Source organism: Gordonia sp. DT30 (genome assembly GCF_049844915.1).
In the GTDB taxonomy this organism is placed as follows: Bacteria; Actinomycetota; Actinomycetes; order Mycobacteriales; family Mycobacteriaceae; genus Gordonia.
Map to the genome: position 1 here is coordinate 229,564 of NZ_JBNCLY010000002.1, position 115,343 is coordinate 344,906.

The 115,343-nt window shown below is 67.1% G+C and carries 107 protein-coding genes and 2 pseudogenes (2 of these 109 only partly in view); 68 read left to right on the plus strand and 41 right to left on the minus strand.

Going from position 1 to position 115,343, the window contains the following annotated elements:
• Together ACLQ3C_RS03025 and ACLQ3C_RS03030 are read left to right on the plus strand one after the other, a co-directional pair.
• Nucleotides 1-111 carry the end of a DHH family phosphoesterase gene (locus ACLQ3C_RS03025; RefSeq protein WP_425703304.1) on the plus strand. 858 nt of this gene lie to the left of the window's left edge, so 111 of the gene's 969 nt are visible here — the last part of the coding sequence; the start codon falls outside the window, past its left edge; the stop codon is at nt 109-111.
• Nucleotides 108-1,529: an MATE family efflux transporter gene (locus tag ACLQ3C_RS03030; RefSeq protein WP_425703307.1), complete on the plus strand. Its 1,422-nt coding sequence runs from the start codon at nt 108-110 to the stop codon at nt 1,527-1,529. The genes ACLQ3C_RS03025 and ACLQ3C_RS03030 overlap by 4 nt, the downstream gene beginning before the upstream one ends.
• On the opposite strand, the gene ACLQ3C_RS03035 is transcribed toward ACLQ3C_RS03030, so the two are convergent.
• On the minus strand, nt 1,508-2,344 hold the full coding sequence (locus ACLQ3C_RS03035; RefSeq protein WP_425703309.1) for a hypothetical protein: 837 nt from the start codon (nt 2,342-2,344) through the stop codon (nt 1,508-1,510). The two genes, ACLQ3C_RS03030 and ACLQ3C_RS03035, sit on opposite strands and share 22 nt — an antisense overlap.
• A gap of 94 nt (nt 2,345-2,438) precedes the next feature.
• On the opposite strand from ACLQ3C_RS03035, the gene ACLQ3C_RS03040 reads away from it, so the two are divergent.
• Genes ACLQ3C_RS03040 through truB form a run of 3 tightly spaced genes read left to right on the plus strand, consistent with a single transcriptional unit; the run spans nt 2,439 to nt 5,000 of the window.
• Nucleotides 2,439-3,419, plus strand: a complete 981-nt coding sequence (locus ACLQ3C_RS03040; protein WP_425703311.1) for a metallophosphoesterase family protein — start codon at nt 2,439-2,441, stop codon at nt 3,417-3,419.
• Nucleotides 3,416-4,081: a 4'-phosphopantetheinyl transferase family protein gene (locus ACLQ3C_RS03045; RefSeq protein ID WP_425703313.1), complete on the plus strand. Its 666-nt coding sequence runs from the start codon at nt 3,416-3,418 to the stop codon at nt 4,079-4,081. The genes ACLQ3C_RS03040 and ACLQ3C_RS03045 overlap by 4 nt, the downstream gene beginning before the upstream one ends.
• Nucleotide 4,082: 1 nt before the next feature.
• Nucleotides 4,083-5,000 (plus strand): tRNA pseudouridine(55) synthase TruB, encoded by a 918-nt coding sequence (gene truB, locus ACLQ3C_RS03050; protein WP_425703315.1) that lies wholly within the window; start codon nt 4,083-4,085, stop codon nt 4,998-5,000.
• 49 nt (nt 5,001-5,049) lie between these two features.
• Here the strand turns inward: truB and ACLQ3C_RS03055 are convergent, their stop codons facing one another.
• Nucleotides 5,050-5,775, minus strand: a complete 726-nt coding sequence (locus tag ACLQ3C_RS03055) for a metal-dependent transcriptional regulator (protein WP_425703317.1) — start codon at nt 5,773-5,775, stop codon at nt 5,050-5,052.
• Between the two features lie 173 nt (nt 5,776-5,948).
• Between ACLQ3C_RS03055 and ACLQ3C_RS03060 the strand changes: the two genes are divergently transcribed.
• The 13 genes and pseudogenes from ACLQ3C_RS03060 to ACLQ3C_RS03120 all read left to right on the plus strand — a co-directional run bounded on the left by ACLQ3C_RS03060 (nt 5,949) and on the right by ACLQ3C_RS03120 (nt 20,871).
• Entirely contained in the window at nt 5,949-6,917 is a 969-nt protein-coding gene (locus ACLQ3C_RS03060; protein ID WP_425703319.1) for a bifunctional riboflavin kinase/FAD synthetase, read from the plus strand.
• A gap of 155 nt (nt 6,918-7,072) precedes the next feature.
• Entirely contained in the window at nt 7,073-7,342 is a 270-nt protein-coding gene (gene rpsO / locus ACLQ3C_RS03065; protein ID WP_425703321.1) for a 30S ribosomal protein S15, read from the plus strand.
• A 440-nt stretch (nt 7,343-7,782) separates the two neighbouring features.
• Nucleotides 7,783-10,065 (plus strand): polyribonucleotide nucleotidyltransferase, encoded by a 2,283-nt coding sequence (locus ACLQ3C_RS03070; RefSeq protein WP_425703323.1) that lies wholly within the window; start codon nt 7,783-7,785, stop codon nt 10,063-10,065.
• Nucleotides 10,066-10,309: 244 nt separating this feature from the next.
• On the plus strand, nt 10,310-11,683 hold the full coding sequence (locus ACLQ3C_RS03075; RefSeq protein WP_425703325.1) for an NtaA/DmoA family FMN-dependent monooxygenase: 1,374 nt from the start codon (nt 10,310-10,312) through the stop codon (nt 11,681-11,683).
• A 54-nt stretch (nt 11,684-11,737) separates the two neighbouring features.
• A complete protein-coding gene (locus ACLQ3C_RS03080; protein ID WP_425703327.1) occupies nt 11,738-12,781 on the plus strand; it encodes an ABC transporter substrate-binding protein in 1,044 nt (347 codons plus the stop codon).
• Nucleotides 12,778-13,605, plus strand: a complete 828-nt coding sequence (locus ACLQ3C_RS03085) for an ABC transporter ATP-binding protein (RefSeq protein ID WP_425703329.1) — start codon at nt 12,778-12,780, stop codon at nt 13,603-13,605. Before ACLQ3C_RS03080 ends, ACLQ3C_RS03085 begins: the two co-directional genes overlap by 4 nt.
• 1 nt (nt 13,606) lies before the next feature.
• Nucleotides 13,607-15,250: an ABC transporter permease gene (locus ACLQ3C_RS03090; RefSeq protein ID WP_425703331.1), complete on the plus strand. Its 1,644-nt coding sequence runs from the start codon at nt 13,607-13,609 to the stop codon at nt 15,248-15,250.
• A gap of 28 nt (nt 15,251-15,278) precedes the next feature.
• A complete protein-coding gene (locus ACLQ3C_RS03095; RefSeq protein WP_425703333.1) occupies nt 15,279-16,652 on the plus strand; it encodes an NtaA/DmoA family FMN-dependent monooxygenase in 1,374 nt (457 codons plus the stop codon).
• A 104-nt stretch (nt 16,653-16,756) separates the two neighbouring features.
• Complete coding sequence (locus ACLQ3C_RS03100) at nt 16,757-18,160, plus strand: NtaA/DmoA family FMN-dependent monooxygenase (protein ID WP_425703335.1); 1,404 nt, start codon at nt 16,757-16,759, stop codon at nt 18,158-18,160.
• A gap of 267 nt (nt 18,161-18,427) precedes the next feature.
• Nucleotides 18,428-19,018 (plus strand): annotated as a pseudogene (locus ACLQ3C_RS03105) (amidohydrolase family protein); the annotation flags it as partial.
• Nucleotides 19,019-19,086: 68 nt separating this feature from the next.
• Nucleotides 19,087-19,566 (plus strand): amidohydrolase family protein, encoded by a 480-nt coding sequence (locus tag ACLQ3C_RS03110; RefSeq protein ID WP_425703534.1) that lies wholly within the window; start codon nt 19,087-19,089, stop codon nt 19,564-19,566.
• A gap of 41 nt (nt 19,567-19,607) precedes the next feature.
• Nucleotides 19,608-20,093, plus strand: coding sequence for a flavin reductase family protein (locus tag ACLQ3C_RS03115; protein WP_425703337.1), 486 nt, complete (start codon nt 19,608-19,610; stop codon nt 20,091-20,093).
• A 10-nt stretch (nt 20,094-20,103) separates the two neighbouring features.
• On the plus strand, nt 20,104-20,871 hold the full coding sequence (locus ACLQ3C_RS03120) for an NRDE family protein (RefSeq protein WP_425703339.1): 768 nt from the start codon (nt 20,104-20,106) through the stop codon (nt 20,869-20,871).
• A gap of 10 nt (nt 20,872-20,881) precedes the next feature.
• Here the strand turns inward: ACLQ3C_RS03120 and ACLQ3C_RS03125 are convergent, their stop codons facing one another.
• From ACLQ3C_RS03125 to ald, 8 genes are all read right to left on the minus strand, one after another.
• On the minus strand, nt 20,882-21,709 hold the full coding sequence (locus ACLQ3C_RS03125; protein ID WP_425703341.1) for a YcnI family protein: 828 nt from the start codon (nt 21,707-21,709) through the stop codon (nt 20,882-20,884).
• 17 nt (nt 21,710-21,726) lie between these two features.
• Nucleotides 21,727-23,415, minus strand: coding sequence for a copper resistance CopC/CopD family protein (locus ACLQ3C_RS03130; RefSeq protein WP_425703343.1), 1,689 nt, complete (start codon nt 23,413-23,415; stop codon nt 21,727-21,729).
• Between the two features lie 3 nt (nt 23,416-23,418).
• On the minus strand, nt 23,419-24,216 hold the full coding sequence (locus tag ACLQ3C_RS03135) for an ABC transporter ATP-binding protein (RefSeq protein WP_425703345.1): 798 nt from the start codon (nt 24,214-24,216) through the stop codon (nt 23,419-23,421).
• Complete coding sequence (locus ACLQ3C_RS03140; RefSeq protein ID WP_425703347.1) at nt 24,210-25,352, minus strand: ABC transporter permease; 1,143 nt, start codon at nt 25,350-25,352, stop codon at nt 24,210-24,212. Before ACLQ3C_RS03140 ends, ACLQ3C_RS03135 begins: the two co-directional genes overlap by 7 nt.
• A gap of 11 nt (nt 25,353-25,363) precedes the next feature.
• Nucleotides 25,364-26,584: an ABC transporter substrate-binding protein gene (locus ACLQ3C_RS03145; protein WP_425703348.1), complete on the minus strand. Its 1,221-nt coding sequence runs from the start codon at nt 26,582-26,584 to the stop codon at nt 25,364-25,366.
• A gap of 78 nt (nt 26,585-26,662) precedes the next feature.
• Nucleotides 26,663-28,087: a PLP-dependent cysteine synthase family protein gene (locus tag ACLQ3C_RS03150; protein ID WP_425703350.1), complete on the minus strand. Its 1,425-nt coding sequence runs from the start codon at nt 28,085-28,087 to the stop codon at nt 26,663-26,665.
• 138 nt (nt 28,088-28,225) lie between these two features.
• Nucleotides 28,226-28,987 carry a GNAT family N-acetyltransferase gene (locus ACLQ3C_RS03155; protein WP_425703352.1) on the minus strand — a complete coding sequence of 254 codons (762 nt, stop codon included), beginning with the start codon at nt 28,985-28,987 and terminating at the stop codon, nt 28,226-28,228.
• Between the two features lie 277 nt (nt 28,988-29,264).
• Complete coding sequence (ald, locus tag ACLQ3C_RS03160; protein WP_425703354.1) at nt 29,265-30,371, minus strand: alanine dehydrogenase; 1,107 nt, start codon at nt 30,369-30,371, stop codon at nt 29,265-29,267.
• 208 nt (nt 30,372-30,579) lie between these two features.
• Between ald and ACLQ3C_RS03165 the strand changes: the two genes are divergently transcribed.
• The 4 genes from ACLQ3C_RS03165 (at nt 30,580) to ACLQ3C_RS03180 (ending at nt 32,935) form a co-directional block, all read left to right on the plus strand.
• Nucleotides 30,580-31,059 (plus strand): Lrp/AsnC family transcriptional regulator, encoded by a 480-nt coding sequence (locus ACLQ3C_RS03165; RefSeq protein WP_425703356.1) that lies wholly within the window; start codon nt 30,580-30,582, stop codon nt 31,057-31,059.
• A gap of 149 nt (nt 31,060-31,208) precedes the next feature.
• Nucleotides 31,209-31,964: a 4-hydroxy-tetrahydrodipicolinate reductase gene (gene dapB, locus ACLQ3C_RS03170; RefSeq protein WP_425703357.1), complete on the plus strand. Its 756-nt coding sequence runs from the start codon at nt 31,209-31,211 to the stop codon at nt 31,962-31,964.
• 12 nt (nt 31,965-31,976) lie between these two features.
• Complete coding sequence (locus ACLQ3C_RS03175) at nt 31,977-32,480, plus strand: hypothetical protein (RefSeq protein ID WP_425703358.1); 504 nt, start codon at nt 31,977-31,979, stop codon at nt 32,478-32,480.
• The gene (locus tag ACLQ3C_RS03180) at nt 32,480-32,935 is read left to right on the plus strand and encodes a flavodoxin family protein (protein ID WP_425703359.1); all 456 of its coding nucleotides are present in this window, start codon (nt 32,480-32,482) and stop codon (nt 32,933-32,935) included. The genes ACLQ3C_RS03175 and ACLQ3C_RS03180 overlap by 1 nt, the downstream gene beginning before the upstream one ends.
• Before the next feature lie 168 nt (nt 32,936-33,103).
• On the opposite strand, the gene ACLQ3C_RS03185 is transcribed toward ACLQ3C_RS03180, so the two are convergent.
• Together ACLQ3C_RS03185 and ACLQ3C_RS03190 are read right to left on the minus strand one after the other, a co-directional pair.
• Nucleotides 33,104-33,634, minus strand: coding sequence for a helix-turn-helix domain-containing protein (locus ACLQ3C_RS03185; RefSeq protein WP_425703360.1), 531 nt, complete (start codon nt 33,632-33,634; stop codon nt 33,104-33,106).
• Between the two features lie 72 nt (nt 33,635-33,706).
• Nucleotides 33,707-33,901, minus strand: coding sequence for a hypothetical protein (locus ACLQ3C_RS03190; protein ID WP_425703555.1), 195 nt, complete (start codon nt 33,899-33,901; stop codon nt 33,707-33,709).
• Between ACLQ3C_RS03190 and ACLQ3C_RS03195 the strand changes: the two genes are divergently transcribed.
• The 11 genes from ACLQ3C_RS03195 to ACLQ3C_RS03245 all read left to right on the plus strand — a co-directional run bounded on the left by ACLQ3C_RS03195 (nt 33,887) and on the right by ACLQ3C_RS03245 (nt 47,478).
• Nucleotides 33,887-34,768, plus strand: coding sequence for a thymidylate synthase (locus tag ACLQ3C_RS03195; RefSeq protein ID WP_425703536.1), 882 nt, complete (start codon nt 33,887-33,889; stop codon nt 34,766-34,768). The genes ACLQ3C_RS03190 and ACLQ3C_RS03195 overlap by 15 nt on opposite strands.
• A gap of 30 nt (nt 34,769-34,798) precedes the next feature.
• Nucleotides 34,799-35,302: a dihydrofolate reductase gene (locus ACLQ3C_RS03200; protein ID WP_425703362.1), complete on the plus strand. Its 504-nt coding sequence runs from the start codon at nt 34,799-34,801 to the stop codon at nt 35,300-35,302.
• Complete coding sequence (locus ACLQ3C_RS03205; protein WP_425703364.1) at nt 35,299-36,534, plus strand: winged helix-turn-helix domain-containing protein; 1,236 nt, start codon at nt 35,299-35,301, stop codon at nt 36,532-36,534. The genes ACLQ3C_RS03200 and ACLQ3C_RS03205 overlap by 4 nt, the downstream gene beginning before the upstream one ends.
• 106 nt (nt 36,535-36,640) lie before the next feature.
• Nucleotides 36,641-37,405, plus strand: coding sequence for an HAD-IIB family hydrolase (locus ACLQ3C_RS03210; RefSeq protein ID WP_425703365.1), 765 nt, complete (start codon nt 36,641-36,643; stop codon nt 37,403-37,405).
• Between the two features lie 241 nt (nt 37,406-37,646).
• Nucleotides 37,647-38,399, plus strand: coding sequence for an FAD-dependent thymidylate synthase (thyX, locus tag ACLQ3C_RS03215; protein ID WP_425703366.1), 753 nt, complete (start codon nt 37,647-37,649; stop codon nt 38,397-38,399).
• Nucleotides 38,400-38,504: 105 nt separating this feature from the next.
• Entirely contained in the window at nt 38,505-39,410 is a 906-nt protein-coding gene (gene dapA / locus ACLQ3C_RS03220; protein ID WP_425703367.1) for a 4-hydroxy-tetrahydrodipicolinate synthase, read from the plus strand.
• Nucleotides 39,410-41,410, plus strand: coding sequence for a ribonuclease J (locus ACLQ3C_RS03225; protein ID WP_425703369.1), 2,001 nt, complete (start codon nt 39,410-39,412; stop codon nt 41,408-41,410). Before dapA ends, ACLQ3C_RS03225 begins: the two co-directional genes overlap by 1 nt.
• A 136-nt stretch (nt 41,411-41,546) precedes the next feature.
• Nucleotides 41,547-42,395 (plus strand): tyrosine-protein phosphatase, encoded by an 849-nt coding sequence (locus ACLQ3C_RS03230; RefSeq protein WP_425703370.1) that lies wholly within the window; start codon nt 41,547-41,549, stop codon nt 42,393-42,395.
• Between the two features lie 59 nt (nt 42,396-42,454).
• Complete coding sequence (locus ACLQ3C_RS03235; protein WP_425703371.1) at nt 42,455-43,087, plus strand: TIGR03085 family metal-binding protein; 633 nt, start codon at nt 42,455-42,457, stop codon at nt 43,085-43,087.
• A gap of 112 nt (nt 43,088-43,199) precedes the next feature.
• Nucleotides 43,200-46,250, plus strand: a complete 3,051-nt coding sequence (locus ACLQ3C_RS03240) for a DNA translocase FtsK 4TM domain-containing protein (RefSeq protein ID WP_425703372.1) — start codon at nt 43,200-43,202, stop codon at nt 46,248-46,250.
• A gap of 235 nt (nt 46,251-46,485) precedes the next feature.
• Nucleotides 46,486-47,478, plus strand: a complete 993-nt coding sequence (locus ACLQ3C_RS03245; protein ID WP_425703374.1) for a TerC family protein — start codon at nt 46,486-46,488, stop codon at nt 47,476-47,478.
• 22 nt (nt 47,479-47,500) lie between these two features.
• On the opposite strand, the gene ACLQ3C_RS03250 is transcribed toward ACLQ3C_RS03245, so the two are convergent.
• Together ACLQ3C_RS03250 and ACLQ3C_RS03255 are read right to left on the minus strand one after the other, a co-directional pair.
• Entirely contained in the window at nt 47,501-47,788 is a 288-nt protein-coding gene (locus ACLQ3C_RS03250) for a YciI family protein (RefSeq protein ID WP_425703376.1), read from the minus strand.
• Between the two features lie 26 nt (nt 47,789-47,814).
• Nucleotides 47,815-48,438 (minus strand): amino-acid N-acetyltransferase, encoded by a 624-nt coding sequence (locus ACLQ3C_RS03255; RefSeq protein WP_425703378.1) that lies wholly within the window; start codon nt 48,436-48,438, stop codon nt 47,815-47,817.
• 224 nt (nt 48,439-48,662) lie between these two features.
• Here ACLQ3C_RS03255 and pgsA point away from each other — a divergent pair, with 224 nt between their 5' ends.
• The 8 genes from pgsA (at nt 48,663) to ACLQ3C_RS03295 (ending at nt 54,364) form a co-directional block, all read left to right on the plus strand.
• Complete coding sequence (gene pgsA / locus ACLQ3C_RS03260) at nt 48,663-49,373, plus strand: CDP-diacylglycerol--glycerol-3-phosphate 3-phosphatidyltransferase (RefSeq protein ID WP_425703380.1); 711 nt, start codon at nt 48,663-48,665, stop codon at nt 49,371-49,373.
• Nucleotides 49,370-49,543: a hypothetical protein gene (locus ACLQ3C_RS03265; protein WP_425703382.1), complete on the plus strand. Its 174-nt coding sequence runs from the start codon at nt 49,370-49,372 to the stop codon at nt 49,541-49,543. The genes pgsA and ACLQ3C_RS03265 overlap by 4 nt, the downstream gene beginning before the upstream one ends.
• A 150-nt stretch (nt 49,544-49,693) precedes the next feature.
• Nucleotides 49,694-50,038 carry a helix-turn-helix domain-containing protein gene (locus ACLQ3C_RS03270; RefSeq protein WP_425703383.1) on the plus strand — a complete coding sequence of 115 codons (345 nt, stop codon included), beginning with the start codon at nt 49,694-49,696 and terminating at the stop codon, nt 50,036-50,038.
• 178 nt (nt 50,039-50,216) lie between these two features.
• Nucleotides 50,217-51,032 carry a PspA/IM30 family protein gene (locus ACLQ3C_RS03275; protein ID WP_425703385.1) on the plus strand — a complete coding sequence of 272 codons (816 nt, stop codon included), beginning with the start codon at nt 50,217-50,219 and terminating at the stop codon, nt 51,030-51,032.
• A gap of 35 nt (nt 51,033-51,067) precedes the next feature.
• A complete protein-coding gene (locus ACLQ3C_RS03280) occupies nt 51,068-52,312 on the plus strand; it encodes a glycosyltransferase (protein ID WP_425703387.1) in 1,245 nt (414 codons plus the stop codon).
• Entirely contained in the window at nt 52,303-52,497 is a 195-nt protein-coding gene (locus ACLQ3C_RS03285; RefSeq protein ID WP_425703389.1) for a DUF3046 domain-containing protein, read from the plus strand. Before ACLQ3C_RS03280 ends, ACLQ3C_RS03285 begins: the two co-directional genes overlap by 10 nt.
• Nucleotides 52,498-52,778: 281 nt before the next feature.
• Nucleotides 52,779-53,819 carry a recombinase RecA gene (recA, locus tag ACLQ3C_RS03290; protein ID WP_425703391.1) on the plus strand — a complete coding sequence of 347 codons (1,041 nt, stop codon included), beginning with the start codon at nt 52,779-52,781 and terminating at the stop codon, nt 53,817-53,819.
• Nucleotides 53,820-53,881: 62 nt separating this feature from the next.
• Nucleotides 53,882-54,364 (plus strand): regulatory protein RecX, encoded by a 483-nt coding sequence (locus ACLQ3C_RS03295; RefSeq protein WP_425703393.1) that lies wholly within the window; start codon nt 53,882-53,884, stop codon nt 54,362-54,364.
• Between the two features lie 111 nt (nt 54,365-54,475).
• Here ACLQ3C_RS03295 and ACLQ3C_RS03300 read toward each other — a convergent pair whose 3' ends face one another.
• The 4 genes and pseudogenes from ACLQ3C_RS03300 to ACLQ3C_RS03315 all read right to left on the minus strand — a co-directional run bounded on the left by ACLQ3C_RS03300 (nt 54,476) and on the right by ACLQ3C_RS03315 (nt 57,903).
• Nucleotides 54,476-55,372, minus strand: a complete 897-nt coding sequence (locus ACLQ3C_RS03300; RefSeq protein ID WP_425703394.1) for an amino acid ABC transporter permease — start codon at nt 55,370-55,372, stop codon at nt 54,476-54,478.
• Nucleotides 55,369-56,052, minus strand: a complete 684-nt coding sequence (locus ACLQ3C_RS03305; protein ID WP_425703396.1) for an amino acid ABC transporter permease — start codon at nt 56,050-56,052, stop codon at nt 55,369-55,371. The genes ACLQ3C_RS03300 and ACLQ3C_RS03305 overlap by 4 nt, the downstream gene beginning before the upstream one ends.
• Before the next feature lie 18 nt (nt 56,053-56,070).
• The gene (locus ACLQ3C_RS03310; protein ID WP_425703538.1) at nt 56,071-57,126 is read right to left on the minus strand and encodes a glutamate ABC transporter substrate-binding protein; all 1,056 of its coding nucleotides are present in this window, start codon (nt 57,124-57,126) and stop codon (nt 56,071-56,073) included.
• A gap of 43 nt (nt 57,127-57,169) precedes the next feature.
• Nucleotides 57,170-57,903, minus strand: a pseudogene (locus ACLQ3C_RS03315) (amino acid ABC transporter ATP-binding protein).
• A 216-nt stretch (nt 57,904-58,119) separates the two neighbouring features.
• Here ACLQ3C_RS03315 and miaB point away from each other — a divergent pair.
• Both miaB and ACLQ3C_RS03325 read left to right on the plus strand, forming a co-directional pair.
• A complete protein-coding gene (miaB, locus tag ACLQ3C_RS03320) occupies nt 58,120-59,730 on the plus strand; it encodes a tRNA (N6-isopentenyl adenosine(37)-C2)-methylthiotransferase MiaB (protein WP_425703397.1) in 1,611 nt (536 codons plus the stop codon).
• A gap of 178 nt (nt 59,731-59,908) precedes the next feature.
• A complete protein-coding gene (locus tag ACLQ3C_RS03325; RefSeq protein WP_425703540.1) occupies nt 59,909-60,550 on the plus strand; it encodes a hypothetical protein in 642 nt (213 codons plus the stop codon).
• A 54-nt stretch (nt 60,551-60,604) separates the two neighbouring features.
• Here ACLQ3C_RS03325 and ACLQ3C_RS03330 read toward each other — a convergent pair whose 3' ends face one another.
• The gene (locus ACLQ3C_RS03330) at nt 60,605-62,023 is read right to left on the minus strand and encodes a DUF349 domain-containing protein (RefSeq protein WP_425703399.1); all 1,419 of its coding nucleotides are present in this window, start codon (nt 62,021-62,023) and stop codon (nt 60,605-60,607) included.
• A gap of 263 nt (nt 62,024-62,286) precedes the next feature.
• Here ACLQ3C_RS03330 and ACLQ3C_RS03335 point away from each other — a divergent pair, with 263 nt between their 5' ends.
• The 4 genes from ACLQ3C_RS03335 (at nt 62,287) to hflX (ending at nt 66,593) form a co-directional block, all read left to right on the plus strand.
• Nucleotides 62,287-63,045, plus strand: coding sequence for a hypothetical protein (locus ACLQ3C_RS03335; RefSeq protein ID WP_425703401.1), 759 nt, complete (start codon nt 62,287-62,289; stop codon nt 63,043-63,045).
• Entirely contained in the window at nt 63,027-63,968 is a 942-nt protein-coding gene (gene miaA, locus ACLQ3C_RS03340) for a tRNA (adenosine(37)-N6)-dimethylallyltransferase MiaA (RefSeq protein ID WP_425703402.1), read from the plus strand. Before ACLQ3C_RS03335 ends, miaA begins: the two co-directional genes overlap by 19 nt.
• 86 nt (nt 63,969-64,054) lie before the next feature.
• Complete coding sequence (gene dapF, locus ACLQ3C_RS03345) at nt 64,055-64,942, plus strand: diaminopimelate epimerase (RefSeq protein WP_425703542.1); 888 nt, start codon at nt 64,055-64,057, stop codon at nt 64,940-64,942.
• A gap of 106 nt (nt 64,943-65,048) precedes the next feature.
• Entirely contained in the window at nt 65,049-66,593 is a 1,545-nt protein-coding gene (gene hflX / locus ACLQ3C_RS03350) for a GTPase HflX (RefSeq protein ID WP_425703404.1), read from the plus strand.
• A gap of 93 nt (nt 66,594-66,686) precedes the next feature.
• Here hflX and ACLQ3C_RS03355 read toward each other — a convergent pair whose 3' ends face one another.
• The 4 genes from ACLQ3C_RS03355 to ACLQ3C_RS03370 all read right to left on the minus strand — a co-directional run bounded on the left by ACLQ3C_RS03355 (nt 66,687) and on the right by ACLQ3C_RS03370 (nt 71,000).
• The gene (locus ACLQ3C_RS03355; protein ID WP_425703406.1) at nt 66,687-66,947 is read right to left on the minus strand and encodes an HPr family phosphocarrier protein; all 261 of its coding nucleotides are present in this window, start codon (nt 66,945-66,947) and stop codon (nt 66,687-66,689) included.
• A 115-nt stretch (nt 66,948-67,062) separates the two neighbouring features.
• Nucleotides 67,063-69,171: a PTS fructose transporter subunit IIABC gene (locus tag ACLQ3C_RS03360; protein WP_425703408.1), complete on the minus strand. Its 2,109-nt coding sequence runs from the start codon at nt 69,169-69,171 to the stop codon at nt 67,063-67,065.
• A 96-nt stretch (nt 69,172-69,267) separates the two neighbouring features.
• Nucleotides 69,268-70,233 (minus strand): 1-phosphofructokinase family hexose kinase, encoded by a 966-nt coding sequence (locus ACLQ3C_RS03365; protein ID WP_425703410.1) that lies wholly within the window; start codon nt 70,231-70,233, stop codon nt 69,268-69,270.
• The gene (locus ACLQ3C_RS03370) at nt 70,230-71,000 is read right to left on the minus strand and encodes a DeoR/GlpR family DNA-binding transcription regulator (protein WP_425703412.1); all 771 of its coding nucleotides are present in this window, start codon (nt 70,998-71,000) and stop codon (nt 70,230-70,232) included. The genes ACLQ3C_RS03365 and ACLQ3C_RS03370 overlap by 4 nt, the downstream gene beginning before the upstream one ends.
• Nucleotides 71,001-71,201: 201 nt before the next feature.
• Between ACLQ3C_RS03370 and ACLQ3C_RS03375 the strand changes: the two genes are divergently transcribed.
• Entirely contained in the window at nt 71,202-72,920 is a 1,719-nt protein-coding gene (locus ACLQ3C_RS03375; protein ID WP_425703414.1) for a phosphoenolpyruvate--protein phosphotransferase, read from the plus strand.
• Nucleotides 72,921-72,975: 55 nt separating this feature from the next.
• Here the strand turns inward: ACLQ3C_RS03375 and lexA are convergent, their stop codons facing one another.
• Nucleotides 72,976-73,626, minus strand: coding sequence for a transcriptional repressor LexA (gene lexA / locus ACLQ3C_RS03380; protein ID WP_425703544.1), 651 nt, complete (start codon nt 73,624-73,626; stop codon nt 72,976-72,978).
• Between the two features lie 367 nt (nt 73,627-73,993).
• Between lexA and ACLQ3C_RS03385 the strand changes: the two genes are divergently transcribed.
• Both ACLQ3C_RS03385 and nrdR read left to right on the plus strand, forming a co-directional pair.
• A complete protein-coding gene (locus ACLQ3C_RS03385; protein ID WP_425703415.1) occupies nt 73,994-74,596 on the plus strand; it encodes a LysM peptidoglycan-binding domain-containing protein in 603 nt (200 codons plus the stop codon).
• Between the two features lie 40 nt (nt 74,597-74,636).
• Complete coding sequence (nrdR, locus tag ACLQ3C_RS03390) at nt 74,637-75,143, plus strand: transcriptional regulator NrdR (protein WP_425703417.1); 507 nt, start codon at nt 74,637-74,639, stop codon at nt 75,141-75,143.
• Here nrdR and hrpA read toward each other — a convergent pair.
• Entirely contained in the window at nt 75,117-79,181 is a 4,065-nt protein-coding gene (gene hrpA, locus ACLQ3C_RS03395; protein WP_425703419.1) for an ATP-dependent RNA helicase HrpA, read from the minus strand. The genes nrdR and hrpA overlap by 27 nt on opposite strands.
• 123 nt (nt 79,182-79,304) lie before the next feature.
• Between hrpA and ACLQ3C_RS03400 the strand changes: the two genes are divergently transcribed.
• From ACLQ3C_RS03400 to ACLQ3C_RS03410, 3 genes are read left to right on the plus strand one after another with little or no spacing between them, the layout of a single operon-like run.
• On the plus strand, nt 79,305-80,534 hold the full coding sequence (locus tag ACLQ3C_RS03400; RefSeq protein ID WP_425703420.1) for an aspartate aminotransferase family protein: 1,230 nt from the start codon (nt 79,305-79,307) through the stop codon (nt 80,532-80,534).
• 27 nt (nt 80,535-80,561) lie between these two features.
• Nucleotides 80,562-80,777: a DUF2945 domain-containing protein gene (locus ACLQ3C_RS03405; protein ID WP_425703421.1), complete on the plus strand. Its 216-nt coding sequence runs from the start codon at nt 80,562-80,564 to the stop codon at nt 80,775-80,777.
• Nucleotides 80,770-81,306, plus strand: a complete 537-nt coding sequence (locus ACLQ3C_RS03410; protein WP_425703423.1) for a DUF488 family protein — start codon at nt 80,770-80,772, stop codon at nt 81,304-81,306. The genes ACLQ3C_RS03405 and ACLQ3C_RS03410 overlap by 8 nt, the downstream gene beginning before the upstream one ends.
• Before the next feature lie 109 nt (nt 81,307-81,415).
• Here the strand turns inward: ACLQ3C_RS03410 and ACLQ3C_RS03415 are convergent, their stop codons facing one another.
• Both ACLQ3C_RS03415 and ACLQ3C_RS03420 read right to left on the minus strand, forming a co-directional pair.
• Entirely contained in the window at nt 81,416-81,949 is a 534-nt protein-coding gene (locus ACLQ3C_RS03415; protein WP_425703424.1) for an alkyl hydroperoxide reductase, read from the minus strand.
• An 11-nt stretch (nt 81,950-81,960) separates the two neighbouring features.
• Nucleotides 81,961-82,548 (minus strand): peroxiredoxin, encoded by a 588-nt coding sequence (locus ACLQ3C_RS03420; RefSeq protein ID WP_425703426.1) that lies wholly within the window; start codon nt 82,546-82,548, stop codon nt 81,961-81,963.
• Between the two features lie 143 nt (nt 82,549-82,691).
• Between ACLQ3C_RS03420 and ACLQ3C_RS03425 the strand changes: the two genes are divergently transcribed.
• Complete coding sequence (locus tag ACLQ3C_RS03425; protein WP_425703428.1) at nt 82,692-83,648, plus strand: hydrogen peroxide-inducible genes activator; 957 nt, start codon at nt 82,692-82,694, stop codon at nt 83,646-83,648.
• Nucleotides 83,649-83,680: 32 nt separating this feature from the next.
• On the opposite strand, the gene ACLQ3C_RS03430 is transcribed toward ACLQ3C_RS03425, so the two are convergent.
• Nucleotides 83,681-85,795: a DEAD/DEAH box helicase gene (locus ACLQ3C_RS03430; protein ID WP_425703545.1), complete on the minus strand. Its 2,115-nt coding sequence runs from the start codon at nt 85,793-85,795 to the stop codon at nt 83,681-83,683.
• Between the two features lie 26 nt (nt 85,796-85,821).
• Nucleotides 85,822-86,871 (minus strand): PAC2 family protein, encoded by a 1,050-nt coding sequence (locus tag ACLQ3C_RS03435; protein ID WP_425703430.1) that lies wholly within the window; start codon nt 86,869-86,871, stop codon nt 85,822-85,824.
• A gap of 322 nt (nt 86,872-87,193) precedes the next feature.
• Here ACLQ3C_RS03435 and ACLQ3C_RS03440 point away from each other — a divergent pair, with 322 nt between their 5' ends.
• Together ACLQ3C_RS03440 and ACLQ3C_RS03445 are read left to right on the plus strand one after the other, a co-directional pair.
• Entirely contained in the window at nt 87,194-87,880 is a 687-nt protein-coding gene (locus ACLQ3C_RS03440; protein WP_425703432.1) for a hypothetical protein, read from the plus strand.
• A 145-nt stretch (nt 87,881-88,025) separates the two neighbouring features.
• Nucleotides 88,026-89,099 (plus strand): DUF4192 domain-containing protein, encoded by a 1,074-nt coding sequence (locus ACLQ3C_RS03445; RefSeq protein WP_425703434.1) that lies wholly within the window; start codon nt 88,026-88,028, stop codon nt 89,097-89,099.
• A 23-nt stretch (nt 89,100-89,122) separates the two neighbouring features.
• Here ACLQ3C_RS03445 and ACLQ3C_RS03450 read toward each other — a convergent pair whose 3' ends face one another.
• Nucleotides 89,123-89,806, minus strand: a complete 684-nt coding sequence (locus ACLQ3C_RS03450; protein ID WP_425703435.1) for a metal-dependent transcriptional regulator — start codon at nt 89,804-89,806, stop codon at nt 89,123-89,125.
• 161 nt (nt 89,807-89,967) lie between these two features.
• Between ACLQ3C_RS03450 and ACLQ3C_RS03455 the strand changes: the two genes are divergently transcribed.
• Both ACLQ3C_RS03455 and ACLQ3C_RS03460 read left to right on the plus strand, forming a co-directional pair.
• Nucleotides 89,968-91,212, plus strand: a complete 1,245-nt coding sequence (locus ACLQ3C_RS03455; RefSeq protein ID WP_425703436.1) for an acetoin utilization protein AcuC — start codon at nt 89,968-89,970, stop codon at nt 91,210-91,212.
• Nucleotides 91,213-91,291: 79 nt separating this feature from the next.
• Nucleotides 91,292-94,120: a GNAT family N-acetyltransferase gene (locus ACLQ3C_RS03460; RefSeq protein WP_425703547.1), complete on the plus strand. Its 2,829-nt coding sequence runs from the start codon at nt 91,292-91,294 to the stop codon at nt 94,118-94,120.
• Nucleotides 94,121-94,173: 53 nt separating this feature from the next.
• Here ACLQ3C_RS03460 and ACLQ3C_RS03465 read toward each other — a convergent pair whose 3' ends face one another.
• Both ACLQ3C_RS03465 and ACLQ3C_RS03470 read right to left on the minus strand, forming a co-directional pair.
• Nucleotides 94,174-95,193 carry a sigma-70 family RNA polymerase sigma factor gene (locus tag ACLQ3C_RS03465; protein ID WP_425703438.1) on the minus strand — a complete coding sequence of 340 codons (1,020 nt, stop codon included), beginning with the start codon at nt 95,191-95,193 and terminating at the stop codon, nt 94,174-94,176.
• Between the two features lie 174 nt (nt 95,194-95,367).
• A complete protein-coding gene (locus tag ACLQ3C_RS03470) occupies nt 95,368-95,772 on the minus strand; it encodes a DUF3099 domain-containing protein (RefSeq protein ID WP_425703440.1) in 405 nt (134 codons plus the stop codon).
• Nucleotides 95,773-95,876: 104 nt separating this feature from the next.
• Here ACLQ3C_RS03470 and ACLQ3C_RS03475 point away from each other — a divergent pair, with 104 nt between their 5' ends.
• A complete protein-coding gene (locus ACLQ3C_RS03475; protein WP_425703442.1) occupies nt 95,877-96,152 on the plus strand; it encodes a DUF3039 domain-containing protein in 276 nt (91 codons plus the stop codon).
• Nucleotides 96,153-96,192: 40 nt separating this feature from the next.
• Here ACLQ3C_RS03475 and ACLQ3C_RS03480 read toward each other — a convergent pair whose 3' ends face one another.
• Nucleotides 96,193-97,494, minus strand: coding sequence for a YhjD/YihY/BrkB family envelope integrity protein (locus ACLQ3C_RS03480; RefSeq protein WP_425703444.1), 1,302 nt, complete (start codon nt 97,492-97,494; stop codon nt 96,193-96,195).
• Between the two features lie 276 nt (nt 97,495-97,770).
• Here ACLQ3C_RS03480 and ACLQ3C_RS03485 point away from each other — a divergent pair, with 276 nt between their 5' ends.
• The gene (locus tag ACLQ3C_RS03485) at nt 97,771-99,504 is read left to right on the plus strand and encodes a DEAD/DEAH box helicase (protein WP_425703446.1); all 1,734 of its coding nucleotides are present in this window, start codon (nt 97,771-97,773) and stop codon (nt 99,502-99,504) included.
• Between the two features lie 129 nt (nt 99,505-99,633).
• Here ACLQ3C_RS03485 and ACLQ3C_RS03490 read toward each other — a convergent pair whose 3' ends face one another.
• From ACLQ3C_RS03490 to ppgK, 3 genes are all read right to left on the minus strand, one after another.
• Nucleotides 99,634-99,840, minus strand: a complete 207-nt coding sequence (locus ACLQ3C_RS03490; protein ID WP_425703447.1) for a DUF7455 domain-containing protein — start codon at nt 99,838-99,840, stop codon at nt 99,634-99,636.
• Between the two features lie 249 nt (nt 99,841-100,089).
• Entirely contained in the window at nt 100,090-101,460 is a 1,371-nt protein-coding gene (locus ACLQ3C_RS03495) for an RNA polymerase sigma factor (RefSeq protein WP_425703449.1), read from the minus strand.
• A 164-nt stretch (nt 101,461-101,624) separates the two neighbouring features.
• A complete protein-coding gene (gene ppgK / locus ACLQ3C_RS03500) occupies nt 101,625-102,413 on the minus strand; it encodes a polyphosphate--glucose phosphotransferase (RefSeq protein ID WP_425703450.1) in 789 nt (262 codons plus the stop codon).
• A 270-nt stretch (nt 102,414-102,683) separates the two neighbouring features.
• Here ppgK and ACLQ3C_RS03505 point away from each other — a divergent pair, with 270 nt between their 5' ends.
• Nucleotides 102,684-103,544, plus strand: a complete 861-nt coding sequence (locus ACLQ3C_RS03505; protein WP_425703549.1) for an inositol monophosphatase family protein — start codon at nt 102,684-102,686, stop codon at nt 103,542-103,544.
• Between the two features lie 47 nt (nt 103,545-103,591).
• On the opposite strand, the gene cei is transcribed toward ACLQ3C_RS03505, so the two are convergent.
• Nucleotides 103,592-104,308: an envelope integrity protein Cei gene (gene cei, locus ACLQ3C_RS03510; protein ID WP_425703452.1), complete on the minus strand. Its 717-nt coding sequence runs from the start codon at nt 104,306-104,308 to the stop codon at nt 103,592-103,594.
• Between the two features lie 387 nt (nt 104,309-104,695).
• Here cei and ACLQ3C_RS03515 point away from each other — a divergent pair, with 387 nt between their 5' ends.
• A complete protein-coding gene (locus ACLQ3C_RS03515) occupies nt 104,696-104,995 on the plus strand; it encodes a DUF4193 domain-containing protein (RefSeq protein ID WP_425703454.1) in 300 nt (99 codons plus the stop codon).
• A 71-nt stretch (nt 104,996-105,066) separates the two neighbouring features.
• Here ACLQ3C_RS03515 and ACLQ3C_RS03520 read toward each other — a convergent pair whose 3' ends face one another.
• Entirely contained in the window at nt 105,067-105,624 is a 558-nt protein-coding gene (locus ACLQ3C_RS03520; RefSeq protein WP_425703456.1) for a DUF3093 domain-containing protein, read from the minus strand.
• Between the two features lie 44 nt (nt 105,625-105,668).
• On the opposite strand from ACLQ3C_RS03520, the gene dut reads away from it, so the two are divergent.
• On the plus strand, nt 105,669-106,142 hold the full coding sequence (gene dut / locus ACLQ3C_RS03525; protein WP_425703458.1) for a dUTP diphosphatase: 474 nt from the start codon (nt 105,669-105,671) through the stop codon (nt 106,140-106,142).
• Nucleotides 106,143-106,224: 82 nt separating this feature from the next.
• Entirely contained in the window at nt 106,225-107,073 is an 849-nt protein-coding gene (locus ACLQ3C_RS03530) for a DUF3710 domain-containing protein (RefSeq protein WP_425703460.1), read from the plus strand.
• Between the two features lie 58 nt (nt 107,074-107,131).
• Here ACLQ3C_RS03530 and ACLQ3C_RS03535 read toward each other — a convergent pair whose 3' ends face one another.
• Nucleotides 107,132-107,860: an alpha/beta hydrolase gene (locus tag ACLQ3C_RS03535; RefSeq protein ID WP_425703462.1), complete on the minus strand. Its 729-nt coding sequence runs from the start codon at nt 107,858-107,860 to the stop codon at nt 107,132-107,134.
• Between the two features lie 161 nt (nt 107,861-108,021).
• Between ACLQ3C_RS03535 and ACLQ3C_RS03540 the strand changes: the two genes are divergently transcribed.
• Complete coding sequence (locus tag ACLQ3C_RS03540; protein WP_425703551.1) at nt 108,022-108,396, plus strand: OB-fold nucleic acid binding domain-containing protein; 375 nt, start codon at nt 108,022-108,024, stop codon at nt 108,394-108,396.
• Between the two features lie 70 nt (nt 108,397-108,466).
• Here the strand turns inward: ACLQ3C_RS03540 and ACLQ3C_RS03545 are convergent, their stop codons facing one another.
• The gene (locus tag ACLQ3C_RS03545; protein WP_425703464.1) at nt 108,467-109,129 is read right to left on the minus strand and encodes a potassium channel family protein; all 663 of its coding nucleotides are present in this window, start codon (nt 109,127-109,129) and stop codon (nt 108,467-108,469) included.
• A gap of 11 nt (nt 109,130-109,140) precedes the next feature.
• Nucleotides 109,141-109,800 (minus strand): potassium channel family protein, encoded by a 660-nt coding sequence (locus tag ACLQ3C_RS03550; protein WP_425703466.1) that lies wholly within the window; start codon nt 109,798-109,800, stop codon nt 109,141-109,143.
• 154 nt (nt 109,801-109,954) lie between these two features.
• Here ACLQ3C_RS03550 and ACLQ3C_RS03555 point away from each other — a divergent pair, with 154 nt between their 5' ends.
• The 3 genes from ACLQ3C_RS03555 to dxs form a co-directional block, all read left to right on the plus strand.
• Nucleotides 109,955-111,973, plus strand: coding sequence for an APC family permease (locus ACLQ3C_RS03555; RefSeq protein WP_425703468.1), 2,019 nt, complete (start codon nt 109,955-109,957; stop codon nt 111,971-111,973).
• Nucleotides 111,970-113,295: a class I SAM-dependent RNA methyltransferase gene (locus ACLQ3C_RS03560; protein ID WP_425703470.1), complete on the plus strand. Its 1,326-nt coding sequence runs from the start codon at nt 111,970-111,972 to the stop codon at nt 113,293-113,295. The genes ACLQ3C_RS03555 and ACLQ3C_RS03560 overlap by 4 nt, the downstream gene beginning before the upstream one ends.
• Before the next feature lie 128 nt (nt 113,296-113,423).
• Nucleotides 113,424-115,343 carry the 5' portion of a 1-deoxy-D-xylulose-5-phosphate synthase gene (gene dxs, locus ACLQ3C_RS03565; protein WP_425703472.1) on the plus strand. The gene runs 69 nt beyond the window's last position, so only the first 1,920 of its 1,989 coding nucleotides appear in the window; the start codon lies at nt 113,424-113,426; its stop codon lies off the right edge, out of view.

The following is a 115,343-nucleotide window of genomic DNA, read 5'->3' on the forward strand; positions in this document are numbered from 1 at the left end:
CTGGTGCCGATCGCGCAGGCACACGGCGGCGGCGGGCATCGTCAATCCTCCGGATACAGCGACACCGGCTCGGCGTCTGAGGTGATTGCGCGTCTCCGAAAGTCGTTGTGAGCGAACTCGACGCCGGCGTGCGCCGGGTCGGGGTTCTCACCATCTCGGCGCTGGCGGTCCTCATCGCGCCGCCCTTGTATCTGCTCCTCGACCTCGCGGTGGTCGGTCGCCTCGGCGGCGACGAGCTCGCCGCCCTGGCGGTGGCCACCCTGGTGCTGTCCATCATCAGCACCCAGTTGACCTTTCTGTCGTATGGGACGACGGCGCGCTCGGCACGCCGATTCGGTGCCGGCGACCGGCCGGGTGCGGTCGACGAGGGGGTGCAGGCCAGCTGGATTGCGCTGATTGCCGGGCTGGTACTCGTCGCCATCGCGTGGCCGATCGCCCCCTATGTGATGCGAGCGCTGGTCGGTGACGCGTCGGCGTCGTCGTCCATCGTGGCCGCCGACGCGACCCAATGGGTGCGAGTGGCGGTGTTCGGGGTACCGCTCATCCTTCTCTCGATGGCCGGCAACGGCTGGATGCGCGGAGTGCAAGAAACCCGCCTGCCCGTCATCTATGTGGTTGTCGGACTGGTCATTTCGGCTGTACTCGTCGTCGGCCTGGTGCACGGTCTGTGGATTCTGCCCAGGCTCGGGATCGTCGGAAGCGCCGTCGCCAACGTCATCGGGCAGGCCATCACCGGACTGTTGTTCGCGAGCCGTGTGGTGCGTGAACGTCTGACGTCGGTTCGGCAGCGCTCATCCGATGCCCCGCGCGTGCGTGGCTTCGCGGCGTTCGCGCCGCGGTGGTCGATGATCTCGGCGCAATTGGTGATGGCGCGTGACCTCATTGCGCGGAGCCTGTCGTTTCAGATCTGTTTCGTCTCTGCCGCCGCAGTGGCCGCACGGTTCGGCGTGGCCCAGGTCGCCGCTCACCAACTGGTACTCCAGCTCTGGGATTTCATGTCGCTGTTCCTCGACTCGGTCGCCATCGCCGCGCAGGCACTGGTCGGAGCCGCACTCGGTGCGGGATCGGTGACGATCGCGCAATCGGTGGCCCGGCGCGTGACGGTGATGTCGGTGGTGGCCGCGACCCTGATGGCGGCGGTCTTCGCCGCAGGTGCGAGTGTGCTGCCCCGGGTGTTCACCTCCGACGCGCACGTCCTCGACGCGATCGGGGTGCCGTGGTGGTTCTTCGTCGCGATGCTGCCCATCGCAGGCGTCGTGTTCGCCCTCGACGGGGTGTTGCTCGGCAGCGGTGACGCCGCGTTCCTGCGTACCGCCACGCTGCTCGGGGCGCTGTTCGGCTTCCTGCCGCTGATCTGGCTGTCACTGGTATTCGACTGGGGCCTGGCCGGGGTATGGAGCGGCCTCGTGGTGTTCATGATCCTGCGACTGATCGCGGTGTGCTGGCGCGTCGCGTCCGGCCGCTGGCATCGGGTGGGAGCGGCGCCACCGGCCGGTGTCCGGGCTGATCAGGTAGTGGGCGGCGGCTGATAGGGCGGCTGGCCCGGCCAGGGCTGTGGTGGCCCGCCCGGCCAGGGCGACGCCGCGGGGGCAACTGGTGATGGCGGCGGCCACGTCGTTTGCCCGGGCTGGGTGTTCCACGGGGCGGGCCCGGACGACGGCGGTGTGGGCCGACCGCGTCGGACGGCCAGGTCGATGGCGTCGCAACCCCAGACGACGAGGATTCCCAAGATGATGAAGGCTGTCTGTATCGATACGTAGGCGGATGACGGCCACGACCACGGCCACCACGACAGAGAGTCGCGGAGCTGCTCGTCCACCCATGTCGCGATGGCGACGACCCCGATCGCCGGGAGGGCGCCGATCCATGCGAACGGTGTCGTGCGTCGTGCGATACTCCAGCCTCCGATCGTTCCCGTAAGCAACAACACGGTGCTGGTGTTCTCCACGGCGTCGTACCAGTCGTGCGCCAGGAGGTAGAAGCTGCTCCCATCGACATCGAGCAGCACCTCGACACCCCGGCTGAGCGCCAGGACGACGAATGCGAACCCGGCACCGAGAAGGCCGCGCACGGGCGTCCGGCCCCATACCCCGACAGTGGCGACGACGATCAGGTAGATGATCGTCCACGCGACATACGTCGCCCACACGTTGGCGCCCATGTCGTCGGTGGGAAACGCGTGGTAGGTGATCATCAGGATCGCCAGCGCCAGCCACCACAGGACGATCGCGATCACCGCACTGACGACCACTTGTGCCCACCACGGCCCGCGTCCGCCGGGCATGCGTGAACCGCGGGCCGGTACCGCGGTGGCCGGCGGTACGGACGGGTATGGGTGCGTCATGGACAGCATCATGGCATGTCGCCGCGGCGTCGGCGCGGAACCCGGTCATGGCGGGCGCCCCCTGTGAACAGAGCGCATGGCACGATGGATACTCGTGGCAACTCTCTGGGCGATCAGCGATCTGCACGTTGCGCACCGCGGCAACGAGCACATCCTCGACGAGATCCGCCCGCAGTCGGGCGACGACTGGCTGATCGTCGCCGGTGACGTCTCCGAACGCACCGACGACATCATCGACACGCTGCGTCGGCTGCGAACCCGCTTCCACACCGTCATCTGGGTACCCGGCAACCATGAGCTCTACACGACGGCCCGGGATCCGCTGCAGATCTTCGGGGTGGCCCGCTACGACTACCTCGTACAAGCCTGCCGGGACATCGGGGTGGTGACGCCCGAGGACATCTATCCGCTGTTCGATCCGGGTGACGGTTCGGCACCGGTCCGGGTGGTGCCGATGTTCTTGCTCTACGACTACACCTTTCGGCCCGAGGGGACGACGACGGCGTTGTCGGCGCTGGCTCTGGCCCGTGAACGCAACGTGGTGGCCACCGACGAATTCCTGCTGTCGCCGGAGCCGTTTCCGACACGAGACGCGTGGGGGCGGGCCCGGGTGGCGGCCACCCGGGCGCGGTTGGAGGCTCTCGACCCCGATGAGCAGACCGTCCTGATCAATCACTGGCCACTGCGCCGCGAACCGACCGACGCACTCATGTATCCCGAATTCGCACTATGGTGCGGCACCACCGAGACCGCAGACTGGCATACCCGGTTCAACGCCGCCTGCTGTGTATACGGCCATCTCCATATCCCGCGGACGACGTGGTACGACGGTGTCCGCTTCGACGAGGTGTCGGTGGGCTATCCTCGCGAGTGGAAACGCCGTGGCCTCCCGGAACCTTTGCTGCGCAAGATCATCCCGAACGACGTGCAGCCGTCCGACCTGCCCGAGCACGGCGCACGTTTCGAGCTACCACCCGACTATGCCGAACGTGCCGCCGAGTTCCGGCGCCGCATCGAAGAACGCCGCACCGACAGAGAACGCGCCCGACGACAGACAAGCGAGGACGGCTCTTGATCGAGCAACTGTTGCCGGCCGGCGTGGCGTCGGCCGAATCCTTCGGCGATCCACCGGATCTGGTGCCGTTGCCAGGGGAGGAGTCACTGATCTCGCGGGCGGTGGAGAAGCGGCGTCGCGAGTTCACGACGGCGCGGCACTGCGCACGTCAGGCGCTCGGGCAGCTCGGTATCGAACCGGTCGCGATCATGCGTGGTGAACGGGGGATGCCGTTGTGGCCGCCGCAGGTCGTCGGCAGTCTGACCCATTGCGACGGATACCGTGCCGCGATCGTGGCCTACGCGATGGCCGTGCGGTCGCTCGGCATCGATGCAGAGCCGCACGACGCGTTGCCTGCCGGCGTCCTCGACCACACGAGCCTGCCGCAGGAGCGGGAGGTGCTCGCCGGGCGACCCGACACCCTGCACTGGGACCGATTGCTGTTCTGCGCCAAGGAGGCCACCTACAAGGCGTGGTTCCCGCTCACCGGCCGGTGGCTGGGATTCGAGGATGCCCACATCGGCTTCGACCAGGATCCGGCCGCCGACGTGCCCACCGGCACGTTCCGGTCGCAGATCCTGATCGACGGGCGCGCCACCGATGGGGGCACGCCGTTGACCGAGTTCAGGGGCCGCTGGAAGGTCGACCAGGGACTGATCACCACCGCGATCGTGGTCGTCTGAGATGGCCGACGCATCCATCGAGAACGCCGGTCTGGTCATCGTCGACAAGTCGGCGGGCATCACCAGCCACGATGTGGTGTCACAGTGCCGCAAGATCTTCGGCACCCGCCGGGTGGGGCACGCGGGCACACTGGATCCGATGGCGACGGGGGTGCTCGTGGTCGGCATCGAGCGCGCCACGAAGTTGCTCGGCCTGCTCTCGCTCAACACCAAGTCCTACACGGCGACAATCCGATTGGGCGCGGCCACCGACACCGACGACCGCGAGGGCCAGATCATCGGTCGAGGCGACGTCGCAACGGTGACCGACGAGACCATCGCGGCAGCGGTGGCCGATCTCACCGGTGACATCTCGCAGGTTCCGGCCCGGGTGAGTGCGATCAAGGTCGACGGCCGCCGGGCCCATGCGCTCGCGCGCACCGGCGCCGAGTTCGACCTTGCGGCTCGACCGGTCACGGTGTCGCGCTTCGAGATTCGCGCGACGCACCGTGCCGACGATGACAGTGGAGAGGCGCGCTTTCTCGACCTCGACGTGGAGGTCGACTGCTCGTCGGGAACCTACATCCGCTCGCTCGCACGCGATCTGGGCGATGCGTTGGGGACCGGAGGTCATCTGACCGCGCTTCGGCGCACCTCCGTCGGACCGTTCATCCTCACGCACGCGCGCACTCTCGAAGAACTCGCCGAGGCTCCGGAGCTGTCGCTGACGATCGACCAGGCGGCACTGCTGTCGTTTCCACGACGCGATATCGACGACGACGAGGCCGAGTCGATCAGCCAGGGGCGGTGGCTGGTGCCGCTGGGCAACAAGGGAATTCACGTAGCGGTGGACCCGCGTGGGCAGGCGATCGCCCTCATCGACGAGCGGGGACGCCGGGCCAGCTCGGTGATGGTCGTGCGGCCGGCGACATTGCGCTGAACGTCATCGGACCCGGCCGAGGCGGCCGGGGAGAGAAAATGCGAGGCGCTCAGCCGGCCGGTATCAGGAAGATCGCGCGCGCGGCGATGTCGCCGAGATCGATGGGTGCGCCGTCGTTCACGCTGATCGCGATGGTGCCGGCGAACGGTCGTTTCTCGACGACGGTGAGGGCGCAGTCGAGCGCGACACCCATCTGGTCGAAGTACCGCAGCATCGCCGGATCGGTATCGGAGATCCGGGCGATGGTCCCGGAGTCGCCGACGTCGAGATCAGCAAGTGAACTGGCGTCGGGCGTGGGCACCGATCCGTCGACGGCGGGGATCGGGTCGCCGTGCGGATCGCGGCTGGGGAAGCCGAGTTTCGCGTCGAGGCGGGCCACGAGCCGGTCGGAGACAGCATGTTCGAGCACCTCGGCCTCGTCGTGCACCTCGTCCCACCCGTAGCCGAGTTCACGGACCAGGTAGGTCTCCAGCAGACGGTGCCGGCGCACCATCAACACCGCGGCCGCCCGCCCGCGGTCGGTGAGTGTCACCGCGCCGTAGCGCTCGTGGGACGCGAGGCCCTGATCGGCGAGCTTCCGGATCGATTCCGATGCGGTCGATGCCGATACGCCCATCTTGTCGGCGAGCAGTTTGGTGGTGACCTTGACGTCGGCCCACTCCTGGGATGTCCAGATGACCTTCAGGTAATCCTGCGTCACGGTCGACAGCGTGGCCACCGCGCGCTCGGTGTCGTCATCCCCACCACTGGTCGACGGCAGTCCTCTGTTGGGCATGGCCGCAAGCTTATGTGGCGATCGGCTCCAGATGCGAAGCAGTGCATGGCCGGGGCCGAGTCATCGGCGCGCGGACACCTCCGCTCCATCCGAATCGTTGGTGGGTTCCACCTCGTGTTCACTCGGCCGGTCGGTGCTGGTCTGGCGGTGGCGGTGGCCGTAGTCTGGTCGGCGTGTTGCGTTGGCGAGGTCTGGAGGACGTCCCCGCGGATTGGGGTCGGTGTGTGGTCACGATCGGCGTCTTCGACGGTGTGCACCGCGGGCATGCGGAATTGATCAGCGCCGCGACGCGGGCGGCGCGCGAGCGCGGCGTCCCGGCGGTGCTGATGACGTTCGACCCACATCCCGCGGAAGTCGTGCGGGCAGGTAACCATCCGCCGCAGCTCACCACATTGACGCGTCGTGCCGAACTCGCCGAGCAGCTCGGTATCGACGTCTTCTGTGTGATGCCCTTCACGCCGGAGTTGGCCTCGCGCACGCCCAAGGACTTCGCGCACGATGTGCTCGTCGAACGGCTGCACGCCGCCGATGTCGTGGTGGGTGCCAATTTCACCTTCGGGAAGAAGGCGGCCGGGGACGTCGCGAAACTCACCGAGCTGGGTGCGAAGTTCGGGTTCGCGGTACAGGCGGTATCGCTGTTCGGTGAAGATGCGGTGACCTACTCGTCGACCTACATCCGGTCGTGCGTGGCTGCCGGTGACGTGGAACGTGCCGCCGAGGCGCTCGGCCGCCCCCATCGGGTGGAGGGGGTGGTCGTCCGCGGCGACGGCCGTGGCCGCGAATTGGGTTTTCCGACAGCCAATGTCGCGCCGCCCATGCATGCGGCGATCCCGGCGGACGGGGTGTATGCAGCATGGTTCACCGTCCTCGGGGCCGGACCGGTGGTCGGCCAGGTGGTGCCCGGTGAGCGGTACGAGGCCGCGGTGTCGGTGGGCACCAACCCGACGTTTTCGGGGCGTACGCGCACCGTGGAGGCGTTCGTGCTCGACACCAGCGCCGACCTCTATGGGCAGCACGTCGCGGTCGACTTCGTCAGTCACATCCGGCCGATGGAACCGTTCGACAGCATCGACGATTTGATCACCGCGATGGCAGGCGACGTCGACAAGACACGCGTGATCCTCGCCGAGGCCGCGAACTGATCGTGCCCGTCGATTTGGGTGCGGCCGATTGCCGCTGGTAGATTGGCTCGTCGGCGTTGCTGCAGTCCGCGGTGGCACGCCGCCCCGAACCCGCCCTGGTGGGCGCGAGACGGGGATCAGAATTGTCGCGGCACTGAGAAATTAGGAGTATCTCCATGGCACTGACAGCTGCCGAGAAGAAGGAAATCCTGGGCCAGTACGGCCTGCACGAGACCGACACCGGCTCACCAGAAGCTCAGGTCGCGCTGCTGACCAAGCGCATCAGCGACCTCACCGAGCACCTCAAGGAGCACAAGCACGATCACCACAGCCGCCGCGGGCTGCTGCTGCTGGTCGGCCGTCGCCGTCGCCTGCTCAAGTACGTCGCCAAGGTCGACATCGCGCGCTACCGTTCGCTCATCGAGCGGCTCGGCCTGCGTCGCTGAACGGTCCGTCAGCGACTGTCGCTGCGCGATTGCATCCAGACATCGGAGACCCGGCCACCTTCACTGGAGGTGACCGGGTCTTTGGCGTATCGATGATAAGCTGGCGACGGAACGTTGCCGTGACGTGTGAGTCCACGGAAGTGATGACGAGCCAGATCGGTCCTCGGTAGTGGCCGCCGGAACACGAAGTTTCCGGCCGCTTCGATCGAAGGCCGTCTGAGCAGACAAGCGGGGCGCACAAGCGCGCCGATCACCTCCCGTCGACGATCGCACTCATGCGTGTTCCGGGCTGACGCATACGCGGGCACCGAGACGAGTCGACGATTGAGTGCCGTCTTCGCCCCGTTCGCCGATCAGTCGATATCCGCATAACGAAGGCCGCACGATGCGGCCACCCACGGCCGCCGGATGCGGCCGCAACGAAGGGATCAACACCCCACATGACCGATGTGACCACCACCGAAGATTTCACCGACTTCGACGAAACCATCACCGAGGCCACCGCTGTCATCGACAATGGCAGCTTCGGCACCCGCACCATCCGCTTCGAGACCGGCCGACTGGCCCAGCAGGCGGCCGGTTCGGTGACCGCCTACCTCGACGACGAGACCATGCTGCTCTCGACGACGGCGGCGTCCAAGCACCCCAAAGAGCACTTCGACTTCTTCCCCCTCACCGTCGACGTCGAGGAGCGGATGTATGCCGCCGGGCGCATCCCGGGCTCGTTCTTCCGCCGCGAAGGCCGTCCCTCGACCGATGCGATCCTGACCTGCCGCCTGATCGACCGGCCGCTGCGGCCGACGTTCGTCGACGGCCTGCGCAACGAGATCCAGGTCGTCGTGACCGTGCTCAGCCTCGACCCCAAGGACCTCTACGACGTCGTCGCGATCAACGCGGCGTCGGCCTCCACCCAGCTCGGCGGTCTGCCGTTCTCCGGCCCGGTCGGTGGCGTGCGTGTCGCGCTCGTCCCCACCGAGGAGAACAAGGCCGGCCAGTGGGTGGCATTCCCGACCGTCGAGCAGCTCGCCGGCGCCGTGTTCAACATGGTCGTCGCCGGCCGCATCGTCTCCGGCAGCGGTGACGATGCCGACGTCGCGATCATGATGGTCGAGGCCGAGGCCACCGAGAACGTCATCGAGATCATCGCCGGCGGTGCGCAGGCGCCGACCGAGGCGATCGTCGCCGAGGGCCTCGAGGCCGCCAAGCCGTTCATCGCGCGTCTGTGCGAGGCACAGAAGTCGCTGGCAGCCGCCGCGGCCAAGGAGACCGCCGAGTTCCCGCTGTTCCCGCCGTATGAGTCCGACGTCTTCGACGCCGTGTCCGCCGCGGCCACCGAGAAGCTCTCGCAGGTTCTCACCATCGCGGGCAAGCAGGAGCGCGACGAGAAGACCGACGAACTCAAGGCGCAGATCCTCGATCAGCTCGCCGGGCAGTTCGAGGGACGCGAGAAGGAGATCGGTGCGGCCTTCCGCTCGGTCACCAAGAAGCTTGTGCGTCAGCGCATCCTGACCGATCACTTCCGCATCGACGGGCGCGGCATCACCGACATCCGGTCGTTGTCGGCCGAGGTCGCGGTCATCCCGCGTGCCCATGGCAGTGCACTGTTCGAGCGTGGCGAGACCCAGATCCTCGGTGTCACCACCCTGGACATGGTCAAGATGGCCCAGCAGATCGATTCGCTGACGCCGGAGACCTCCAAGCGCTACATGCATCACTACAACTTCCCGCCGTATTCGACCGGTGAGACCGGTCGCGTCGGGTCTCCGAAGCGCCGCGAGATCGGCCACGGTGCCCTCGCCGAGCGTGCCCTGGTGCCGGTCCTCCCGAGTGTCGCGGAGTTCCCGTACGCGATCCGTCAGGTCTCCGAGGCGCTGAGCTCCAACGGCTCGACCTCGATGGGTTCGGTCTGCGCCTCGACCATGTCGCTGCTGAATGCCGGTGTGCCACTGCGTGCTCCGGTGGCAGGTATCGCGATGGGTCTGGTCTCCGACACCGTCGACGGCGAAACCCGCTATGTTGCCCTGACCGATATTCTCGGCGCCGAAGATGCCTTCGGCGACATGGACTTCAAGGTCGCGGGCACCAAGGACTTCGTGACCGCGCTGCAGCTCGACACCAAGCTCGACGGCATCCCGAGCCACGTGCTCGCCGGTGCGTTGAACCAGGCCAAGGATGCCCGGTTGACGATCCTCGACGTGATGTCCGAGGCGATCGACGAGCCCGACGAGATGAGCCCGTACGCGCCGCGGATCACCTCCATCAAGATTCCGATGGACAAGATCGGTGAGCTGATCGGGCCCAAGGGCAAGACGATCAACACGATCACCGAGGAGACCGGCGCCAACATCTCCATCGAGGACGACGGGACCGTCTTCATCGGTGCGACCGACGGCGTTTCGGCGCAGGCGGCAATCGACCGCGTCAACGCGATCGCCAATCCGCAGCTGCCCAAGGTGGGCGAGCGCTTCCTCGGCACAGTGGTCAAGACCACCGCCTTCGGCGCGTTCGTCTCACTACTGCCGGGCCGCGATGGCCTGGTGCACATCTCCAAGCTCGGTAAGGGCAAGCGCGTCAACAAGGTCGAGGACGTCGTGAACGTCGGCTCGAAGTTGCGCGTGGAGATCGCCGACATCGACGAGCGCGGCAAGATCAGCCTCATCCCGGTCGACGACGACGCCAAGAACGACGCGCCGGCCGACGACAAGGCGACTGCCGACGCCTGATCGACAGGGGGCCTCCGCCCCTGAGCCACAGGTAAACGCCACAGGCCGCCGTCATCATGACGGCGGCCTGTGGCGTTTGTTGTGGAGCGGCCTGGGAGCCGGTGCCGCCAGCTGAGTTTCGTGTTCGTTACGTTCCTGAAAATCAAGCTCCTCTCTGTTGCGTGCGGGTCTGAGCACTTGCAAAATCGATTCGGCACAACGTCGTGCAATTCATTCACCATCTAGGTCATGAGGAGCACCCCAGGTGCCGCAGGCTGCAAAGACACTCTCTCTCGGCGCATTCGAGATCATGTGCCCCAACTTCTTGAGTAATGCGTGGTCGCATGCCCGCAGCGATACCCGGGACTTCGACACGCTCGGGTACTGGCAGGATCTGGCACGCCGTCTCGATGCCGGTGGTTTCGACTACCTGTTCTTCGCCGACGCGAGTGGCTATCCGATGGATGGCGACGACGTGCCCGAAGTGGTCATCCGTGAGGCCGTCCAGTTCCCGGTCCTCGACCAGATGTCGTTGATCTCCGGGCTTGCGGCGACGGTACCGCGGTTGGGTTTCGTGGTCACCGCGTCCACCACCATCGAGCGTCCCTACATCCACGCACGCCGCTTCTCGACCCTCGACCATCTGACCGCCGGACGCATCGGCTGGAACATTGTCACCTCCGACATGCAGGAGTCGCTGGTCAAGCTCCTCGGCGAGCCCTCGGTTGTCCGTCACGACGAACGATACGACCGCGCAACAGAATTCGTCGAACTATGCCTGCAGCTCTGGGAAACTGCCTGGGACGACGGCGCTTTCGTGTTCGACAAGCGAGCACGGACGGCCATCGACCCCTCACATGTTCATCGGCTCAAGTATCAGGGCAAGTTCCACGCCTTCGACGGGTACTACCCCGTCAACCCGTCGCGGCAGCGCACCCCTGCGCTGTTCCAGGCCGGAAGTTCACCACGTGGGCTGCGTTTTGGTGGCGACTTTGCCGAATGCGTCTTCATCCAGAAGCGGGATAGCGCCTCGACACGCGCCATGGTCGACGCCGTACGTTCGGCTGCGGCCGAGTCGGGCCGGGCCCGTGACTCGGTCAAGGTCATCAACAGTGTCTCGGTCGTCGTCGCCGACACCGAGGAACGCGCACACGAGATCCGCGCCGAACTCGAGGCGACCCCGTCGATCGAGGCATTGGCGGCCCATTACCTGGGGTACAGCAGCATCAACCTGATGAACCGGCCGCGCAACAGCACACTCGACGGCGCGCGTTCGGAGAACGGGCAGTCGTCGGCGGCCAAGTACCAGAACGGCGCTGCCAGTCCGACGGTGGGGGAGATCTTGGCGGGCCTGCCCAAGACCACCGGCGGCCTCAAGATCACCGGAACTCCCGAACATGCTGCCGAACAACTCATCACCGTTGGCGCACAAGCAGATCTGGACGGATTCCTGATAGAGCGGACGTTCGGCGGGGTCGACTGCTATGACGACTTCATCGAGCGTGTGATGCCGATCCTCCGTGACCGGGGTGCAATCCCCGAGGCGCCGGCGGATGGCACGCTGCGTGAACGACTGACGGGTTCTGCCGATCTCCGGCTTCCGGGCTCGGTCCGGGACGCGGGTCTACCGCCTGCCTGACCAGGGCGTCTTGCCCACACCGATCGTATCCCCCTGAATCTCCGAGGAGACCTTGTGTTCGAAACCACCAACAGTGCCCGTCGTCGGAAGCGACGCGTACTGACCACAGTCGTCGCCGTGTTGGCGGCGACGTTGACCGTGTTGCTCGCCGCGTGTTCGGGAGGAGGCTCGGGTGACGACGGAAACGGCTACCGCGCGAGTATCCAGCTGGGATGGCTGCCGAATATCGAGAACGGGTCATTCGTCTACGCCGACCAGAAAGGCTTCTATCACGATGAGGGTGTCGACGCGCGCATTCTCGCGGGCGGGCCTCAGGTGGCCATCGACGCCCAGGTGACGAGTGGGAAAGCACTCGTCGGCCTGTTCAGCAGTGAGTCGCTGGCCAATGCGGTTCTCAACGGTGCGCCGCTGGTCGCCGTGTCCGCGATCTATCAGTACTCGTCCTTTGGCTATGTCACGCTCAAGAATTCGGGCATCACCGATCCACATCAGTTCGAGGGCAAACGCCTGGGTGTGGCGGCCAACGACCGCACCACCGTGCCATTCCTCAAGTCCATCGGGGTGAACACCGATTCCATCACGTTGGTTCCGGTTGACGGTTCGCCCACCCCATTGGTGAACCACGACGTCGACATCAGCACTACGCCAAAGGGCAACATTCCGGTGGCGTTGGCAGACAAGGGCATCCAGACCAATTTCATTCCGGTGGCCGATTACGGCTACAACCGGTGGTCGAGTGTTCTTGTCGTTCGTAAGGATTCGTTGTCGGATCCGAAGAAGCTCAAGGCGATCAAGGGCATCATCGCCGCGACCCAACGCGGCTCTCAGGCATTCATCGACAATCCCGATGACGTCGGGAAGGTGGTGTATGACGCCTACGGTGCGAAGCAGGGACTGACCGAGCAGTCGCAGATCGACGGCGCCAAGGTGTGGGCAGGGTTGATCACGCAGGGCCAGCAGCTCTATCACGGCAAACTCACCGAGATCACCGATGGTGGTATCGCGACCAATCAGCAATTGATCGACCGGATTCTGAAGGTCAACCTCGACGCGCACAAGATGTTCGATCAGTCGGTGGCGCAAGGGGTGTTGAAGTGAGTGTCGAGGTGTCCGGCGGCCCGGGTCGGGCCGAGTCGCCGACGCCGCTGGGTACCGGGCTGGTGGCAGCCAAGGTGACCCGCGAGTTCCGGGGACGTCACGGTGTCGTCGCCGCGCTCGACGGGGTGTCGTTCCCGACGGCGGCGGGGTCGTTCACCACGTTGATCGGCCCGTCGGGGTGTGGCAAGTCCACATTGTTGCGGATGTTCGCGGGTCTGGATGATCCGACGACGGGATCGGTGGCGGTACTCGGTGATTCACCGCACAAGGCGCAACGCGATCATCGGATCGGTGTGGCTTTCCAGGACGCGGCGTTGTTGCCATGGCGCACCGTGGAAACCAATATCGCTCTCCCGCTGCAGGTCGCAGGGCGCAAGGTCGACCCGAAGCTCATCGCCGATCTGATCGCATTGACCCGGCTGACCGGATTCGAGAAGGCCCGGCCGGCGCAGTTGTCGGGCGGGATGCGCCAGCGTGTGGCGATCGCGCGGGCGCTGGTGCTCGAACCCGAGGTGTTGTTGCTCGACGAACCGTTCGGGGCGCTTGACGATATGACCCGGCACCAGATGAATATCGAATTGCAGCGGATCTGGACCGAACGGCCGTCGACCACGCTGCTGGTGACGCATTCGCTGACCGAAGCGGTGTTCCTCAGCGACGAGATCGTGGTGATGGCCGCGCGACCGGGCCGGGTGGTCGACCGTGTCGGTATCGAGCTGGATCGCCCGCGGACCGCCGAGGTGCGGCAGTCCCCGGAGTTCCACGCCTACGCCGACGACTTGTCGCAGAAGTTGCAGCGGGCGACCCACGCACAGGAGGCATGAGGTGGCGGTCCTCAACGCGTTGGCGACGCCACCCCGGCGCATCGCCGGTGTGAACTGGCGAAGCGTCGGGATCCCGATCGCCTTGATCGTCGGTGCGGTGGCGGTGTGGGCGGCGATCACCGCGGTGGTCGGGGCCACGACGATCCCGTACCCGTGGTCGATCATCGCGACCATGATCGACGACTGGCCGCTGCTGTGGGACAACACCACGAGCACCCTGTACACCGCGGTGTGCGGACTCCTCGCCGCGGTCGTGGTGACGACGGTCCTCGGGGCGGTGTCGTTCGCGTTGCCGTTCAGCCGGCCGGTGGTGGTCAGCCTTGCCACCGTCGTACACGTCATCCCGATCGCCGCGGTGGCCCCGATCGTGGTGGTCGCGGCCGAGCCCGAGATGGCGCGCATCATCGTCGCGGCGCTACTGGTGTACTTCCCACTGCTGATCGGTGTGCTGCTGGGCCTCAACTCGGTCGATACGCGCGCCATGGACGTCATCACCGCCAGCGGCGGAGGCTCGTGGGCGCAACTGCGCCGGGTGCGATTCGCCTCGGCCTTGCCGCACATCATCGCCGGACTCCAGATCGGTGTCCCCGCCGCGGTCGTGGGCGCGATGCTGGGTGAGTTCTTCGGTTCCGAAGAAGGGCTGGGCGCAATTCTGCTCGTCGCGCAGCAGCAGTTCTTCGTCAACCGCGTCTGGGCCATCGGACTGCTCGCCGGTCTCATCGCGACCGCGGGCTTCGGCCTGGTCACCCTTGTCGCCAGGATCGCTGTGCCGTGGGCGGGGGAGGACGTCACCGTCGGGACCTCGGTGGCCGGCGGCGCCGGGCACCGCCTGGGGCCCGCCAAAACGGTGCTCGCGGCAGTGGCGTCCTTCGTGTTGATCATCGGCTTCTGGTACAGCCTGCGCTACGTCTTCGGGTTCGACTCGTACTTCGTCCGGACCCCCGACGAAGTGATCCGCTTCATGATCAGCGGCGATCCGAACGGAGTCGCGGCCGCATCGTCGCTGACCGACCGGGGAGGCCCGACCGGATTCTGGGGCTCGTTCCGAACCGCGCTGGGACAGACAATAGTTCACGCCGCCGTCGGGTTCGTGTGCGGCATCGTCGTGGCCGTACTCGCCGCCATCATGGCCGTCGCCGCGCCGAGTGTGGGCAGACCATTCACCGCGGTGGCCACCGTCGTCCGGTCGATCCCGCTGCTCGCGATGACACCGGTGATCGTGCTGGTCTTCGGACGCGGTCTGATCGCGGTCACCGTGATCATCGTCCTCATCACGTTCTTCCCGACGATGGTCAACGTGATCGCCGGACTGCGTGGCGCACCCGCCACCACAGGCGACGTCATCCGCGCCAGCGGTGGCCGCAACGTCGACGTCGCCCGCTACACACAACTGCTGTACTCGGTCCCGTCGATCATCGCCTCGGTACGAATCGCCGTACCGGCCGCGATCAGCGGCGCGATGCTGGCCGAATGGCTCGCCACCGGCGACGGCGTGGGATACATGATCGCGCTCGCATCGGTACACGGCCAATACCTGCAACTGTGGACCGTCAGCGCACTGATGGTGGTCCTCGTCCTCATCCTGTACGGACTCCTCGGCGCCATCAGCGCAGTGATCAGCCGACGAATCGGCATCGCAGATTAGCATCGCGCGTTTCCTCGCTAGGAGAATTATGAAAAGAATTGGATTGGGCGCATTCGAGACGGTGCGGCCCATCAACGGGAACAAGATCGCATGGACGCATCCGCAGAGCCGGCATCTGGAATACGCCTCATTGGGATTCTGGATGGATATGGCACGTATGATGGATCGCGCGGGGTTCGACTTTCTCTTCTTCGCTGACACGTATAGCTATCCCACAAGTGGTGATCACGCGAATCCGGCGTCCATCAGGCAGGGTGGATTCCCCAATCTCGAGGCGCAGATGTTGATCCCGGCGCTGGCATCGGTGACGGAGAGCCTCGGGCTCGTCTACACCACGGCGACCGGACTCGACCATCCGATCCAGATGGCGCGTCGACTTGCCAGCCTTGACCATTTGTCCAACGGCCGGGTGGGTTTGAACATGGTGACCGGAAATGGGCCGGATGTCGTGAAGATGCTCTTCGGACATGAGTCGATGCGAGACCACGAGTTGCGATATGCGCGAACGAACGAATACATCGATCTCTGCCTGAGGTACTGGGAGGGCTGCTGGGAGGACGACGCGGTACGGGTCGATGTCGACCAGCTCGTGTACGCCGATCCCGCGAAAGTTCATCGGATCGACTTCGAAGGAAAGTACTACCGAACCAACGGGTACCTCACGGTCGAGCCGTCGCCTCAGCGCACTCCGACCCTCTTCCAGGCGGGGACCTCGGATACCGGAAAGGATTTCGCCGCTCGGTACGCGGAGTGCATCTTCGTCAAATCCGATGCGCTCGACCGTACCGCGGCGACGGTGTCCGATATCCGTCGGCGTGCTGAGGGCTTTGGGCGCGACAGCAACGACATCAAGATGTTCTGCAGCGTGAGTATCGTCTCGGGGCCGACAACCGAGGATGCGTGGGCGTTTCGCGACGAGGTGCAGTCGCTGCAGACCGATGAGACCGTCGCGGCACTGTATCGGAACCTCTCCGGGATCGACCTCCTCGAACTCGATGAGAACCTGCCACTCACCCAACGCGCGGACGGAATGGCGCTCGGCGAGCTGAACCAGAGCGATGTGGCGCGCTATCTGCCGCGAGATGGCGAGTCCGGTCCGACGGTTCGCGAGATTCTCGAGGATCTGAAAGGTGCAAACCCGAGCGATTGGGTGATCATCGGTGACGGCGCAGAAGTCGCCGACAAGATGGAGCACATCGTCGATACCACCGACATCGACGGGTTCATGCTCTCGCCGGCCGTCGACATCGCCGAATTGCAGCGATTTGCCGATCACGCCCTACCCGAACTCCGACGACGTGGGCGTCGCGAGGAGCCGGGTGGCCCGACGTTCCGGGAGCGGATGTTCGGGCATGCCCATCTCAAGGGGACTCATCCCGGTGCGGCACACCGGGTGTCGTGACACCCGAGTGCACACCGACGCACGACGATACGGCTCGTGCGACGAAGGACGCCCACGGATGATTCACCATCGACGAACAGAACTGATGCGAGAGAAGGAAGAACTTGACACAGAAACGGATCGGTCTCGGTGTCTTCGAGTCGCCGCGCCCACAGAACGGGAACAAGATCGGGTGGACGCATCCGATGAGCAGACATCAAGAATATGCCTCGCTCGGGTTCTGGTGCGATATGGGGCGGATGCTCGATGATGCCGGATTCGACTTCCTGTTCTTCGCGGACGGTTACGGCTATCCCATGACCGATGATGGATACGCGAACGAGATCTCGGTTCGCCAGGGTGGTTTTGCCGGTGTGGAGTCGCAGATGATCATTCCGGCGCTGGCGCAGGTGACGCGCAACCTGGGCCTGGTCTACACCACACCCACAGGACTCGACCATCCGATCCAGATGGCGAAACGCCTTGCCACACTGGATCATTTCACGAACGGCCGGGTCGGTCTGAACATGGTGACCGGTTCCGGACAGGACACGATCGCGCAGCTGTTCGGCCATGATGCCATGCGGGGACACGAGCTGCGGTATTCCCGCATGCGGGAATACATGGATTTGTGCCTCAACTACTGGGAGGGGTGCTGGGACGACGACGCGGTGATCAGGGATACCGGAGCGGTCACCTATGCCGACCCCGACAAATTGCGACGTATCGAGCACGACGGCGAGTACTACCGGACGAAGGGATATCTGGCTGTTGAGCCGTCGCCCCAACGGACACCCCTGCTGTTCCAGGCAGGCACGTCGCAGACCGGACGGGCCTTCGCCGCGAAGTATGCCGAATGCGTGTTCGTGAAATCGGACAGCCTGTCGGCGACCGCCGAGGCCGTGGCCGACATCCGGCATCGAGCAGAACTCGCCGGTCGCGCTCCCGATGATCTGAAGATGTTCTGCAGCATCTCCATCACCGCGGGCGCGACCACCGCCGACGCCCAGGAATTCCGGCGAAGTGTTCTGGCGCAGCAGACCGACGAGACCGTGGCGGCGGTATACCGCAACCTCGCCGGTATAGATCTTCTGGCGCTCGATCCCGATCGTCCGCTCACCCAGCGTGCCGACGGTGCCTCACTCGGAGAACTGAATCAGAGCGATGTCGCGCGGTATCTCCCGCAGAACGGAGAGCCCGGACCGACGGTGCGCGAGATCCTCGACGACCTCAAGGGCGCCACCCCCAGCGACTGGGTCATCGTCGGCGACGGCGCGGAGGTGGCCGACAAGATGGAACACATCGTCGACACGACCGACCTCGACGGCTTCATGCTCTCGCCTGCCATCGACATCGCCGAACTCGGCCGCTTCGTCGAGTACGCGTTGCCCGAACTCGAACGGCGGGGGCGCCGGGACCCGTTGCACGGGACCACACTGCGTGAACGACTGTTCGGTCACTCCCGGCTGAGCCCGACACACCCTGGCGGGGCGTATCGCTTCGTCCCCGGTCAGACGACCGTCTCGTAGTGCCGAGTCGTTCGGCTCACCGATCCCGAAAGGGGTGCCATGAACACCGCTGATCTGGTTATCCAGAATGCATTCGTCGTGACCTTCGACCAAGACCGAAGTGTCCATGACGACGGTGGCATCGCGATCAGGAACGGAACGATCGTCGATGTGGGTAGGACCGTCGACGTGTTGCAGCGGTGGACGCCGGCCGAGCGGATCTTTGCCGGCGGGAAGATCGCCATCCCGGGGCTCACGGATGCTCATGTGCACACCGCGCAGACGTTGATGCGCGGACTCTTGGCCACTCTCGGGCAGCAAAGATCGCTGCGTGTGCCGACGTGGCGTGAATACCTGGTGCCGTTCGAGGCCGCACTCTCGCCCGACGATGTGGAGTTATCGGGATTGCTTGCCTACACAACCATGCTGGCCACCGGGACCACGTCATTCTTCGAGGCCGGCGGACCGCATCCGGAAGCGATGGCGACCGCGGCGCTCGCCACCGGCATTCGCGGGTCGGTCTCGGTGTCCACGATGGACGGCGGCGCCCGACTGCCCGGCTCGATGGTGGTGTCGACCGAGCGCGCCCTGACCCAGAACGTCGAACTGGTGGAGAACGGGCCCGCGAAACCGGACGGCTCCACCAGGGTGAGCGCAGGAATGTCGCTGCGGCAGATCATCTCCGGCACGCCGGAGTTGATCGTCGATATCCATCGTGAGGCCGCCGTACGCGGTGTGAAGGTGCACACGCACCTCGTCGAGGGAACCTACGAGATCGACTTCGCGCTCGAACGTTATGGCAGGCGACCGATCGAGTTCTTGATCGGGCTGGGGGTGTTCACTCCGACATTGCACGGAGCGCATTCGGTGCTCGCCAATGGTCATGATGTGGAATTGTTTGCCCGACACGGTGTTTCCGCGGCTCACTGTGCAAAGGGAACTACGCGATCGGACGGCCGCCGGCCTTGGACATGTGGCGTCGCGGCGTGGCGATCGGGCTGGGCACCGATGGCGTCTCGACCCTCGGCACGCTCGACCTCTTCCGGGTCGCAATGTTGGTCCGAATCGGTCAGCAGCACATCTACGCGACTCCCGTACACAATCGGAACGGCGTGTCGGCCCGGGAACCGCTCGAGATGGCGATCGTGGGTGGTGCGCGCGCGATGGGGACCGGGGAGCACACCGGCGGTCTCGAGGTCGGCAAGCGTGCCGACGTGGTCTTGCTCGCCACCGACGGACCGGACGCTGCCGGCTATGCGTCGGAGACGGTGTTTCTCTACGAATGTGCAAGTGGCCGCGACGTTCACACCGTCCTCGTCGACGGGAGGGTAGTGGTCAAGGATCGTGAGGTGCTCACCGCCGACACCGCTGAGATCCGCATGCGGGCGCGGGCACGGCAGAACGAGCTGTCGAAGGTGCTGCAGTGAATCGGGAAGCGTCGAGCCCAATCGATGTGACGACTACGCCGATGCCGGCCGACTCGGCGGCGATCAGGTCGGCGTTCTCCCGATTCCCTTCGGGTATCGCCGCATTGTGCGCCGCCGTCGAGGGCGAGCCGGTCGCGTTGGTGGCATCGTCCTTTCAGGTGGGGATCTCCCTGGATCCACCCCTGGTCCTGTTCTCCGTCCAGCAGTCGTCGACGACCTGGCCTCGCCTTCGTCGAGCGACTCACCTGGGCGTGAGCATCCTCGGCGCCGATCACGGGGAGATCTGCGCTCAGCTCGCCGCGAAGGACAAGTCGGCGAGGTTCAAGGACATCGAGACGATCGTCGATGCAGACAGCGCGGTGTTCCTTCCGAATTCGGCGCTTCTTATGAAGTGCAGTATCAGGTCGGAGACGGCAGCCGGTGACCATCGACTCATACTGCTCGAGGTGCTTGGCGTACGGGCCGACACCCGTGTCGAGCCGTTGATCTTCCATGGGTCGGAGTTCCGGGGGCTCGATCGTCGGTAGCCTTGCCTGCGTGTGCCTGATCCTGTTCGCCCTCGATGCCCATCCGCGCTTTCGGCTGGTGCTGGCCGCCAATCGCGACGAGTTCTTCGCGCGCCGCACCGAGCCGGTACATCGGTGGCCGGATCTGCCGGTGATCGGTGGACGGGACCTTGCGGCCGGTGGAACATGGATGGGGATCTCGACCCTCGACTCGCATCGGTTGGCCGCGGTCACCAACGTGCGCGACGGTATTGCACAACCGTTGCCGGACAAGCGGTCCCGCGGCGCGCTGCCGGTCGACTTCCTGACGACGGACGCGCCGGCATCGGGGATGTGTGCGGCATTTGTCGCGCACGCCGGTGACTACGCACCGGTGAACCTGTTGCTCGATGATGGCGTCGAAATGCATTGGGCGACGAACCATCCTGGCGCAGCCCCGGCCGAAGCGACGACGAGCCGGGTCGCACCGGGACTGCACGGGGTGTCCAACGGGCTACTCGACGAACCGTGGCCCAAGATCACACGCGGCGTACAGGCGCTCCGGGAGAACCTCGAAGCCGAGCCGACGGTGCTGCTGAACATGCTGCACGACACCACAATCGCCGACGACACTCATCTTCCGCATACGGGTGTGCCGGTGGCGCAGGAACGCGCGTTGTCGGCGATGTTCGTCGAGATGGGCGACTATGGCACGCGGGCGAGCACAGTCGTGCGCATCGACCACGACGGTCACGGCGACATCACTGAACGGCGTTACCCGTACGGCGAGCCCCCGCGCACGGTGACCATCGATTTCTGAGACGCCGACGTCAGCTGGACGAGCCGATCCTCTCCTCGTCCGTATCGGGCAAATGCTCGGAGGCGGTGTCGGTTTCGGCTGACACCACCGCGGTGCGGCCGGCGGCCGCACCGCTACGGCGCCACAGCAGTGCGATGCCCACCAGGGCGGCGAGTGCGAGCGCCACACCGACCACCGACACCGCCTGCCACCACCCGGATGACGATGACGAGGACCCGTCACTCTGCGTGGCCGCCTCGTCGATGGATGCTTCCTCGGCTCCGTGGGCGTCGACGGCGCCGTGCTCGCCCGCGGCGGCCGGCGCGAGTGTGACCACCGGCGCCGGATGTTCCGGCTCCGGCTGGCCCGCTGCGGCGACCTCGTTCCACGAAACGATCGTGCCGTTGCCGTATCGCTGTTCGGTGGGGAGGCTGATCGACGTCGTGTTCTTCGGCCACGGCCCGCCGGAGAAGGTGAACTGCCCGAATTCGCTGGGCCGGAGTCCGTTCTCGGGAGTCGCCGCCTGCCAGGTGATACGGGAGATCCGTTGCGATCCGGTCGTTTCGGTGCGGTCGATGGTCGCGGTCCAGCCCGGGATCGGCAGGGTTCGCACCGATGTCAGATCGACGCCGTCGGGAATGGTGGCCGTGACGCCGACGGTGGGGGAGTTGTCGTCCTCGCTGGGCACGAGCAGCCGGACCTGACCGTAGCGGCCCTGGGTCGGCGACGTTCCCGGATCGACGGTGACGTGGGCGGAGGCCGCCGGCGCGGCGGTGAGCATCGCAAGGCCGCACAGTGTGGCGACCACCAGCATCACTCGACGCGGTGTGTGCCGCCACGTTCGTCGGGTCGTACTCATCGATCTTCTCCTTGCTCTCAGATGACGGGGTAGGTGAAGCCACCGACGTACACAAGCGAATCCTGGTAGCCGGGGACGACTTTGAGGGTTCCGGACCAATCTCCGGTGGTGGGGACGTTGACTGCGGGACTGACAAAGGTGACCGACGCGGCTCGGCCCTGCTCGATCGATCCCGGCAGTCGGTACACGAACTCGACAGGCAGTGATGCCACACCGGCATCCGCATTGCGCAACGAGAGTTCGATCCGTTGCGGCGGCGGGGTGCCCGGAGTGCGCGGAATGACGGTGACCCGGAAGGTCTGCGGACCGCGCCGAGCGGGTCCGACGTCGACGTCGACCCGGTATCCGCCCACCGCGAGTTCGGCGCTGCGGGTCGGCGCGTAGGTGGTCGCGGCCGGTGCGACCGAGGACAGGAGCCCGGCCACGATCACGATGACAGCGCCGAGGAGAGCTTCGACGGCGACGCGAGACCTGATGCGCGGTGACGGAGCCGGCGAGCTGTTCGCCGTCACGGTGGGGCGGGCGATCCGGCGGTGCGCGGTCCACCCGACGACCAGCGCCGCGGCGACCAGGACGACCTTGACGATCAGGATCTGTCCATAGGTGGTCTCGAACAGCGCCGCGGGATGGCGCACCTGGACCACGGACTGCACGATCCCGGTCGCGACGAGTGCCGCCACACTCACCGCGGCATAACGCGACCACGACGGCAGTCGACCCGCGAGGGCCGGCGTGAGTCGATCACGCCAGAGGAACCAGCCGAGAACGACGAGCCCGCCGATCCACGTGACCATTGCGAGCACGTGCACGAGGGTCGTGGCGAAGCGCCACCACTGAGCGTTGCCGCCGTGCCCGTTGCGGACCACCGTCGCGAGTACCAACAGTGCGAGTACGCCCTCGAACGCCCACCATGCGCGCGCCCACGCGGCCCCTCGGCGCACACCACGCGGCGGTGGGATCGTGAGGATCAACATCAGCAACGCGGCGATACGCACATACACCGCGACCGCATAGGACGACGACGCGAAATCTGTCAGGCCGGCCCACGTGGGTCCGCCGGGGATCGCCGAAGCATCCCAACGGTATTGCGTCAGGATCTGTGCGAGCGATATCCCGACAGCCAGACCACCGCAGATTCGCGCCAGCCGCCACACGGCCCGTCGCCGTCGGCGCGAGGCGCCGAGCAGCAGTGTCATCGGGATCGTGCCGAGTGCGCCGATCAAGGCGAGGTACAACGCTCCGGTGACGATTCCGGTGGTCGATCCCCACGCGGCGCTGGGCGATCGGCCGGGTGGTGGGGGCAGCGTGATCGCCGGGACGCCGTAACCGAATTGGATGGACCCACCCACGGGGTGGGTGTCGGCGGAGACCACCGACCAACTCGCAATATAGGTGTTCTCGGCGAGCGGAGATCGCAGACCGATCAGCAGTGTCCGGCCACCGTCGACGAGTCGGGCCGAGCCGTCGTCCACCGCGACCCCGGACGAATCGAGCACGCTGACACCACGATTGGCGGCCGGCAACGAGACCGGTTCGTCGAACTCGATTCGGACCTCATGCGGCGGTGAGGTGACTTCGGCACCGTTGGATGGCGTGGTGGCGACGGTGACCGCATGCGCCGACGCCACCGATGCCGTCGCCGTGAGCGCCGAGGCGACAGTCAGGACACCCGCTGCCGCCAGCAGGCACAGGAGAAGCCGACGCACCTCTCAGCCGGTAGCGGATCGGTCGTGCAGCGAATCCGGGGTGGTGACCGACTCTTCGTCGAGAAGCGCCAGAATCCCCGCCTGCAGCCCCACGAACTCCGGTGAGGCCGGATCCCGTGGCCGGGGCAGGTCGATCGTGAGGGTCTCGCGGATACGGGCAGGGCGTGGCGAGAGGATCACCACACGGTCGGCCAAGAGGAGTGCCTCGGGTACGTCGTGGGTGATCAGCACCGCGGTGAATCCCTTGTCCCGCCACAGCCGCAGCAACTCGCCCTGGAGTACGCGCCGGGTCAGCGCGTCGAGGCGTCCCAACGGCTCGTCGAGCAACAACACCGAGGGATCGTTGACCAACGCACGAGCCAGCGCCGCGCGTTGAGCCATACCACCGGAGAGTTGCGCAGGCCAGGCGTCGGCGAAGTCACTGAGTCCGACGAGCTCGAGGGCGTCGTCGATCCGCTTTCGGGACTCGCGTCCGGCGCCTCTGGCCTGCGGGCCCAGGGCGGCATTGCCGCGGACCGTTCGCCACGGCAGCAGCGTCGGATCCTGGAAGACCAACGCGCGACTGGGGTCTGGTCCGGTGACCGGTTGGCCGTCGACGCTCACGGTGCCGAACAATGGGCGGTCGAGTCCGGCGAGCAATCGGATGAGCGTCGACTTTCCCGAACCGCTCGGACCGACCAACACGACGAACTCGCCCGGCGACACCGACAACGACACATCGTCGAGGACGGGGAGGTCGGCTCCGGCGCTGCGGAACGCCTGGGTGACATTGCGGATCTCGATCGCGGCACCGCTCACCATCGGGTCAACTCCTTCTCCCAGCGCAGGGTTCGTTCGCGCAGCCGGAACAGCAGCACGAGCAGTAGTCCGCAGACGACGATCAGCACGACGAGTCCGGCATACACACCGGGAAAGTCGCCCCAACCCTTTTTCCAGTTCAGGTACCAGCCGAGGCCGGAATTGACTCCGAAGTTCTCGGCTACGGTGAGACTGACGAATGACGAACACAGGCCCATGAAGGCGCCGGTGAAGATACTCGGCAACGCGCCGGGCAGACTCACGCGCAGGACGAGGAAGCGGTTGTCGGCGCCCAACGTCTGTGCCACATCGAAATACGACTTGGGGACGCTGACGATGCCGGCCCGTGTCACCACCGTCAACGGGAACCACACCGACAGGGCGATCAAGAAGACCGCACCCGAATACGCGGTGGGGAACAGGACGAAGACGATGGGCACCCATGCGAGTGTCGGCACCGGGCCGAGGAAGATCAGCACCGGATGCACCCAGTAGTTCGCGCTCTGCCACCAGCCGATCACCACACCGGTGGCCACTCCCGCGATCAGGCCCGCCACGAATCCGACCACGAGCAACTGCAACGAGTTGCCGAGGCTCTCGCCGAGGATGACGCGGTCTTCCCACAGACGGGACAGGATTGCTTGCGGCGAAACAAAATACGGTGGCTCGAGCAGGGCGGTGGTGGCGGTGGAGACCTCCCAGAAGATCATCCACACCGCCGAACCGGCCAGCCAGGCCGCCGAGTGTGACAGGCGCCGAGATGCCCATTTGCCTGCCGGACGGTCCAGCGTGCTGAGCACCCACAGGGCGACGCCGATCCCGGCGACGACCACACCGGCGGTCGCGGTGAATGTCGACGACCGGCTGATGAGGGTGACGTCGCGCAAGGCCAGGGCATCGCTGTGCGGCGCGAACGCCACGATCGCGGCGAACGCACCCCACGCGAGGACCGCGAAACCCACCAGCAGCGGGTCGACCCGGATTGGGCGGGTGACCTTGTCGAGCGCTGCGTGAATGCGTTCGGTGCCCTGGACCGTCGAGACCGACGCGGGTGGTCGTCCCACCGGCTGGGGATCGGGTGAGTCGGCGGGTGCCGCTGCGCGCGTGCCGGTCTCGAGACCGGACGTGGTGATCGCCATGAGCGGTCCTCTCAGAAGTTCAGGCCGAGGTTGACGAACACCTGATCGGCCAGCGCGGACGGGTTGGTGTCGGCGGGAAGGAACCCGGTCTTGACGAACTTGGTGATTCCCGGCTGCAACTGCTGCTGCAGATTGCGTGGTGACGGGTCGAAGGTCATGGTCCGCAGCACCGGCAGGATGTTCTCCGGCTTGTCGGGCACATAGTTCTTGGTCGACTCGATGTGGGCGATCTCTTCGAGATTCGCACCGACCCAACGCGATCCCTGCGCCCAGGCGTTCACGAGCTTGGCGGCCGTGACCGGATCCTGTGAGACGAAGTCGCTGTTGAGGGCCACCGCGCAGCAGGGATAGGCCGAGTTGCGGCTGAGTGAGTCGTTGTTGGACAGTTCCTTGGCCCAACCGTCGTGGACCCCCTGGATGATCGGCAGGAATCCGCCGGCGGTGGCGATGGCGTCGACCTTGCCGTCCTGCAGCGCCTTGGGCAGCAGGTCTTGTTCGATGACAACCCATTCCACCTGCTTGGCGGCCGGACTCGAGTTGATACCGGCGTCGAGGAGATCGAGGGAGAAGAAGTTGGTCGCCGACCCCTGTAAGCTACTGACCCCGATCTTCTTGCCACGCAACGACTCAACGGTCGGTACCGAACCGTCGTTGCGCGCATAGAGATCCAGGCAGCCGTGATGCAGGCCGCCGGACAGCTTCACCGGGGTGCCGTTGTAGATCGGGCCGAGGAAGTTGAAGAAGATGCCGTTGGTGGCCACATATTTGCCGGAGCCGACCGCGGCGGGCAGGTCCTCGTCGGTGCCGGTCTTCTTCAACACCACGTTCAGGCCGGCATTCTTGAAGAATCCCTTCTCGTAGGCGGCGACCAGCGGGGCGTCACACACACCGCTGGGCAACGTGAGGGTGAGTTGGCGGCCGGCCCAGGACTTGGTGACGGTCAGACCGTCGGCGGCGGCCGTGCCCTGGTTCCGGTTGCGCAGAATCGCCCAGCCGCCGAGGCCGGCAGCGGCCACGACCGCAGCACCGGCCGCACCGGCGGTGAGGAGGCGTCGACGCGAAAGCCCCTTCGTCTCTTCGAGATCGACATTGGCCTCGACCGGTGTTTCCTGCGGGGAGTCATCGGATCGACCGGATGCGGAAGCGTCTGACGGTGGCGTGTCGGACGCAGGTGTCTCCGGGGACGTGGCGTCGCCCGGTGTGTCATCAGGGGTGTTCTCGTGCTCGGCCATGCCGGGTCTCCTTGAAGATGCTGTGTGGGTGCGGCTGGCTGATCGCAGCTGCGTGACGGTTGCGGTTGCGGTACGGACTCAGCGGTGGAGCAATGATCCCGTGGGCGCGGTGGCGACGGCATATCCGTCGGCGAGGACGACCACGATCGCGCTGTCGGCGGCCCGCTCGGCAACGGCGCGTGTCGATTCGTCGATTCCGGCAAGCGCTGGAACGGGTCCGAGGATCGTTGCCAGGGGCGTGCTGTCGGGCAGACCGTCGAGGGCGGTGACGGCCACCGAACCCACGATTTCGGCGCCCACGACGCGCTCCGATGAGCGCGGGAGGTGGATCGGGATCGTCGGGAGGTCTGCGGCCAGCGCGCGGGCCTGTGCCACGGTTGCGGTGGTCGGGAGCCCGCGATAGCCGCCGGTCGAACCGTTCGGTGCCGACCCGCCGAATACCGAGTCCCGCAACGTCGATTCCCCGGGTGTTCGGGATGCAGCGAAACCCCAACGAGCACACCAGTTGTCGTCAAAATACTTGGAGAGGTAGTTGCGTCCGGAATCCGGGATCACCACGACGACCACATCGTCGGGACCCAGGTGCTGTGCGGCCCGCAGCGCGCCGGCCACGGCCAGCGCGCCCGAGCCACCTACCAGCAGCCCTTCGAGGGCGAGCAATGATCGGGCGGTGTCGATGGCCTCGCGGTCGGAGACGCCGATGAACTCGTCGACCACCGTGGGTCGATACGATTGCGGCCACAGGTCTTCGACGGTGTCGGGATGAAGGTAGTGCCCGATCGACTCGATGTAGTAGGCGCTGCCGTCGCCACCCGAATAGACCGAGGTCTGCGGGTCCGGTGCGAGGACCCGGACCCGGCCATCGGAGACCTCCTTGAGGTATTCCCCGGTGCCGGTGATGGTTCCGCCGGTGCCGACCCCGGCGACGAAATGGGTGACGTTGCCGCCGGTCTGGTTCCAGATCTCCGGCCCGGTGGTCCGGTAGTGCGCCGCCGGATTGGCGGGATTGTCGTATTGGCCGGCAAGCCAGGCACCGGGCGTTTCGGCGGTGATGCGCTCGGCGACGCTGCGCACGTGTTCGGGGTGCCCGACCGGCCGGCCACCCGGGGTGACCACCACTTGTGCGCCCAGAGCACGCAGCAGTGCGGTCTTTTCGGCGCTGGTCTTGTCCGGGACGACGACGACCGATGAGTAGCCGCGTGCGGCTGCGATGATCGACAGGCCGATGCCGGTGTTGCCCGACGTGCCTTCGACGACGACGCCGCCGGGGCTCAGGTGGCCGTCGCGTTCGGCCGCCAGGATCATCTCGCGGGCAGCCCGATCCTTCACGCTGCCACCGGGATTGAGGAATTCGAGTTTGACGAGGATGGTCGGTGCGAGGCCGGCGCTCACGCGGTTCAGGCGAACCAGCGGAGTGTGTCCGATCGCGTCGATCACAGAATCGTGGACGAGCCCCGACGCCGCCTCATCGTGCGCAAGAACTGAATCCTTCGTGTGGCCCACAGGCTGCTCCCATCCGGTTCGGTCGAGGACTCCTCCGGCGCTCACATCTGTCGTGTGCCGCATCGAGGTCCCGGGAAAAGGCTGCCCTATTCGTCTGATCGCCAACATATTTGGAATCGCTGCGGTTCTTTGGTGCCGTCACGGCGTGCGCAAGCGGGTAAGAGAGACATTTCTGCGCAGGCGGAACCCGAGGTGGTCGTAAAGGCGGATGGCGTTCTCGTTGCCGGCGGCGGCATGCAGAAACGGGATCCGGCCCTGTGACCGGACGTGGGCGCCGACGGCGGTCACGAGAGTGGCGGCGAGTCCGCGCCGGCGATGCTCGGGATGCACACACACCGCACTGATCTCGGTCCAGCCCGGCGGGCGCAGACGTTCGCCGGCCATGGCGATCAGTCGGCCGTCGATCCGGATCCCGAGGTAGGTGCCCATCTCGATGGTCCGCTCGAAAAAGGGGCCGGGCCGGGTCAATCGGACCAGGTCGAGCATCTCCCCGACATCCGACGGCCCGAGAGTGCTGAGGGCCGGGTAGTCGTGGGTCGTCAGTTGTTCCCCGGTCATCTGCACTGCCAGATGTGTGGAGACCACGCGGATTCCGGCGCCCGGTGCGCCGGTCAGGGTCAGATTCCGCAGGGTGAACTCCGAGTCCGGCGGCACGAGCTCCCGGAGGTGGTGCCAGTCGTCGTCGGTCATGTCGGGCGGATGGCCGATGAATGCGGCGACCTGTGGGTCATACCGCACCACGCGGCCGCGGCGCCGCACGAATGCGCGGTGATCCCGAAGCAGGGACGCGGTGACCACATCGTCGAGCACGCCCTCGTCCGGAGTCACCGCCCGTTGGGCTCCGGAGGTCACCGCCCGCTGGGCTCCGGAGGTCACCGCCTGTTCGGCCCCGGTTGTCACCGCGTGGTTCCCGATGTCTCCGTTTGGTTTTCCGGTGTCCCTGTCTGGTTTTCCGGTGTCCCTGTCTGGTTCTCCGGTGTCCCTGTCTGGTTCTCCGATATCCCTGTCTGGTTCTCCGATATCACTGTGCAGTTGTTGGCCGATCCCATTGCGCTCCTTCGCCGACGTCAGACGCGTCGAGCACACCGCGATCGCGGCGTCGGCGACAGGTTTGGACTCAGTGAGATTCTTCGGTACGCAGGGCCGATCAGGCGCCCGGCATGCGGAACCCGATTGCTCAGAACGGCCGAGGCGATGCCGGGATATCCAGCGCTACAGCGGCTTCCGGGGCGTAGAGCCGGCCCCGGTGGGTGGCCAGGCCGGCGGCCAACGAGGCGTCGGCGCGGCAGGCCGCCTCCCACCCGGCATCGGCGAGCCGCAGCACGTAGGGGAGGGTGGCGCCGGTGAGTGCCTGGGTTGCCGTTCGGGCCACGGCGCCCGGCATGTTGGCGACGCAGTAGAAGACGCTGTCGTGCACAGCGAACGTCGGGTCGTCGTGCGTTGTCGGCCGTGAATCCTCGAAGCAGCCGCCCTGGTCGATCGCGATGTCGACCAGGACCGAACCCGGCTTCATTTGGGCGACAACACCGTTGGACACCAGAGTTGGTGCTTTGGCGCCGGGAATGAGGACGGCACCGATCACCAGATCGGCCTGCGCGACGGCTTCGGCGAGAGCAAGTGTGGTGGAGTACCGGGTGCGCACACGGCCACCGAAACGCGCGTCGATCGTCCGCAGCTTCGTGATGTCGATATCGAAGACCGTGACCTGCGCGCCCATTCCCATCGCGATCATCGCTGCGTTCTGGCCACTGACACCACCGCCGACGATGACCACCTCGGCCGGTTCGGTCCCGGGCACGCCACCCATCAGCACGCCGCGTCCGCCTGCCGAGCGCATGAGGTGGTAGGCGCCGACCTGCGGAGCCAGCCGCCCGGCCACTTCGCTCATCGGGGCGAGCAAGGGCAACGAACCATCGGACGCGCGCACGGTCTCATAGGCGATCGACGTGGTCCCGGATGTCAGCAGCGCCTCGGTGCAGGCGCGGCCGGCCGCGAGATGCAGATAGGTGAACAACACCTGCCCGGTCCGCATGCGCGAATACTCCGCCGCGACCGGTTCCTTGACCTTCAGTACGAGCTCTGCCTGCTCCCACACTGCGTCGGCAGAGGTGAGGATCTGGGCGCCGGCGGCCTTGAAGTCGTTGTCGGTGACGGCCGAGCCGAGACCGGCGCCGGATTCGACCACGATCTCGTGGCCGTATCGGGTCAGCTCGGCGACACCGGCCGGGGTGGCGGCGACGCGGTACTCGTTGTTCTTGATCTCGGTGGGGATGCCGATACGCATGTCCGGATGTCCTTCGCTGTGGTCGGGTTCCACGGCCGGCGCGGGGACCGTCCACGACGGTGCGACCTCGACGGCAATGCTCGTGGCTGAACGTTCCTCGATGAACTAGCCTCAAGCGTGAAGGAGCTTCGAGCAGTGCACAACACCGCTGACGATGATTCTCCGATCTCGAGGATTCTGCGATGTTCCGTCGACCAGGAGGTTGCTGATGCCCGGATCGCCGAAGGATGTTCGGCGTCAACTCGACGAGACCGACCGGCAACTGTTGCGGCACCTACAGATCGACGCGCGGGTCACCAACAGTGATCTCGCCGCGCGCGTGGGCATCGCCGCCTCCACCTGCCACGGCCGAGTGCGCCGGCTCCGGGAGCTCGGGGTGATCCGAGGCTTCTTCGCCGATGTGGATCCCGCCGCGGTGGGCCGGCCGCTGCGTGCCATGGTCGCGGTGAGTCTGCAGTCCGACGCCCGCGGGCAGATCCGGCGGTTCGTCGGTGAGATCGCCGGTCACGACGAGGTGATCGATGTCTTCTTCCTCGCGGGCTCCGAGGACTATCTGCTGCATGTGGCCACCGCCGACACCGAGGCGCTGCGACTGTTCGTCGAGATGCTCAATTCGCGCCGCGAGGTCGCCGGTACGACCACCTCGCTGGTCTTCGATCACCGTCGCGGCGATGCGCCGATCTACTGAGGCGCTGGTTCCCGAAGCCGCCCGTCCCGGCCGTCACACCCGGTGCCCTGATACCGGGCCACAACGGCTCCCCATAGACTCGGGGACGGGTTCGCATGGCATCGATGTGGCAATCACATGGTGGGGCGCACCGTCGACGAAAGGCTGGAATGACTCAGGGCATCAAGGTTGGGGTATTCGGTTCCAACGGCAAGGTCGGCAAGGCGATCGTGTCGGGGATCGAGCAGGCCCACGATCTCGTGTACACCGCCGGCGTCGACAAGGGTGACGCGCCCGAGTTCTTCACCGACACCGACACCGAGGTCGTCGTCGACTTCACCCATCCCGACGTGGTGATGGACAACCTGAAGTTCCTGATCGACAACGGTATTCATGCGGTCGTCGGCACCACCGGCTTCACCGACGAGCGGCTCGCACAGGTACGACAGTGGCTCGCCGACGCGGATCCGGGTGTCGGAGTGCTGATCGCCCCCAATTTCGCGATCGGCGCGGTGCTCTGTATGCGCTTCGCTCAGCAGGCCGCCCGCTTTTACGACTCCGTCGAGGTGATCGAACTGCACCACCCGGCCAAGGCCGATGCGCCGTCGGGAACCGCCTACCGCACCGCAGCGCTGCTCGCCGAGGCACGTGCGGCCGCCGGGGTCGGTGCGAGCCCCGACGCGACGAGTTCCGAGTTCGACGGTGCCCGCGGCGCGGAGGTCGACGGGGTACACGTGCACTCGATTCGCCTGGCCGGTCTCATCGCCCACCAGGAGGTGCTGCTCGGTACCGCGGGGGAGACGCTGACCATTCGGCACGACTCGATGGATCGCACGTCCTTCGTCCCGGGAGTGCTGCTCGGTGTCCGGAGCATCGCCGACCGCCCGGGACTGACCGTGGGTCTCGACGATCTGATGGATCTGTAGGAAGTGACGCACGTGGCCCCCGACTCCCGACCGGACGATCCGAAGCCGAAGAAGCGCGAGCGCGACGCCCGGCCCATCGTCTGGATGATCGGCTTCCTCGTGGTGGCGATGTGCGTGTATTTCGTGCTGCTCGGCCAACGCGGCGTCGACCTCATCAGCAGCGGCACCGCGGCCGGCATCGGGATCGGGGTCGGCGTGCTGATCCTGCCGTTCCTGGGGATCTGGATGATCGTGGCCACGCTGCGCGCGGGCATCGAACATCAGCGGCTGGCCCGCGCGATCGCCGAGGAGGGTCGCGAACTCGATGTCTCCGACCTCCCGCGCCGCCGGTCCGGACGGATCGAACCGGGTGCCGCGGACGAGCTGTTCGCCGAGGTGCGGCAGGAGTGGGAGGCCGATCCGGAGGACTGGCGCAACACCTATCGCATCGCCCGCGCCTACGACTACGCCGGCGACCGCAGCCGGGCGCGCGAGATGATGAAGCGCGCGGTGGCCCAATACCGCGGGCGGCAGTGATGGCAACCCTGCTGGTGGTGCATCACACGCCCTCGCCGCATTGCCAGGCGATGTTCGAGGCGGTCGTCGCGGGCGCCACCGACCCCGAGATCGAGGGGGTCGAGGTGGTGCGCAAGGCCGCACTGGAGGTGACGCCGACGGACATGCTCGGCGCGGACGGCTACCTGTTGGGTAGTCCGGCCAATCTGGGCTATATCTCCGGGGCGCTCAAACATGCGTTCGACGTCTGCTATTACCCGATTCTCGATTCGACGAAGGGCCGTCCGTTCGGGCTCTACGTGCACGGCAACGAGGGGACCGAGGGCGCCGAGAACGCCGTCGACCGGATCACGGCGGGGCTGGGCTGGGAGAAGGCCGCCGAGTACGTGGTGGTCTCCGGTGCACCTACCAAGGACGACCGCGAAGCGTGTTGGGAGTTGGGCGCAACGCTCGCCGCGCAGTTGATGGAGGAGTGAACCATGGAGCTGTGTTCAGCTTCCTGACTCGAAGTAGGGCGTGATCTCTCGGACGAAACCCTTTGAACCAGAGGAAGTACGCCCGTTGCTCGGCGAATGTGAGAAGCAGATCGACTTTGTGGATCGGCACCAGAACACATACGTCGAGGACCACGCGAAACCCGGCCACTACTCCGTGCGTTCCTCGGCGATCTCGCGGCGAGCGGTGCGTATGGCGTCGTGGTAGTACTCGGCGGGCACGTCGTACAGACCGCTCTCCTCGGCGTCGTCCACGAGAGCTTGCAGCGCTTTACGCCGCTCGGCGGTGCGCTGCGACCGGTAGTCGAGCAAGTCGCCCAGCTCCACGCGCCGGTGACGGCTGCCTTCGACGGTTTCGAAGGGGATTTTGCCGCTCTCCAGGAGTTTGATGAGCGTGGGGCGGCTGATGCCGAGGTAGTCAGCGGCTTCCTGCGTCGAGAGCTTCTGATCGACCGGAGCGACAACGACTGCGCGGTGAGCGCGCATTGCTTCCACGATCTGCGCCAGCGTGCTGTAGACCTCTGGCGGGAGGGGGATTTGCTCCCCGTCGGGACCGAGGAGCGCGGCGGGCTCATCGTGATGGTCGAGGAACTTCGACAGGTCCATGAGGGTGTCGAGGTCGGTGGCATCTGTCGGTGGGAAGAACGTTCCTTTTCTGCGGGGTGCGGTGGCTGCGCTCATGTAGCCAGTCTGCCGACTAATCGAAATAAACGCAATGCCATCGGTGGGCTGTGGATAGTCCACGGCTCTCCGTCACTTGTGCCGACCGGGCTCACCTCGGAAGTACCCCGGCGTGGTGCTGCTTCTGATCGGTGCGAGCGCGTGATTCTCGGTCGGCTCGTCGGCGTCGAGCGGGATGTGCAGGGCGGTGTCGATGTCGTCCCGGGTGGCAGTGAGGCTGACGTACAGCGTGTCCGCGAGGTGGCGTCCGGGATGCACGGCCGGCAACGCTCTACACTGGCTCGCGTGAGCACGGCCCCCGATCCCGCCTCCGCCACCGGTGCGACGAGTACGCAATCGGTCCCCACCCCGTACGAGGATCTACTCGAGTTGGTGCTGACGACGGGAGTGCCCAAGGCCGACCGTACCGGCACCGGGACCCGCAGCCTGTTCGGGCATCAACTCCGCTACGACCTCGCGCAGGGTTTCCCGCTCATCACCACCAAGAAGGTCCACCTGAAATCGATCATCTACGAATTGCTGTGGTTTCTGCGCGGCGACTCCAATGTGCGGTGGTTACAAGAGCGTGGTGTGAGCATCTGGGACGAGTGGGCAGACCAGAACGGTGACCTCGGGCCCGTCTACGGCGTGCAGTGGCGCAGCTGGCCGACGCCGTCCGGGGAGCACATCGACCAGATCTCGGCCGCGCTGGAATTGCTCAGGTCCGATCCCGACTCGCGCCGCAACATCGTCTCGGCGTGGAATGTCGGCGAGATACCGCAGATGGCGCTGCCGCCCTGCCACGCGTTCTTCCAGTTCTATGTCGCCGACGGCAAACTCTCCTGCCAGCTGTATCAGCGCAGTGCCGACCTCTTCCTCGGGGTGCCCTTCAACGTCGCCTCCTACGCGTTGTTGACCCACATGATGGCCCAGCAGGCCGGGGTCGAGGTCGGGGAGTTCGTCTGGACCGGTGGCGACTGCCACATCTACGACAACCACGTCGAACAGGTACGGCGCCAACTGTCTCGCGACGCCTACCCTTATCCGAAACTCGTACTGCGCAAGGCGAATTCGATCTTCGACTACGATTTCGACGACATCGCCGTGGTCGGCTACCAATCGCATCCGGGAATCAAGGCCCCGGTCGCGGTCTGAGTGTCGTTCCCGCCCGCTAACCTGGACTCCATGAGCGGCATCACACTCATCTGGGCGCAGGATCGGGTCGGGGCGATCGGCCGCGACAACACCATTCCTTGGCGGGTGCCCGAGGATATGGCGCACTTCCGTGAGGTCACCGGCGGCAACGTGGTCGTGATGGGCCGAAAGACGTGGGAGTCGCTGCCGCCGCGATTCCGGCCGCTGCCCGGCCGTCGCAACATCGTGGTGACCCGATCGGCCGCCTATCGGTCCGAGGGTGCAGAGATCGTACATACCGTGTCCGAGGCGCTCGCGCTCGCTGGTGCCGAGGCGGTGGTGATCGGTGGGAGCGAGATCTATTCGGCCGCGATCGATCAGGCCACGCATCTGCGCGTCACCGAGATCGACATACTCGTCACCGGAGCCGATGCATTCGCGCCGGCTGTCGACGAAACCGCCTGGGACAGCAGGTCCGAAACCGAGTGGCTGCGTTCGAGTACCGGGACCCTCTACCGCTTCGTCGACTACATCCGCCGCGTGTCGCACCGGTGACGGCCGATCTCGGGTCGACACAGGTCAGGCGGATCGCGCTGGCCGCGCAGGGTTTCGCCGACCGCCGGCCCACCGGAGCGGTCACGATGCGGTTGGTCGACCGAGTCATCGACCGCACCAAGCTCTTTCAGATGGACTCGGTCAACATCGCGGTTCGCGCGCACTACCTGCCGTTGTTCAGCCGACTCGGGCCCTACGACCGCAGTCTGCTCGACCGGGCCGCGTGGCGACCGGGACGCGGCGGGCGGACACTCACCGAATATTGGGCGCACGAGGCGGCACTCATTCCCGTGGCGGACTGGCCGCTCTTCGGATTCCGGATGGCGGAGTATCGCGACGGGCGCTACCGGCACACGCGAGACACGATGCGCCGCAACCGAGAACTCGCCGCAGACGTCCGGGCGGTGATCGCCGACACCGGCCCGGCCACGCCGCGCCGCATCGAGGAACGCCTCGGCATCGAGCGCTCGCCGCGGGCGTCGGGTGGCTGGTGGAACCGTGGCGAGGTCAAGCATCTCTGCGAGGCGATGTTCGCCTCCGGTGAGTTCGCCGCGACGCGCGACGACGCGTTCGGCCGCCACTACGACTTGGCCGAACGGGTGGTCGGAGCCGATCTGGCGGCGGTGCACATCGACCGGATCGAAGCGCATCGTGAACTGGTCGCACGGGCCGCGGCGGCGCTCGGCGTGGCCACCGTCGCCGATCTCGCCGACTACTACCGGCTCAAGGCGGCCGATGTTCGCCCGGCGGTGACCGAGCTCGTGGAAGCCGGTGTGCTCGAGCCGGTTTCGGTATCGGGATGGCGAGCCGGCGCATACCTGCATTCGGGTGCGACCGTACCGGTCCGGGCGTCGCGGGGCGGGTCGGACCGCGGTGCGATCCTCTCGCCGTTCGACCCGCTGGTGTTCTTCCGGCCCCGCGCCGAACGTGTCTTCGGGTTTCACTACCGCATCGAGATCTACGTGCCCGAACACAAACGGGTACACGGCTATTACGTACATCCGTATCTGCTCGGCGACGATATCGTCGCGCGGGTCGACCTCAAGGCCGACCGGCAGCGCGGGGTCTTGCGGGTGCCGGGTGCATTCGCCGAACCAGGGCAGGACGCGGCGGCGGTCGCAGCACCGCTCGCGCGGGACCTGGCGACGTTCGCGTCCTGGCTCGGCATGGGCGCGATCGAGGTCGACGGCCGCGGCGATCTGGCACCGATGCTGCGTCGTCTGATCGGCTGAGGGACACGTGCGACGCCGCGGAGTCGGTAACGCAGCGCCGCGATCGCAATGACATGCTTGTGCACCGACCACACGCATCCGTTCACGAGACAGGTGAGACACGACCATGACGGTGACCTTCGGCGATCGCGACTACTCGCTGGTGATGTTCGACCTCGATGACACGTTGGCACCGTCGAAGAGCCCGCTCGACGACGCGATGGTCGACGTGCTGCGCCGGCTGCTGCAACACTCGCTGGTCGCGATCATCTCGGGCGGGCGTTACGAGCAGTTCCGTACGCAGGTCCTCGACCGCATCGGGGGCATCGACGAGGTCGCGAACCTGCACCTGATGCCGACGTGCGGCACGCAGTACGTGCGGTACTCCGACGGCCGGTGGGAGACCGTGTACGCCGAGGACCTCACCGACGACGAGAAACATCGCACCCTCACCACGCTGGAGACCGGGGCCAGAGAGCTCGGACTCTGGGAGACGCAGACGTGGGGCCCGATCCTCGAGGACCGCGGCAGCCAGATCACCTATTCCGCTCTCGGCCAGTCCGCCCCCGTGGACGCCAAGAAGTCGTGGGACCCCGACGGCGCCAAAAAGGAGGCGCTGCGCGCATATGCGGCGCAGCGGCTGCCCGACCTCGAGGTGCGCAGCGGTGGGTCGACGTCGGTGGACGTGACCCGCAAGGGCATCGACAAGGCTTATGGCGCGGGCAAACTGATGGAGATCCTGGATCTGGGCATCGACGACATCCTGTTCTTCGGCGACCGGCTCGACGAGGGCGGCAACGATCGCCCCGTCCAGGATCTCGGGATCACCTCGGTGGCGGTCGGCGATTGGCGCGACACCCTCGGCCGGCTCTCGGTGATCCTCGGCGACTGAGCCATTGCCGGCGGGTACCGGGTGCCGGCACCCGGTCGTGTGCGCCGGACGGTGCCGGTGGGACAATCGGTGACTGCGCTCGGCGAATCCCTGGGCCGAGTGACCGACATGTCGATGTGCCGGTCATCGATGTACGCGGAGTCGATGTACGCGGAGTCGATGTACGCGGAGTCGATGTACGCGGAGTCGATGTACACGGAGTCGATGTACACGGAGTCGATGTACATGGAGAGGAGGCGGCGTGTCCGAGATGGTGCCGTTGCGGGTGCAGATGGTGGCCGCCACCGAATTCATCGCGCCGCCGGACGCGTCGTGGGCCACCGATGCCGACGGGGGAGAAGCTCTCGTCGAATTCGCCGGTCGCGCCTGCTATCAGAGCTGGGACAAGCCCAATCCGCGCACCGCCACCAATGCCGGATATCTACGACACATCCTCGAAGTGGGACATCTGTCGCTACTCGAGCATGCGACGGTGACGTTCTACATCACCGGCATCTCGCGCTCGTGCACCCACGAACTGATCCGGCACCGGCATTTCTCGTACTCCCAACTGTCGCAGCGCTTCGTCCCCGAACACGACTCGAATGTGGTGCCGCCACCGGCGATCCGCGGGGACACCGAACTCGAGCGGCTCTTCACCGAGGCGACCGACGCGAGCCGCGCCGCCTACTCCGAACTGCTGGCTGCCCTCGAGGCCAAATTCGCCGATGTCCCGAACGCGATCCTGCGACGCAAACAGGCGCGGCAGGCGGCGCGCTCGGTGTTGCCCAACGCCACCGAGACGAAGATCGTCGTCACCGGAAACTATCGGGCCTGGCGTCATTTCGTCGGCATGCGCGCGACCGAACACGCCGACGTCGAGATCCGTCAGCTCGCCGTCGAATGCCTGCGGCAGTTGATGAATGTGGCACCGACGGTGTTCGGGGACTTCGAGATCGGCACCCTGTCCGACGGCACCGAGGTGGCCACCTCTCCGTTCGTCCTCGAGGGCTGATCAGGCGAGTGGAAGCGGGTGGCACACGCCACCCGCGGCAATGCCGATCACGACACGCAGTGCCCGTTCGCCCCGGCGACGCGTGCAACGGTAATCTTGACCACCATGAGCGCAACCGATTCGCAGCCGCAGGCGCATCCTTTCGGGATCAACGCTGTGGCGATGGTGACACCTTTCCGCCCCGACGGTTCGCTCGATCTGGGCAAGGCTGCCGAACTGGCCGACCATCTGGTCGGTAAAGGCTGTGACGGTCTGGTGGTCAGCGGCACGACGGGTGAGTCGCCGACGACCACCGTCACCGAGAAACTCGACCTGCTCCGCGTAGTCCTCGACGCCGTCGGCGACCGCGCCCGTATCACCCAGGGTGCGGGCAGCTATGACACCGCCGAGAGCATCCGTTTCGCGCGGGCGGCACAGGAGACCGGCGCGCACGGGTTGCTCGTGGTGACGCCGTACTACTCGAAACCGCCGCAGGCGGGCCTGCTCGCGCATTTCCGCGCGGTCGCCGACGCCACCACGCTGCCGGTGCTGATCTACGATATTCCGCCACGATCAGTGGTTCCGGTGGCCAACGAGACGATGCTCGCCCTCGCCGAGCATCCCCGCATCAAAGGCGTCAAGGACGCCAAAGGAGATCTGCACTCGGCATCGGGGCTGATCGCCTCCACCGACCTCGAGTACCTCTCCGGGGAGGACGCGCTGAACCTGCCGTGGCTCTCGATCGGTGCCAGCGGTTTCGTCAGCGTGATCGGACATCTCGTCGCGGATCGGCTGCGGGAGATGCAGATCGCCGTCGAGAAGGGCGACATGCAGACCGCTCGCTCGATCAACACCACCATGCTCCCGTTGGTCAACGCCATGGGCCGCCTCGGTGGCGTCACCATGGTGAAGGCGTCGCTGCGTATCCTCGGATTCGACGTCGGTGATCCACGACTTCCACAAGTACCCGCCGACGGCCCCCAGATCGAAGCGCTCATCGCCGATCTGCACACGGCAGGAGTGTTGAGCTGATGACCCGCCCACCGCGTCGCCGTAGCGCCCGCCGTCAGTCCGGTCCGCCGGCACCCGCCCCGGAGCCGCAGGCATCGTCGACGTCACGTCCCGACACGCAGATCGAGCCGCCGAAAGCGGCCCAACCGCCTGCCGCAGCTCAACCGCCGGCGGCGGCGCGTGATTCGGCCACCGGGGGATCGCCATCCGGAGCGAATTCGGTACGCGCCGAACCGGCGCCCCCGCGCCGCGGCGGACGTCACGAACGCCGCGACAACAACCGGGGCGGGCGCGGCGGCGGTGGCCGGGAGCGTGGCGGTGCGCCGCAGGCGGCCCCGGTCGATCGGCTGGGTACGCCGCGGCGTCTGCGCAAGGGCACGTTGCGGGTGGTCGCGCTCGGTGGCATCGGCGAGATCGGCCGGAACATGACGGTGTTCGAATACGATGGCCGACTGCTGATCGTCGACTGCGGCGTGCTGTTCCCCGAGGATGCCCAGCCGGGTGTCGACCTCATCCTGCCGGACTTTCGCTACATCGAGGACCGGATGGACGACGTCGAGGCCGTCGTCCTCACGCACGGTCATGAGGATCACATCGGCGCGTTGCCGTTCCTGCTGCGGCTGCGCCCCGACATCCCCGTCGTCGGGTCCAAGTTCACTCTGGCGCTGGTGCAGGCGAAGTGCCGGGAACACCGACTGCGGCCCAAGCTGGTGGAGGTTCGGGAGGGCGAACGCACCCAGCATGGACCGTTCGACTGTGAATTCTTCGCGGTCAATCACTCCATCCCGGACGCGCTCGCCGTCGCCATCCGCACACCGGCAGGGGTGGTTCTGCACACCGGCGACATCAAACTCGACCAGCTTCCGCTCGACGGCCGCCTCACCGATCTCGCCGGTTTCAGCCGACTCGGCGACGAGGGCGTCGATCTGTTCCTCGTCGACTCCACGAACGCCGAGGTGCCGGGCTTCGTGACCCCGGAACGTCAGATCGGCGGCGTACTCGACCAGGTGATCGGCAAGGCCCGCGGCCGTGTCATCGTGGCGTCCTTCGCCAGCCATGTCCACCGCATCCAGCAGATCATCGACGTGGCGCATACGCACAACCGCCGGATCACGTTTGTCGGGCGGTCGATGGTCCGCAACATGCAGATCGCCCAGGAACTCGGCTACCTGCACGTGCCCGACGGTGTCGAGGTGGACATGGACACCGCCGCGACCCTGCCCGACCACCGGGTCGTACTCATCTCCACCGGTTCTCAGGGCGAGCCGCTCTCGGCGCTCTCGCGGATGGCGCGCGGCGAACACCGGCAGATCAACATCCGCGCAGCCGATCTCATCGTGCTCGCATCCTCACTCATCCCCGGCAACGAGAACTCGGTTTTCGCCGTCGTCAACGGACTGTCGAAACTGGGGGCGACCGTCATCACACAGCAGAGCGCGAAAGTACACGTGTCCGGGCACGCATCGGCCGGCGAACTGCTCTACCTGTACAACGCGGTCCGCCCGAGCAACGCGATGCCGGTACACGGGGAATGGCGGCACCTGCGCGCCAATGCGGCGTTGGCCGAGGCGACCGGGGTCAAGCCGGACCGGATCATGCTGGCCGAGGACGGGGTCGTCGTCGATCTGCTCGACGGGCAGGCGGAGATCGTCGGTCGGGTACCTGTCGGCCATGTGTATGTCGACGGGCTGTCGGTCGGCGATGTCGGCGAGTCGACCCTCTCGGAGCGCTTGGTGCTCGGAGAAGGTGGATTCATCGCGATCACCGTGGTGATCAACGCCACGACCGGTCGTGCGGTGAGTACGCCGGAGGTCTCCGGGCACGGCTTCTCCGACGATCCGGACGCACTCAAGGCCGCCGCCGACCTCGTCGATCAGGCACTCGACGCCCTCGCCGCCGAAGGCGTCACCGACACCCATCGGATCGCACAGGCCATCCGGCGGACCGTCGGGCGCTGGGTCGCCGACGCCTACCGACGGCGACCGATGATCGTGCCGACGGTGCTCGCGGTCGGTGATTGACGAACGTCGACACGACGGATGAATCGTTGATGAACACAACGGCCATCCGGGTCGGCGTGTGGGCCGACAGCGAAAGCGATTGTTAGAGTGCCGTAAGGCTTGCCAGCCCATGATCCCATCTCTCCAGGAGTCGTCGATGCGCTCACTCCGGTCCGCAGACCGCCGTTCTTTCCCCTTCCGGACCTCCGTCGCGGCGGTGCTCGCCTGTGCGACGATCGCGGTCCCGGTCACAGCGACGACGATGGGTGAGGGCCTGGCGCATGCAGCGCCGGCGAGTGTGACGGGTGGACAGGTCGTGGTCCCGGTCCCGGCGGCGATCAGCATCCCCGACGTCGAGAACGTGCGCACCTTCGCCAACTACCGGACCGTCGACGGCCACGCGATCACCGATCGGGTCATCCGCAGCGCGAATCTGTCGACGCTCACCCCGGTCGGCGTCGCCAATCTGCAGAAGCGTCACCTCGCCTCGATCATCGATCTGCGGACGACGATCGAGGATCAGTTGCAGGCAGACAAGCCCGTGCCGGGCGCCACCGTGCATCACTTCGACGTGTTCCGGGCGTCGCCGCCGGCCGATCTGATCAATCTGACCGAGGGGTACCGGCAGTTCGTGAGCAATCCCGTTGCCCGCCAGGCGTTCGGGGACTCGCTACGCAACATCTCCCAGACCGTTGCCGACGGCGGGGCCGTGTTGTTCCATTGCAGCGCAGGCAAGGACCGCACCGGCTGGCTCGCGGTCACGCTGCTGACGGTGCTCGGCGTCCGCCACGACGTGGTGGTCGATGACTACCTGGCCAGCAACACCTTCCGGCACGCCTCGCCGAACGATCCGATCGACGGCGTGAACATCGGTTACCTCAACAGTGCCTTCGACCAGGTGCACAAGGACTACGGCACCTTCGACAGCTATGTACACAAGGGCCTCGGACTCACCGACGCCGACGTCGCCGGTCTCAAGCACGCGTTGTTGCTCCCGGCGAACTGATCGCCGGAGATGTCGGCCGGGCACCACCGGTGTCCGGCGACTTCGCCTAGGCTGACACGGTGACTCTCGCGCAAGCAGAACGAGCGGCCCTGGTCGAGACTCTCCGGGGCACCGGTCCCGACGCCCCGACACTGTGTGATGGATGGACGACCCGCGACCTGCTCGCGCATCTGATCGTTCGGGAGCGACGCCTCGATGCAGCGCCGGGAATCATGGTCAAGCCGCTGTCCGGGTACACCGAGCGGGTCCGGGCCGGCGTGGCCGAACGCGACTTCGACGCGCTGTTGACGCAGCTGGCATCGGGTCCGCCCATCTATTCGCCGTTCTTCCTCATCGACCGCGTCGCCAACCTCGCCGAGATGTTCGTTCACCATGAGGACGTGTTGCGCGGGGCCGTGCAGGCCGACAGCGAGTGGACGCCACGGACCCTGTCGCCCGAACTCGAGAAGGGGCTCGTCACTCCGGTGAAGTCGGTGGGCAAGATGACGCTGCGTTCGTCACCGGCAACGGTCGTCCTGCGCACGCCCGACGGCACCGAGTTGACCAGTGGGGGACATGGGCCCCGGGTCACCGTCACCGGCCCGGTCGGTGAGTTGCTGCTCTTCGCGTTCGGGCGGGCGCCGGTCACCGTCGCATTCGACGGCGATGCCGAGGCGGTCGCATCGGTGCGATCGGCGCCGCGGGGATTCTGACGCACCACGAACGCCGCCGATGATGCAGGTGACGTCACAAGTTCGACACGCGCCCGCGTTGCCGGTGTTGTCCGTGTGACTGGAGTGGCCACGAAAGACTAGTCTGTTCGTCATGGCTTCGAGAGCGAGCACCGGTACGCGCACGTCCGCATCTCGTGCGTCCGGGGGTAGCAAGCGCGGTACCCGCGGCGGGTCGACGAATTCGGGTTCGGCAGCGAAATCGAGCGTCACGTCCGGACGCACGTCGACGCCACGGTCGGCTACGTCCCGCTCGGGTGCGCGCAGCGCATCGGCCGGCACCGTCCGCGCCTCACGCGGGTCGCGGACGGGCGGCGCGACGCGTTCGGGCGCGGCGGCCTCGGCCGACATCTCGCGGCGAACTCCGGGCGCGGGTGCGGTCGGGGCCGTCGGCAAAGGTGTGGGCAAAGGACTCGGTGCCGGCTGGGGATTGCTGGCCCGGGGCGTCGGCGGTGTGGCGCGTGCAGGGTCGGGAGGAGGCCGCGCCCGGTCCCGCGACCGGAGAGCACCCGGATACGACGAGGTGGCCGACGACGCCGCCGATTCCGGGGGTTTCGACCAAGACCAGTTCGACGGCGAGTACGACGGTCGCGGTCACGTCGACGAAGGTCGGGGTGGACGGACTGGTGACACGACCGGCCACACCCACCGCCGCGACGGGGTCGCCCTGCTGATCCTGGCCGTGGCCGTCCTGATCGCTGCCGGGGTGTGGTTCGGTGCTGCCGGCCCCGCCGGGGCGTTCATCAACGCGCTGGTGCGAGCGATTGTCGGCAGCTTGGCGATCGTGGTGCCGCCGGCGCTCGTCGCGGTCGCGATCATCTTGATGCGACGCCCGCCCAATGCCGACCGTCGGGGCCGCTACGTCGGTGCCGGTCTGCTGATCGTGGCGCCGCTTCTCGGTCTGATCCATCTGATGGCCGGATCGCCGCATGACCTTGATGGGCGTTCATCGGCTGGCGGATTCCTCGGATTCGCGGTGGGCGCTCCGTTGACGGCCGGCGCCACCGCATGGGTATCTGTCCCGATTCTGTTGCTGTGCATTGCGTTTGGTGTGCTGGTGCTCAGCGGGCGGACGGTGCGCGATGTTCTCGATGGCGTGCGCGCCTATCTTGGTCTCGCCGCCGGGACCGACGAGTGGGATGACGAAGTGCCCTGGGACGCCGACGATCTGGATGGCGAGTACCCGGGGGAGGATGACCGGGATGATGCGGACTTCGGGGTCGGCGATCTCGATGCAGACGATCCGTTCACCACGGGTGGATCGCGGCGCGGCGCGGCCTCGCGGAATCCTGCCTACTCGCCCGATCCGTACGACAATTACCCTCCCGATCCGGCCGACGAGGGCGCGCGGCATGCGCGACGCGCCCGACGTCCCGCGCCGGTCCGGGCCGGCGATGTGTTGGCGACGGCGACGACCGAGCCACTCGGCGGCGCAACGACCGATCGCCTGGACGAGGAGACCACCGCACCGCTCGAGGATCCGGCGGAGGCGTCCGGGCCGCGCCGCACGGGCGGCCGGGCGGCGACGCCGCGCGGCGATGCGGCGCCGGTGGCCAAGTCCGCTCGTCGCAGTGGTCCGGCGCCGAAGGTGGCAACTCCGCAGGCCCAGTCTGATGACGCCGACGAGCCGTTCACCGTCGAGGCCGCAGAAGGCGACTACCGCCTGCCGCCCACGACACTACTGCTCGATGGCGATCCGCCGAAGCACGGGAGTCGTGCCAATGAGGACATGATCGACCGGATCTCCGGTGTGCTCGAGCAGTTCAAGATCGACGCCGCGGTCACCGGTTACACCCGTGGACCGACCGTCACCCGGTACGAGGTCGAACTCGGGCCGGGGGTGAAGGTCGAGAAGATCACCGCCCTGCAGCGCAACATCGCCTACGCGGTGGCCACCGACAACGTGCGTCTGCTCGCGCCGATCCCGGGTAAGTCGGCGGTCGGCATCGAGGTGCCCAACTCCGATCGTGAGATGGTGCGCCTGGCCGACGTGCTCAAGGCGCCGTCGACGCGCAAGGACGTCCATCCGCTCGTCATCGGACTCGGCAAGGACATCGAAGGCGACTTCGTCTGCGCAAACCTGGCCAAGATGCCGCATCTGCTGGTCGCGGGCTCGACCGGGTCGGGAAAGTCGAGCTTCGTCAATTCGATGTTGGTCTCACTGCTGACCCGCGCCACGCCCGAGCAGGTCCGAATGATCCTGATCGACCCGAAGATGGTGGAACTGACTCCCTATGAGGGCATCCCGCACCTGATCACCCCCATCATCACGCAGCCGAAAAAGGCCGCTGCCGCACTCGCGTGGCTCGTCGAGGAGATGGAGCAGCGATACCAGGACATGAAGGCATCCCGGGTACGCCACATCGACGACTTCAACTCGAAGGTCCGCTCCGGCGACATCACCACGCCGCCGGGTTCCGAGCGGGTCTACAAGCCGTACCCGTACATCGTGGCGATCGTCGACGAGCTCGCCGACCTGATGATGACCGCGCCCCGCGACGTCGAGGACGCGATCGTGCGTATCACGCAGAAGGCGCGTGCCGCGGGCATTCATCTGGTGCTGGCGACCCAGCGTCCCTCGGTGGATGTGGTGACCGGACTGATCAAGACCAATGTGCCCTCGCGTCTGGCCTTTGCGACATCGTCGCTGACCGACTCCCGGGTCATCCTCGATCAGCCGGGGGCGGAGAAGCTGATCGGTATGGGTGACGGGTTGTTCCTGCCGATGGGTTCGAACAAGCCGATCCGCATGCAGGGTGCATTCATCACCGACGAGGAGATCGGCGGCGTCGTCGATTACGCCAAGGAACAAGCCGACCCGGAGTACACCGAGGGGGTCACCGCGGCCAAGGCCGGCGACAAGAAGGACATCGACTCCGACATCGGTAACGACCTCGACGATCTACTGCAGGCGATCGAGTTGGTGGTGAGCAGCCAGTTCGGCTCGACGTCGATGCTGCAGCGCAAACTGCGGGTCGGTTTCGCCAAGGCCGGTCGACTGATGGATCTGATGGAGACGCGGGGCGTCGTCGGGCCCACCGAGGGATCGAAGGCCCGGGAGGTACTGGTGAAGCCCGACGATCTCGCCGGCGTGATCGCCTCGATCACCGGCGGCGGTGCCGATCCAGAACCCGCCGACGCGTGACGGCAAGGACCGCGCATCACGCGAGGTGAACGGGACGAACCCGACATCGGGTAGGGTGGGCGGAGATCGAAGAGGGGAGTATCCCCATCTCGCGGTGTGTCCGTCAATACGGTCGCGGAACTGAGAAGGCGCCGATCGCCTTCGGTCCCGGCCCGGACACCGCGGTCGTTCACCGGCGGGAGAGACCTCTGGCATCGCAACCGTTTTGTGCTGCGCGCTGGAGGTAGATCGTCCCATGCACGTCTCGACCATCGTCTGGATCGTCACCTGTGCGGTGATCCTGGGCCTGTTCGTCTTCGACTTCTTCGCCCACGTCCGGGTTCCGCACGCCCCGTCCCTGAGAGAATCGGGCATCTGGTCGGCCGTCTACATCACGATCGCCGTCGTCTTCGGTGGCTTCGTGTGGTGGCAGTGGGGGACCACGTACGCCGGGGAGTACTTCGCCGGTTACGTCACCGAGAAGGCATTGTCGGTGGACAACTTGTTCGTCTTCGTCATCATCATGTCGAAGTTCGCCGTACCCAAGGAGTATCAGCAAAAGGTGCTGTTGCTCGGCATCGTGATGGCGCTGTTGCTGCGCGGGTTGTTCATCGCCGTCGGAGCGGCTGCGATCAATACCTACAGCTGGGTGTTCTACCTGTTCGGCGCCTTCTTGATCGTCACCGCGATCAAGTTGCTGCGCGAAAGCGATGACCCCGTCGACCACGAGGAGCAGCGCGAGTCGCGGCTCGAACGGCTCGTCAAGAAGTACCTGCGTACCTCCGATGAGTACGACGGCGACCGGTTGTTCACGCGCGTCTCGGGCCGCCGGATGGCGACTCCGATGCTGTTGGTGCTCGTCGTCATCGGCTTCACCGATATCCTGTTCGCGCTCGATTCGATCCCGGCCATCTACGGGCTGACCCAGCAGCCGTACCTGGTGTTCACCGCCAATGCGTTTGCGCTGATGGGTCTGCGCCAGTTGTACTTCCTGCTCGGCGGACTTCTCGACAGACTCGTCTATCTGTCCTATGGGCTGTCGTTCATCCTCGTGTTCATCGGCGTCAAACTGGTGCTGCACGCCTTGCACGAGAACGCGCTGCCGTTCATCAACGGCGGCGAACACGTATCCGTACCGGAGATCTCCACGCCGCTGTCTCTCGGTGTCATCATCGGCACCCTGGTCATCACCACGGTCGCGAGTCTGATCGGCTCGCGACGGCAACGGACGGGCCCGCCGACCGGGTGATCGGCGGCGCCGTCCGGGCAGGTCAGTCGTCGAATGGGCCGAATATCTGCTTCCATTCGACGATCCGCACGCCATCGATGGCCTGATGGGCGTTGAACGGGTCGTTGGCCATGAAGGCCTCGGCGTCATCGATGCCACCATCGACACCGATCAGGATCAGTGCACCGGAGCCGTCGGGGTACGGGCCGCTGGCGAGCACGTTACCGGCGCCGTATTCCTCGGACAGCCACTCACGATGGGCCGCGCGATGGGCATCGCGGACAGTCGCCTTGGCCGACTCGTAGGTGTAGTGCACTGCATAGATGGTCACGTAAGTCGCTCCTGGTTCCGTGGAAACTACTGTGTCGTCGGGGATTTCACCGATCGGTGCGTTGTCTCGCCCGTCGGTGGGTCACCGAGGTCGGCCAGCATCCGGGTGTTGCCCAGCGTATTCGGTTTGACGTAGCTCAAATCGAGGAACTCCGCGACACCGGTATCGTACGAGCGGCACATTTCCTCGAAGACCTCGCGGGTCACCGGTGTGCCCTCGATCTCGGCAAACCCGTGCCGGCCGAAGAACTCCGTCTCGAAGGTCAGCACGAAAACCCGACTCAACTGCAACTCGCCGGCCACCTCGAGTAGCCGGGCCACCAGGCGATGCCCGATACCGCGCCCGGCGCACTGCGCATCGACTGCGACGGTGCGCACTTCGCCGAGATCGGCCCACAACACGTGCAGCGCACCGCACCCGACGATCCGGCCGTCGAGCTCGGCGACCCAGAACTCCTGCACCGCTTCGTAGAGCGTCACGAGATTCTTCTCGAGCAGGATGCGTCCGGCGTACTGGTCGATCAGCTCCTTGATGCGGGGCACATCGGAGGTACGAGCACGGCGGACGACGACCGAATCGCGTCGAATCGTGGTCGGATGCTTCGGGACGCTGCCCGGGTCGGGGACCTCGTTGCCGTCCTCACCGTTCATGGGTTCATCTTGCCTTCAGTTGTGCCCGGGCGTCACCTGAGGCCTGCGGGTGTGCGCGGTTGGCGGGGGGCCGACCCACCATGCTGCCGGACGCGTCCGTGATGAGAACGCGAGGATCCGCCGTCCGCGCATGTCGGATCGGTCGATACCCTGGTGAGCGTGCGAACGAACGACACGCGTCCGGTGGCGCCGGCCACCGGCGCCGGCGCCCGAGATGCGGTCTCATGACCGACCGGATGCGCCGGGCTGTCAACGAACGCGGGCTCGCCGACGTCGGGCGTGGACCCGACCACATCGCCGACCCCGTCGATTCGGTTCCGGTCGTCAACATCGCCAACGCACTGACCGTTTTCCGGATCGTGTTGGTGCCGGTCTTTCTGGTCGTTCTCTTCGCCGACGGCGGCCACCAGACCTGGTGGCGCATCGCGGCGGCACTGATCTTCGGGGTCGCCGCGATCACCGACCACGTCGACGGTCGCCTTGCGCGGGGACGCGGGCTGGTCACCGACTTCGGCAAACTCGCCGATCCGATCGCCGACAAGGCGCTCATCGGCTCGGCACTGATCGCCTTATCGGTTCTCGGCGAATTGTCCTGGTGGATCACCGCGATCATCCTCGTGCGTGAACTCGGGGTCACCCTTCTTCGGTTCTGGGTGTTGCGCCACGCCGTCATCCCGGCCAGCCGCGGTGGCAAACTCAAGACTCTCCTGCAGGCGATCGGTATCGGGCTGCTGCTGTTCCCGCTGAGCGGCGCCTTCCATCTGGTGGCCGTGATCATCATGTGGGTGGCCGTCGTCATCACCGTGGCGACCGGATTCGACTACGTGTGGCAAGCTCTCCGGTTGCGCAGCGCCGCCCGGATGCGGTCCCGCGATGGTGCACGCACGCCACAGACCATCGGACCGGTCACCGACGCAGGCACGGAGCATCGATGACCCGCGCGGCCGTGCCCGGCGCGACGCCGCGCCGGGCGCGACACGACACGTTCGGCCGCACCCACCTGACGCGCGGCGACCGATCCGATATTCGACTACTGTCGTCCACACGCGCGCTCGACGATGTGTACGTGCCGCTGCGGGAACGGGAAGGCATCGTTCGGCGTTGAACCCGACGATGCCGCTTGCCGGCACCCTCGACGGCCGAGGCGCCGAGTAATCCGGTCCCGGCACCGCGGCAACGGCAAGTGCGCGCACGGATCTGTGAGAAGGATGCGTGCGACCAAGACAAGCGCGAGAAGGACAAGGAGGAAACCCCGATGGCAATGCTCTTGCGAGAAGCGCTCGGTGACAGCCTGCGCCGCGTTCGTACCCTGCAGGGCCGGACGCTACGTGAGGTGTCCACCGATGCGCGGGTGAGCCTGGGTTACCTCTCCGAGGTCGAGCGCGGGCAGAAGGAGGCGTCCAGCGAATTGCTGGCCGCGATCTGCGACGCACTCGATGTCGAGATCGCCGATCTGCTCCTCGACGTGGGCACCACGATGCGACCCGACGATGCTCCGGTGACGGTTCCGGCCGCCGAGCGCGACGCGGCTATCGCGTCGAAGGTGGTCATTGCCGCGCCCGAGGTGCGCACCCGCGCGACGGCCCTGGCCGCCGCCTGACCCAGGCTCACCGGTTGCGCACGCATGCGGGTGTCGCGGGCTCCGAGCACTGCGCATTGGCTCCGAGCGCCGTGTATTCGATCGTCTGAATGCCGGCCTGCATCGTCCGGCCATCCGAGAAGCTAGATTAGTGTGCATACCGACGCGAAACCGCTCTGATTGGAGTTGACGAGAAGCTATGGCGAACCCGTTCGTGAAGATGTGGCGCTATCTGATGGCACTCGGCAATGCGAAGATCGATGAGAACGCCGATCCGAAGATTCAGATACAGCAGGCGATCGAAGACGCGCAACGTCAGCATCAGGCGCTTTCCCAGCAGGCGGCGTCGGTGATCGGCAACCAGCGTCAGCTCGAGATGAAGCTGAATCGTCAGCTCGAAGAAATCGAGCGGCTGCAGGCCAACACGCGGCAGGCGCTGACCCTGGCCGATCAGGCCAACGCGGCCGGGGACGCGCAGAAGGCGCAGGAGTACAACAATGCTGCCGAGGCGTTCGCCGCGCAGCTCGTCACCGCGGAGCAGAGCGTCGAAGATCTGAAATCGCTGCATGACCAGTCGTTGCAGGCAGCCCAGCAGGCCAAGCAGGCGGTCGAGCGGAACGCCACCGTCCTGCAGCAGAAGCTCGCCGAGCGCTCCAAGCTGCTCAGCCAGCTCGAGCAGGCGAAGATGCAGGAGCAGGTCAGCGCCTCGCTGAACCAGATGAGCGAGCTGTCGGTACCCGGGAACACGCCGAGCCTCGATCAGGTGCGCGACAAGATCGAACGGCGCTACGCGAATGCGCTCGGTTCGGCCGACCTCGCGAAGAACTCGGTGCAGGGTCGGATGGCCGAGGTGGAGCAGGCCGGTGTGCAAATGGCCGGTCATGCGCGGCTCGAGCAGATCCGAGCAGGTATGTCGGGCAATTCGTTGCCGACCGGAGGCGCAGCCGCCCCGGCGGCGCAGCCCGCGCCGGGACTGACGAAGCCGGCCGCCGAGCCGCCGCAGACGGGCAACTGAGCCCACGATTCACCGGTACCGCAGGCGGTGGACCGGTGCGGGTGGCAATTGTGGCCGGACCCGACGCGGGCCATGCGTTTCCGGCTTTCGCGCTATCGGAAAAGCTTGCCGCCCAACAGGTTCGGTCCATCGTGTGGACGGGCGTCCGGTGGCACGAGGTCGCCGGGTCTCGCGGCCTCGACGTTGCCGAACTACCAGATCTGCAAGTGCGTCCCGATGAGGATGACGAGGATGCCGGGGCAAAACTCGGTGCGCGGGCGGCACGAATGGCTGCCACGCTCGCCCCGATACTGGCCGTGCGCGGCATCGATCTGGTCGTCTCCGATGTCATCACCGTCGCCGGATTGTGGGCGGCCGAGTTGTGCGGGATACCCGCGATCGAATTGTCACCGCACCCCCTCTACGCACCTTCGCGTGGGTTGCCTCCCATCGGTGCGGGGCTGGCGCCGGGACGCGGGTTCGGCGGCCGACTGCGTGATTCCGGGCTGCGAATGGCGAGCAATGTCTCGGTCCGCGCGGGCGAGCGCCAGCGCGGTGCCGCTCGACGCGGGATCGGACTGCCCGCCACGCCGGTGACGTCGGTACCGCGGCTCATCGCCACCCTGCCGGCGCTGGAGGTGGGCCGGCCCGATTGGCCGGCCGACGCGCACCTGATCGGACCGCTGCTGTGGGAGCCCACCGAGGCCACTGTGACACCACCAGCCGGTGAGGCGCCGCTGGTCGTGGTGGCGCCGTCGACGGCGGCGATCGGTACGGCCGACATGCTCACGCACACGCTCGCCGGTCTGGATGAGCTGGCAGCGAGGCGCCCGCTACGAGTCGTCATCTCGGCTCTCGATCCGCCACCGATGCATCAGCGAGAGTCGCCGGGGTTGTCGGTCGTGGCCGGACTCGGACGTCAAGATCTGCTGGTACGGCACGCCGACGTGGTCGTGTGCGGCGGTGGCCACGGGATGCTCGCGAAGTCCTTGTCGGCGGGCGTTCCGGTGGTGACGGTGCCCGGCGGTGGGGATCAATGGGAGTTGGCCACGCGAGTGGCCCGCCAGGGTAGCGGGGTGGCGGTACGCCCGGTGACGGCCCACGCCATCGCCGAGGCGGTCGCCTCGGTGCTCGATGACCCCGGATTCTCTCGCGCTGCGGCGCGCGCCGCCGAGTCGGCCATCGATGTCGTCGACCCGGTGCGCATCGTTCACGATGTATACCAACGCCATGTCGAAGGGTGTGTCCCCGGCGCCTCGCACGGTGGCCGGGCCGCCGGAGGAGTGCCCCGATGCGATTGACGGAGTTCACCGAACGGATCACCGAGCAATTCGGTACGGTCGCGGCGGATTCGATACTGACCGACCACGTGCTGACCGAACTCGGTGGTCGCACCGGCGCGCGGGCCATCGATGAGGGTGTCGATCCCCGCGATGTGTGGGTGGCGATCTGCCGCGACTTCGACGTTCCCCGAAATCGGTGGTGATTGCGCGTTCGAAATCGCGCCGGTCCGCGTGTCGGCTTGCCATCGAACACACGTTCAGGCAATCGTAGAGGGGTGTGGAACCAAGCCGCCGTCGCGTGCGTCGAAGGTCTTGTCGGGCGTGAACGGCGATCCCGGCGTGATCGTCCATCCCCGGCCATCGCCGGTTGCGTGTGCGATTGTGTCGGACCCCGTCGCTAACGTGCTCCACGAACCACCACCCGATACCGATGACCACCCGAACTCCGCCGGTCGCACCGGCGCACTGATACGAGGAGACCACCATGGCAGCACCCCAGGATCGTGAGAAGGCTCTCGACCTCGCCCTCGCCCAGATCGACAAGAATTTCGGCAAGGGATCGGTCATGCGGCTCGGCGAGGAGACCCGTCAGCCGATCGCGGTGATCCCCACCGGTTCGATCGCACTCGACGTTGCGCTGGGCATCGGCGGACTGCCGCGTGGCCGCGTCGTCGAGATCTACGGTCCGGAGTCGTCCGGTAAGACCACGGTGGCCCTGCATGCGGTCGCCAACGCCCAGGCCCAGGGGGGTATCGCCGCGTTCATCGACGCCGAGCACGCGCTCGATCCGGAATATGCGGCAAAGCTCGGTGTCGACACCGACGCACTCCTGGTGTCCCAGCCCGATACCGGTGAGCAGGCGCTGGAAATCGCCGACATGCTGATCCGGTCGGGCGCGCTGGACATCCTCGTGATCGACTCGGTCGCCGCACTGGTCCCCAAGGCCGAGATCGAAGGCGAGATGGGTGATTCGCATGTCGGTCTGCAGGCGCGTCTGATGAGCCAGGCGCTGCGCAAGATGACCTCGGGACTGAGCAACTCGAACACCACCGCGATCTTCATCAACCAGTTGCGCGAGAAGATCGGCGTGATGTTCGGTTCACCGGAGACCACGACCGGTGGTAAGGCGTTGAAGTTCTACTCCTCGGTCCGCCTGGATATCCGTCGGATCGAGACCCTCAAGGACGGCACTGATGCGGTCGGCAACCGTACCCGCGTCAAGGTCGTCAAGAACAAGGTTGCACCGCCGTTCAAGCAGGCCGAGTTCGACATTCTCTACGGCCACGGCATCAGCAAGGAGGGCTCGCTGATCGACATGGGTGTCGCCGAGGGCTTCATTCGCAAGTCGGGCTCCTGGTTCACCTACGAGGGCGATCAGCTCGGCCAGGGCAAGGAGAACGCCCGGAAGTTCCTGCTCGAGAACGACGATATCCGCGACGAGATCGAGAAGAAGATCAAGGAGAAGTTGGGCATCGGTGCGGTGGTCGACGCCGATGACGTCGCCCCGGCGCCGGTGGAATTCTGACCGGCGAGCGAGAATCCGGCAGGCGAGAACCAGGCGGGGCAAAAGGGCCCAGCGCCTGGGATGTGGCGTTGCGATTGCTGGGGGTGCGGGCCCGTTCACGCACTGAGATGCAGGATCGGTTGTCCCGCCGCGGTTTCGACGCCGAGGCCGTCACCGACGTGATGATGCGGCTCGACTCCGCCGGTCTTCTCGACGACGAGGACTTCGCCACCGAGTGGGTGCGGTCGCGGCATGCGCATTCGGCGCGTGGCCGGCTCGCGTTGCGCCACGAGCTCAAGGCCAAGGGGGTCGATGCGACGACGATCGAAAGCGCTCTCTCCGAGATCGATCCCGATGACGAGCGCGCCGCAGCGCGGCGTCTGGTGGACAAGAAGATCACCGTCCGTGTGATGGAGGAGATCGACGACCGGGCAGAGCGGGAGAGACACTTTCGCCGGCTGGTGGCCATGCTGGTGCGTCGCGGCTATCCGCAGTCGTTGGCACTCGACGTGGTCGGCGAACAGCTCGACGCGGCCGGCCGGGCCCGCCAGATCGCGGACCCCTGAGCAAACTCCGCGTCATCGATGCCAACGATGGTCGGCAATCGCCGACGATGCCGGGTGCCGTCAGATGACGGCACCCGGCATCGGGTCCTCGGGGCAGCCCGCGAGTGTCCCTCAGCGTTGAAGGGGGCCGAATTCCGGCATGTTCTCCATCGCGCCCAGGTCGGTCTCCTCCGCGTCGGGTACCGCTGTCTTGCGGCGGCCCTGGCGTAGTGCCTTCTCAAGGCCGGTGGCCAGCGTGGAGAGGCCGAAGTTGATGACGATCATCACCACGGCGACCACGACGAGGGCAGGCAGATAGTTGCCGTAGTAGGACGCCGATTGAATCCCCGAGCGGACCACCTCGACGTATCCGATGGCGTAACCGAGCGCGGAGTCTTTCAAGGCGATCACCATCTGCGAGATCAGCGCGGGAAGCATCGCGGTGATGGCCTGCGGGAGCAGGATGATTCGCATCATCTGCGACTTGCGAAGCCCCAACGCCATCGACGCCTCGGTCTGCCCGGTGGGCAGGGAGTTGATTCCCGAACGCAGGATCTCGGCCATCACCGAACCGTTGTAGAGGGTCAGGCCGGTGACGACCGCGGCAAACGCCAGTTGGGAGGACGGGAACACTGCGTAGTCGGCGAACAGGTAGTAGGCGAAGATCATCAGGATCAGCACCGGGATCGCACGGAACACCTCGACGAACAGCCCGGCCACGGCCCGCACCCACAAGTGATCGGAGAGGCGCCCGATGCCGAGGACGGACCCCAGGATCAGCGCGAAGATGATGGACAGGAACGCAGCCTTGAGCGTTCCCCACAGCCCGGGCAGAATATAGGTGGTCCAGGTGGTCCCGGTGATGAAGGGATTCCACTTCTCCGAAACGAATTGGTCGTTGCCGGTGAGAACCACGATCACGTACGCCGCCACCGCGACGACCACCACCAGGAAGATGACGGCGATGATCGCGTTGCGGATGCGGCCCTTGGGTCCGGGTGCGTCGTAGAGAACCGTTGCGCTGCTCATCGTTTGACCGCCAGTCGCTTGGCGAGGTAGCCGAAGACGGCGCCCTCGATCAGGGTGATGACCATGAATCCGATGGCGATGATCACGAAGATCGCGATGATCTGATCGGCATGGTTCTCGATTTGCTCCTTCATCAGCAGTGAGGCCTCGGCGACGCCGATCACCGACGCGATGGTGGTGTTCTTGGTCAATGCGATCAGCACACTGCCGAGCGGACCGATCACCGATCGCAGTGCCTGCGGCAAGATGATGATCCCGAACACCTGGCTGAAGCCCAGACCCAACGACCGAGCAGCCTCGGCTTGTCCGAGGGGCACCGTGTTGAATCCCGAGCGCAAGGTCTCGCAGACGAAGGTCGCGGTGTAGAGGATGAATGCCAGCACCGCGAGCCGGAAGTTGTTGTTCTCGATGAAGGTGTCGTTGTCGGGGGCCAGTGCCAGACCGAGGTTCTGGTACAGACCCACCGAGCAGAAGATCACGATCAACGTCAGCGGGGTGTTCCGCACGATGTTGATGTAGGCGGCGCCGAACCAGCGCATCACCGGCACCGGGGACACGCGCATCCCGGCGAGAATGGTGCCCCAGATCAGCGCGCCGATCGCCGACCACAACGTCAACTCGAGGGTCACCCGGAAGGCGGGCCACAGTTGCGGACCAATGTCCGACCACAGTTCATTCATCGGTTATCGCCTTCTTCCTCAGCCGAGTCCCGGTGGGCACGGGGTGGATGTCGAATTGACTATCTTGTCCACCGCCTGCGGGCCGGGGTCGGGAAGGAACTTGTAGTTCGAGTCGGGTGCGGCCGCGCGCGCCATCATCTCGTCGACGTACTGGTTGCCGATCGCCTTGCGCAAGGCCGACTCCCACGCGGATTCACCACCGTTGGGTCCCGAAGCGAGCATGGCGTGCAGGGCTTCGTCGGCGGCGGCGAGCGCCTCGGGATGATTCTGGGCCATACCGATTCCGTAGTTCTCGGTGGAGAACGGGGCACCGGCTTTCTTGAGGACCTTTTTGCCGCTGCTCGAGACGCAGGCATTCTTGGGATAAGTCATGCCGACGATCTTGAATTCGTCGGGAAAGAAGTTCGCATACCCGGCGAGGATCACCTCGTCGGTGGTCAGCGCGTCCACCTTGCCGCGTCGGACTGCCTCGACGCACGACGAGTAGGAGTCGTATTCCTGCAACTGCACGCCGGGTAGTTGGGCCTTGACGTTCTGTGCCGAGGTCGAGCCGGTCACCGAACACAACCGCTTGCCCTTGTTGAGATCGGTGAGTGAGGTGATCGAGTCGTCGTCGTCGCGTACGAGCAGCGCCTGATAGTTGATCAGATACGGGCCGGCGAAGCTGACCTGTTTGGCTCGTGAAGCGTTGATCGAATAGGTGGCCGCGATCATGTCGACCTCGCCGTTGTTGATCAGCGTTTCGCGTTGCGCCGAAGGTGTTTCGCGCCAGGTGATCTGCGGGTGCGCGACGCGGAGCTTATCGGCGATGAAGTTCACGACGTAGGTCGACACCGCCGGGTCGAACCCGGTGACGCTTTTGTCGGGATTGCGGATGCCGAGGCCGGGCTGGTCGTATTTGGTTCCCAGCACCACCTTTCCGCTCTTGATGGACTCGAGGAGGTTGCGCGGTTCGGTGCTGCCGCAGGCGGTCAACGATGCGGCGAGCACGGCAGCCACGACGGCCACCACTGAGATCGCTGCGATCGGCCTGCGCTGCCATGGCCTGCGGGCCTGTGCCGAGGTCCGGCGCATACGTCTGCCCGGTGTCGCCGGTGAGTCGGGAGCCATGGGCATCTCAGTGGCCCAAGATCTTCGAGAGGAAGTCCTTGGCGCGATCGGACTGCGGGTGATCGAAGAAGGACTCCGGATCGGAGTCCTCGACGATCGCCCCATCAGCCATGAAGATGACGCGGTCGGCGGCCCTGCGCGCGAAGCCCATCTCGTGGGTGACCACCAGCATCGTCATGCCCTCCTTGGCCAGGGAGACCATCACGTCGAGCACCTCGTTGACCATCTCCGGGTCGAGTGCCGAGGTGGGCTCGTCGAACAACATGATCTTGGGATTCATGGCCAGCGACCGGGCAATCGCGACGCGCTGCTGCTGTCCGCCCCGCCCGAGAGCTGTGCCGGATACTTGTCCTTCTGGCTCGCGATCCCGACGCGATCGAGAAGCTCGAGCGCCCGCTTGGTGGCCTCGTCCTTGCCCTTCTTGCGCACCTTCATCGGTGCAAGCATGACGTTCTGCAGGATCGTCTTGTGCGCGAACAGGTTGAACGACTGGAAGACCATGCCGACGTCGGCGCGCAGCCGGGCGAGATCCTTGCCCTCGGTGGGCAAGAGCTTGCCCTCGATGCGGATCTCGCCGCTGTCGATGGGCTCGAGACGATTGATGGTCCGGCACAGCGTGGACTTGCCCGACCCGGACGGGCCCAGTACGACGACCACCTGTCCGCGCGGCACCTCGAAGTTGATGTCGGAGAGCACATGCAGCTCACCGAAGTGCTTCTGCACATGCGTCATGGCGATCATCGGCGGTGCATCGGCGGCGCCCACCGGATCGGGCGCCTGAGTCGGGGATTCGGTCATACGTCAGAACCCTAATAGGGACGAAGGGTGCCGTCGCGGCAAATGCGGCAGCCCGGTGTCGTCGGTGTCGTCCCGGCGGGTGAGCGCCGGCGGCGAACCGCCCGGCAGCGATCGGACGGCCCGGCGGGCGATTTGCCCTCGACCCGTACTCTGGACCAAGTGAGTATCGACCTGTCCGATTCCGTATCGACCTCGCCGAATGCCGGTTCGGCGGGCGGTGCCGCGCGCCGCTATCAGGTCCGCACGTACGGCTGTCAGATGAACGTTCACGACTCCGAGCGGATCTCCGGCCTGCTCGAGGAGGCCGGTTACGTCCGCGCCGACGCGGACGAGCAGGCCGACCTCGTCGTGTTCAACACCTGCGCGATCCGGGAGAACGCCGACAACAAGCTCTACGGGAATCTGTCCCACCTGGCGCCGGTCAAGGCGCAGCAGCCCGGAATGCAGATCGCCGTCGGCGGGTGCCTTGCGCAGAAGGACAAGGATTCGGTGCTGCGCCGGGCGCCGTGGGTGGACGTGGTGTTCGGCACCCACAACATCGGTTCGCTGCCGGTCCTGCTCGAGCGGGCCCGTCACAACGAACAGGCGCAGGTCGAGATCCGCGACTCGCTGGAGGCGTTTCCGTCGACACTGCCTGCCAAGCGCGAATCGGCGTATGCCGGCTGGGTGTCGGTGTCGGTCGGCTGCAACAACACCTGCACCTTCTGTATCGTGCCGTCGCTGCGCGGCAAGGAGATCGACCGCCGGCCCGGCGATGTCCTCGCCGAGGTAGCGGCGCTCGTCGACGCCGGGGTGGTGGAGGTGACGCTGCTCGGCCAGAACGTCAACGCCTACGGCATGTCCTTCGCCGACCCCTACACGCCTCGTCATCGTGGTGCGTTCGCCGAATTGCTGCGCGCCTGTGGCGACATCGAGGGCCTCGAGCGCGTGCGTTTCACCTCGCCGCATCCGGCCGAGTTCACCGACGACGTCATCGAGGCCATGGCGCAGACACCCAACGTGTGCCCCCAGTTGCACATGCCGTTGCAGTCAGGGTCGGACCGCATCCTGCGGTCGATGCGGCGCAGTTACCGGCGCACCAAGTTCCTCACCATTCTCGACAAGGTGCGTGCCGCGATGCCGGACGCCGCGATCACCACCGACATCATCGTCGGCTTCCCGGGGGAGACGGAGGAGGACTTCGCCGAGACCCTCGACGTGGTCGCCGCGGCCCGGTTCGCGAGTGCGTTCACCTTCCAGTACTCGCCCCGGCCGGGCACCCCGGCCGCCTCGATGGACGATCAGGTGGCTCCTGAGGTGGTGTCCGATCGATACCGGCGGCTGATCGAGTTGCAAGAGCAGATTTGTCTGTCGGAGAACCGCGCCATCGTCGGGCGGGAGGTCGAGTTGCTCGTCGTCGCCGACGAAGGACGCAAGAGCGCCCACTCGCACCGCATGACCGGCCGCGCCCGCGACGGACGTCTGGTGCATTTCCGGCCAGACGATGCGGCGGCCATCCGTCCGGGCGACGTGGTGACCACCGTGGTGACCGGCGCGGCGCCGCACCATCTCATCGCCGACGCAGGTATCGGCCGCCACCGGCGTACCCGTGCGGGCGACGCCCATGCACAGAGCCGGACACCGACCACCCCGCCGGTTGGTGTGGGACTCGGGATTCCCGGTGTCGGACCGGCGCCTGCGGAGCCGGCGAGTGACGGCTGCGGTGCCGGTGGGTGCGGCGCTGGGCCATCGGTACCCGCCGGCCAGACGATGGCGGCGCCAGGACAGTGAGGACGGCATGAGCACGCAAGAGCAGGGTCCGGTCGAAGACGGCGCGCACGAGGAGCCGTTGCCGAACGAGTCGTCGCATAACGAGATCACCCAGAACGAGACGAGCCCGAACGAAGACTCGCAGGCCGATGCGGCGCCGCACGTGAGCTCGAGGGGTGACAAAGCGCTCGACGAGCTTCTGGGCGGGGAGAGCGCGCGGCGTTCGGCCGAATCGGCGAGCCTCGCCGACCTCGCCGGCTACGAAGACGATCTGCGCCGGGCCGAACGCAAGGTGGCAGGCGAGATCGACCCCGGTCCGCGTGGCATCGTCGTCGCGGTGGCGGTGCTGCTGGCCATGGTGTCGCTGGTGTTGCCGCACACCGGATCCGCCAGCGGCATCGACGTGCTGACGATGTCCCCGGATGCGGTCGCCGAACGGGTCGCCATCACCTCCCGGGTCTTCGTCTATCTGCTCCTGATCTTCGGGATCGGCGCATCGATGCTGGCACTGCTGACCCGGCGGTGGATCATCGCCTGGATCGCCCTGTGCGGCTCGGCGGTGGCCTGCGTGGCCGGGATGCTCGCCTGGTGGACACGCAACACGCCGGGTGTGGGCGGGATGCAGCCGCCATCTGGGGTGGGTATCGGTCTGATCCTGGGATGGATCGCGGTCTTCGTGCTCACCTTCCATTGGGCTCGTGTGGTGTGGGCGCGCAGCAACTATCACCTCGCGCTGGCGGAGCAGCGGCGCGTGGAGGCGGCCAAGCGTGAGGCGGCGACCCGCCGGATCGCCGGTCGCACCGACATCCGGCCGCCGTCCGCCGGTGAGCCAGGGGCCTGACGGCCGGGTCTGCCGGTTGCCGGCGCTGACTATCGTCCGGTGCGCCGGGCCTGCTCAGCGCTCCGTGATCGCGCTCTGGGCGGCCTGCGCCCATTCCTGCCACTGCGCGGCCTGCTCACGGAGTTTCGCGGCGTCGCGGTCCTTCCCGCGTTCCTCGGCCTTGCGGGCCTGATCCTCGAGTTGCGCGGCCCGGTCGGCGAACTGCGCGGCGCGTGCCTGCGCCTCGGGATCGGTGCGCTGCCATTGGGAGTCCTCGGCATCGCGGATGCGCTTCTCCAGCGCCCGTGCCCGGTTCTCCAGCGAGTGCATCTGTTCGCGGGGAACCTTGCCGATCTCGTCCCACTTGTCCCGGAAGTTGCGGAACTCGCGGCGTGCGGCATCGAGGTCGGCGGCCGGGTCGATGACGGCCTCGGCGTGGGTGAGCAGTTCGAGTTTGGCTTGTCCATTGGCCGTGAACTCGGCGTCGCGCTCGGAGGCGACAGCGTTGCGCGCGGCGAAGAACACGTCCTGGGCTGCCTTGAATCGTTGCCACAGAGCTTCGTCGGCGTCGCGTGGCGCGCGTCCGGCGGCCTTCCACTCGGTCAGCAGGTCGCGAAAGCGCGCCGACGTCGGTGCCCAGTCGGTCGATGACGACAGTTCCTCGGCCTGTCCGATCAGCTCCTCCTTGCGGGCCTTGGCGCCCGCGCGGACCCGGTCGAGCTCAGCAAAATGCGCACCTCGGCGCCGGTTGAATGCATCGCGTGCCTTCGCGTAGCGCCTCCACAAGACGTCGTCGGTCTTGCGATCGATGCCCCTGATCGACTTCCATTCGGCGAGGATCGTGCGCAGCCGGTCACCGGATGGCTTCCACTGTGTCGACTCGGCGCCTATCGTCTCGGCCTCTGCGGCAAGTTCTTCCTTGCGGGCGATCGCGGCCGCGCGGGTTGCCTCCCGCTCGGCCTTGAGGGAATCGGCGACCTCGTCGGCCGCACCGACGATCGCCGAGAGCCGCTTCTCCAACGCGTCGACGTCGCCGATCACCGCTGCATCGGTCAATGTTTCCAGCAGGTGTTTGGCGGCGGCCTGCGACTTGTGTGGGTCGCCCGAGCGGGCGGCGAGCCGTTCCTCGAGGATTTCCACCTCGGTGGCGAGATCGTCGAAGCGACGTCCGAAGTGGTCGAGTCCCTCGTCGACCGAACCTGCCTGCCACGACCCGATCTGCCGTTCGCCCGATGACGTCTTGAGCCAGACGTTGCCGTCGGTGTCGATCCGCCCGAAGCGGTGGGGGTCGGTGTGTGGCAGTGGATTCGGGGTGACAGCTGGTGTGGGCACCTGCGTGGTCGGGCCCGGATGCGGGCGTGGCCGTGGTCCCGGTCTGGGTCCTGGGCGCGGCCCCGGTTTCGGGGTCGGTCCGGCGCTTCCGGCCGGCGCGTCGGCGCGCTCAGGGGCGCCGCCATGGTCCTTGTCGGTGTCCCCGACGTGTCCTTCGCTCATGTGCAGGTGGCCCTTTCCCGCCTTGTGGTGCCGCGCGTCACGGCTGCCGGTTCACTCCGATCCCGGACCGCGTCGCGTGCGTCCGGGCTTGGTCCATTCAAGCAGCTCAGTGTCCGCAGTGGTGATCAACGGGACCAACCCGCCGGCCCGTCACCGATCAGCGGTGGACATTTCGCTCGATTTCCGTCCGGAATGTCTATCGCCGCGCGCCTCGACCGGCGGCCGCGACGTCGATGAAGCCGGCGGTCCGATAGCGTCGGGATGTGTTCAGCTGCGCGGTGTTCGTCCCGACTGCACCCCTGCTGGTGCCCGAGCTCGCCGGTCCCGATGCCCATGACACGGTGCCGGTGCGGGCCGCCGCGCTGGCGGCGGCGTCGGAGTTGGCAAAGCGCGCCTCGCGCTGGGTGGTGATCGGTGCCGATGATGGTGTGAGCTCAGCGGATGCCGATCTGTCGAGCGGTGCCGCCGGCGTCGCGGCCACCGGCACCTTCGCGCGGTTCGGCGTCGATGTGCGGGTCGCCTTCGAGGAGAGCCGCATACCCCGGGCAGCCACGGCCACGGCCCGCATGCCCCTGTCGATGCTGATCGGGGCGTGGCTCCGGGGACAGGCGGGTGCAGTGCACGCGAGTGCGGTCGTCGTGAATCCGGCGGCGAGCGCGGGCGACTGTGCGGACCTCGGAGCGCGTCTGGCGGCGGCAGTGACCGAGTCGGACGAGTCCATCGGGGTTCTCGTCGTCGGCGACGGGGCGACGGCGCTGTCGCCGAAGGCGCCCGGCGGTGGGCTGCGCGAATCGGCGGTGCGGCTACAGGAGCGGATCGACGCCGCGCTGGCAAACGCGGATCTCGGGGTGCTCGGTTCGCTCGACGCCGACGAGTGCCGTGCCGAGGGGGTGAGCGGCAGGGCGGCCTGGCAGGTGTCCGCCGCCCTGGTCGCCGACATTCCGGTGCGCGCCGAATGTCTGTACGCCGACGCACCTTTCGGGGTGGGCTACGTGGTCGCCCGGTGGTCGGCGACATCGTGAACTCACGCGCCGCCGAGCAGGGCCCGGTGCCGGTGGCCGTCGTGGGCCCGACCGCGGTCGGCAAATCCGATCTCGCGCTCGACCTCGCCGAGGCCCTCGACGGCGAAGTGATCAACATCGACGCGATGCAGCAATACCGCGGCATGGACATCGGCACCGCGAAGCTCCCGGTCACGCACCGGCGTGGCATCACCCATCACCAGATCGACGTCCTCGATGTCACCGAGCTGGCCACGGTCGCGCGCTATCAGGCGTCGGCGACCGCCGACATCGAAGCCTTGCTCGCGGCCGGCCGCACGCCGGTGATCGTCGGCGGGTCGATGCTCTATATCCAGGGGCTCCTCGACGACTGGCAGTTCCCGGCGACCGATCCGCAGGTCCGGGCCCGATACGAGGCGATGCTCGCCGACGTGGGCGTCGCCGCCCTGCATTCCGAGCTCGCACGGGTCGACCCGGCCGCGGCCGCGGCGATTCTCGACACCGACGGACGACGTATCGTGCGCGCCCTCGAAGTCGTCGAACTCACCGGTCGGCCATTCGCGGCGTCGGCGCCGAAGATCGGTGAACCACGTTGGGGCACAGAAATATTGGCCCTCGACCGGGAGACGGCCGACCTGGACGACCGGATCGCCCGGCGGACGGCGGCGATGTTCGCCGACGGACTCGTCGACGAGGTGGCAGACCTGGTGGGCAAGGGACTGCGGGACGGCCGTACCGCACGCCGCGCGATCGGATACGCCCAGACGCTGGCCGCCCTCGATGGCGAGTACGACCTGGCGCGTGCCGAGGAGCTGACCTTCATCGGCACCCGCCGCTATGTGCGTCGCCAGCGTTCGTGGTTCCGGCGCGACCACCGGATCGTCTGGCTCGACGCGGCCGCCGCCGACCTCACCGCCCGCGCACTGGCTACCCTGGAGCGGTGACGAACAGCGCACCGGCCGCCGGCCCCGGACCGCGGGCCGGCCGCGACGAGTCCGGCCCCGACGAGTCGCCTGGCGCGGCGGTCCCGATCGGCGAAGGCCTCTCGTTCGTCAAGGGGCACGGCACCCAGAACGACTTCGTCATCCTCACCGATCCGGCCGCCGAGCTGACCCTGGGAGCCGAGTTGGTGGCCGCCCTGTGTGATCGCCGGCGTGGCCTGGGTGCCGACGGACTGCTGCGAGTCGCCCGAACGGGTGCGCTGGTCGCGGTGGGGGTGCTCGACGCACTGCCCGACGGGGTGGTTCCCGATGACTGGTTCATGGATTACCGCAACGGCGACGGCTCGATCGCGGAGATGTGCGGCAACGGGGTACGCGTCTTCGCCCATCATCTGCGCTCATCGGGCCTGCTCGACGTCGACGAGTTCACCGTGGGTTCCCGCGCCGGCGCCCGCCCGGTGGTGGTGCACAGCTGGGATCGGCTACGCGCCGATGTCAGTGTGCAGATGGGCCGGGTGCGCCTCGGGGCGGAGTCGACGGCGCGCATCGGCGACGACGTCTACCGCGGGGTGGCAGTCGACGTCGGGAATCCGCATCTCGCGTGCGTGGTCCCCGGACTCGACGCCGCACGACTCGCCGAGGTCGACTTCGGACGTGGCCCACTCATCGACTCCGAGGTCTTCGGCCACGGCGCCAACGTCGAATTGCTGACCGTGCCCGAGACCATCGACGGCCGGTTGCACGCCCGGATGCGGGTGTTCGAGCGTGGCGTCGGCGAAACCCGCAGCTGCGGAACAGGTTTGGTTGCAGCTGCGGCGGCTGCTCTTGCGTATCGCGGCGAGCGGACGGGTGAACTGGTGATCGACGTGCCAGGCGGACGGGTCGAGGTGACCGTCCACACCGACAACGCGTGGCTGCGCGGGCCGTCCGAACTCGTGGCCGACGGCCGCCTGCGGGCGGGCTGGGACGGACTCTGACCCGACGCGCCGGGGTCCGCGCCCCCGTGAACCCGAACGCATGAGCACCCGCGACAGAAATATTCGTGTGCGCTGCGCCGTTGATCCGTGTGATCATGGAAGGCGTATGACCGAATCAACACAGACTTCGTATCCCGCCGCCGAGCAGAACCCGGCGGCCCACTCGCAATCGAGCACAGCGGGCCAATCGAGCACAGCGGGCCAATCGAGCACAGCGCGTGCGGCGACCGTGCTGCACCCGGTGCCCGGTGTCGGAGACGACCCGACCACCGGTGACCTCCAACTATCCGAACGCGCGTCCTTGCAGCGTGTCGCCGGTCTGTCGACCGAACTCACCGATGTCAGCGAGGTCGAATACCGCCAGCTGCGTCTGGAGCGCGTCGTCCTCGTCGGCGTGTGGACCGAGGGCACCGCGGCCCAGGCACGGGCGGCGATGACCGAGCTGGCGGCGTTGGCCGAGACCGCCGGTTCGGCGGTGCTCGACGCCGTCATCCAGCGGCGCAGCGCACCCGACCCGGGCACGTACATCGGCTCGGGCAAGGCCGATGAACTGCGCGAGGTCGTCCTGGCGACCGGCGCCGACACCGTCATCTGTGATGGTGAACTGACGCCCGGCCAGCTGACCGCCCTGGAGAAGGTGGTCAAGGTCAAGGTCATCGACCGCACCGCACTCATCCTCGACATCTTCGCTCAGCACGCGACCTCCCGAGAGGGCAAGGCGCAGGTCTCCCTCGCCCAGATGGAATACATGATGCCGCGACTGCGCGGCTGGGGTGAGTCGATGTCGCGTCAGGCCGGTGGTCGCGCCGGCAGCAACGGCGGCGTGGGTCTGCGCGGACCCGGTGAGACCAAGATCGAAACCGATCGACGCCGCATCCGCGAGCGAATGGCCAAACTGCGTCGTGAGATCCGCGACATGAAGACGGCACGGGTCACCAAGCGGTCGGCGCGTACCCGCAGCGCGGTGCCGCGAGTGACCGTCGCCGGTTACACCAATGCCGGCAAGTCGAGCCTCGTCAACGCGATGACCGGCTCCGGGATGCTGGTGCAGGACGCCCTGTTCGCGACGCTCGACCCGACGACGCGCCGCGCCAGTCTCGACGACGGCCGTGAGGTCGTCTTCACCGACACGGTCGGCTTCGTCCGGCACCTGCCGACGCAGCTCGTCGAGGCGTTCCGCTCGACGCTCGAAGAGGTCGTGGACGCCGACCTGGTGTTACACGTCGTCGACGGCAGCGACGAGTTCCCCGCCGAACAGATCGCCGCGGTGCGCCGGGTCATCAACGAGGTCGTCGCCGATGAAGGCGCGCGCACTCCGCCGGAGCTGTTGGTGATCAACAAGATCGACGCGATCGACCACACCCGGATGTCCGAACTGCGGGCAATGGCCCCCGATGCGGTGTTCGTGTCGGCGCGCACCGGTGAGGGGCTACCCGAATTGTTCGACCACGTCCGCGAATTCGTGGGACGCAGCGATGTGGAGCTCACCCTCTCGGTGCCGTATGCGCGGGGCGAGGTGATCTCACGAATTCACCGAGAAGGTGAGGTGCTCTCATCGGCACACGATGAGCACGGCACCGTCGTGCACGCCCGGATGCCGCGAGCGCTGGCCGGCGAACTCTCGGATCTGGTGGTCGCCACGGCCGGCTGAGCCCTCGCGCAACGAACGGCCTCGGCCCGACACCTTCTCACCGCCGGTCCCTCGTGGGACCGGCGGTGAGTCGTATGCGGACTTGCCGTCGTGTCAGTCGGCGTCGAGATCGGTGGCGACGAGTTTGGCGATCGCGTCGACGGCCCCGGGGTCCTCGGCGGTCACCACCACGTTGGTGCCCTTCTCGGCGCCGAGCGTCATGATCATCAACGCCGACCCGGCGTCGACGGGCTCGCCGCCCTCGATGGCCAGCGTCACCGGTACGCCGGCATCGGCGGCGGCTTCGGCGATGATGGTCGCGGGGCGGGCGTGCAGTCCGACGGCAGAGCCGACGGCGACGGTGGTACTGGCCATGATGAGTACTCCTTGATCTTCGGATGCAGTGGAAACAGTATGTGCGGATTGGTGATCGGTGGGGCCGGAGTGCCCGGACCGGTGGGCGGAAACATCCGCCCACCGGTCCGGGAGGTCAGGCCGCGACGGTCTCGAGTGGCGCGACCTCGGTGTGTTCAGGGTTGCGGCCCCACTGCTTGGCAGCGACCACACACACCGCCGAGAGTGCGGTACCCGCGGCCAGCGCCACGAGGAACCACCACCAGGCGTTCATCGCGAAGAAGACGAACACACCCCCGTGCGGGGCACGCAGTTGCACGTCGAAGGCCATGATCAGGGCGCCCGACAGGGCGCCGCCGGCCATCATCGACGGGATCACCCGCAGTGGGTCGGTGGCCGCGAACGGGATGGCGCCCTCGGAGATGAACGACGCTCCCAGAAGCCAAGCCGCCTTTCCGTTCTCACGCTCCGGCTCGGTGAACAGCTTCGGGCGCAGCACCGTCGAGGCCAGGGCCATCGCCAGCGGCGGCACCATACCTGCGCACATGACCGCGGCCATGATCTCCAACTGTGCGGCACCGCCGATCGCGAGGCCGGTCGTCGCGAACAGGTAGGCTGCCTTGTTCACCGGCCCGCCGAGGTCGACGCACATCATCAGTCCGAGCACGATGCCCAGCACGATGGCAGATCCACCGGTCATGTGGCTGAGGCCGTTGTTCATCGCGGTGGTGAGCCACGCCAGGGGCTTGCCCAGGAACATGAACATGATCGCGCCGATGATGAGACTGCCGAAGAGGGGAATGATCACGACCGGCTGCAGCCCACGTGCCCACTGCGGCAACGGAATCCGGGAAATCCACAGGCAGATGACACCGGCCGCGAGGCCGCCGACGAGTCCGCCGATGAAGCTTGCGCCGACGGCGACCGATACCAGGCCCGCGACGAAGCCGGGGGCGATGCCGGGGCGGTCGGCGATCGCGAAGGCGATGTAGCCCGCGAGCGCCGGTACCAGCATCCCCATCGCCAAGGTTCCGATCGCGTAGCTCACCGCCCCCAGATAGGTGCCGAGCCCGCCGGCGGGTAGATCCCACAGACTGTTGTGCAGCGCGATATAGGCGCCGTCGGTCATGGTCTTGTCGATGTTCTTGTTGCCGATCTGATAGCCGGCGAGCAAGAAGCCCAGCGCGATGAGCAGACCGCCCGCCGCGACAAACGGGATCATGTAGCTCACACCGGTCATCAGCGCCTGCTGGACCTGCTTGCCCAGGCTCAGGCCGCCTCGCTCGGTGGCGCCCGCCGCGGCGTCGCCGCTCTCACCCGCCCGTACCACTGCGGCGTGCGGATTATCAGCGGCGGCAAGGGCTTCGGCGATCATCGCATCCGGCTCGTTGATGGCGCGCTTGACGCCGGACTCGATCACCGGCTTGCCGTGGAAGCGGTTCTTGCCCTTGACACCCACATCGGTGGCGAAGATGACGGCATCGGCACCGGCGATGACGTCCGGGGTGAACGGGGTGGTCCCCGAGGAGCCCTGCGGTTCGACGTGGAAGTCCACGCCGGCCCGCTCGGCGGCGTATTTGAGGGCATCGGCCGCCATGTAGGTATGGGCGATTCCGGTGGGGCAGGCGGTGATCGCGACGATCGACCGGGGCTTGTCGGCTCCGGCCTGGCCGGCGGGTGCGGTGTCTCGACCTGCCGGGGTGCCCGCGGCCTTCGACGTTGCCGCTGTTGTCGTTGCCGCCGTTGCCGCTGCGGCCGTCGGCGCGGTCGGGACCGGGGTCCCGGCGGCGGGCGGGTTGATGGCGGCGTCGACCAGTGCGACGACCTCGTCATCGGTTGCCGCGGCGCGCAGGGAGGCGACGAAGTCGGGACGTACGAGGGCGCGAGCCAGCGAGCTCAGCAGCTTCATGTGCTCGGCGGCACCGCCCTCGGGGGCCGCGATGAGGAATACCAGGTCGGCCGGACCGTCCGGGGCGCCGAAGTCGACCTTCGGCGACAGCCGGGCCATCGCCAGGCTCGCCTGTGAGACCGAGGCGGCACGGGCGTGGGGGATCGCGATGCCACCGGGCAGTCCGGTGGCGGACTTGGCCTCGCGGGCGAGCGCCGCGCGGGCGAGTTCGGCGGGGTCACCGGTGCGGCCGGCCGCACCGAGATTCTCCGCGAGGTGGTTGATCACCGACGACGGGTCGCCGCCGGCGTCGACGTCGAGATTCACCGTCGATGTGGTGATGATCTGCTCGGACATGGTCTTCCTTTGCTGGTCTTGCTCTGTGGGGAGGTGTCGGCGTGGGGTGGGCGGGTCTGCGGATGCCCGGTGTCCGGTCATGGCGGCCGGGGTCGGTCAGGAGGTTCGGGCGGCTCCGGCGAGATCGGTGACCCGGGCGTGTTCGGGGTCGAGTTGATCGGGCCGGGGTGGCTGGGTTCCGGCGAGCGCGGCGGCGGCGGCGCCGTAGGCGACTGCGCTGCGCAGGCGTTCGGGCTCGTCGGCACCCTGCGTCTCGGCGATGAGGTAGCCGGCGAGCGACGAGTCACCGGCCCCGACGGTGCTGCGCGGGACGATCGGCGGCGAGGTGGCGAACCAACTTCCCGTCTCCGTCGTCAACAGCGCTCCGGCGGCACCCAGGGTCGCCAGCACCGAGCCGCCGATGCGTCGGACCATCTCGGCCGCCGCGGCCACGATGGGGGTGAGGTCACCATCGGCGGCCGCCCGGCGCAGCACCTCCGGGTCCGCGCCGCTGACCTCGGCGAGTTCGTACTCGTTCGGTTTGATCAGATCGATTCGTCCGGTCACCGCAGCGGTGAGCGGTGCGCCGGAGGTGTCGACGGCTACCCGATGCCCACGACCGATCAGTTCATCGGCCAGTACCCGGTACCAGTTGTCGGGAACCCCCGGCGGCAGCGAACCGCACAAGGCGACCCAGTCGGCGTCGACGGCGCGCGCCAGTATCAGGTCGGTGAGCGCGTGCAACTGCTGATCGTCGAGACGTTGCCCCGGAGCGTTGATCTTGGTGGTGGTGCCATCTGGTTCGGCGATGGTGACGTTGGCACGCACCTCGCCGGCGACGGCGACGGTCTCATGGTGCAGACCGGCCCGGTCGAGTGCCGCGAGCAGCGGATCCCCGGCCCGTGCGGGCAGGACCGCGATGGTCGGCAACCCGGCCTCGGCAACCACCCGGGACACGTTCACGCCCTTGCCGCCCGGCTCGGCGCGAACCCCGGTGGTCCGCTGTACCTCGCCGCGTTCGAGCGGCCCGGCGATCTCGAGGGTGCGGTCCAACGAGGGATTCGCGGTGAGGGTGAGGATCATGCGATCACGACCTCGATACCGCGCGCGGACAGGACCGCCGAGAAGGCGGGGTCGATACCGGCATCGGTGATGAGGACGTCGACGTCGTCGAGGGCGGCGAAGCCGGCGAAATCCTCCCGGTTCATCTTCGACGAGTCGGCGAGTACGACCACCCGCTGGGCCGAATGCACCAGGGCCGACTTGACCGCGGCCTCATCCGGATCGGGAGTCGACAATCCCGCGCCCTCGCTGATGCCGTTGGTGCCGATGAAGGCGACCGATACGCGGAACTGCTCCAGGCGGGCAACGGTTTCGGCGCCGACCGCCGCCTGGGTGAGCCGTCGCACGCGGCCGCCGGCCAGGTGCAAGGTGACCGCTGCGTGTCCGCACAGCAATGTCGCCAGCGGCAGGCTGCTCGTCACCACGCTCAGTCGGCGATCGGCGGGCAGGTTGAGGGCGGCCTGATAGGTGGTCGTACCGGCGTCGAGGGCCACCGATCCGCCGTCGCCGGGAAGGAATCGGATCGCCGCCCGCCCGATGGCCGCCTTCTGATCGATGTGTGTGGCCTCGCGTTCATCGATGCCTTGTTCATCCACGATCGCGATGAGCCCCGGTCGAACCGCGCCACCGTGGACGCGCTGGAGGTGGCCGGCGCGCTCGAGACCCGCCAGGTCCCGGCGCACCGTTTCGCTGGTGACCTCGAACCGGTCGGCGAGTGCGTTCACCGATGCGCGCCCATTCGAGCGGACCAGCTCGGCGATCGCCTGCTGTCGTTCTTCCGCGTACACGTCTCTCCGATCGGTCTGTCCACCGACACCGCATGTTGGTTTCTGTGGCTATCGATGTTGATATATCTGTGTTTACGCTTGAGTGTGTTGACAAGTCAAGGAATTCTTGTAACTTCGATCACAGGACGGCTTCGCGGACGCCTGATTCACAGCCCGGCCGCGGTCGACGACCAGAGCTAGACGACGAGAAGGGCCAAAGTCGTGAACCAGCAGATACGGGAAGACAACCCGCACGCCGGGCGAGAACTTGGCGGGCGTGAACTGGGCGGGACGCCGGTCGTCGGCGGCAAGGCCTACGGTCCGGTGGTGCGGCCGGGCCGACGGATGACCGTCGAGGCCACCGAGGTGGCGCCGCCACCGGTTTCGGAGGCGGAGCGCGATGCCGAACTCTCCCGCTTCGTCGCCGCCGCCGGGGTGGTGGCGGCCCGTTTGCGCGAGCGTGCCTCACACGCGTCCGGGGCCGCCGCCGAGGTCCTGATCGCCACGGCCGGACTCGCCGAGGACCGCGGCTGGATCGGTGCGGTGTCGAAGCTGATCGGCACGGGCACGCCCGCGCCCGCCGCCGCCGTCGCCGCAACCGAGCAGTTCGCGGCGATGTTCACCAAACTCGGCGGACTGATGGCCGAACGCGTCACCGACCTCAACGATGTGCGTGACCGCGTCGTCGCCGAGGTGCTCGGGCAGCCCGAACCGGGGGTCCCGGTGCCCGACGAACCGTCGGTCCTCTTCGCCGACGACCTCGCGCCCGCCGACACCGCCGGCCTGGACCCGGAGTTGATCACCGCGCTGGCGACCCGACTGGGCGGACCGACCAGTCACACCGCGATCATCGCCCGGCAACTCGGGATTCCGTGTGTGGTGGCTGTTGCCGAACTCGACGTCGTCTCCGCGGGTACCGCGGTGCTGGTCGACGGGGCCGCGGGAACGATTGTGGTGGAACCGGATCCGGACCGAGCGCGAGCCGATGTGGAGCAGAGCCGCCGGGAGGTGGAGGCGATTGCGGGCTGGACCGGGCCTGGTCACACCGCCGACGGCCACGAGGTCGCGATCTTGGCGAATGTCGCCGATGGCGTCTCGGCCCGTGCGGCCACCGCGTCCCCGGTAGAAGGAGTCGGGTTGTTCCGTACCGAACTGGCCTTCCTCGATCGCCCGGACGAACCGTCCCTCGACGAACAGGCGGCACTCTACCGGGAGGTCATCGAGGCCTTCGGAGGCAAGAAGATGGTGATCCGCACCCTGGATGCGGGGTCGGACAAGCCGCTGAAATTCGTCGACCACGGGACCGAGGCGAATCCCGCACTCGGTGTGCGCGGCAACCGCATCGCGGCGACACACCCCGAGATCCGGGCCGGACAACTCGATGCGATCGCGCGCGCCGCCGAGGAAACCGGCAGCACGCCATGGGTGATGGCGCCGATGATCGCCTCGGCCGCCGAGGCGGCCGAATTCGCCGCGCAAGTACGCCGACGGGGTCTGGTGGCCGGAGTGATGATCGAGATCCCGTCGGCAGCGATACTTGCGCCGGCGATTGTGGCCGAGGTGGACTTCGTCTCGATCGGCACCAACGACCTGACGCAATACACGATGGCTGCCGACCGGATGTCGGCCGAGCTCGCCGAGTTGACCGATCCGTGGCAGCCGTCGGTCCTCGCTCTCATCGCGATGGTCGCCGAGGCGGGTTCGCGCACCGGCACCCCGGTGGGCGTGTGCGGTGAGGCGGCGGCCGATCCGCTGCTCGCCTGTGTCCTCGTCGGACTCGGGGTCACATCGTTGTCGAGTGCACCCGCCGCCGCGGCCGCGGTGGGCGCGAAACTCGCCGAGGTCGACCTCGATCGATGCCGCGCCGCGGCCACGGCGGCGGTGGCCACCGCTGCACCGGGTGCGGCTCGCGCCGCGGCCCGCGAGGCGTTGCGTTGTTAACTGCGCGGTGTGAGAAACGTGGTTGACACACCGCGCAGCTGATCAGCGCCTGCGCTCAGATCCGGCGCATGACGGTGACGACCTTGCCGAGGATGGCGGCCTCGTCACCGGGGATCGGCTCGAACAACTCGTTGTGCGGCATCAGCCAGACGTGGCCGTCCTTGCGCTTGAACGTCTTGACCGTTGCCTCGCCTTCGATCATGGCGGCGACGATGTCACCGTTGTCGGCCACGTTCTGCTGGCGCACGACCACCCAGTCGCCGTCGCAGATCGCGGCGTCGACCATCGACTCGCCGACCACCCGCAGCATGAAGAGGGAACCTTCACCGACGAGTTCGCGAGGCAGGGGGAAGACGTCTTCGACGGCCTCCTCGGCCAGGATCGGGCCGCCCGCCGCGATGCGGCCGAGCACCGGGACGAAGGTCGGGGTGGGCAGGTTCTCCGAGTTCGGATTGTCATCGGTGGGCGTCGGGTCGGCGTCGCGCACGTTGACCGCGCGCGGCCGGTTGGCGTCGCGCTTGAGCAGTCCCTTGCGTTCCAGCGTGCGCAATTGATGCGCGACCGACGAGGTCGAGGCGAGCCCGACGGCATCACCGATCTCGCGGATGCTCGGCGGATATCCCCGCTCGCGAACCGATTTGCGGATGACGTCGAGCACTCCCTGCTGACGTGGCGTGAGCGGTGCCTCGAAACCCCTCGGCACGATGGGCCGCCGCGGGGCGGCCGCCGCGTCATCAACCTGCGGTGTCGCCGCCGTCGCGGCGTCATCGGTGCTCGACTCTGTGGTGGCCGACTCCGGATCGGCCGCCTCGGCCGGCCGCGACGAACGGTCCTTCTTCTCACTCATCGGGATTCGAGTCCTTTCGATCGGGTGCGTGCCACCCCGGCCGTGGGCCGGTAGGTGACGTGCACACCTGTCGCGGGCCTGTGGTCGAGCTGATCACCGGTCAGAATAGCCGAGGTTTCGGACATCCTCAAACGTCTGTTCGACGTGTTGTGGAGAAATTGTCGGAGGGGGGTGGTACAACTCGAACATCCGTTCATCGAATGTGTGATCGAGACAGGAAGAGACCATGCATAGCACCCTTTTGTCGACCGACCAGACCCGCGTCGGCCGGACCCGTACCGACCAGACCTTCACCGGCCAGACCCGCGCCGGCGCGACCAACCCGGTTCCGCGCGCCCGTCCCCGCGAACAGCGGCCGCTCGATCCTCGCCGCGCCCCCCGGCGTTCCTCGGCCGTGAGTCGTCCCGCCGACCGGCGGCCGATCCGCCCGGTCTCCCGGCGGATACCGGGCGCCGACGGCACCTGGTGCACGTCACCGGCCGGATCACATCACCTGGCCGGAACGGGTGATCCGGGTGGCCACAGGTCTCGCCGGACCGGCGCACTGGTGGCCGTGCTGACCGGCGTGGCACTGGCGCTACTGGTGTGGCTGGTCGCCGTCGCCGGTTCGGACTATCAGGAATCGGCCCAGCGGGGGTCGGCACGGCCGGCGCCGATCGCCACCCAGGTGGTCCATGTGCGCGCCGGGGAATCGCTGAACGCCATCGCGGCGCGGGTGGCGCCCGACATGCCCCGGCAGTCGGTGATCGAGAAGATCGTCGAACTCAACGACATGTCCGGCAGTGCCGTGCAGGCAGGGCAGTCGCTGCTCGCGCCGGCCTACCGGTGACGCGAGAAGTCGGTGCGGTGGCGGGCGGTATCCTAGGTGCATGCGCTGCCCGTTCTGCAGGAATGACGACACCAAGGTCATCGACTCCCGTGTCGCCGATGAAGGACAGGCCATCCGCCGGCGCCGCTCATGCAGTGCCTGCGGCCGCCGTTTCTCGACTGTGGAGACCGCCGTGCTCGCGGTGGTCAAGCGCAACGGCGTGACCGAGCCGTTCAGTCGCGAGAAGGTGATGCGCGGGGTGCGCCGCGCGTGTCAGGGCCGGCAGGTCGACGAAGACGATCTCGCCCAGCTCGCCCAGCAGGTCGAGGAGACGGTGCGGGCCTCCGGAGCTGCCGAGATTCCCAGCAACGAGGTCGGGCTGGCGATCCTGCAACCGCTGCGCGACCTCGACGAAGTGGCATATCTGCGCTTCGCGTCGGTTTATCGTTCCTTCGATTCGCTCGAGGACTTCCAGCGCGAGATCGACGACCTGCAGGGCAACCTCACCCATGGCCGCTCCGAATCCGCCGGCGGGGTCGTCTCAGCCGAGCCGGTCCAGGGCTCGTAGCGCCCTCTTCTCCGAGATCGGATATCGGGTTCCGAGGCGCTGGGCGAACAAACTCACGCGCAATTCCTCGACCATCCAATGCGCCTGCTCGTTGACGGCATCGCGACGCGCATCACCCACTTCGGCGAGGCGCTGATTCCACCGCTCGACCACGCGGTCGAGTACAGCCATCCCGTCGCGATCACGCACGGCCGACCCCGGGAGCTGCTCCAGCCGTTCCCGCGCCCCCCGCAGATATCGGGGAAGATCGGCGAGATGCGTGCGCGGCGTCGCCACCACGAAGCCGTCGAACACCAGGTCATCGAGTTGTTCGGCGACATCATCGGCAGCGAGTTGACCGGAGTGCTCGTCGATCACGCCCCGCAGGGTCACGACCTCACGGAGCGCCTCGACGGCGAGCGACAGGTACTCGGGGGCCGCCACGACGACGCGCGGTCGCAGGTCGTCGACGAGTGCCGAGAACGCGGCAGGGGTGCGCACGGTGTTCGCCGCCTCGACGTCGAGCAGATCGCGAACCGCACGCCGGGTGCAATCGGTGAAGAGCCCGGCGGGCTCCCGGTAGGGGCTCTGACTCAGGGCAATCCGCCGGGCCGGCTCCAGGGCTCCGGCGGCCTTGGGTGAGAGTGTCCCGATTGCGTTCTCCAACAAGACGATCACCGCATCGCGGCGCAGCGCGTCGGCCAGGGCCGCGGTCGGGGCGGTGGCCGACGCGACGCCCGCCGGATGTGCCTGCGCCCGGACCACTCGCAACGTCGGGTGACGGGTGACCCGCTGACCGGCGACGTCGACGGTCTCGGCGAGTTCAAGAGTGCCGATGCCGTCGGCGGTCCAGGTGGTGTACACCTGCTCGGACGGCGGGGGCACCGACGCCGATCTCGGTGTGGTCAGCTCGGCGAAAGTCGTGGTGCGGGTGATGATCTCACCCGAATCGTCGGTGACGGCGAAATGCATGCGCAAGTGCCCGGGCAGGCGGTCGAGATCGAAATCGGCCGGCGTGACGGTGTGGCGGGTGATGGTCGACAACTCGCGCGCCAGGCCGTGCGTCAGCGGCTCGGCTCGGGGAGTCAGGCGAGACAGGGCGAGATCGGCGAAGCGCTGTGCCGGTGCCATCGTCTTGCGCAGCGACTTCGGCAGCGTCTTGATCAACTCGGCCGCCAACTCCGAACGCATACCCGGCACCAGCCAGTCGAATCCGGCGTTGCGCACGTGGGGGAGCAGTGCCTGCGGGATCACGATGGTGACGCCGTCGTCGGCGGTGCCGGGTTCGAATCGGTAGCGCAGCTCCAGGCGGGTGTCACCCTGGCGCCACACACCCGGATAGTCGGTGTCGGCGACGGCGACATCGGCCGCGACATCGGCCGGGGTGAGATCGAGTAGGTGCGGCTCGCGCCCCCGCGCCGAGCGCCACCACGAGTCGAAATGGCGGGTAGAGGTGACCTCGGCCGGAACACGCCCATCGTAGAACTCGAAGAGCTGTTCCTCGGAGATCACGAGATCTCGTCGACGAACCCGGTGCTCGACGTCGGCAGCATCGTGCAACAGCTGCCGATTGCGCTCGAAGAACACATGATCGGTGCGCCAATCGCCCTCGACGAGGGCGTGCCGGATGAACAGTTCGCGCGAGAGTTCCGGATCGATCGAACCGTAGTTCACCCGCCGCCGAGCGACGAGGGTGACGCCATAGAGGGTGACCCGCTCATAGGCCATCGCCGCACCCTGCCGTGAGGACCAGTGCGGTTCGCTGTAGGTGCGCTTGACAAGATCTCCGGCCAGTCGCTCCACCCACACCGGATCGATCCCCGCGACGGTGTGGGCGAAAAGCCTTGAGGTCTCGATGATCTCGGCTGCCATCAGAAATGACGGCGGCTTCTTCGTCACCGACGATCCAGGGAAGATCATCAGCGTCGTGTTGCGGGCGCCGGTGTATTCGCGGCCTGCGGCATTGCGGGCGGCGATGTTGCCCAGCAGCCCGGCCAGGATCGCGCGGTGGATGGCGTCGGCATCCGATTCGGTCTGCGGCACCTCCCAGCCGAGGTCACGCACGATGCCGGTCAGCTGCCGATGCAGGTCCTGCCATTCGCGGATCCGTAGATAGTGCAGGTACTCCCGTTCGCAGGACCGGCGGAATTGGTTGCCCGACAGCTCTTTTCGTCGGTCCTTGAGATATGTCCAGAGTTTCGGGTAGGCGAGGAAATCTGACCCGGGGACCGTGAACCGGCGGTGCGCGGCGTCGGCGGCCTCACGGTGCTCGGCGGGCCGCTCCCGGACATCGGGGATCGACAGTGCGGCCGCGATGACCAACACATGATCGAGGCAACCCTCGTCGCGTGCGGCGACCAGCATCCGGGCGATCCGTGGATCCACGGGGATCCGGGCCATCGTCGTGCCAACCGCCGTCAGGCGCGGTGCGCCACCCGCCTTCGGGTCGGTGGCGATGGCTCCGAGTTCGTTCAGCACCGCCATCCCGTCGCGGATGGCTCGCGCATCGGGTGGCTGCACAAACGGGAACTCGGCGACGTCACCGAGCCGCAACGACGTCATCTGAAGAATGACCGACGCCAGATTGGTGCGCAGGATCTCCGGATCGGTGAACGCCGGACGCGCGTCGAAATCGGCCTCGGAATAGAGGCGGATGCAGATACCGGGTGCCACCCGGCCACACCGGCCCGCACGCTGACGCGCACTCGCCTGCGAGACCGGCTCCACCGGCAGCCGCAGGACCTTGGTGCGAGTCGAGTACCGCGAGATACGGGCGGTACCCGAATCGATGACGTAACGAATTCCGGGCACCGTCAAGGACGTCTCGGCGACGTTGGTGGACAACACGATTCGTCTTCCGTTGGACGGCGCGAAGACCCGCTGCTGATCGGCGATCGAGAGCCGGGCGAACAGCGGTACGACCTCCGCACCCGCCGCAACCCGGCGTGACAACGACGCCGTGGCCTCCCGGATATCGCGTTCGGTGGGTAAGAACACCAGAATGTCGCCGCGTCCGCCCGAACCCCACAATTCGCCGACCGCGGCGTCGATCCCCTCGAACAGATCGAGATCGGCGTGCTCACCGCCGCCGGTGTCCTCCCCGGAATCCGGATCCTCCCGCAACGACAACGGGCGATACCGCACGTCGACCGGATAAGTCCGCCCCGACACCTCCAGGATGGGCACGGTCGCGGGCACGGCAACACCACTGCGCCCGCTCGCTTCGCTTCCGGCGGGCACGGCAACATCGCCCCCGCTCGCTTCGCTCCCGGCGGGCACGGCAACATCGCCCCCGCTCGCTTCGCTCCCGGCGGGCGGCACACCGAAGTGCCGGGCGAAGCGGCCCGGCTCGATGGTGGCCGAGGTGATGATCACCTTCAGATCGGGACGACGGGGGAGCAGCCGCCGCAGGTATCCGAGGATGAAGTCGATGTTGAGGCTCCGTTCGTGGGCCTCGTCGACAATGATCGTGTCGTAGTGCCGCAGCATCGGATCCGAGGAGATCTCGCGCAGCAGAATTCCGTCGGTCATCACCTTGACGAGCGTGTCGGCGCCCGAACGATCCGAGAACCGCACCGAGTATCCGATCGCCTCCCCGATCTCGGTGTGCGTCTCGTCGGCGATCCGGCGTGCAACCGAACTGGCCGCGATCCGCCGCGGCTGCGTGTGTCCGATCGCCCCGCGCACCCCGCGCCCGAGTTCGAGGCAGATCTTGGGCAACTGCGTGGTCTTGCCCGACCCGGTCTCGCCCGCGATGACGACCACCTGATGCTCGGCGATGGCCGCCGCGATCTCCTCGCGTGCCGACGACACCGGGAGATCGGGGGGATAGTCGATGACCGGGATCGCCGCGCGACGCGATGCGATCCGCTTCTCGGCGCCTTCCACCGCCCGCAGAAGCCCGCCGGCACGCTCCGGCGACGGGCTGCGGCCGAGCTTCTCGAGGCGACGGCCCAGGGTGTGTTCATCGATGATGGTCAGCCGGGCGATTCGCTCGCCCAGCTCACGACGATCGACGTCCTCCGGGCGGCCGGCGGATCGGGAAGGTGCAGAGGACATGATGAAACCAGGATATGGGGTCGCCATCGGTGGTTGCGCAGTCCGCCCGGACGTGACCGCGACCCACGTCGCATCTGGGTGGCCGATGACACACCGCGATTCCGGGCGGGCATCATGGTCGGTATGGCTGGTTCTCTTTGGCATGGCTTTGCCGACATGGGCGCAGTGAGCGCCGACGGTCCGTTCGTGGTCACCCGCGGGGCGGGTTCGCGCATCTGGGATGCCGAGGGCAACGAGTATCTCGACGCGACTGCGGGGCTGTGGTTCACCAATGTCGGTCACGGCCGTACCGAGATCGCCGACGCGGTGGCCGCCCAACTCGGGCGGCTGGCCCACTATTCCGGCTTCGGCGACCTCACCTCCGATGTCACCGATGCACTCGCCGATCGGCTCGCCCAACTGGCGCCCGTACCCGGCAGCAAGATCTTCTTCACCTCTGGTGGCAGCGATTCCGTCGACTCCGCGGCCAAACTGGCACGACGCTACTGGACCGAAATGGGTAAGCCGGGCAAGACGTTGCTCGTCGGCCGCACCAAGGCCTACCACGGCATGCACGTTGCGGGCACCGCACTGGCCGGCATCCCGGCCAACCATGATGGTTACGGCGAGCTGATGCCCGACGCGGAATCCGTCGAGTGGGATGACGCGAAGAGTCTGCTCGGACTCATCGAGCGAGTCGGCGCCGACCGGGTGGCTGCCTTCTTCTGTGAACCGATCATCGGCGCAGGCGGCATCTATCTGCCACCGGCCGGTTACCTCGCCGAGGTCCGCCAGATCTGTCGCGATCACGACGTGCTGTTCATCGCCGACGAGGTCGTCACCGGCTTCGGTCGCATCGGCGGTGACAGCTGGTTCGCGTCGTCGCGCTTCGACCTGGCTCCGGACATGATGACCACGGCCAAGGGACTGACGTCCGGGTATGTGCCGATGGGTGCGGTGTTCATCGCACCGCGGATAGCCGAGCCGTTCTTCGCCGGTGGCGTGTGGTGGCGCCACGGATACACCTACGGCGGGCACGCCGGCGCGGCCGCGGCGGCAATGGCCAATCTCGACATCATCGAGCGTGAGGGGTTGCTCGCCGAGGCCACCCGCCTCGAATCGGAACTTGCCGAGGCGCTCGGACCGCTCGCCGACCTCGATGCGGTGGCCGAGGTGCGCACCGGCCTCGGCGCGGTCAGCGCCGTACAGCTCAGCGATGCGGCACGCGCTCCGCAGGCCATCGGCGCACTGCGCAGGCATGGTGTGAGCGCACGGGCTGCCGGCGCGGGGGCCCTGCAGATCTCGCCGGCGTTCGTGATGACGTCCGACGAGGTGGGCGAACTCGCGAATCGGATCGGTGCCGCGCTGAGCTGAGCCTGCGCCGGGCAGAAGGGAGTCGAGATGTCTGAACGGTTCAGGGTGGGCGATCACGTGACCTGGAACTCGGAAGCCGGCAATGTCTCGGGGACGGTGACGAAGGTCCACACCGACGATTTCGACTACAAGGGCCACACGCACCGCGCGTCGACCGACGACCCGCAGTACGAGATCACGAGCGACAAGACCGACCACATCGCCGCGCACAAGGGCAGTGCCCTACGGCTGGTCGATGAGTGAACCGTTCTTCACCATCGGCCACTCGACCCGGGCACTCGCCGAGTTCATCGACCTGCTTCAGGAGTCCGGAATCAACCTGGTCGTCGATGTCCGCAGGCTCCCCGGTTCGGCCCGGTATCCGCAGTACGACCAGGATCCGCTCGCCGCGTCTCTCGCCGAGGTGGGAATCGGATACTGGCGCGCCGACGGGCTGACCGGGCGTCGTCCGGTGAGCAGGGATGTGCCGTTCGAGGTCAATGCCTGGTGGGAGAACCGCAGCTTCCACAACTACGCCGACCACGCCCTCTCCGACGACTTCCGGCAAGCCCTGGGAGCGCTGCGCGAGCAGGGCCGCACGCGACGCGCGGCCCTGATGTGCTCGGAGGCGGTGTGGTGGCGGTGCCACCGGCGGATCATCGCCGACCACCTCCTCGCCCACAGCGAACAGGTGTGGCACATCCTCGGCCGCGGTCACGTCGACTCTGCGCAGCCGAGTCTCGGTGCAGTGGTGGGGCCCGATGGCGAGGTCAGATATCCGGCCACTGGGTAATAGCCCGGCTACTGGGTAATAGCTCGTCGTCCGCTGCCTCGCAGACGCAAGAATGCCCGGCGTCTGGGTCTCCAGACACCGGGCACTTCGCACTCGTCGGATGACGCGGTCAGACGCCGGCGAGAACCTCGCTGTTGGTGATCGCCTGGCCGACGCCGGCGACGATCGAGGCGACCTTGAGGGCCTCGAATATCGCCTCACGGCCCACCCCGGCTTCACGCAGGGTGGCCTCGTGTGCGCCGACGCAGTGCTCGCAACCGTTGATCGAACTGACTGCGAACGACCAGAGTTCGAAGTCGGCCTTGTCCACACCCGGGTTGCCGATGATGTTCATCCGCAGGCCCGGACGCAGGTCGTCGTACTTGCCGTCGAGGAATCCTCGACCTCGGTAGAAGACGTTGTTCATCCCCATGATCGACGCCGCGCCGAGCGCGGCGTTGTACGCCTCGCCCGACAGTGTGTCGGCGGCCTCGTCGGCGATCTCGGCCAGCACCTTGGCATTTCGGGTGGCCGCCGCGGTCGCGAGGAGGGTCCCCCACAACTGTTCCTCGTTCAGCGCGGTGGTGCGGCTGATCGAACCGAGGTTGAGCTTGAGGTCCTTGGCGTACTCGGGAAGTGCTTCCTTGAGGTTGTCGATACTCATGAAGGCTCCTCTCAGACGCTGGCGGACAGCAGTTCGCCGGCGTCGATGGTGGGATCGCCCTTGCGCCAGTTGCAGGCGCACAGCTCGTCGGACTGCAGCGCATCGAGCACACGCAGTACCTCGTCGACGTTGCGGCCCACCGAGCCGGCGGTGACCGACACGAACTGGATCTCGTTGTTCGGGTCGACGATGAAGGTCGCACGGTCGGCGACCCCGTCGGCATTGAGAACGCCGGTGGCGGAGACGAGTTCACGCTTGATGTCGCTCAGCATGGGGAAGGGGAGGGTCTTGAGGTCCTCGTGCTGGGCGCGCCACTGGAAGTGCACGAACTCGTTGTCGACCGATGCGCCGAGCACCTGGGCGTCCCGGTCGGCGAACTCGTCGTTGAGCTTGCCGAATGCGGCGATCTCGGTCGGGCACACAAAGGTGAAGTCCTTGGGCCAGAAGAACACGATCCGCCACTTGCCGGGGTGATCGTCGCTGGAGATCTGGGTGAAGTAATCGTCGGGCTGCTGGGCGTCGACCTTGGACAGGTCACCGCCGATCACAGCGGTGAGGTCGTAGGCGGGGAACTGGTCGCCGATCGTGAGCAGAGCCATTGTGTGAATCTCTCCTTCTTCTCGCGCACAGGGCGCCGCGAAACCGGTGTGGATCGCGACACCGTGACGGTGGTGCTTACGCAACCATTCTGCCTATGACCCGGCAAAAGTGAAACGTGATAGTTCGCACTATACTGATAGGCATGTCCGATAAAAGTTATCAACCGTCGCTGACTGGTCTGCGTGCCTTCGTCGTGCTGGCGCGAAAACCTCATTTCGGTTCGGCGGCAACAGAACTCGGTATCAGCCAGCCGTCGCTGTCGCAGGCCCTCGCGGGTCTCGAAGCGGGATTGGGCCGTAAACTCATCGAGCGCACAACTCGGCGTGTCTTCTTGACTCCAGAAGGTCGGCTGCTCCTGCCGAAGGCCATCGCGGTGACCGACGCCGCCGATCAATTCCTGGCCGCCGCCGCCGGCGCCGGGGATCCGCTGGCCGGGTCGGTGCGACTGGGGCTGATACCGACCGTCGCCCCCTACATCCTGCCGCAGGTCTTGCGCGGCCTTCCGGGACGACTGCCCGACCTGAGCCTGCGGGTGGTCGAGGACCAGACCGCCCGCCTGCTCGCGGCCCTGCGTGAGGGCTCGCTCGACGTGGCGATCATGGCACTGCCCGCCGAGACCGCGGGACTCACCGAGATCCCGATGTACGACGAGGACTTCGTGCTCGCGCTGCCGGCCGGTCATCCGCTCGGCGGCCGCAAGCGCGTCGATCCCAGTACCCTCGCGGACCTGCCGCTGCTGCTGCTCGACGAGGGACACTGCCTACGCGACCAGGCGTTGGAGGTGTGCCGGCTGGCCGGGGTATCACCCGACCTCGGCCAGACCCGGGCGGCATCACTGGCGACTGCCGTGCAGTGTGTCGAGGGCGGACTGGGGGTGACGTTGATTCCCGAGACCGCCATCGAATCCGAGACCGCAGGTGGTGAGCTGGCGACCGCACGGTTCACCGTGCCACGTCCGGGCCGGCGGATCGGGCTGGTCTACCGGGAATCCTCGGGGCGTGGCGAACCGTATGGCCGGCTTGCTGCCGCGATCGCCGGACTGGTGGCCGAGATCGCCCCGGTGCGGGTGTGCCCGCTCAGTGAGCCGGTCTCCGCCTGATCACCGGGCCCAGTGATCGGCGGGGGAGCGGGTCACTGCTCTGCGGTGCGGGCCAGTGCCTCCCACTCGTCGAGCAGACTGGAGTCGACGTCGCGGATCATCGCGCCGACGGCATCGGTGATGTCCTCGATCGCGTCGGTGGCCACGGCCAGCGGGAGTCCTTGCCGCAGAGCGCGATAGCAATCGGAGAGGTAGCGCAGCACGACACCCTCGCTGCGCGCCAGCCCGTACGCCGAGATCAGTTCGGTGAAGGTCATCGCACGCTCGAGCATCTCGCGCAGTACCGATTTCGGCTTCGGCGGGAATGCCGACACCCACGGGTGCCCGCGCCGGTAGACGTCGAAGGCGTAGGCGATCTCCTCGGCCAACGGCCGCGGCCAGGTGATCTCCTCGAGCCGGGTCATCCGTTCCTCGTACTCGATGCCGTCAGCCTTCATCTCGGCGACCGCTGCGTCCCGGGCCGCCTTGCGCTGGGCCATCAGAACCGGACGCGGGTCCTCCAACGTCGATTCGAGGATCGACACCACATCGAAAGCGTAGGTGTCCGACGATGGATCGAGGAGTTCGAAAGCCGCGAGCGCGAACGATGACAGCGGGTTCGTGAGGGCGAAGTTCTCCGGCATGTCGACCGACAGTGCCACATGCCGTCCGTCATTGTCCGGCTCGGCCAACTGCACCACGATCCCGGCATTGCGGAGATCGCGATAGAGCGCGACCGTGTGCCGGATGTGGTAGAGCTGCCGCGCGCGTGGCTCGTGGTTGTCCTCGAGAAGATGCCGGGTCGCGGCGAAACAGTCGCCCGGGCGGCCGAGTACCTCCATCAGCATCGCGGTGGTCATCTGAAAGTGTGAGCGCAGCGGTTCGTCAGGGGCTTCGGCGAGCTGCAGGAAGGTCTTCTCGCCCCACGACACGAATCCCTCGGGCGGCTTCTTGCGCACGATCTTGCGGAGTTTCTTGGGGTCGTCGCCGGCCTTGGTGACCGCGCGCGCGTTCTCCACATCGTGTTCGGGTGCCTGGGCGACGACGTAGCCGATGGTGTCGAAACCGGCTCGGCCGGCCCGCCCGGCGATCTGATGGAACTCGCGGGCACGCAACCGGCGCACGCGAGTGCCGTCGTATTTGCTCAGGCCGGCGAACAGTACGGTGCGGATCGGCACGTTGATGCCCACGCCGAGGGTGTCGGTGCCGGCCACCACCTTCAGCAGTCCGCGTTGGGCGAGGCGTTCGACGAGTCGGCGATAGCGGGGCAGCATCCCGGCGTGATGGACTCCGATGCCCGCTCGCAGCAGCTTCGACAGCGTGGACCCGAATCCGGTGGAGAAGCGGAAATCACCGATGGCCGTTGCGATCTCGGCCCGCTCGGTCTTGTCGCAGATACGCGCGGACAACAGGGCCTGGGCGCGTTCGACGGCCGCGGCCTGGGTGAAGTGCACCACGTAGATCGGGGCGCGGCCCCGGTCGATCAGATCCTCGATCGTCTCGTGGATCGGCGTCATCGCATACGCGTATTCCAACGGCACCGGACGCTGGGTGCCGGTGATCGCGACGGTGTCCCGACCGGTCCGATGACGCAGGTCGTCGACGAAGAAGGACACGTCGCCGAGGGTCGCGGACATGAGCAGGAACTGGGTGTGGGGGAGTTCGATGAGCGGCACCTGCCAGGCCCATCCGCGATCACGCTCACCGTAGAAGTGGAACTCGTCGGCGACCAGCACCCCGATGTCGCTGGCGGCCCCGTCACGCAGAGCGAGGTTCGCCACGATCTCCGCGGTCGCGCAGATGATCGGCGCGTCGGCGTTGACCGCGGCATCGCCGGTGAGCAACCCGACGTGCTCGGCGCCGAACTGGTCGCACAGATCGAAGAACTTCTCACTGACGAGCGCTTTGATCGGGGCCGTGTAGAACGCACGCAGGCCCCGGCATCGCGCGAAATAGATCGCGCCGGAGGCGACGAGTGACTTTCCCGATCCGGTGGGCGTGGCCAGGATGACGTTGCTGCCCGACACGAGATCGAGGAGCGCGTCCTCCTGGTGCGGGTAGAAGTCGATCCCGCGCGCCGACCACCACCGGGTGAAGAGGTCGAATGCAGCGTCCTCGTCGGCGGTCGGCGCCAGCGGTGAGGGAGAATCCCGATCGGTGACGCTCAGTTCGGGGGCGCTCGGATCGGGCGTGCTCAGCTCGGAAATGATCGACCGCCGGCGTCGCCGTTCGGGTCATCGTCATCGGAGCCGCCGCCAGGCGCTTGGCCGTGGTTCTGGTCGGCGTCGTGGTTCAGATCTGCGAGGAATTGTTCGAGTTCGGCCCCGAGTTCGTCGCCACTGGGCAGCGACTCCTCCGTCGCGAGCAGCGACGCGCGCTCGGTCTGTGCTTGCTGGAATGCGTCGTACTGCTGCTCGAGGGCGGTGACCACCGTCTCGATCTCGGCGTTGCCCGAGACCTCGGTGTCGACCTGTTCGCGAACCCGCTCGGCGTCCGCGTCGAGCGCTGCGATGGGTAGATCCAGGCCGGTCAGCGAGGTCACGGCCGACAGCAATCGGGACGCGGCGGCAGGATAGTCGGTCTGCGAGAGGTAATGCGGTACGTGTACCGACAGTCCCGTCGCGCGGCGGCCGCCCTGTCCGAGACGCATTTCGAGCAGCATCGATGCGCTGGCGGGCAGCTTCATCGGCGTTCCCCAGCGCGGCAGCTCACCGAGCAGTTCGGTGTCGCTGCCGTGTGCGGTGATCGACGCGGGACGCGTATGCGGGACGGCCATCGGGATCGCGTTGAGCCCGACGACGTCGGTGACGCCGAAGCGGTCGGACAGGCGACGGACCGCTTCGGTGAACTTCTCCCAGCGCAGGTCCGGTTCCGAGCCCGAGAGCAGCAGGAACGGCCGGTCGTTCGCATCCCGGACGGCGTGCAGGGTCAACGACGGCATCTCGACATCGGTGAAGGTTTCGCCGCTGAATGTGATCGTCGGGCGCCGGGAGCGATAGTCCATCAGTTCGTCGGAGTCGAAGGTCGCCACCAGATCGGATTCCAGGCTGTCGCGCAGATGCGTGGCGGCCAGTGCCACCGCGTGTCCGGCATCGGCGAACCCGTCGAGCGCGTGGATCAGCACGGGGCCCGTCTCGGGTCCCTGCCGGCCGATCGCCGGCGCGGGAAAGGCAAGCTCGTACAACGAGCCGTCGTCGCGGGTGCCGTCATCGCGTGAGCCGGTGTCGGCGGGCTGCTCGTCCATGTCATTCCCTCCTCGAAGTATTGGCCTCAGCGTGTCACGCCATGAAGCGGCGTCACCTTACGAAGCAGTGTCACGGTACGGACCAATTGTCTCGCACTTGTGCCATCGCGGGCCAATTCTGCAATCCGGGCGGTCGTGCCGGCCGGTTTTGCAGGGGTTTCTGGGGCTACAACGACCTGCCGCGCCCCGGGATTCCCGGCCTGCCGGCGCGGTGGTGGCCTGCACTGGTGCGCCGTGATGGTCCGTACTGGTGCGCCGTGATGGCCCGCACTGGTGCGCCGTGATGGCCCGCACTGGTGCGCCGTGATGGCACAGTGGGCAGATGATGGTTCGGGGCAGGTCGCCGGCTTTCGGGCGCGGCCGGCTGATTGTCGTACTCGGTGCCATGGTGGTGGCGTTGCTTGCGGGCTGCGTCATCGATGGTCAGGCGGAGGGCGATTCTGGCGGCGACCTTGCCGGGCGGGGTGTGTCGGCCCAGGACTTCCCGGTGTCCGGTGCCACCCGCGTGCCCGACACCGCTGTGCCGTTCGCCCTGGGCGGTCTCAGCGGGAGTGATCCGGTCGTCGGGTATCCCGCCGGCTGTGCCCCGACCGCGCCGGAAGAGGCCGGTGCGGTGGTGTATTCGGTTGTCGTCAACGGGGGCGAGACGTCCTACACGTCGGCGGTTGCCCACGTCCACGACGCCCTCGGCGATGTGATCGCCCAGGCCCGACGCTGCCCGGAGAGCCGGATCGGTGGCGAAGATGCGGATGGTCTCGTGCAGACGGAGATCCGGCCGGCGCCTGCGGGTGCGCCCGCCGGTGTCGTCACGGCCGCGCTGCACCGGACTGTCCGCACCGGCGATCCCGCACATCAGACGGTCACGAGCAGCCTGACCCTGCTCGCCCAGCAAGGCGGCGTCCGGGTGTATGCGCAGTACCGGTGGCCCGGTGACGGCACGATCGACCCGTCGGCGGCGGCCGGACTCGACGGATTGTTCGGCAAGGCGGTGACCGCGGCCTTCGGCTGACCGGTGGTGTCGGCGCCCGGAGCGGCTGGGGATGGGTGCGGCTGGGGATGGGTGCGGCTGGGGATGGGGGCGGGTCTGTGGATATCCGGTAGCAGGCAAGGCCTGCGTGGGCTGATCGGGCCCCGCTTCCGATCACCATCGGTGCATGACGCGAAAGTCGCACTCCCTCATCGATGCCACCACTCTGCTCAGCGCACTGCCCGCGATGCTCGGGTTCCTGCCTGACCACTCGCTGATCCTCGTCGCGTTGCGTTCGCGTACACGCGTCCGGGTCGCAATGCGCTACGACCTGTCGTTGACGCCGGACGGGCGGCCCGCCGAGGACCTGCTGGCCGTCATCGAGGGTCTCGGGCAGATCGTGCACCGGCACGGCGGGGGGCCGGTCGTCGGGGTGATCGTCGATGACCGGCATGGTCCGGCCGACCCGCGCTATCGACGGGTGATGTCGTTGGCTCACGACTCTCTGTACGAGTCGGGCGGCCTGGCACAGGGTTTCGTTGTCACCAGATTCGAGCAGCACGCCCCGTGGCAGTTGATCTGGCAGTCGGGCCGGGGGCCGACCACCGCGCGCTGGGACCGACGAAACGACGTCGGCACCATGGCCGACCCCCGCACGTCGCCGACGGCGGTGGCCGAAGCCGTCTCGACGGGACGGCGGATATTGGCCGATCGGTCGGAGATCGCGGCCATGCTCACGCCGCTTCCGCATTGCGAGTCGGCCGTATGCGATGCTCGCAAACAGAATCCGGGCCGGGGAGCGGTCGGGATCACCGGCCCCGCGGATCTGCTGCGGGTGGTGCTCGACGCGATGGGTGACCCCTCGGTGCCGGACTGCCACACCATGGCCATGCTCGAAGCGGCCATCACCACCATTGCGGTTCGCGATGCGGCGTTGGCGTGTGCGGTGACCGACATGCGTCCGGACGCCGAGCGACTGTGGCGGATGCTCACACGGAGGCTACAAGGGACCGGAAAGGCTAGCGCAGCAACACTTCTCGCGCACCTGCATTACATCGGTGGGGAAGGCGCGTATGCGGGGGTGTCCCTGGACTGCGCGTTGGACGCCGACCCCGACTGGGCACTGGCAGTCCTACTCGATCAGGCGTTGCGCAGTGGTGCCCAGCCCGCGTTGCTGTGGGAGATGATCGATGACTCGTATCAGATCGCGACCGATCTCGGCGTTCCCATTCCCGGCGCCACGTTGCGCGCCGTCGGGTGATGAGCACCGGTTGCGTGCGCCGATCAGACCTTTTCGACGAAGATCGAGTGCGCCATCTCCGCCGACAGCACGAGGCCCTCGTGGCCTGGGGTGTCGACCTCCACCCGTTGCGGGGTGCAGGTCACCGTCACCCGGGCGTTCGGCACGACGCCGGCCTCGCGCAGACCGGCGATCAGGTCGCGGTCGGACTGGGCGTGCTCGGCAACACGCCGCACGATGACGGCCACCGGATCGCCCTGAGGCAGATCCGAGAGGCGGGTCGCGGTGTCGATCGCGGCCGGCGACTCCCCGCCGAGCGCTTCGAGACCGGGGATCGGGTTGCCGTAGGGCGAGGTGGTGGGGTTGTCGAGTACTGCCAGCAGGCGTCGTTCGACGTTCTCGCTCATGACGTGCTCCCACCGGCAGGCCTCGTCATGCACCTGGTCCCAGGGCATCCCGATGACATCGACCAGCAGGCGCTCGGCCAGGCGGTGCTTACGCATCACCGCGATCGCGAGGCCGCGGCCCTTGTCGGTGAGTTCGAGATGGCGGTCCCCGGCCACCCGCAACAGGCCGTCACGTTCCATGCGCGCCACCGTCTGGGATACCGTCGGCCCGCTCTGATCGAGACGCTCGGCGATGCGGGCACGCAGTGGGACGATCCCTTCCTCCTCGAGGTCGTAGATCGTCCGTAGATACATCTCGGTGGTGTCAACCAGGTCGTTCACTGTGCGCGGTCCCTTCGTCGCCTCCAAGGCTACCCTGACCAGCGACGGGATCGGTCGAAGCCACACGCGCCGGGATGGGTGTCGTCGCCGCGACGGCGAAGTGCTCCCGCCATCCGCGCGACCCACTAGCCTGAACTGGTGCCGAATCAGTGGAGCACTCGATGAGTGCAGCGGTTATCTGGAGCGAGGATTTCCTGTCCTACCGGTGGGCGCACACCCATCCGATGAATCCCGTTCGGCTGGCCTTGACGATGACCTTGGCGCGCAGTCTCGGAGTGCTTGATGGTGTGGACGTTGCCGAGCCGCTGAACGTCGACGACGACGCGCTCATCCCCGTTCATTCTCGCGAATACATCGACGCGGTCCGGGCTGTGGGTTCGGGGACCGCCTCACTGTCGGGGCCGTTGCTGGAGCGACTGTTCGGACTCGGTGACGCCGACAACCCGGTGTTCGAGGGAATGCACGAGGCGGCCCGGCTACTGGTTGGCGGAACGCTCGCCGCCGCACAGGCCGTCGCATCGGGATCGGTGCGGCGCGCGGTCAACATCGGGGGCGGCATGCATCACGCGATGAAGTCGCGCGCCGCCGGCTTCTGCATCTACAACGACTGTTCGGTCGCCATCCGCTGGCTGCTGGCGAACGGGTACGACCGGATCGCCTACGTCGACATCGACGCACACCATGGGGACGGGGTGCAGGCCGAATTCGTCGCCGACCCGCGCGTCATGACCATCTCGCTGCACCAGCATCCGGCCACCTTGTGGCCGGGCACCGGCTGGCCGACCGAGGTCGGCGACGACACCGCGCACGGCACCGCGGTAAACCTTCCGTTTATGCCCGACACCCCGGATCGGCTGTGGCTACGAGGTTTTCACGCGGTCGTGCCGTCGATGATCGGTGCCTTCGCGCCGCAGATCCTGATCAGTCAGTGCGGAGCCGACAGCCACCGCGCCGATCCGCTCACCGACCTGGCGCTGACCGTCGACGGGCAACGCGCCGCGATGATGGCGATGCGTGAACTCGCCGACAGATACTGCGAAGGTCGCTGGATCGCGGTCGGTGGCGGCGGTTACGGGGTGGTCGATGTGGTGCCGCGCAGCTGGGCGCATCTGCTCGCAATCGTGCTCGACCGCGACGTCCCCGTCGACACCACGATCGACGACTCGTGGTGTGCCACCGCCGGCGAGGTCGCCGCCACGGTCTACTCGGAATATTCGGCACCACCGGTGGGCACGATGGGTGATGACGGCGACGTCGATTTTGTCGCGTGGGACGGCGACACCGGGCAGGACCCGCCACCGGGCATCGCCGAATCGGCACTGCGACAGACCGACCGCGCCATCATGGCCACCCGCACGGCGGTGTTCCCGCTACACGGACTCGACCCGGAGGATCCCCGTGACTGAGCAACAGCGATCGAACTCCGAGGACAGGGGCAGCGCGTCCCCGGATGGCGCGTCCGGCGGTGGTTCCGTCGAAGGCCCGATGCCTCGTGGACCGTGGGACTACCCGCGCCACTGGATCGCCGACGTACTGGCAAGCGACGGCGGGGTGGTGCACCTGCGGCCGATCGTTCCCGACGACGCCGACCGGGTCGTCCGGTTCCACGCCGGGCTGAGCGAACGTACCCGCTACATGCGCTATTTCGGTCCCACCCCGACGCTGCCGCCGCGCGAAGTGGTCCGGATGACCACAGTCGACCATCAGCAGCGTGTCGCGCTGGTTGCGGTGCTGGGTGGGGAGTTCATCGCGATCGGCGTATACGAGGGTCTGGCCGCCGACGGCAAACCCGAGTCGGCCGAGGTGGCCTTCGTCGTCGCGGACGATCATCAGGGCCGCGGACTGGGGCCGATCCTGCTCGAGCACCTCGCGGGCGCCGCCGCCGAGAACGGGTTCACCCGCTTCGAGGCCGAAGTCCTCAGTGAGAACCCGAACATGGTCGCGGTGTTTCGTGATGCCGGCTACCAGGTCTCCCGTGCGTTCGATGGCGCGACGGTGCACGTGGAGTTCACCATCGATCCCACCGAGGCACTGCTGTCGGTGCGCAACGCGCGCGAGCGCGCGTCGGAGGCTCGCAGCGTGGCGAATCTGCTGCGGCCGACGTCGGTGGCGGTGATCGGAGCGTCCGCCGACCCGGAGAAGGTCGGAAACGCCTTGCTGGCCAACATCATCGCCGGTGGATTCACCGGCCCGGTCTTCCCGGTCAACGGACCGGGCCACCACGAGGGTGACGAGGAGGCGACGACCGACACCGCAGCCGCTCGGCAGCAACCGAGACGACGCACTGTGGCACACGGTAATCCGCGCCGTCGGGAGCGTGAACGACCGCCGTCGGTGCGCGGCATCCGCGCGTATGAGACCGTGCGTGACATCCCGGATCCCATCGATCTCGCCGTCGTCGCCGTGCCGGCCGCAGTGATCGACGACGTGCTCGATGATTGCCTGGTCAAAGGGGTTCGCACGCTGGTGATCGTGTCCTCGGGGTTCGCCGAATCCGGTCGGGCCGGTTTGGAGAGCGAACGGCGACTCCTCGAGCAGGTCCGTGAACACGGCATGCGGCTGGTCGGGCCGAACGCGCTCGGGGTCGCCAACAACGATCCGCAGATCGCACTGAATGCCACTCTCGCACCGCGCATCCCGGCCGCGGGCCGGGTGGGCTTCTTCTGCCAGTCCGGCGCCTTGGGGATTGCGATCCTCGACACCGCCGCGCGTCGGCAGATCGGGTTGTCGACGTTTGTCTCGGCCGGCAACCGTGCCGACGTTTCCGGTAATGATCTGCTGCAGTATTGGGATACCGACACCGCCACCGACGTCGTGCTGCTGTATCTGGAAAGCTTCGGTAACCCGCGCAAGTTCTCTCGCATCGCGCGGCGCGTATCGCGTACCAAGCCGATCGTCGCGGTGAAGTCCGGCAACGGGGCACTCTCTCCGGTGCGTGCGGCACGATCGGCCGCGGCCACGCTCGACGATCGCATCGCGCAGATGGTGCTCGAGCAGGCAGGTGTCATCCAGGTCGACACGATTCCCGAATTATTCGACTGCGCAACCATTTTCGCCTATCAGCCGCTGCCTCGGGGTCCACGTACCCGGATCATCGGCAATTCGTCGGTGCTCGGCAGTCTCGCCGCCGACACCGCACGCGTCGGTGGGCTCGAGGTCATCGACGCAGTAGACCTCGGTGCCGGCGCGTCGGAGGCGGAATTCGAGTCGGCGGTCGCCGCGGCGATGGCCGATGCGCAGGTCGATGCGATCATCGTGGTGTTCGTCCCACCGGTTGCCGTCGACGCCGATGGGCATGCGCGTGCGCTGATGGCCGCGGCGAACACTTCGGCAGGCGATGGTGCGAAACCCATCGTCACGACCTTTCTGGCCGTCGAGGGAATCCCACCCGGATTGATGCGGCCAGGCCCGAGCGGGCTGCCCGAGCGCGGTTCCATTCCGTCTTATGGGAGTCCGGAGCGGGCGGCGTCGGCGCTGGCAAATGCATGGCAGTACGCGCGCTGGCGCAATCGGCCCGAACCGACGATGAACCGGCCCGCCGGGGTTGATCCGGAAGCCGCGCGCATGTTCGTACGCGAGGCAATGGCCGGTGGCGATGCCGGTGCCGAGGACGACGCGCATGTCGGCTCCGAACCCCCGTCGGGACATCTGCTCGGTGAGGTCGCGGCCGCGCGTCTGCTCAGGTGGTACGGGATCGACGTCGTGCCGTTTCGTGAGGTCCGCACCATGCATGAGGCCAGCGCCGCCGGCCGTGAACTCGGCTTCCCGGTGGCGGTGAAGGCGACCTCGCCCGACTGGCGGGGTCGGCTCGACCGCGAAGGTGCGCGGCTGGATCTACCCGATGCGACAGCGGTGGTGACTGCGTTCGCCGACCTGGTCGAGCTCACCGGCGACGAGGTGCTACACGTGCAGAAGATGGCACCCAAGGGCGTCGGAACCGTCATCACCATGCGGGACGACCCATCGTTCGGCCCGCTGATCTCCTTTGGACTGTCCGGCAGCACCTTCGAATTACTGGGGGACCGCGGCTACCGCGCGGTGCCGTTGTCGGATCGCGATGCCGCCGACCTCGTCGACGCGCCCCGGTCCGCACCGCTACTCGACGGATTTCGTGGCGAGGCTCCGGCGGAGAAATCGAGCCTGGTCGACCTGCTGCGGCGGATCTCCACACTCGTCGACGACATTCCGGAGATCCGCGAGGTCATCTGCGATCCTATTCTCGCCGCGCCGGAGGGTGCCGCAATTCTCAATGCCCAGATACGCATCGGTCCGGTGCCCTCCCGGAAGGACACCGGACCGAGACGCTTGGGTTGACCGCAGGGTCGAGTTGACCGCAGGTTCGCGGCCGCGCCGGCCGCGAACCGCGATCAGCTCGCGTAGGCGCGCAGCCGCTCGGCGCGATCTCCCTGACGCAGCTTGCCCATCACCTCACGCTCGATCTGACGGACCCGTTCACGTGACAGTCCGAACATGCGGCCGATCTGATCGAGGGTGCGGGGCTGGCCATCGTCGAGGCCGTAACGCATCCGGATGACCTGCTGTTCGCGTTCGTCGAGCGTCGCCAGAACTGCGCGGACGTCGGAATGCAGCAGGCCGGCGATGACCGCGCTCTCCGCCGAAGTCGCCTCGGCATCTTCGATGAAGTCGCCCAGGGGAGCCTCTTCGTCGCTGCCGACAGGCATGTCCAGGCTCACCGGGTCACGGCTGTGGTCGAGCAGATCGGCGATCTTCTCGGCCGGGATGCCGGATTCGCTGGCCAGCTCGTCGTCGGTTGCCTCCCGACCCAGCTGCTGGTGCAGTTCCCGCTTGATGCGGGCGATCTTGTTGACCTGCTCCACGAGATGGACGGGGAGTCGGATCGTGCGGCTCTGATCGGCCATACCGCGGGTGATGGCCTGGCGAATCCACCAGGTGGCGTAGGTCGAGAACTTGAAGCCCTTGGCGTAGTCGAACTTCTCCATCGCGCGGATCAGTCCGAGGTTGCCCTCCTGGATCAGGTCGAGCAATGGCATACCGCGGCCGGTGTAACGCTTGGCCAGCGACACCACCAGACGCAGGTTGGCCTCGAGCAGGTGCGATCGGGCTGCCTCACCCTCGCGGATGATCGTGTTGAGATCTCGCTTCTTCACGGCGCTCAGACGCTTGCGGGTGGCCAGCACGTGCTTGGCATAGAGGCCGACCTCGATCTGCTTGGCGAGCTCCACCTCTTGTACGGCGTTGAGCAGCGCGGTGCGGCCGATTCCGTTGAGGTAGACGCGCACGAGATCGGCGGCGGGGGACTGGGCATCGAGATCCTGCTCGGTCATGGCAGGACGAGTGGAGGTGGTGGGCTCGGCGGCGAGATCGGTGGTGGGGGTGGTGGAGCGAGCAAGGGTGGAGCGTGACATTCCGGCCTCCTGACTTGAGTGCATTCAGAGGGTCCAACGCCATGACCCTTGGGAAAGTTCCCGCCCCGGCGGCCGCCTCGCATCACGGCCAGCGGTGTTGACCTGCGCGTTCGTTCGCCGCAGTGGTGCGACGTTCTGAGAAGTTGCTGAGATGATCGGGCCGTCCGACTGCGGTCAGCTACCCCGTGGGATGTCGGTCGGCGTGGACTCGACGATGCCCGTTTTCGCGCTCGAACCGAGCGGTTGCGGCCCCACGACATGATGCTCGGCGCCGTAGAGATAGTGCCGAACCTCGCCGCGTTTGCGTGGGGGCCGATCATTGGCGATGAGTACCGCGATCCAGGGCAGCGGGATCGACGCCGCAATGATGCCGAGGGCCCACCACCCGGATCCGGTCGACGAATAGACGATGCCCGCGATGATCAGAGCCGGAACCCGGAATGCCATCAAAGCCAGATATTTGTGGACGCGAGCCCGGTGTTGCTCGTCGTACGGGGTCGGCGCACCGGTGATGAGAAAGGCGTCCGCCTTCCCACGTCCGCTGCCGGACTGCTGCTCGCTCTCGTCCCGCTCAGCCATGACTCCACTGTCCCACTTTCGCCGGACGGGCGCACCGTCCGGTCGTGGGTGGATCCGCCGGGGCGATCGGGCGGCGGGGGCGTGTGTGGCGCACAATGGTTGTCATGCCCACCGAAACCATCGAGCGGCCCGACGTCGACGAGCGGACCGACACCACCACCGATGAACGCCCCGACGCCGACGCCACCGACCGCGGTGATGACGACCGGCCGAAGTTCTTCCACTACGTGAACAAGAACAAGATCGCCGAGAGTGCGGTCATGGGGACGCACGTCGTCGCCCTGTGCGGAGAGACCTTTCCGGTGACGCGCTCGGCCAAGCCCGGCTCGCCGGTCTGCCCGAAGTGCAAGAAGATCTACAGCCGGATGCGCAAGGAGTGAGCGTGCCGTGTCGACGGCTGTCGTCGGCACGGATGGCTGTTCACGGATTGTCGGGCGGTTTGTTGTTGCGCCGGCCGACGGGCCCACTCGAGAGCCGCTCCGGCAGTGTTTTCAACTGTCCGGTGACACCTGCGGTCTGATGATGCACCCAGTCGCGCACCTGGGCGGTCACCGCGGGCTGCGCAGGCCATAGTGATTGCACGGCTGCGTTGAACTCGGCGCCGATGACGATGGCGAAGCCGAGGAAGAACGTGAACAGCAAGAATGCGATCGGCGTCGCCAGTGCACCGTAGGTGTAGCCCGCCCGGGTGATGGCGGCGAGGTACAACCGCAGAAAGTAGCTGGCCACCCAGAACACGATGCCGGCGACGATCGCTCCGCCGACGAGTCGGTGCCACGGAAGCGGATTGGGCAGTGCCAGGTGATACAGCGTGGTCAGGACCAGCATCAGCAGCAACGCCACGAAGGGGAAATACCCGAAGTCGATCGCATTGGTGACGAGCGGATGCCACGATTCGGGGACGATGGCGCGCAGGTAGTTCGGTCCGAGTGCGACCAGCGGCAACAACGGTACCGCCACGGTGAGGAACGCCAGATAGAGCAGCAGCGCGAAGATGCGTTGCCACACCGGATTGCGCACCTCGTGCTGATCGTGTGCCCGCACGATGGAAGCGACGAAACACGAGACCGCCGACGACCCGGCCCACAGCGACAGGATGAAACCGACCGAGATGACGCCGACCCGGCCGCGGCCGAGCACGTTGTCGACCGTGGGCCGGATGAGGTCGTTGACGACGTTCGCGGAGAAGGTGCGGTCGGCGAACGCCAGGATGCGGTCGGAGATCACGTCGACGGTGTCGGGGCCGAACCACCCCGAGAGATAGCCGACGCTGCCCAGCACCCCGAGGAGCAGTGGTGGCAGTGACAGCGCCTGCCAGAACGCGGCCTGCGCGGCCCAGCCGACGATCCCGTCGTCCCAGGACTTGACGATGGTCCGCCAGATGAGCCTGGGGATGTTGCGCAATACCGGTGGCCCAGGACTGTCGGGCCGCTCGACCGTCGGGTCATCCCGGCCGTGCGTGTCGGATTCCGACGACACCGGCGCCGGGTGCCGGTGTTTGCGCAGGGGCGTGGTGGGCGCCTCCGTACGTTCGGGCCGGGGCACACGCGTGACCGGTTTGGTCCCGGCCGCGCCCGTGCCCGTCTCACTCGTCCCCGTCCTGCTCGTCCCCGTCTCGCTCGCGCCGGTCGCGGGTGGCCGGTCCTCGGGCAGTCGGCCGCCTGCCGCGTCATGCCGCGCAGCACGGTGGAACGCCGGGGACATCACGTCATCCGGAGTCATCGGGGCGGGGTTTCGGCGTCGGGTACTGATGAGTCCAGCATCCACGATCGCCGTCTGTGATGCGCACCACGACCGCACCGACACGCGGATCGGCATGTCGCGCGGCCTCCGGCGTGCCTCACACCGTGTCGGCCACACGGGTCACCGGACCGCTCGGTAACATTGACGGGTCCGCGAGGTGTGCCGGCGGTGCGCCCCGACGCGTGTTGTCGTCCGGGCGTCGCCGGGTGCCCCCGACGGAATCCCACATCCCCGATGATCCGGAGTCAGTAGCCCGTGACCTCTGCCGAAGACGTTGTCGCCGACACTATTTCGGGCCCGCCGCTGCGCGCCTGGCAGCGGCGGGCGCTGACCCGGTATCTGGCCCGGGGGCCGAAGGATTTTCTGGCGGTGGCCACCCCGGGCGCGGGTAAGACCACCTTCGGTCTGCGCGTGGCGCGTGAGCTGCTCGACGACCGGACGGTCGAGCAGATCACGGTGGTCGCACCGACCGAGCATCTCAAACATCAGTGGGCGGAGGCCGCCGCGCGGGTGGGTATCTCGTTGGATTCCCGGTTCCGCAATGCGGCGGGCCAGACGAGTTCGGATTACGACGGGGTCGCGCTGACCTACGCGCAGGTGGCCGCTCATCCGTCCCGGCACCGGGTACGTACCGAGAACCGACGAACCCTGGTCATCCTCGACGAGATCCACCACGGCGGCGACGCGAAGTCGTGGGGAGAGGCGATCCGAGAGGCGTTCGACGACGCGCAGCGACGACTCGCACTCACCGGCACCCCCTTCCGTTCCGATGATTCGCCCATTCCGTTCGTCACCTACGAGCCCGAAGAGGGCGGCGTGTTGCGTTCGCGAGCCGACCACATCTACGGCTACTCCGACGCGCTCGCCGATGGGGTCGTCCGGCCGGTCGTGTTCCTCGCGTATTCGGGTCAGGCGAGTTGGCGCACCAACGCAGGCGAGGAGTTCACCGCCCGGCTGGGTGAGCCGTTGTCGGCCGAACACACTGCCCGCGCCTGGCGCACTGCGCTCGACCCGCACGGTGACTGGATTCCGGCCGTCTTGCAGGCGGCCCACACCAGGTTGGGCCAGATCCGGGGCGGCGGCATGTCCGACGCGGGCGGACTGGTCATCGCAACCGATCAGGCCGTGGCCCGCGACTACGCCGAGCTGCTCATGGCGATCACCGGGAAGATGCCGACGCTCGTGCTGTCCGATGACCCGAAGGCGTCGTCGCGGATCGCCGAGTTCGCCGCGTCCGACGATGAGTGGATGGTCGCGGTGCGCATGGTGTCCGAGGGTGTCGACGTTCCGCGTCTGGCGGTCGGCGTGTACGCCACAAGTTCCTCGACACCGCTGTATTTCGCCCAGGCCATCGGTCGGTTCGTCCGGTCTCGCCGGCCGGGGGAGACCGCGAGCGTGTTCCTGCCGTCGGTTCCGGTGCTGCTGAATCTCGCGAGCCAGATGGAGGCCGAGCGCGACCACGTCCTCGGTAAACCACATCGGGACAGTGACGGACTCGACGATGCTCTGCTCGTCGACGCCAACAAGCAGAAGGACGAGCCCGGCGAGGACGAAAACGGGTTCCAGTCGCTGCACGCCGACGCCGAGCTCGATCAGGTGATCTTCGACGGCTCGTCGTTCGGGACGGCGACCTTCGCGGGGAGCGATGAGGAGTCGGACTATCTCGGCCTGCCCGGACTACTCGACGCCGAGCAGGTACGCGCGCTTTTGCGTCGGCGCCAGGAGGAACAGGTGGATCGCCGTTCCGCCGATGCCGCCGCCACTGTTGCGCCGGCCCCGGCAACCGAGGCCGACCGCGGCGCCGGCGAGAATCTGCACGCGTTGCGCAAAGAGCTCAACACCCTCGTGGCGATGCATCATCACCGGACGGGTAAACCACACGGCGTGGTGCATAACGAGCTGCGGAGCAAACTCGGCGGTCCGCCGACCGTGATGGCCTCCGCCGAGCAGCTCCGCGAGCGAATCCAGGCGCTGCGCGAGTGGCATTGAGGCCTGCTCACCGTTCGGCCGGCACACGGTCGGCCCGAACATGAGCGGGCGAACATGAGCGGCCGGAACATGAGCGAGGCCCGGCGGAGTGTGTCCCGCCGGGCCTCGCTTCATGTTCGTGGGTGGGTATCAGACGAGCTCTCCGACCGACTCGTCCACCGTTGCAGCCATCTCCACGAGACGCGTCTCGTGCTCGTTGAAGTGGTGCCGGCAGAAGAGGAGTTCGCCGCCGTTGGGAAGTACGGCACGCACCTTGGCCGCGGCGCCACAGCGATCGCAGCGGTCCGATGCGGTCAGCGGCAGGGAGATCGGGGGTGTGGTCGCGATGTCTGACATGGTTTCCTCCATCCCGGTCCGGCACCTCTCGTGCCTTTCCTTCGTGAGCCGACGCATCCGGGCGATGCGTCAACCTCACTGTGTCAGACGTTTTCGGGTTTCGTATTGTTCCAAAGCCACGCCGCGCTGTGTCGTCACTCACCTGTAACACGGCGTCGGCTACTGGCAATACGGTGCTGCCGGCAATACGGCATGGAGCCGTTGCCCGAAGCCGGTGCCGAACTTGTCGCGGGCCGCGCGGCTCCCGGCTCAGTCCAGGTAGTCGCGCAGCACCTGCGAGCGGGAGGGGTGTCGCAACTTGGACATCGTCTTCGACTCGATCTGGCGAATGCGTTCACGGGTGACGCCGTACACCTGACCGATTTCGTCGAGAGTGCGGGGCTGCCCGTCGGTGAGACCGAAACGCAGCCGCACAACTCCTGCCTCACGCTCGGAAAGTGTCTCGAGCACCGACTGCAGCTGATCTTGTAACAGCGTGAAGCTCACTGCGTCGACCGCCACGACCGCCTCGGAGTCCTCGATGAAGTCACCGAGTTGAGAGTCGCCCTCGTCGCCGATGGTCTGGTCCAGGGAGATGGGCTCACGCGCGTACTGCTGGATCTCCAGCACCTTCTCCGGCGTGATGTCCATTTCTTTCGCGAGTTCTTCAGGGGTGGGCTCGCGACCCAGGTCCTGCAGCAACTCGCGCTGGATACGGCCGAGTTTGTTGATGACCTCGACCATGTGCACCGGGATGCGAATGGTCCGGGCCTGGTCGGCCATGGCGCGCGTGATCGCCTGGCGGATCCACCACGTCGCGTACGTCGAGAACTTGTAGCCCTTGGTGTAGTCGAACTTCTCGACCGCACGGATCAGTCCCAGATTGCCTTCCTGGATGAGATCGAGGAAGGCCATACCGCGGCCTGTGTAGCGTTTGGCCAGCGACACCACCAGCCGCAGGTTGGCCTCGAGCAGATGGTTCTTGGCGCGGTTGCCGTCCCGCGAGACCCAGTTCAGGTCACGCTTCTGGGCCGTGCTCAGTTTCTCGCCGGAGGCGAGGATTCGCCGAAGCCGTTCGGTCGCGAACAGGCCGGCTTCGATGCGCTTGGCCAGTTCGACCTCCTCTTCTGCGTTGAGGAGAGCGACCTTGCCGATCTGCTTGAGATAGGCGCGTACCGAGTCGGCCGACGCGGTGAGCTCGGCGTCCTTGCGCGCCTGACGGAGCGCCTCGGATTCCTCCTCGTCCCAGACGAAGTCACCGGAGTTCTTCGAATCGTCTTTGGCCTTCGCAGCCGACGCGCCGGCCGTCTTGCCTACGGCCGCGGTGGTCTGCGCGGGCTCGTCCTCGGTGGCCGGCTCATCGGCGTCGATGTCGACGTCGTCGAGTTCGGCATCGGGACCGTCGAGTTCCTCGATCGAGGTGGGCTCGGCGTCGGCGTCCTCGCCGACGGCGGCCGGGCCGGCTTTCTTCGCTGCGGTCTTGCGGGCCGGCGCCTTCTTGGCGGCCTTACGTGCGGTGGCCTTCTTCGCGGGTGCCTTCTTGGCGGTCTTCTTCGCGGGCGCCTTGTCCGCCGTGGGAGCGGTCGACGTCGTCGGGTCTTCGACCTCGGCGTCGTTCTGGCGGGTCTGGGTGGCTGCCACGTACAACCTTTCGGATGCGAATCTTTACTATCCTCGCGGCAGCGTCGGCCGTCGCGGATGAGGGCTTGGTCCGGCACAAGCGGCGCCGGTCTCGACCATTGTAACGACACCGCCCGCGGGGATGTGACAAGGCGCAGGTCAACAGCGGTACGGCAAGGTCACGATCAGACCTGCAGTCCTTGCTCGACGGCCATCGCCGCGCCGACGATGCCTGCGGTGTTGAGGAGCGCGGCGGGCACCACCGGGGTGGAGTTGGTCAGCAACGGAATCCATTTCGCCGACTTGCGGCTGATCCCGCCGCCGACGATGAACAACCGGGGCCAGAAGAGTGACTCGTAGACCTTGAGGACGTCGGAGACCTTCTCGGTCCACTTCTCATACGTCCAGCCCTTTTCCTCTTTCACCCGTGAGGACGCCTGGTGCTCGGCCTCCTTCTTTCCCACCTGGAGATGCCCGAGTTCGGTGTTGGGCACCAGTTTTCCGTCGTTGAGGATCGCCGAACCGATGCCGGTTCCGAAGGTCAGGAGCATGATCACACCGTCTGCGCCCTTACCGGCGCCGTAGGCGTCCTCGGCCATGCCCGCCGCGTCGGCGTCGTTGAGCACCGAGACATGCCGGCCACCCAACTCCTTGCTGAAGAGGTCGTAGACGTTTGTGCCGATCCAGCTCTTGTCGATGTTGGCCGCCGTGCGCATCACGCCCTCGGTGATCACGCCCGGCAGCGTGATGCCGACGGGCCCCTGCCAGTCGAACTGGGCGACGACCTCGGCGACGCCACCGGCGACGGCGTCGGGCGTGGCGGGTTGTGGGGTGAGTACCTTGAAGCGTTCACCGACGAGGGCACCGGTGTCGAGGTCGACGATTCCGCCCTTGATGCCCGACCCGCCGACGTCGACGCCGAAGCCGAGATTCGTTGCGATGACAGGGGAGTCGGGGGTGACAGACTCGGACATGGCGGGTCCTCTCGACACGGTGAGCGGTGACACTGGGCCACATGGCGCCTCCAGGCTATCCAGGCGCGCACGGCGCCGCACCGATGTCGGGCGAAGTCCCTCCGCCGGACGCCACGGTGTATGCGCGCGACGGAGTCGGGTGAGACCGGTCTCACCGATTGCCCGACTGTCCGGTTCGGCCGCCGGATGTGCTGACATGGATGGGTGGAGCGACGAGCGGGCGAGGCACCGTACGAGGACACGGCAACCGAGGACACGGCAACCGAGGACGTGACGGCGCTGGGTGCGCTCGCCGTCGAGATCGCCGAGGCGGCAGCAGACCACGTCCGTCGCCGTCGGCGGGAACTCTTCGGTGGCCCGGGCCCGGGCATCGCGCCGGGTGGCGTCGAGGCGGTGTCGACCAAGTCGACGCCGACCGACCCGGTCACGTTGGCCGACACCGAGTCCGAGGAGTTGATCCGTACTCGACTGCGCGCGGCACGGCCGGACGACGAGATCCTCGGTGAGGAGTCCGGAGGCAGTGTCAGCGTCCCGAGTGGTGTGCGGTGGGTGGTCGATCCGATCGACGGAACGGTCAACTTCATGTACGGCGTCCCGGCCTTTGCGGTATCGGTGGCCGCCCAGATCGGCGGACGTTCGGTGGCCGGTGCGGTCGTCGATGTGGCGCGCCGGGTGACCTACCGCGCGACCGTCGGCGGCGGCGCGTTCATGCACGCCGACGGTGACGTCGTGCGGTTGCGGTGCAACGACCTCGATCGTGTCGAGCTCGCGCTGGTGGCGACGGGGTTCGGCTATGACTCGGCGCGGCGGGAAGCGCAGGGGACGATCGTGGCGGCCTTGCTGCCGCGGATTCGGGACGTGCGCCGGATCGGGGCGGCAGCACTGGATCTGTGCATGGTGGCCAGTGGCGCAGTCGATGCGCACATCGAGCACGGTCTGAGTCCGTGGGACTGGGCGGCGGGCGGGCTGATCGCGGCAGAGGCGGGCGCGGTGGTCGAGTTGCCGCCGCCGGATTCGAGGTCTGCCGACGGTCATGCGACCATCGCGGTCGCGCCCGGCGTCGCCGACGAGTTCATCGCACTACTCGAGGATCTCGGTGCGCGCCGGGCGCTACCGGGAGCCGACGGCTGAGGCCGTCGTGGTGATCGCGGCCGGCCGGCGCCGTCTCGCCCGGTCGCTCAGCAGTGCTGCGAGTGGACTGCCTTGACCAGACCTGGATCGACGCCGCTCCGCGGATTCTTCGGATCCGCCGAGCGCAACGCCTCGAGCGCAGCCTGTGCATCCTGCGACTGCTCTTGTGGCTTGTAGTACTGGCCGAGTGCCACGTCGACGTCGGTGCCGCGGCGACCATCGTTGACGAGCTGAGCACAGGGTATGGCCAGCCACACCGCGGCAGCGGCCGACTTGCCTGCCGGCCCGAAGCGGATCTGGGCGACACAGTTCAGGTCATGTCCGGGATAGACGGGGTCGTCGCCGTATGCGGAGTCCCCGGCCGGGGTGAAGCCCTGCGCGGTGAGGTCGTTGGACACCAACTGCGCCTCGCCGCGCTGGGTGGAGGCGTTGAGAACGCGGACCTGGAACGTCGACAACGGAGCCGGGGCCACCGACAGCATCCCGTCACGATCGGCCACCGCGCGCGTCGGAGTGGTGGCCGGACTCGCCGGCGCGGCGGGCTGCTGCGGTGTCGTGACCGACGCCGACGCGCTCGCCGGGCCCGGCGTGTTGCAATCGGTGGGGGTGGCGTCGGCCTCCGAGCCCGCCAGCGCCACCGACCACACGACGATGCCGAGGACCGCCAGTACCGCGAGCACGATGGCGATCGGGCGCGTTCTGCGCCGCTTGTAGGGCCGACCCTTGCGGTCGGTCGGATAACCGGTCGTAATCTGCGAGACCACCGTGGACTGCGCTCCTTCGCCCGGCGGAATCCGGGCCCGACTGCCAATTCTGGCCCAACTGTAGAGGGTGCCCGGGGTGATCGACCGCAGGCGGCGCCGTCGACGCGTGGGTTGCGGTGTCACACGGAACCAGTGCGAGCCGACTGTTGACTCTGTGATCGCCATAGACTAGAGTTCGGGCGCCCACCACTCCCGAGTCCGGCGGAGGGTTGGCAATAGATTGTGATCAACATCACATATGTCCGGTGGCCGTTTGGTAACGAATCGCACCGGTCATGACGTTGTAGTGACGCCGGCAAGACAATCCCGGCGGCTTGGCGCCCCGGTGGTCAACGGTCACAAGCCGACGACCGGCGGTCGCGCCCCTTCAACCAGGTAAGGCACACAATGGCTACTGATTACGACGCCCCACGGCGCACGGAGTCCGAGGACCTGAACGAGGACTCGCTCGAAGAGCTGAAGGCCCGGCGCAGCGAGGCGCAGTCGGCTGCGGTCGACGTTGACGAAGGCGATACCGCCGAGTCATTCGAACTGCCCGGTGCAGACCTCTCGGGTGAGGAACTGTCGGTGCGGGTCATTCCCAAACAGGCCGACGAATTCACCTGTACCAGTTGCTTTCTCGTCTATCACCGCAGTCGGCTGGCCCGTGAGAACGGGTCCGACATGATCTGCGTGGACTGCGCCTGAGCCGCCCCGCCTGATCTGCCTGCCGGGCGGATCACAGGCTGGGGGCGGGCTGGGCCGCGTCGGCTCCGGCGTTACGCGCTTGCGGCTGCCGCGTCGGCAATGCCCAACGCGTCCAACAACTCTCCCGGACGACGCGTCGAGACCAGCCAATACGGCGTCGGGTCATCGGGATCGTCGAGCACGAGTAGCACCATCGTCTTCACCCATGCGTGGTGGATGAGAAACGCCGCGGGATCGAGTTGGCGACCCAGCGCGGCGCTCTTCGCCGATGCGGGGACGGTCGCCCCACGCGCGATCACCGAGGGTGGCAGACGCGCTTTGCCCGCGTATAGCTGGCCGTCGGCGCTCACACGAATGCGTGTGTGGCCCATCGAGACCAGCACCATGGCGCACACCACCGCCGCACCCAGATATCCGAGGTAACCCCAGACCGAATGGTGTGCGGACAGTTCGATCTCATGACCCACGACGCCGATCACAACGACAGCAGCCAGCCACCACCACCAGGGCACCGACAAACGCTCGGTGTAACGGTCGCCGGCGGCCGGTCCGCTCGACTCGGTACGGACCGCACGCGCCGGGTCGGGGGCCTTGCTGGTGGACTCCTCGTGGGGTTCCGGGTCACTCACACCCGCCAGCGTAGTCTTCCACCGTGGCATCAGAATTCCCCCCTGTGACCGCGCCTGTTCCGGCCGGATCCGTCCCGGCGGTGCGGATCCGCCGTCTCGACCCCGACATCGCGCTACCCGCCCGCGCCCACCCCGATGATGCGGGTGTGGATCTGTGCTCGACGACCGACCTGGAACTCGCGCCGGGGCGCCGACAACTGGTGGGCACCGGGATCGCGATCGCCCTACCGGTCGGCACCGTGGGTCTGGTGCATCCGCGTTCGGGGTTGGCCGCCCGCGCGGGTCTGTCCATCGTCAACACCCCCGGCACCATCGACGCCGGCTATCGCGGCGAGATCAAGGTGTGCCTGATCAACCTCGATCCTTCCGAACCCATCCACATCACACGCGGCGACCGCATCGCGCAATTGGTTGTCCAGCGCGTCGAACTCCCCGCGTTCGTCGAGGTCGACGAGCTCGACGACACCAGTCGTGGCGGTGGGGGTTACGGGTCGAGTGGCGGTCACGCGATCCTCTGAGAACTCCGCCGATGGCTGGACTACCCTGCACAAATGACGGTGATCGGACCGACGGTGATCCGACGATGGGAGACGTGAACTGATGGCTGACGACGACGAGCTGCGGGTCGGGCAGGCGCGCGGGCCCTACGACATCGAGCTCCTCGACACCTCCGCCGAGGAGCTCGCGAATTCACATCTGGATCTTGGTTCGGTGCTGGTACCGGTGGTCGAGGGCGGACAGGTCACCGTCGAGATGTCGCCGGATCACCAGCCCGAGGCGGTCTATCTCGTGACCCCGCACGGGCGGATCTCCGTGACCGCCTTCGCTGCCCCGAAGTCGCCCGGCCTGTGGCGCGAGGTGGTCCGTGAACTCGCGGCATCGCTGCGTGATGAGGGCGCGACGACCAGCGTCGAGGACGGGCATTGGGGACGCGAGGTTCTCGCGGAGGTGTCCGAGGGAGTTCATCGTTTCATCGGGGTGGACGGTCCGCGCTGGATGGTGCGGTGCGTGGCCAGCGGTCCGGCGGAGTCCGCCGACCCGCTGGCCCAACTCGCGCGTGCGGTGCTCGCCGAGTCGGTGGTGCGTCGGGGCAAGGATCCGGCGCCGCCGCGCGAGATGTTGCCGATCGTGCTGCCGCCCGTACTCGCCGAGCAGGTCGCGGCCGCGCAGCAACAGATGTTCCCCGATGAGGAGGGGTTCGCACCTCCGACGACCGCGGTCGCCGACGCCGACTCCCCGGTCCCGGCGGCTGCGCCTCCCGCGGGCGGCGCCCTCGATCAGATCCAGCGAGCGACCGTCATCGCGGACTCCGCGCCCACCGGCGGGGGCGTCGAGGAGAGCGGTGGGGCAGAGAGTGCTGTCACAGAAAACGACGTCGACGACGACCCCGTCCCGCCCTCGTCGGGCTCGGCGATGCAGCGGTTCCGCCGGCGCGGCGGCAAACGCTGACTGGGTCGCGCCCGGCACCATAACGGCGGGCGGGTGCACAAACCACTGGGCGGCAAGACTATTCGTCGTAGACCAGAGCGCTCCAGATGGCCGCGCACGTCCAGCCCAGTACCGCGGGGTCTGCGCCCCAGCGATCCACGCCCACCTGCTCGGCGCGCGCGTGTGGTGCGGCGTCGCACCACGAGCGCGCGACTGCCCACGGATGGAGCGGATCGTCGCCCGCGCCGACCACCGCCAGCGGCGCCACCAATCCGCGGATCGCCGTGACATCGGGCGCCCGGTAGGTCGCCGCTTGCTCGAGCTGGCGGACCAGACCGGGGTGCAAGGACCGCCACGAGCGGGACAACTCGCGCCCCAGCCACTCAGGGCTCGTGGCGGCCATCGCCGAGATCGTGGTCTCCAGGCCGTCGGTGCGCAGTGCCCGGGCGGTGGCCAGCGCACTCCCGGCCGCGACCGCAGTGGCCGGATCGCCGCTCCAGGCAGGCATCGCGGCCCACACGCCGACGCACCGCTGCCGTCCGGCCGGGCCGAGCGCCCACTCGAGGGCCAGGGCGGCGCCGATCGAGAAGCCACCGACCAGGATTCGCTCCGCCCGCGCGTACTCGGCCAGTCCACGACGATGACCGCCGATCAGATCATCGGTCGGCTCGAGCGCGATCAGATCGGCGCCGAGACCACGCGCGGCAGGTCCGAATGCCCGCCGTACGAAGTCCGCATCCGAGCCCGTTCCGGGCAGGGCGATGAGCACGTCGGCGCCGGTCACACGGGTCGTGTCATTCGCGGGCATGTACAGATCATGCCGTGCGTTGTACCCGCTGAGGACATGGGTCTACGCTGAGCCGAAGTGCCGCGTCGGAACCGACAAGGTGTGCGAGATCAGCCCAGCGGCTCGTGCCCCCGAATGTCGAACACCGAGCGGAACCCACGATGTGTCCCATGGAGGTTGTGATGCCGACGGCCGGTTATCTCAAGCGGCTGACGAAACGGTTGACCGAAGATCTCGGCAATGCGGATGCGCAACAGATCGCTGCCGAATCCGAAGCGACCGGCGCCCAGCGCGCCGTCGAGTGTTGCCGCGGTGACGAGGTCACCATGCACGGTGAACTGCGTGCAGTCGAGACCTGTTCACGAGCCGCACGCAGCGGCGTCAAGGCCGAGTTCTTCGACGGAAGCGATACCGTCGTCCTGAAATGGTTGGGACGTAACCGCATTCCGGGGATCGAACCCGGACGCAAACTCACCGTGCGCGGCCGTCTCGCCGAACACGACGGGTTCAAGGTGATCTACAACCCCTATTACGAACTGTATGGAGCCGAGGACTGACTTCGTGACGGCCGCCGGGCTGTGATGGGCGGGCGCCGCAGCCGAGCCGGTGGGCTCGGCGCGCGCCATATCAGTGGGGGACCCGCATGGCGTCATGGAGCGCCGGCTCGGCTTCGGTGGGAGCGATGAACACGAGTTCGTCGCCGCCTTCGAGCGGATCGTCCCGCTCGGGCACTATCACCCGGCCCCCGCGCAGGATCGCCACCAGAGCGGCGTCGCGCGGGAGGCTCAGCTTGTGAACCGGCCGTCCGGCCAGCGGGGTGTCCGGCGGCAGCGTCAATTCGACAAGATTGGCCTGCCCTTGCCGGAACGTCATGAGCCGCACGAGATCTCCCACCGAGACCGCTTCCTCGACGAGGGAGGCGAGCAGCCGCGGGGTGGACACGGCGACGTCGACACCCCAGTCCTCGCCGAAGAGCCATTCGTTTCGGGGATCGTTGACGCGCGCGACCACCCGGTTCACTGCGAACTCGGTCTTGGCGAGCAGGCTGACCACCAGGTTGGCCTTGTCGTCGCCGGTGGCCGCGATCATCACATCGAAGCCCTGTAGCCCTGCCGACTCCAGGGTCGTCAGCTCGCAGGCGTCGGCGAGCAACCACTGCGCGCCGGCTACCGCGTCGGGATCGATGTGGTCGGCGTTGCGCTCGAACAAGGTCACCTCGTGCGCGTTGACCAGCAACTCGCGCGCGATGGACCGGCCGACCGCGCCGGCGCCGGCGATGGCCACTTTCATGTGTGCACTCCTCAGTCGGCGTCGATCGGCGACGCTGCGATCGAACGGATCTCGGCGAGGCGCTCGAGCAGGGCCGCGACGAAGACCACGTCGTCCTGCTGCAGCACCGTCTTTGCTTCGGGTAGAACAGGATTGCCGAGACGATTGATGAACGACACCCGCGCGCCGGTCAATTCCTGGAACTTCACCACCGTGGTGCCGATCCACGACTCGTCGATCTCGAGTTGCGCGATCGCCACCGTCCCCGACGGGTCGCGCCACTCGGTGGTGGAGATCTCACCGAGTGCGGAGACGAATCGTTCGGTGGTCCAGGGGACGGTCGCCACCGTCGGGATACCCAGACGCTCGTAGACCGCGGCGCGTTTGGCGTCGTAGATGCGCGCGACCACACGTTCCACATCGAAGGTTTCGCGGGCCACCCGCGCGGCGATGATGTTGGAGTTGTCGCCCGAGGAGACCGCAGCGAAGGCGTCGGCCTCCTCGATGCCGGCCTTGACCAGGACGTCCCTGTCGAAGCCCACGCCGAGGATGCGGCGCCCGGTGAAGTCGTCGCCGAGCCGAGTGAAGGCCGTCGGATTGCGATCGATGACGGCGACCTCGTGGCCGCGCTTCTGCATCGCCCGGGCCAGCGACGAGCCGACGCGTCCGCAGCCCATGATGACTACCCGCAAGAAAATCGATCCTTCCGTATCGGCGTGATCCGCCGCTCGTGTCCGGCCTGCGTCGACCGGTCTCGGTTCACGCTGAGATGAACCTACCCTCCGCGCCCACGTCGTGACGCGGGTCCTGGTGGCCTTCGTCTGGACGAGGTCTTAGTGTTGCGTGGTGTCCACCGTGTCAAAGGCGTCCGTTGCGACGAAACGCCTGCTTCTGGGGCGTCCCTTTCGTAGTGACAGCCTCGGTCACACCTTGTTGCCCAAACGAATCGCGCTGCCCGTCTTCGCCTCCGATGCGATGTCGTCGGTCGCCTACGCGCCGCAGGAGATCTTCCTGGTGCTCTCGGTCGCCGGGCTCTCGGCATTGGCCTACACACCCTGGGTGGCGATCGCGGTGGCGATCGTCATGGCGGTGGTCGTGGCCAGCTATCGCCAGAATGTGCACGCATATCCCTCCGGCGGTGGTGACTATGAGGTGGCCACGGTCAACCTGGGGCCGACCGCGGGCCTGACCGTCGGAAGTGCCCTGCTCGTCGACTACGTGCTGACCGTGGCGGTATCGATCTCGTCGGCCGCCGAGAACATCGGGTCGGCGATACCCTTCGTCTCCGAACATCGCGTGTGGTTCTGTGTCGTCGCGATCGTGGTGCTGGCCGCGGTGAACCTGCGGGGTCTCAAGGAATCGGGAATGGTGCTGGCCATCCCGACCTACGCGTTCATCGTCGGTGTGCTCGGCATGCTCATCTGGGGATTCGTCGAGATCTATGTGCTCGGCCGACACGTGCAATCCGAAACTGCCGACTTCCAGATCAGGGCCGAACACAGCCAGCTCATGGGGATCGCGCTGGTCTTTCTGATCGCGCGCGCATTCTCCTCGGGTTGCGCGGCACTGACCGGGGTCGAGGCGATCAGCAACGGTGTACCGGCGTTCCGGAAACCCAAGTCGCGCAACGCGGCCAGCACACTGCTGCTGCTCGGGTCGATCGCGATCGTGCTGCTGCTCGGCATCGTGTTCCTGGCCGAGCGGATCGGTGCCAAATACGTGATGAATCCGTCGCAGGATCTCATCGGGGCGCCCCCGGGATATCAGCAGAAGGCCATGATCGCCCAGCTCGCGCATGCCGTCTTCAACACTTTCCCGGCGGGCTTCTACTTCGTGGCCACCGTCACCGCGCTGATCTTGATGCTGGCAGCCAACACCGCGTTCAACGGCTTTCCGGTCCTCGGCTCGGTGCTCGCCCAGGATCGATACCTGCCGCGGCAATTGCACACCCGCGGTGACCGACTCGCGTTCAGCAACGGGATCGTGTTCCTCGCGGTCGCGGCGATCGCCTTCGTGGTCGCGTTCGGCGGCGCGGTGACCGCGCTCATCCAGCTCTACATCGTGGGCGTGTTCGTCTCGTTCACGCTGAGCCAGACCGGCATGGTCCGACACTGGACCCGGTTGTTACGCAACGAGACCGATCCCAAGGCTCGTCGGCGCATGATGCAGTCACGGGTCATCAACACGGTCGGTCTGCTGATGACAGCGATCGTCCTCATCGTCGTACTCATCACCAAGTTCACCGCCGGCGCCTGGATCGCGATCCTGGCGATGGTGTTCCTGTTCGTCCTGATGAAGGCGATCCACCACCACTACGCAACTGTGCAACGTGAACTCGAGCGCGCATCCGACGACGACGAGGCCGTGCTGCCCAGCCGCACGCACTCCATCGTGCTGGTCTCGACGCTGCACATGGCCACCAAACGGGCCCTGCTGTTCGCGCGTGCCACCCGGCCCGACGCCCTGGAGGCGATCACGGTCAACGTCGATGACCGCGACACCCGACGGCTGGTCTCCGAATGGGAAGACAGCGACCTGCGCGTGCCGCTCAAGGTGATCGCCTCGCCCTATCGCGAGATCACCCGTCCGATCATCGACTACGTGCGCCGGGTGCGCCGCGAGTCACCGCGCGACGTCATCACCGTGTTCATCCCCGAATACGTGGTGGGGCACTGGTGGGAGCAGATCCTGCACAACCAGTCGGCGCTGCGCCTGAAGACCCGGCTGCTCTTCGAGCCCGGCGTGATGGTGACATCGGTTCCGTGGCAGCTCAATTCCTCTGATCGCCGCAAGACCGACCTCGCCTATCACGCACCCGGCGACACCCGCCGTGCGCTAGGCGGCGGCGACGGGCCTGATGCATGAGCGCGGTGCGTGATCGGTTGACGCTCACCGTCGAACGCCCGGCCAACGGCGGTGCCGCCGTCGCACACGCCGACGACGGGCGGGTGGTCTTCGTCCGCGGCGCCATCCCCGGTGAGACCGTGACCGCCACGGTCGTCGAGAAGAAGTCCGGATTTCTGGTCGCCGCGGTCGACGAGGTGCTCGACGCGTCGGCGCACCGCCGCCCACCGCGCTGTGCCGCGGCCGCGCACGGCGCGGGTTGCTGCGATCTCGACTTCATCGATATTGCTCACGCCCGAACCCTCAAGTCGCAGGTACTCGTCGATGTCCTGACCCGGATCGGCGGATTCACTCCTGCGGCACTGGCTGCCCTCGACGGCGGATCGCCCGAGGTCGGCTCGCTCGACGACGCCGAGTCCCGGTGGCGTATCCGCACCCGGATGGCAGTCGACGGACAGGGGCGCGCCGGTCTGCACGAGCACGGCGGCGCGGGCATCGTCGTGGGGCACCGGTGCGCTCAGCCCGACCCGCTGCTCAGCGACCTCGCGGCGCTCGACGGCACATTCACCCCCGACGCCGAACTCGCGATCGTCCTCGATGACGCCGGGCGACGGCACCTCACCGAGATCGCCCCCGCCGCAACCCGACCGGCGGCCGCGGCCCGCGACCGTCGACGGTCGGCGCAGCAACGACGACGCCGACGCGAACAACCACGTGCACAACGCGTCATCGAGGGCGAGCCGATGGCCCGGCATCGGGTGGGCGAGCGGGTGTGGGACATACCGGTGACGGGCTTCTGGCAGGGCCACCGTGCGGCGCCGCGCGTCTACGCCCAGACCGTCGGCGAGTTCGTCGCCGACCACACCGCCGCCGCCCGAAGCGCCGCGGCCGCCGGTACGGACGTCGCGACGTGCTGGGATCTCTACGGCGGCGCCGGGGTGTTCGCCGCTGTCCTCACCGACCAGGTCGGTGCGCGCGAGGTACACATCGTCGATTCCGACGCGGGTGCCCTGCACGCCGCGCAGCAGACCTTCGGCGCCGACGGCCCGATCACCGTCCACCACGGCGAGGTCGCCCAACAGATCGGCGGGCTACCCGCTCCGCAGGTCGTCGTCCTCGACCCGCCCCGGACCGGCGCCGGTGCCCGGGTGATCGACCAGATCGTGGCCGCGGCGCCCCAGGTGGTCGTGTACGTCGGATGCGACGTCGCACGCTTCGCTCGCGATCTGAGGACTTTCGCTGATCGGGGTTACCGGACACGCGCAATTCGTGGGTTCGACGCCTTTCCGCTCACCCACCACATCGAGGCGATCGCGGTCCTCGTGCGGTCGATCTCACGCTGACGCGCTGGTGCCACGAGCCGGCGTCGGCGCGCGCCGACCGTAGACTGACACGAACGGTCCCGCGCATGCCTTCCGGTGTGGTGGGCGCACGCCCACACCCGGCGTGCTGATGACTGATGGAGGATGGGATGGGCTTTCTCGAGCGCACCAATTCACCGGCCGACCTGCGGGAGCTATCCGCGGCGGAGGTCGCGTCGCTGGCGGCGGAGATCCGCGAATTCCTGGTCGAGAAGGTGTCGGCCGTCGGCGGTCACCTCGGACCGAACCTCGGCGTCGTCGAGCTGACGCTCGCGCTGCATCGTGTCTTCGATTCGCCCATCGATCCGGTGATCTTCGACACCGGCCACCAGTCCTACGTCCACAAGATCGTGACCGGACGCCGCGACGCGTTCGACACGCTGCGCCAGCGTGGCGGACTGACCGGCTATCAGGAACGTTCCGAGAGCCCGCACGACTGGGTCGAGTCCTCCCACGCCTCGGCGGCACTGTCCTACGCCGACGGGCTCGCCAAATCCTTCGCTCTCAAAGGCCAAGGAGATCGCACCGTGGTGGCCGTGGTCGGTGACGGCGCACTCACCGGTGGGATGTGCTGGGAGGCGATCAACAACATCGCCGCCGCCGACCGCCGGGTGGTGATCGTCGTCAACGACAACGGACGCTCCTACGCGCCGACCATCGGCGGACTGGCCCGCCACCTTTCGGGATTGCGGCTGCAGCCGGGGTATGAGCGGCTGCTCGACGAGGGCCGTCGGGCGGTCAAGAAGTTGCCGATCGTCGGTGGTCCCGCCTACGCGATATTGCACGGTATGAAGAGCGGTCTGAAGGACCTGCTGGCACCGCAGGTGATGTTCACCGACCTCGGACTCAAATACGTCGGGCCCGTCGACGGGCACGACGTCGAAGCGCTGGAATCGGCGTTGCGACAGGCACGTTCGTACGGCGGTCCGGTCATCGTGCACACCGTCACCCATAAGGGCATGGGCTACGCGCACGCGGAGAACCACGTCGCCGACCAGATGCATTCCACCGGGGTCATCGACCCGGTCACGGGCCGCGCCAAATCGATCTCGCCACGGGATTGGACGTCGGTGTTCTCCGCCGCACTGGTCGAGGCCGGGGCCGCGCGTGACGACGTCGTCGCGATCACCGCGGCAATGCCGGGGCCGACCGGATTGACACCCTTCGGAGAGCGATTTCCCGACCGCATGTTCGACGTCGGCATCGCCGAACAACATGCGATGACCAGCGCGGCCGGGCTGGCGCTCGGCGGTCTGCACCCCGTCGTGGCCATCTATTCGACCTTTCTCAACCGGGCCTTCGATCAATTGCTGATGGATGTGGCGCTGCTCGAGCTGCCGGTGACACTGGTGCTCGATCGATCCGGGATCACCGGCCCCGACGGACCCAGCCACCACGGGATGTGGGACCTGTCGTTGCTCGCGATAGTGCCCGGAATGCGGGTCGCCGCCCCCCGCGACGCGGTGCGGCTACGTGAGGAATTGGACGAGGCTCTCGCCGTCGGCGACGGTCCCACCGCCGTCCGATTCTCGAAAGGGGCTGTGCCCGAGGATATCCGGGCCGTCGAACGCCTCGACGACGGCGTCGAGGTCCTGCGTCGCGGTACGCCACCCGCCGCATCGATCGGGGGCGACGTACTGATCGTCGCCGTCGGGGCGTTCTGCGCGCTGGCCCTCGACACCGCCGAGCGGCTGCGCAGTCAGGGAATCGAGACCACCGTGGTGGATCCGCGTTGGGTGCTGCCGATACCGGCGTCGATCACCGAGCTGGCGACACGCCATCAGCTGGTGGTGACGCTCGAGGACAGCGGCGTACACGGTGGCGTCGGGTCGGCGGTCTCGGCGGCGTTGCGGCTGGCGGAGGTGGATGTGCCGGTCCAGAATCGCGGCATCCCACAGGAATTCATCGCGCATGCGTCCCGCGGCGAGATCCTCGCCGAACTGGGCCTGACGGCACAGGATCTGGCCCGGTCGATCACCGCCACCGTCTCCGGGATGCACGTCACCCCGGATCTGGACCGGCCCGATTTC

Excerpts from the sequence above, each read along its gene's own strand:
- ACLQ3C_RS03240 (WP_425703372.1), top strand. The coding sequence starts at position 43,200 with ATGGCTTCGAGAGCGAGCACCGGTACGCGCACGTCCGCATCTCGTGCG.
- ACLQ3C_RS03225 (WP_425703369.1), top strand. The coding sequence starts at position 39,410 with ATGACCCGCCCACCGCGTCGCCGTAGCGCCCGCCGTCAGTCCGGTCCG.
- ACLQ3C_RS03400 (WP_425703420.1), top strand. The coding sequence starts at position 79,305 with ATGGCTGGTTCTCTTTGGCATGGCTTTGCCGACATGGGCGCAGTGAGC.
- ACLQ3C_RS03440 (WP_425703432.1), top strand. The coding sequence starts at position 87,194 with ATGATGGTTCGGGGCAGGTCGCCGGCTTTCGGGCGCGGCCGGCTGATT.
- ACLQ3C_RS03300 (WP_425703394.1), bottom strand. The coding sequence starts at position 55,372 with ATGAGCAGCGCAACGGTTCTCTACGACGCACCCGGACCCAAGGGCCGC.
- ACLQ3C_RS03230 (WP_425703370.1), top strand. The coding sequence starts at position 41,547 with ATGCGCTCACTCCGGTCCGCAGACCGCCGTTCTTTCCCCTTCCGGACC.
- ACLQ3C_RS03095 (WP_425703333.1), top strand. The coding sequence starts at position 15,279 with ATGAAAAGAATTGGATTGGGCGCATTCGAGACGGTGCGGCCCATCAAC.
- ACLQ3C_RS03360 (WP_425703408.1), bottom strand. The coding sequence starts at position 69,171 with ATGTCCGAGCAGATCATCACCACATCGACGGTGAATCTCGACGTCGAC.
- ACLQ3C_RS03125 (WP_425703341.1), bottom strand. The coding sequence starts at position 21,709 with ATGAGTACGACCCGACGAACGTGGCGGCACACACCGCGTCGAGTGATG.
- ACLQ3C_RS03445 (WP_425703434.1), top strand. The coding sequence starts at position 88,026 with ATGACGCGAAAGTCGCACTCCCTCATCGATGCCACCACTCTGCTCAGC.
- ACLQ3C_RS03420 (WP_425703426.1), bottom strand. The coding sequence starts at position 82,548 with ATGGCTCTGCTCACGATCGGCGACCAGTTCCCCGCCTACGACCTCACC.
- recA (WP_425703391.1), top strand. The coding sequence starts at position 52,779 with ATGGCAGCACCCCAGGATCGTGAGAAGGCTCTCGACCTCGCCCTCGCC.
- ACLQ3C_RS03310 (WP_425703538.1), bottom strand. The coding sequence starts at position 57,126 with ATGCGCCGGACCTCGGCACAGGCCCGCAGGCCATGGCAGCGCAGGCCG.
- pgsA (WP_425703380.1), top strand. The coding sequence starts at position 48,663 with ATGACCGACCGGATGCGCCGGGCTGTCAACGAACGCGGGCTCGCCGAC.
- ACLQ3C_RS03055 (WP_425703317.1), bottom strand. The coding sequence starts at position 5,775 with ATGCCCAACAGAGGACTGCCGTCGACCAGTGGTGGGGATGACGACACC.
- ald (WP_425703354.1), bottom strand. The coding sequence starts at position 30,371 with ATGCGTATCGGCATCCCCACCGAGATCAAGAACAACGAGTACCGCGTC.
- ACLQ3C_RS03180 (WP_425703359.1), top strand. The coding sequence starts at position 32,480 with ATGGCAACCCTGCTGGTGGTGCATCACACGCCCTCGCCGCATTGCCAG.
- ACLQ3C_RS03480 (WP_425703444.1), bottom strand. The coding sequence starts at position 97,494 with ATGACTCCGGATGACGTGATGTCCCCGGCGTTCCACCGTGCTGCGCGG.
- ACLQ3C_RS03140 (WP_425703347.1), bottom strand. The coding sequence starts at position 25,352 with ATGGCGATCACCACGTCCGGTCTCGAGACCGGCACGCGCGCAGCGGCA.
- nrdR (WP_425703417.1), top strand. The coding sequence starts at position 74,637 with ATGCGCTGCCCGTTCTGCAGGAATGACGACACCAAGGTCATCGACTCC.
- ACLQ3C_RS03165 (WP_425703356.1), top strand. The coding sequence starts at position 30,580 with ATGCCCGGATCGCCGAAGGATGTTCGGCGTCAACTCGACGAGACCGAC.
- ACLQ3C_RS03515 (WP_425703454.1), top strand. The coding sequence starts at position 104,696 with ATGGCTACTGATTACGACGCCCCACGGCGCACGGAGTCCGAGGACCTG.
- ACLQ3C_RS03560 (WP_425703470.1), top strand. The coding sequence starts at position 111,970 with ATGAGCGCGGTGCGTGATCGGTTGACGCTCACCGTCGAACGCCCGGCC.
- ACLQ3C_RS03365 (WP_425703410.1), bottom strand. The coding sequence starts at position 70,233 with ATGATCCTCACCCTCACCGCGAATCCCTCGTTGGACCGCACCCTCGAG.
- ACLQ3C_RS03535 (WP_425703462.1), bottom strand. The coding sequence starts at position 107,860 with ATGCCCGCGAATGACACGACCCGTGTGACCGGCGCCGACGTGCTCATC.
- truB (WP_425703315.1), top strand. The coding sequence starts at position 4,083 with ATGGCCGACGCATCCATCGAGAACGCCGGTCTGGTCATCGTCGACAAG.
- ACLQ3C_RS03435 (WP_425703430.1), bottom strand. The coding sequence starts at position 86,871 with ATGGACGAGCAGCCCGCCGACACCGGCTCACGCGATGACGGCACCCGC.
- hrpA (WP_425703419.1), bottom strand. The coding sequence starts at position 79,181 with ATGTCCTCTGCACCTTCCCGATCCGCCGGCCGCCCGGAGGACGTCGAT.
- ACLQ3C_RS03460 (WP_425703547.1), top strand. The coding sequence starts at position 91,292 with ATGCCTCGTGGACCGTGGGACTACCCGCGCCACTGGATCGCCGACGTA.
- ACLQ3C_RS03245 (WP_425703374.1), top strand. The coding sequence starts at position 46,486 with ATGCACGTCTCGACCATCGTCTGGATCGTCACCTGTGCGGTGATCCTG.
- ACLQ3C_RS03455 (WP_425703436.1), top strand. The coding sequence starts at position 89,968 with ATGAGTGCAGCGGTTATCTGGAGCGAGGATTTCCTGTCCTACCGGTGG.
- ACLQ3C_RS03195 (WP_425703536.1), top strand. The coding sequence starts at position 33,887 with ATGCACGGCCGGCAACGCTCTACACTGGCTCGCGTGAGCACGGCCCCC.
- ACLQ3C_RS03115 (WP_425703337.1), top strand. The coding sequence starts at position 19,608 with ATGCCGGCCGACTCGGCGGCGATCAGGTCGGCGTTCTCCCGATTCCCT.
- ACLQ3C_RS03285 (WP_425703389.1), top strand. The coding sequence starts at position 52,303 with ATGCGATTGACGGAGTTCACCGAACGGATCACCGAGCAATTCGGTACG.
- hflX (WP_425703404.1), top strand. The coding sequence starts at position 65,049 with ATGACCGAATCAACACAGACTTCGTATCCCGCCGCCGAGCAGAACCCG.
- ACLQ3C_RS03385 (WP_425703415.1), top strand. The coding sequence starts at position 73,994 with ATGCATAGCACCCTTTTGTCGACCGACCAGACCCGCGTCGGCCGGACC.
- ACLQ3C_RS03305 (WP_425703396.1), bottom strand. The coding sequence starts at position 56,052 with ATGAATGAACTGTGGTCGGACATTGGTCCGCAACTGTGGCCCGCCTTC.
- dapA (WP_425703367.1), top strand. The coding sequence starts at position 38,505 with ATGAGCGCAACCGATTCGCAGCCGCAGGCGCATCCTTTCGGGATCAAC.
- ACLQ3C_RS03275 (WP_425703385.1), top strand. The coding sequence starts at position 50,217 with ATGGCGAACCCGTTCGTGAAGATGTGGCGCTATCTGATGGCACTCGGC.
- ACLQ3C_RS03465 (WP_425703438.1), bottom strand. The coding sequence starts at position 95,193 with ATGTCACGCTCCACCCTTGCTCGCTCCACCACCCCCACCACCGATCTC.
- ACLQ3C_RS03255 (WP_425703378.1), bottom strand. The coding sequence starts at position 48,438 with ATGAACGGTGAGGACGGCAACGAGGTCCCCGACCCGGGCAGCGTCCCG.
- ACLQ3C_RS03265 (WP_425703382.1), top strand. The coding sequence starts at position 49,370 with ATGACCCGCGCGGCCGTGCCCGGCGCGACGCCGCGCCGGGCGCGACAC.
- dapB (WP_425703357.1), top strand. The coding sequence starts at position 31,209 with ATGACTCAGGGCATCAAGGTTGGGGTATTCGGTTCCAACGGCAAGGTC.
- ACLQ3C_RS03185 (WP_425703360.1), bottom strand. The coding sequence starts at position 33,634 with ATGAGCGCAGCCACCGCACCCCGCAGAAAAGGAACGTTCTTCCCACCG.
- ACLQ3C_RS03425 (WP_425703428.1), top strand. The coding sequence starts at position 82,692 with ATGTCCGATAAAAGTTATCAACCGTCGCTGACTGGTCTGCGTGCCTTC.
- ACLQ3C_RS03405 (WP_425703421.1), top strand. The coding sequence starts at position 80,562 with ATGTCTGAACGGTTCAGGGTGGGCGATCACGTGACCTGGAACTCGGAA.
- ACLQ3C_RS03035 (WP_425703309.1), bottom strand. The coding sequence starts at position 2,344 with ATGACGCACCCATACCCGTCCGTACCGCCGGCCACCGCGGTACCGGCC.
- ACLQ3C_RS03270 (WP_425703383.1), top strand. The coding sequence starts at position 49,694 with ATGGCAATGCTCTTGCGAGAAGCGCTCGGTGACAGCCTGCGCCGCGTT.
- ACLQ3C_RS03145 (WP_425703348.1), bottom strand. The coding sequence starts at position 26,584 with ATGGCCGAGCACGAGAACACCCCTGATGACACACCGGGCGACGCCACG.
- ACLQ3C_RS03530 (WP_425703460.1), top strand. The coding sequence starts at position 106,225 with ATGGCTGACGACGACGAGCTGCGGGTCGGGCAGGCGCGCGGGCCCTAC.
- ACLQ3C_RS03415 (WP_425703424.1), bottom strand. The coding sequence starts at position 81,949 with ATGAGTATCGACAACCTCAAGGAAGCACTTCCCGAGTACGCCAAGGAC.
- ppgK (WP_425703450.1), bottom strand. The coding sequence starts at position 102,413 with ATGTCCGAGTCTGTCACCCCCGACTCCCCTGTCATCGCAACGAATCTC.
- ACLQ3C_RS03330 (WP_425703399.1), bottom strand. The coding sequence starts at position 62,023 with ATGAGCGAAGGACACGTCGGGGACACCGACAAGGACCATGGCGGCGCC.
- ACLQ3C_RS03210 (WP_425703365.1), top strand. The coding sequence starts at position 36,641 with ATGACGGTGACCTTCGGCGATCGCGACTACTCGCTGGTGATGTTCGAC.
- ACLQ3C_RS03545 (WP_425703464.1), bottom strand. The coding sequence starts at position 109,129 with ATGAAAGTGGCCATCGCCGGCGCCGGCGCGGTCGGCCGGTCCATCGCG.
- ACLQ3C_RS03200 (WP_425703362.1), top strand. The coding sequence starts at position 34,799 with ATGAGCGGCATCACACTCATCTGGGCGCAGGATCGGGTCGGGGCGATC.
- ACLQ3C_RS03135 (WP_425703345.1), bottom strand. The coding sequence starts at position 24,216 with ATGGTGAGCGGTGCCGCGATCGAGATCCGCAATGTCACCCAGGCGTTC.
- rpsO (WP_425703321.1), top strand. The coding sequence starts at position 7,073 with ATGGCACTGACAGCTGCCGAGAAGAAGGAAATCCTGGGCCAGTACGGC.
- ACLQ3C_RS03355 (WP_425703406.1), bottom strand. The coding sequence starts at position 66,947 with ATGGCCAGTACCACCGTCGCCGTCGGCTCTGCCGTCGGACTGCACGCC.
- ACLQ3C_RS03470 (WP_425703440.1), bottom strand. The coding sequence starts at position 95,772 with ATGGCTGAGCGGGACGAGAGCGAGCAGCAGTCCGGCAGCGGACGTGGG.
- ACLQ3C_RS03070 (WP_425703323.1), top strand. The coding sequence starts at position 7,783 with ATGACCGATGTGACCACCACCGAAGATTTCACCGACTTCGACGAAACC.
- ACLQ3C_RS03490 (WP_425703447.1), bottom strand. The coding sequence starts at position 99,840 with ATGTCAGACATCGCGACCACACCCCCGATCTCCCTGCCGCTGACCGCA.
- ACLQ3C_RS03540 (WP_425703551.1), top strand. The coding sequence starts at position 108,022 with ATGCCGACGGCCGGTTATCTCAAGCGGCTGACGAAACGGTTGACCGAA.
- ACLQ3C_RS03475 (WP_425703442.1), top strand. The coding sequence starts at position 95,877 with ATGCCCACCGAAACCATCGAGCGGCCCGACGTCGACGAGCGGACCGAC.
- ACLQ3C_RS03410 (WP_425703423.1), top strand. The coding sequence starts at position 80,770 with ATGAGTGAACCGTTCTTCACCATCGGCCACTCGACCCGGGCACTCGCC.